At 67.8% G+C, this 113031-nt stretch carries 110 protein-coding genes and 1 tRNA gene (2 of these 111 running past the window's edge); 61 read left to right on the top strand and 50 right to left on the bottom strand.

From position 1 onward, the window contains the following. Positions 1–357, bottom strand: partial view of an HD-GYP domain-containing protein gene (locus OX958_RS10470; RefSeq protein WP_270137071.1) — the 5' end (the start) only. Its footprint begins 993 nt before the window's first position; 357 of the gene's 1350 nt are visible here — the first part of the coding sequence; it begins with the start codon at positions 355–357; its stop codon lies off the left edge, out of view. 272 nt (positions 358–629) lie between these two features. On the opposite strand from OX958_RS10470, the gene OX958_RS35345 reads away from it, so the two are divergent. Together OX958_RS35345 and OX958_RS10465 are read left to right on the top strand one after the other, a co-directional pair. Continuing rightward, positions 630–704, top strand: a complete 75-nt coding sequence (locus OX958_RS35345; RefSeq protein ID WP_371863162.1) for a 50S ribosomal protein bL37 — start codon at positions 630–632, stop codon at positions 702–704. 465 nt (positions 705–1169) lie between these two features. Next, complete coding sequence (locus tag OX958_RS10465) at positions 1170–3584, top strand: ATP-binding protein (protein ID WP_270137070.1); 2415 nt, start codon at positions 1170–1172, stop codon at positions 3582–3584. A 6-nt stretch (positions 3585–3590) separates the two neighbouring features. Here the strand turns inward: OX958_RS10465 and OX958_RS10460 are convergent, their stop codons facing one another. From OX958_RS10460 to OX958_RS10435, 6 genes are all read right to left on the bottom strand, one after another. Then, complete coding sequence (locus tag OX958_RS10460) at positions 3591–3962, bottom strand: YciI family protein (RefSeq protein ID WP_270137069.1); 372 nt, start codon at positions 3960–3962, stop codon at positions 3591–3593. Positions 3963–4115: 153 nt separating this feature from the next. Next, a complete protein-coding gene (gene rsrA / locus OX958_RS10455) occupies positions 4116–4403 on the bottom strand; it encodes a mycothiol system anti-sigma-R factor (protein WP_270137068.1) in 288 nt (95 codons plus the stop codon). Then, entirely contained in the window at positions 4400–5041 is a 642-nt protein-coding gene (locus tag OX958_RS10450) for a sigma-70 family RNA polymerase sigma factor (RefSeq protein WP_270137067.1), read from the bottom strand. The genes rsrA and OX958_RS10450 overlap by 4 nt, the downstream gene beginning before the upstream one ends. A 116-nt stretch (positions 5042–5157) precedes the next feature. Next, positions 5158–5790, bottom strand: coding sequence for an alpha/beta hydrolase family protein (locus OX958_RS10445; protein ID WP_270137066.1), 633 nt, complete (start codon positions 5788–5790; stop codon positions 5158–5160). Positions 5791–6053: 263 nt separating this feature from the next. Then, a complete protein-coding gene (locus tag OX958_RS10440; protein ID WP_270137065.1) occupies positions 6054–6854 on the bottom strand; it encodes an SOS response-associated peptidase in 801 nt (266 codons plus the stop codon). Positions 6855–7020: 166 nt separating this feature from the next. Beyond that, positions 7021–7836 (bottom strand): hypothetical protein, encoded by an 816-nt coding sequence (locus OX958_RS10435; RefSeq protein WP_270137064.1) that lies wholly within the window; start codon positions 7834–7836, stop codon positions 7021–7023. Positions 7837–8074: 238 nt separating this feature from the next. Here OX958_RS10435 and OX958_RS10430 point away from each other — a divergent pair, with 238 nt between their 5' ends. The 10 genes from OX958_RS10430 (at position 8075) to rsgA (ending at position 22702) form a co-directional block, all read left to right on the top strand. After that, positions 8075–10357 carry a sigma-70 family RNA polymerase sigma factor gene (locus tag OX958_RS10430; protein WP_270137063.1) on the top strand — a complete coding sequence of 761 codons (2283 nt, stop codon included), beginning with the start codon at positions 8075–8077 and terminating at the stop codon, positions 10355–10357. A 951-nt stretch (positions 10358–11308) separates the two neighbouring features. Further along, positions 11309–12598 (top strand): aspartate--tRNA(Asn) ligase, encoded by a 1290-nt coding sequence (gene aspS / locus OX958_RS10425; protein WP_270137062.1) that lies wholly within the window; start codon positions 11309–11311, stop codon positions 12596–12598. Positions 12599–12649: 51 nt separating this feature from the next. Then, on the top strand, positions 12650–13909 hold the full coding sequence (locus tag OX958_RS10420; protein WP_270137061.1) for an ArgE/DapE family deacylase: 1260 nt from the start codon (positions 12650–12652) through the stop codon (positions 13907–13909). 39 nt (positions 13910–13948) lie between these two features. Next, positions 13949–16822 carry a helix-turn-helix transcriptional regulator gene (locus tag OX958_RS10415; protein WP_270137060.1) on the top strand — a complete coding sequence of 958 codons (2874 nt, stop codon included), beginning with the start codon at positions 13949–13951 and terminating at the stop codon, positions 16820–16822. A gap of 138 nt (positions 16823–16960) precedes the next feature. After that, entirely contained in the window at positions 16961–17668 is a 708-nt protein-coding gene (locus tag OX958_RS10410) for an alpha/beta fold hydrolase (RefSeq protein WP_270137059.1), read from the top strand. 160 nt (positions 17669–17828) lie between these two features. After that, positions 17829–18623 (top strand): alpha/beta fold hydrolase, encoded by a 795-nt coding sequence (locus OX958_RS10405; protein ID WP_270137058.1) that lies wholly within the window; start codon positions 17829–17831, stop codon positions 18621–18623. Between the two features lie 93 nt (positions 18624–18716). Then, the gene (locus tag OX958_RS10400; protein WP_270137057.1) at positions 18717–19442 is read left to right on the top strand and encodes a DsbA family oxidoreductase; all 726 of its coding nucleotides are present in this window, start codon (positions 18717–18719) and stop codon (positions 19440–19442) included. Positions 19443–19510: 68 nt separating this feature from the next. Next, positions 19511–20101, top strand: coding sequence for a DoxX family protein (locus OX958_RS10395; protein WP_270137056.1), 591 nt, complete (start codon positions 19511–19513; stop codon positions 20099–20101). Between the two features lie 337 nt (positions 20102–20438). After that, positions 20439–21710 (top strand): 3-phosphoshikimate 1-carboxyvinyltransferase, encoded by a 1272-nt coding sequence (gene aroA / locus OX958_RS10390; RefSeq protein ID WP_270137055.1) that lies wholly within the window; start codon positions 20439–20441, stop codon positions 21708–21710. Then, positions 21710–22702, top strand: a complete 993-nt coding sequence (rsgA, locus tag OX958_RS10385) for a ribosome small subunit-dependent GTPase A (protein ID WP_270137054.1) — start codon at positions 21710–21712, stop codon at positions 22700–22702. The genes aroA and rsgA overlap by 1 nt, the downstream gene beginning before the upstream one ends. Positions 22703–22807: 105 nt before the next feature. On the opposite strand, the gene OX958_RS10380 is transcribed toward rsgA, so the two are convergent. Then, entirely contained in the window at positions 22808–23302 is a 495-nt protein-coding gene (locus OX958_RS10380) for a DUF2231 domain-containing protein (protein WP_270137053.1), read from the bottom strand. A gap of 156 nt (positions 23303–23458) precedes the next feature. Here OX958_RS10380 and hisN point away from each other — a divergent pair, with 156 nt between their 5' ends. Beyond that, entirely contained in the window at positions 23459–24241 is a 783-nt protein-coding gene (gene hisN, locus OX958_RS10375) for a histidinol-phosphatase (protein ID WP_270137052.1), read from the top strand. A 52-nt stretch (positions 24242–24293) separates the two neighbouring features. On the opposite strand, the gene OX958_RS10370 is transcribed toward hisN, so the two are convergent. Continuing rightward, a complete protein-coding gene (locus tag OX958_RS10370) occupies positions 24294–25523 on the bottom strand; it encodes an MFS transporter (protein ID WP_270137051.1) in 1230 nt (409 codons plus the stop codon). Positions 25524–25608: 85 nt separating this feature from the next. On the opposite strand from OX958_RS10370, the gene OX958_RS10365 reads away from it, so the two are divergent. After that, the gene (locus OX958_RS10365) at positions 25609–26037 is read left to right on the top strand and encodes a CBS domain-containing protein (protein ID WP_270137050.1); all 429 of its coding nucleotides are present in this window, start codon (positions 25609–25611) and stop codon (positions 26035–26037) included. Positions 26038–26078: 41 nt separating this feature from the next. Then, entirely contained in the window at positions 26079–26807 is a 729-nt protein-coding gene (locus tag OX958_RS10360) for a DUF4190 domain-containing protein (protein WP_270137049.1), read from the top strand. 64 nt (positions 26808–26871) lie between these two features. Here the strand turns inward: OX958_RS10360 and OX958_RS10355 are convergent, their stop codons facing one another. The 4 genes from OX958_RS10355 to OX958_RS10340 form a co-directional block, all read right to left on the bottom strand. Then, positions 26872–28584 carry a S8 family serine peptidase gene (locus OX958_RS10355; RefSeq protein WP_270137048.1) on the bottom strand — a complete coding sequence of 571 codons (1713 nt, stop codon included), beginning with the start codon at positions 28582–28584 and terminating at the stop codon, positions 26872–26874. Between the two features lie 130 nt (positions 28585–28714). Beyond that, the gene (locus OX958_RS10350; protein ID WP_270137047.1) at positions 28715–29080 is read right to left on the bottom strand and encodes a DUF4190 domain-containing protein; all 366 of its coding nucleotides are present in this window, start codon (positions 29078–29080) and stop codon (positions 28715–28717) included. A gap of 61 nt (positions 29081–29141) precedes the next feature. Then, positions 29142–30494, bottom strand: coding sequence for a M16 family metallopeptidase (locus OX958_RS10345; RefSeq protein ID WP_270137046.1), 1353 nt, complete (start codon positions 30492–30494; stop codon positions 29142–29144). Beyond that, complete coding sequence (locus tag OX958_RS10340; protein WP_270137045.1) at positions 30491–31864, bottom strand: M16 family metallopeptidase; 1374 nt, start codon at positions 31862–31864, stop codon at positions 30491–30493. Before OX958_RS10340 ends, OX958_RS10345 begins: the two co-directional genes overlap by 4 nt. Before the next feature lie 29 nt (positions 31865–31893). Between OX958_RS10340 and OX958_RS10335 the strand changes: the two genes are divergently transcribed. Continuing rightward, positions 31894–32529 (top strand): SGNH/GDSL hydrolase family protein, encoded by a 636-nt coding sequence (locus OX958_RS10335; RefSeq protein WP_270137044.1) that lies wholly within the window; start codon positions 31894–31896, stop codon positions 32527–32529. Position 32530: 1 nt separating this feature from the next. Here OX958_RS10335 and OX958_RS10330 read toward each other — a convergent pair whose 3' ends face one another. The 4 genes from OX958_RS10330 to OX958_RS10315 all read right to left on the bottom strand — a co-directional run bounded on the left by OX958_RS10330 (position 32531) and on the right by OX958_RS10315 (position 36903). Continuing rightward, the gene (locus OX958_RS10330; RefSeq protein ID WP_270137043.1) at positions 32531–33358 is read right to left on the bottom strand and encodes a carbohydrate ABC transporter permease; all 828 of its coding nucleotides are present in this window, start codon (positions 33356–33358) and stop codon (positions 32531–32533) included. Next, a complete protein-coding gene (locus tag OX958_RS10325) occupies positions 33355–34200 on the bottom strand; it encodes a carbohydrate ABC transporter permease (protein WP_270137042.1) in 846 nt (281 codons plus the stop codon). Before OX958_RS10325 ends, OX958_RS10330 begins: the two co-directional genes overlap by 4 nt. 117 nt (positions 34201–34317) lie before the next feature. Continuing rightward, positions 34318–35712 (bottom strand): extracellular solute-binding protein, encoded by a 1395-nt coding sequence (locus OX958_RS10320; protein ID WP_270137041.1) that lies wholly within the window; start codon positions 35710–35712, stop codon positions 34318–34320. 180 nt (positions 35713–35892) lie between these two features. After that, positions 35893–36903: a hypothetical protein gene (locus OX958_RS10315; protein WP_270137040.1), complete on the bottom strand. Its 1011-nt coding sequence runs from the start codon at positions 36901–36903 to the stop codon at positions 35893–35895. A gap of 106 nt (positions 36904–37009) precedes the next feature. Between OX958_RS10315 and OX958_RS10310 the strand changes: the two genes are divergently transcribed. From OX958_RS10310 to OX958_RS10260, 11 genes are all read left to right on the top strand, one after another. Beyond that, positions 37010–37633, top strand: coding sequence for a TetR/AcrR family transcriptional regulator (locus OX958_RS10310; RefSeq protein WP_270137039.1), 624 nt, complete (start codon positions 37010–37012; stop codon positions 37631–37633). A gap of 217 nt (positions 37634–37850) precedes the next feature. Next, positions 37851–39320 (top strand): MFS transporter, encoded by a 1470-nt coding sequence (locus OX958_RS10305; RefSeq protein WP_270137038.1) that lies wholly within the window; start codon positions 37851–37853, stop codon positions 39318–39320. 10 nt (positions 39321–39330) lie between these two features. Then, complete coding sequence (locus OX958_RS10300; RefSeq protein ID WP_270137037.1) at positions 39331–40506, top strand: radical SAM protein; 1176 nt, start codon at positions 39331–39333, stop codon at positions 40504–40506. Between the two features lies 1 nt (position 40507). Then, positions 40508–40762 (top strand): acyl carrier protein, encoded by a 255-nt coding sequence (locus tag OX958_RS10295; protein WP_270137036.1) that lies wholly within the window; start codon positions 40508–40510, stop codon positions 40760–40762. A 140-nt stretch (positions 40763–40902) separates the two neighbouring features. Further along, complete coding sequence (locus OX958_RS10290; protein ID WP_270137035.1) at positions 40903–42135, top strand: hypothetical protein; 1233 nt, start codon at positions 40903–40905, stop codon at positions 42133–42135. After that, positions 42125–43075 (top strand): Gfo/Idh/MocA family protein, encoded by a 951-nt coding sequence (locus tag OX958_RS10285; protein WP_270137034.1) that lies wholly within the window; start codon positions 42125–42127, stop codon positions 43073–43075. Before OX958_RS10290 ends, OX958_RS10285 begins: the two co-directional genes overlap by 11 nt. Continuing rightward, the gene (locus OX958_RS10280) at positions 43072–43968 is read left to right on the top strand and encodes a phosphotransferase family protein (protein WP_270137033.1); all 897 of its coding nucleotides are present in this window, start codon (positions 43072–43074) and stop codon (positions 43966–43968) included. Before OX958_RS10285 ends, OX958_RS10280 begins: the two co-directional genes overlap by 4 nt. Beyond that, a complete protein-coding gene (locus OX958_RS10275; protein WP_270137032.1) occupies positions 43965–45002 on the top strand; it encodes a hypothetical protein in 1038 nt (345 codons plus the stop codon). Before OX958_RS10280 ends, OX958_RS10275 begins: the two co-directional genes overlap by 4 nt. After that, complete coding sequence (locus OX958_RS10270) at positions 44999–46189, top strand: condensation domain-containing protein (RefSeq protein ID WP_270137031.1); 1191 nt, start codon at positions 44999–45001, stop codon at positions 46187–46189. Before OX958_RS10275 ends, OX958_RS10270 begins: the two co-directional genes overlap by 4 nt. Positions 46190–46282: 93 nt before the next feature. Beyond that, positions 46283–47104 (top strand): ABC transporter ATP-binding protein, encoded by an 822-nt coding sequence (locus OX958_RS10265; RefSeq protein ID WP_270137030.1) that lies wholly within the window; start codon positions 46283–46285, stop codon positions 47102–47104. Further along, on the top strand, positions 47101–49605 hold the full coding sequence (locus tag OX958_RS10260; protein WP_270137029.1) for an ABC transporter permease: 2505 nt from the start codon (positions 47101–47103) through the stop codon (positions 49603–49605). Before OX958_RS10265 ends, OX958_RS10260 begins: the two co-directional genes overlap by 4 nt. 93 nt (positions 49606–49698) lie before the next feature. On the opposite strand, the gene OX958_RS10255 is transcribed toward OX958_RS10260, so the two are convergent. Together OX958_RS10255 and OX958_RS10250 are read right to left on the bottom strand one after the other, a co-directional pair. Further along, positions 49699–50313: an NADPH-dependent FMN reductase gene (locus tag OX958_RS10255; RefSeq protein ID WP_270137028.1), complete on the bottom strand. Its 615-nt coding sequence runs from the start codon at positions 50311–50313 to the stop codon at positions 49699–49701. A gap of 59 nt (positions 50314–50372) precedes the next feature. Further along, positions 50373–51053, bottom strand: a complete 681-nt coding sequence (locus OX958_RS10250) for a DedA family protein (protein WP_270137027.1) — start codon at positions 51051–51053, stop codon at positions 50373–50375. A 132-nt stretch (positions 51054–51185) separates the two neighbouring features. Between OX958_RS10250 and OX958_RS10245 the strand changes: the two genes are divergently transcribed. Both OX958_RS10245 and OX958_RS10240 read left to right on the top strand, forming a co-directional pair. Continuing rightward, complete coding sequence (locus OX958_RS10245; protein ID WP_270137026.1) at positions 51186–52397, top strand: sensor histidine kinase; 1212 nt, start codon at positions 51186–51188, stop codon at positions 52395–52397. Further along, positions 52388–53347, top strand: a complete 960-nt coding sequence (locus OX958_RS10240; protein ID WP_270137025.1) for a LuxR C-terminal-related transcriptional regulator — start codon at positions 52388–52390, stop codon at positions 53345–53347. Before OX958_RS10245 ends, OX958_RS10240 begins: the two co-directional genes overlap by 10 nt. On the opposite strand, the gene OX958_RS10235 is transcribed toward OX958_RS10240, so the two are convergent. Continuing rightward, complete coding sequence (locus OX958_RS10235; protein ID WP_270137024.1) at positions 53332–53958, bottom strand: maleylpyruvate isomerase family mycothiol-dependent enzyme; 627 nt, start codon at positions 53956–53958, stop codon at positions 53332–53334. The two genes, OX958_RS10240 and OX958_RS10235, sit on opposite strands and share 16 nt — an antisense overlap. 75 nt (positions 53959–54033) lie before the next feature. Here OX958_RS10235 and OX958_RS10230 point away from each other — a divergent pair, with 75 nt between their 5' ends. Genes OX958_RS10230 through OX958_RS10220 form a run of 3 tightly spaced genes read left to right on the top strand, consistent with a single transcriptional unit; the run spans position 54034 to position 55554 of the window. After that, positions 54034–54477, top strand: coding sequence for a MarR family winged helix-turn-helix transcriptional regulator (locus OX958_RS10230; protein ID WP_270137023.1), 444 nt, complete (start codon positions 54034–54036; stop codon positions 54475–54477). Between the two features lie 19 nt (positions 54478–54496). Next, positions 54497–54802, top strand: a complete 306-nt coding sequence (locus OX958_RS10225; protein WP_270137022.1) for an ArsR/SmtB family transcription factor — start codon at positions 54497–54499, stop codon at positions 54800–54802. After that, positions 54802–55554: an AlkZ-related protein gene (locus OX958_RS10220; RefSeq protein WP_270137021.1), complete on the top strand. Its 753-nt coding sequence runs from the start codon at positions 54802–54804 to the stop codon at positions 55552–55554. The genes OX958_RS10225 and OX958_RS10220 overlap by 1 nt, the downstream gene beginning before the upstream one ends. Before the next feature lie 8 nt (positions 55555–55562). Here the strand turns inward: OX958_RS10220 and OX958_RS10215 are convergent, their stop codons facing one another. The 8 genes from OX958_RS10215 to OX958_RS10180 all read right to left on the bottom strand — a co-directional run bounded on the left by OX958_RS10215 (position 55563) and on the right by OX958_RS10180 (position 64515). Continuing rightward, on the bottom strand, positions 55563–56576 hold the full coding sequence (locus tag OX958_RS10215) for a LacI family DNA-binding transcriptional regulator (protein WP_270137020.1): 1014 nt from the start codon (positions 56574–56576) through the stop codon (positions 55563–55565). A gap of 4 nt (positions 56577–56580) precedes the next feature. After that, entirely contained in the window at positions 56581–58011 is a 1431-nt protein-coding gene (locus OX958_RS10210) for a GH1 family beta-glucosidase (RefSeq protein WP_270137019.1), read from the bottom strand. Beyond that, positions 58008–58850, bottom strand: a complete 843-nt coding sequence (locus tag OX958_RS10205; protein WP_270137018.1) for a carbohydrate ABC transporter permease — start codon at positions 58848–58850, stop codon at positions 58008–58010. The genes OX958_RS10210 and OX958_RS10205 overlap by 4 nt, the downstream gene beginning before the upstream one ends. 5 nt (positions 58851–58855) lie before the next feature. Further along, complete coding sequence (locus OX958_RS10200) at positions 58856–59809, bottom strand: carbohydrate ABC transporter permease (protein ID WP_270137017.1); 954 nt, start codon at positions 59807–59809, stop codon at positions 58856–58858. After that, positions 59806–61110 (bottom strand): extracellular solute-binding protein, encoded by a 1305-nt coding sequence (locus tag OX958_RS10195; protein ID WP_270137016.1) that lies wholly within the window; start codon positions 61108–61110, stop codon positions 59806–59808. Before OX958_RS10195 ends, OX958_RS10200 begins: the two co-directional genes overlap by 4 nt. 143 nt (positions 61111–61253) lie before the next feature. Beyond that, entirely contained in the window at positions 61254–61604 is a 351-nt protein-coding gene (locus tag OX958_RS10190) for a VOC family protein (RefSeq protein ID WP_270137015.1), read from the bottom strand. 3 nt (positions 61605–61607) lie between these two features. Next, complete coding sequence (locus OX958_RS10185) at positions 61608–62429, bottom strand: MerR family transcriptional regulator (protein ID WP_270137014.1); 822 nt, start codon at positions 62427–62429, stop codon at positions 61608–61610. Positions 62430–62610: 181 nt separating this feature from the next. Further along, a complete protein-coding gene (locus tag OX958_RS10180; protein WP_270137013.1) occupies positions 62611–64515 on the bottom strand; it encodes a ricin-type beta-trefoil lectin domain protein in 1905 nt (634 codons plus the stop codon). A 289-nt stretch (positions 64516–64804) separates the two neighbouring features. On the opposite strand from OX958_RS10180, the gene OX958_RS10175 reads away from it, so the two are divergent. Further along, positions 64805–66085 (top strand): ricin-type beta-trefoil lectin domain protein, encoded by a 1281-nt coding sequence (locus OX958_RS10175; protein ID WP_270137012.1) that lies wholly within the window; start codon positions 64805–64807, stop codon positions 66083–66085. A gap of 73 nt (positions 66086–66158) precedes the next feature. Here the strand turns inward: OX958_RS10175 and OX958_RS10170 are convergent, their stop codons facing one another. Both OX958_RS10170 and OX958_RS10165 read right to left on the bottom strand, forming a co-directional pair. Further along, positions 66159–67502 carry a GH1 family beta-glucosidase gene (locus tag OX958_RS10170; protein WP_270137011.1) on the bottom strand — a complete coding sequence of 448 codons (1344 nt, stop codon included), beginning with the start codon at positions 67500–67502 and terminating at the stop codon, positions 66159–66161. Positions 67503–67632: 130 nt separating this feature from the next. Beyond that, positions 67633–68868, bottom strand: coding sequence for an ROK family protein (locus OX958_RS10165; protein WP_270137010.1), 1236 nt, complete (start codon positions 68866–68868; stop codon positions 67633–67635). A 300-nt stretch (positions 68869–69168) separates the two neighbouring features. Between OX958_RS10165 and OX958_RS10160 the strand changes: the two genes are divergently transcribed. The 7 genes from OX958_RS10160 (at position 69169) to OX958_RS10130 (ending at position 77760) form a co-directional block, all read left to right on the top strand. Then, on the top strand, positions 69169–70194 hold the full coding sequence (locus tag OX958_RS10160; RefSeq protein ID WP_270137009.1) for a LacI family DNA-binding transcriptional regulator: 1026 nt from the start codon (positions 69169–69171) through the stop codon (positions 70192–70194). Between the two features lie 220 nt (positions 70195–70414). Further along, positions 70415–72094 carry an ABC transporter substrate-binding protein gene (locus tag OX958_RS10155; protein ID WP_270137008.1) on the top strand — a complete coding sequence of 560 codons (1680 nt, stop codon included), beginning with the start codon at positions 70415–70417 and terminating at the stop codon, positions 72092–72094. Positions 72095–72174: 80 nt separating this feature from the next. After that, positions 72175–73242: an ABC transporter ATP-binding protein gene (locus tag OX958_RS10150; protein WP_270137007.1), complete on the top strand. Its 1068-nt coding sequence runs from the start codon at positions 72175–72177 to the stop codon at positions 73240–73242. Continuing rightward, on the top strand, positions 73239–74219 hold the full coding sequence (locus tag OX958_RS10145; RefSeq protein ID WP_270137006.1) for an ABC transporter permease: 981 nt from the start codon (positions 73239–73241) through the stop codon (positions 74217–74219). Before OX958_RS10150 ends, OX958_RS10145 begins: the two co-directional genes overlap by 4 nt. 3 nt (positions 74220–74222) lie before the next feature. After that, on the top strand, positions 74223–75266 hold the full coding sequence (locus OX958_RS10140; protein ID WP_270137005.1) for an ABC transporter permease: 1044 nt from the start codon (positions 74223–74225) through the stop codon (positions 75264–75266). Then, on the top strand, positions 75263–76267 hold the full coding sequence (locus OX958_RS10135) for an ABC transporter ATP-binding protein (protein ID WP_270137004.1): 1005 nt from the start codon (positions 75263–75265) through the stop codon (positions 76265–76267). The genes OX958_RS10140 and OX958_RS10135 overlap by 4 nt, the downstream gene beginning before the upstream one ends. A 68-nt stretch (positions 76268–76335) precedes the next feature. Next, complete coding sequence (locus OX958_RS10130) at positions 76336–77760, top strand: GH1 family beta-glucosidase (protein WP_270137003.1); 1425 nt, start codon at positions 76336–76338, stop codon at positions 77758–77760. A gap of 64 nt (positions 77761–77824) precedes the next feature. Here OX958_RS10130 and OX958_RS10125 read toward each other — a convergent pair whose 3' ends face one another. Further along, positions 77825–78118, bottom strand: a complete 294-nt coding sequence (locus tag OX958_RS10125) for a hypothetical protein (protein WP_270137002.1) — start codon at positions 78116–78118, stop codon at positions 77825–77827. Between the two features lie 465 nt (positions 78119–78583). Between OX958_RS10125 and OX958_RS10120 the strand changes: the two genes are divergently transcribed. The 6 genes from OX958_RS10120 to OX958_RS10095 are packed head-to-tail and all read left to right on the top strand — an operon-like array spanning position 78584 to position 82582. Next, entirely contained in the window at positions 78584–79420 is an 837-nt protein-coding gene (locus OX958_RS10120) for a hypothetical protein (protein WP_270137000.1), read from the top strand. A gap of 11 nt (positions 79421–79431) precedes the next feature. Beyond that, complete coding sequence (locus OX958_RS10115) at positions 79432–80049, top strand: bifunctional 4-hydroxy-2-oxoglutarate aldolase/2-dehydro-3-deoxy-phosphogluconate aldolase (protein ID WP_270139028.1); 618 nt, start codon at positions 79432–79434, stop codon at positions 80047–80049. 57 nt (positions 80050–80106) lie between these two features. Then, positions 80107–81054, top strand: coding sequence for a sugar kinase (locus OX958_RS10110; RefSeq protein WP_270136998.1), 948 nt, complete (start codon positions 80107–80109; stop codon positions 81052–81054). Between the two features lie 60 nt (positions 81055–81114). Next, on the top strand, positions 81115–81951 hold the full coding sequence (locus tag OX958_RS10105) for a hypothetical protein (protein WP_270136997.1): 837 nt from the start codon (positions 81115–81117) through the stop codon (positions 81949–81951). Then, positions 81948–82259 (top strand): hypothetical protein, encoded by a 312-nt coding sequence (locus tag OX958_RS10100; protein ID WP_270136995.1) that lies wholly within the window; start codon positions 81948–81950, stop codon positions 82257–82259. Before OX958_RS10105 ends, OX958_RS10100 begins: the two co-directional genes overlap by 4 nt. An 11-nt stretch (positions 82260–82270) precedes the next feature. After that, positions 82271–82582: a hypothetical protein gene (locus OX958_RS10095; protein WP_270136994.1), complete on the top strand. Its 312-nt coding sequence runs from the start codon at positions 82271–82273 to the stop codon at positions 82580–82582. A gap of 26 nt (positions 82583–82608) precedes the next feature. On the opposite strand, the gene OX958_RS10090 is transcribed toward OX958_RS10095, so the two are convergent. The 4 genes from OX958_RS10090 to OX958_RS10075 form a co-directional block, all read right to left on the bottom strand. Next, positions 82609–84075, bottom strand: a complete 1467-nt coding sequence (locus OX958_RS10090) for an ATP-binding protein (RefSeq protein ID WP_270136993.1) — start codon at positions 84073–84075, stop codon at positions 82609–82611. Further along, the gene (locus OX958_RS10085) at positions 84075–85736 is read right to left on the bottom strand and encodes an FAD-dependent oxidoreductase (RefSeq protein WP_270136992.1); all 1662 of its coding nucleotides are present in this window, start codon (positions 85734–85736) and stop codon (positions 84075–84077) included. The genes OX958_RS10090 and OX958_RS10085 overlap by 1 nt, the downstream gene beginning before the upstream one ends. Positions 85737–85825: 89 nt before the next feature. Further along, positions 85826–87607: a chitinase gene (locus tag OX958_RS10080; protein WP_270136991.1), complete on the bottom strand. Its 1782-nt coding sequence runs from the start codon at positions 87605–87607 to the stop codon at positions 85826–85828. Positions 87608–87766: 159 nt separating this feature from the next. Continuing rightward, complete coding sequence (locus tag OX958_RS10075; protein ID WP_270136990.1) at positions 87767–88144, bottom strand: hypothetical protein; 378 nt, start codon at positions 88142–88144, stop codon at positions 87767–87769. A 233-nt stretch (positions 88145–88377) separates the two neighbouring features. Between OX958_RS10075 and OX958_RS10070 the strand changes: the two genes are divergently transcribed. Together OX958_RS10070 and OX958_RS10065 are read left to right on the top strand one after the other, a co-directional pair. Next, positions 88378–89673 (top strand): helix-turn-helix domain-containing protein, encoded by a 1296-nt coding sequence (locus OX958_RS10070; RefSeq protein ID WP_270136989.1) that lies wholly within the window; start codon positions 88378–88380, stop codon positions 89671–89673. 37 nt (positions 89674–89710) lie between these two features. Next, positions 89711–90820, top strand: coding sequence for a branched-chain amino acid aminotransferase (locus tag OX958_RS10065; protein WP_270136988.1), 1110 nt, complete (start codon positions 89711–89713; stop codon positions 90818–90820). Positions 90821–90869: 49 nt separating this feature from the next. On the opposite strand, the gene OX958_RS10060 is transcribed toward OX958_RS10065, so the two are convergent. Continuing rightward, complete coding sequence (locus OX958_RS10060; RefSeq protein ID WP_270136987.1) at positions 90870–91199, bottom strand: hypothetical protein; 330 nt, start codon at positions 91197–91199, stop codon at positions 90870–90872. 242 nt (positions 91200–91441) lie between these two features. Between OX958_RS10060 and ligD the strand changes: the two genes are divergently transcribed. Next, positions 91442–92422, top strand: a complete 981-nt coding sequence (gene ligD, locus OX958_RS10055; protein ID WP_270136986.1) for a non-homologous end-joining DNA ligase — start codon at positions 91442–91444, stop codon at positions 92420–92422. Positions 92423–92446: 24 nt separating this feature from the next. Here ligD and OX958_RS10050 read toward each other — a convergent pair whose 3' ends face one another. Next, positions 92447–93049 (bottom strand): TetR/AcrR family transcriptional regulator, encoded by a 603-nt coding sequence (locus OX958_RS10050; protein WP_270136985.1) that lies wholly within the window; start codon positions 93047–93049, stop codon positions 92447–92449. A gap of 78 nt (positions 93050–93127) precedes the next feature. Here OX958_RS10050 and OX958_RS10045 point away from each other — a divergent pair, with 78 nt between their 5' ends. Next, positions 93128–94513: an FAD-dependent monooxygenase gene (locus tag OX958_RS10045; RefSeq protein ID WP_270136984.1), complete on the top strand. Its 1386-nt coding sequence runs from the start codon at positions 93128–93130 to the stop codon at positions 94511–94513. Between the two features lie 16 nt (positions 94514–94529). Here the strand turns inward: OX958_RS10045 and OX958_RS10040 are convergent, their stop codons facing one another. Beyond that, a complete protein-coding gene (locus tag OX958_RS10040; protein ID WP_270136983.1) occupies positions 94530–94904 on the bottom strand; it encodes a hypothetical protein in 375 nt (124 codons plus the stop codon). A gap of 175 nt (positions 94905–95079) precedes the next feature. Between OX958_RS10040 and OX958_RS10035 the strand changes: the two genes are divergently transcribed. Next, complete coding sequence (locus OX958_RS10035; protein ID WP_270136982.1) at positions 95080–95709, top strand: nucleoside/nucleotide kinase family protein; 630 nt, start codon at positions 95080–95082, stop codon at positions 95707–95709. 72 nt (positions 95710–95781) lie between these two features. On the opposite strand, the gene OX958_RS10030 is transcribed toward OX958_RS10035, so the two are convergent. Next, positions 95782–96534, bottom strand: a complete 753-nt coding sequence (locus OX958_RS10030; protein WP_270136981.1) for a TetR/AcrR family transcriptional regulator — start codon at positions 96532–96534, stop codon at positions 95782–95784. A gap of 82 nt (positions 96535–96616) precedes the next feature. Here OX958_RS10030 and OX958_RS10025 point away from each other — a divergent pair, with 82 nt between their 5' ends. The 5 genes from OX958_RS10025 (at position 96617) to OX958_RS10005 (ending at position 100320) form a co-directional block, all read left to right on the top strand. Continuing rightward, on the top strand, positions 96617–97534 hold the full coding sequence (locus OX958_RS10025; protein ID WP_270136980.1) for an ATP-binding cassette domain-containing protein: 918 nt from the start codon (positions 96617–96619) through the stop codon (positions 97532–97534). 11 nt (positions 97535–97545) lie between these two features. Continuing rightward, positions 97546–98322: an ABC transporter permease gene (locus tag OX958_RS10020; protein ID WP_270136979.1), complete on the top strand. Its 777-nt coding sequence runs from the start codon at positions 97546–97548 to the stop codon at positions 98320–98322. Between the two features lie 322 nt (positions 98323–98644). Next, a complete protein-coding gene (locus OX958_RS10015) occupies positions 98645–98839 on the top strand; it encodes a hypothetical protein (protein WP_270136978.1) in 195 nt (64 codons plus the stop codon). 85 nt (positions 98840–98924) lie between these two features. Then, positions 98925–99812 (top strand): MurR/RpiR family transcriptional regulator, encoded by an 888-nt coding sequence (locus tag OX958_RS10010; RefSeq protein WP_270136977.1) that lies wholly within the window; start codon positions 98925–98927, stop codon positions 99810–99812. Positions 99813–99993: 181 nt separating this feature from the next. Beyond that, a complete protein-coding gene (locus OX958_RS10005) occupies positions 99994–100320 on the top strand; it encodes a putative quinol monooxygenase (RefSeq protein WP_270136976.1) in 327 nt (108 codons plus the stop codon). Positions 100321–100434: 114 nt separating this feature from the next. Here the strand turns inward: OX958_RS10005 and OX958_RS10000 are convergent, their stop codons facing one another. From OX958_RS10000 to OX958_RS09990, 3 genes are all read right to left on the bottom strand, one after another. Continuing rightward, positions 100435–100932, bottom strand: coding sequence for an excalibur calcium-binding domain-containing protein (locus tag OX958_RS10000; RefSeq protein WP_270136975.1), 498 nt, complete (start codon positions 100930–100932; stop codon positions 100435–100437). 160 nt (positions 100933–101092) lie between these two features. Next, positions 101093–101518: an SgcJ/EcaC family oxidoreductase gene (locus tag OX958_RS09995; protein WP_270136974.1), complete on the bottom strand. Its 426-nt coding sequence runs from the start codon at positions 101516–101518 to the stop codon at positions 101093–101095. An 18-nt stretch (positions 101519–101536) separates the two neighbouring features. After that, the gene (locus OX958_RS09990; RefSeq protein ID WP_270136973.1) at positions 101537–101668 is read right to left on the bottom strand and encodes a hypothetical protein; all 132 of its coding nucleotides are present in this window, start codon (positions 101666–101668) and stop codon (positions 101537–101539) included. 299 nt (positions 101669–101967) lie between these two features. Here OX958_RS09990 and OX958_RS09985 point away from each other — a divergent pair, with 299 nt between their 5' ends. Then, positions 101968–104202 (top strand): FUSC family protein, encoded by a 2235-nt coding sequence (locus OX958_RS09985; protein WP_270136972.1) that lies wholly within the window; start codon positions 101968–101970, stop codon positions 104200–104202. A 91-nt stretch (positions 104203–104293) separates the two neighbouring features. Here the strand turns inward: OX958_RS09985 and OX958_RS09980 are convergent, their stop codons facing one another. Then, entirely contained in the window at positions 104294–104467 is a 174-nt protein-coding gene (locus OX958_RS09980; RefSeq protein WP_270136971.1) for a hypothetical protein, read from the bottom strand. A 97-nt stretch (positions 104468–104564) separates the two neighbouring features. Between OX958_RS09980 and OX958_RS09975 the strand changes: the two genes are divergently transcribed. After that, complete coding sequence (locus OX958_RS09975) at positions 104565–105374, top strand: endonuclease/exonuclease/phosphatase family protein (RefSeq protein ID WP_333486506.1); 810 nt, start codon at positions 104565–104567, stop codon at positions 105372–105374. Here OX958_RS09975 and OX958_RS09970 read toward each other — a convergent pair. The 3 genes from OX958_RS09970 to OX958_RS09960 are packed head-to-tail and all read right to left on the bottom strand — an operon-like array spanning position 105357 to position 106993. After that, complete coding sequence (locus OX958_RS09970; protein WP_270136970.1) at positions 105357–106145, bottom strand: MerR family transcriptional regulator; 789 nt, start codon at positions 106143–106145, stop codon at positions 105357–105359. The genes OX958_RS09975 and OX958_RS09970 overlap by 18 nt on opposite strands. A gap of 37 nt (positions 106146–106182) precedes the next feature. Next, positions 106183–106671, bottom strand: a complete 489-nt coding sequence (locus tag OX958_RS09965) for a VOC family protein (RefSeq protein WP_270136969.1) — start codon at positions 106669–106671, stop codon at positions 106183–106185. 46 nt (positions 106672–106717) lie between these two features. Further along, positions 106718–106993, bottom strand: a complete 276-nt coding sequence (locus OX958_RS09960; RefSeq protein ID WP_270136968.1) for a YggT family protein — start codon at positions 106991–106993, stop codon at positions 106718–106720. A 129-nt stretch (positions 106994–107122) separates the two neighbouring features. Between OX958_RS09960 and OX958_RS09955 the strand changes: the two genes are divergently transcribed. After that, positions 107123–107395, top strand: a complete 273-nt coding sequence (locus OX958_RS09955) for a pyridoxamine 5'-phosphate oxidase family protein (protein ID WP_270136967.1) — start codon at positions 107123–107125, stop codon at positions 107393–107395. Here OX958_RS09955 and OX958_RS09950 read toward each other — a convergent pair. Together OX958_RS09950 and OX958_RS09945 are read right to left on the bottom strand one after the other, a co-directional pair. After that, entirely contained in the window at positions 107373–108593 is a 1221-nt protein-coding gene (locus OX958_RS09950) for an MFS transporter (RefSeq protein WP_270136966.1), read from the bottom strand. The genes OX958_RS09955 and OX958_RS09950 overlap by 23 nt on opposite strands. 276 nt (positions 108594–108869) lie before the next feature. Beyond that, positions 108870–108943 (bottom strand) — tRNA-Met (locus OX958_RS09945). 106 nt (positions 108944–109049) lie between these two features. Between OX958_RS09945 and OX958_RS09940 the strand changes: the two genes are divergently transcribed. Further along, positions 109050–110015: a GNAT family N-acetyltransferase gene (locus tag OX958_RS09940; RefSeq protein ID WP_270136965.1), complete on the top strand. Its 966-nt coding sequence runs from the start codon at positions 109050–109052 to the stop codon at positions 110013–110015. 162 nt (positions 110016–110177) lie between these two features. Continuing rightward, a complete protein-coding gene (locus tag OX958_RS09935) occupies positions 110178–111197 on the top strand; it encodes a hypothetical protein (RefSeq protein ID WP_270136964.1) in 1020 nt (339 codons plus the stop codon). Between the two features lie 69 nt (positions 111198–111266). Here OX958_RS09935 and OX958_RS09930 read toward each other — a convergent pair whose 3' ends face one another. Both OX958_RS09930 and OX958_RS09925 read right to left on the bottom strand, forming a co-directional pair. Next, positions 111267–111866 (bottom strand): hypothetical protein, encoded by a 600-nt coding sequence (locus tag OX958_RS09930; protein ID WP_270136963.1) that lies wholly within the window; start codon positions 111864–111866, stop codon positions 111267–111269. A 169-nt stretch (positions 111867–112035) separates the two neighbouring features. Continuing rightward, positions 112036–113031: the final stretch of a UPF0182 family membrane protein gene (locus tag OX958_RS09925; protein WP_270136962.1), read on the bottom strand. Its footprint extends 1965 nt past the window's final position; only the last 996 of its 2961 coding nucleotides appear in the window; its start codon lies off the right edge, out of view; it ends in the stop codon at positions 112036–112038.

Below are 113031 nucleotides of genomic sequence, written 5' to 3'. Positions count from 1 at the left end.
GGACGCGAGGTCATAGGCGATTCCTCCCGCAGCCGCTGCGAGGACGCGCTGGACACCGTTGAAGATCCGCCGGATCAAGGGGATCCGCCGTTGCACCCGAGGAAGATATGAGACTGCTGCCGCGATGACGGCAGCCCATGGACCAGCTACCACGTAGACCGTCACCAGAACCACAGAGTCCAATGAGGCAGGGGAACCGGAACCGACAGAGAACGTGAGGGCGCCGCCGACCAGCATCATGAAACAGAGCGCGACTACGGTCCAGAGGTTCTCGACGCGGCCGAAAGCGAGGCCGAGAATCAGCAGGGAGGAAGTCGTAGCGACGGCGACGTACGCGCGCAGCGCGTAACGTCGCATCACGTGACCCTACCTTTGCTCTGAGGGGTGGTTCACCAGTCCCACAAGTCACCGCCCATGATAGGCCACCTCCGTTCAGCGGTCGCGGTCTTGCGCCCGTCGGGTGACAGGCACAGGGGGCAGACAGCACATCGCTGACTCGACTTAATTTTGCTCATCAGGACTGCGCCGAAACACTGTAAGCCAGACAGTGACCCGCTGCACTGTAGCGAGCACACCGACATGGTATGAGAGACTGTGACTCTTTGCAGTTGTTACAAGGAGGCTTTCAGATGGGTAAGACCGGCCGCAAGCGTCGCGCACGGAAGAAGAAGGCCGCTAACCACGGCAAGCGTCCCAACGCCTGAGTCAGTCAGTCACTGACAGCGAGGACCCCGGTGAAAACCGGGGTCTTTGCAGTTTGGTCACATGTCACAACAAGACCAATGACCACACTGGTTTCGTATACTCAGTGTTCCCTTCTGGATACGCTTCGCTATTCGCCGAAATACTTTTGTCACCAATCCGGCACCGATTGTTATGAACCGCTCCACACGAAAGTGATTGCCCCTGAGTGGGGCGCCGCCACCACGGCGTCCGGCGTGGCGTTCTTCAACTGTGGATAACCGAAGGCGCACTGTCGGCGATCTTGCCTACAGTTGGCAAGCGGACGCATCACCTGCGTTCGCCGGAGCTGACGGGGAGATCGGTGACATGGCAAGCGCACCAGGCGGATCACTGCAACTTCGCCGGCTCGCGGTTGCGCTCACGCAGGCCGGCTTGTCCGAACTCGCCGACGCCAACGAGGCCTCTCCCGGCAGGATCGGCTGACTGTGGAAACGTTGGCCGAGTTGCTGCGGAAGTACCGGCTGGAGGCTGGCCTGACTCAGGCGAGTCTGGCGGAGAAGGCCGGGTTGAGCGAGCAGGCGATCAGTCTGCTGGAGCGTGGGACGCGGCGCCGGCCGCGGGCCGAGACGATCGAAGCGCTGACCAAGGCGATGGAGCTCGGTCCCGATGATTTGCGCCGGTTCTCGCTGGCTTCCAGGGCTCCCCGGCGGTCGGCGGCCGAATCGCCCGTACCGCGGACCGAGGCCCCACGGATGCTGCCTCGGCAATTGCCGCCCAGCTTGTCGGACTTCACCGGTCGGACTACAGAGGTCGCTGAGCTGGTCGGACTCTTCCGACCGGCCGGCGATCCGCCGGAGAGCGTCCAACTGGCCGCGGTGACCGGCATGGGCGGGGTCGGCAAGACCGCGCTGGCGGTGCACGTCGCCCACCTCGTCGGCGACGACTTCCCGGATGGTCAGCTCTATCTGGATCTCCGCGGCTACGGGCCTGAGACCCCACTTGAACCGGTCGAGGCGCTCAGTCAACTGCTCCGCTCGCTCGGCTTGGACGACGACCGAACAGTTCCCTCGGGTATCAACGAACTGGCCGGCTTGTACCGGTCGCGGCTGGCCGGTCAGCGGGTACTCCTGCTGTTGGACAATGCCAACAGCGCGGCCCAGGTGCTGCCGTTGTTGCCGGGAGTGCCAGGCTCGGCCGTCATCGCGACCAGCCGGCGCGCGCTGACCACGTTGCCGGGTTTCCGGCAGGTCGCCCTGAACGCGCTGTCCGAAGCGGATTCGATTGATCTGCTGGCCGGAATCGCCGGCCGCGACCGAACCGCGTCCGAGAGCTCAGCGGCCCACTCCATCGCCGAGCTGACCGGCCGACTGCCGTTGGCGCTCCGCCTGATCGGCGCCAGGCTCGCCGCCCGGCCAACCTGGCCGCTCACGCACATGGTGAACCAGCTCCGTGACGAGCACCGGCGGCTCGACGAGTTCGGCACCGGCGAGTCAGGGGTGCGGGCCAATATTGCCGGCAGTTTGGAGTTCCTGGCCGGCAGCAACCAGCAGCTCGACCGGCGCGCAGCCCGAGCTCTACCGCTTCTCGGTCTGCCGGACGGCGCGGACCTGAGCGCCCTGACGGCCGCGCATCTCCTCGGTCTTTCGGAATCGGTGGCCGAACAGATCCTCGAGCGCCTGGTCGATCTCAACCTGCTCTCATCCGCGCTTCCCGGTCGTTACCGGATGCACGACCTGATCCGCACCTTCGCCCGGGAACGCGCCGTTCAGGCGCTGTCGGAAGGCGTTCGTACCGACGCGATGACCCGGGTTCTGCAGCACTACACCGACGTGGCCTGGCGAAGTCACGAGCTGACTCATCCAGACAGCCGCCGGCTCGTTCTGGCCAGTCCCCCAGGCCGCCCTGGTCCGTTGCTGCCCGACGCCCCAACATCGTTGGCCTGGCTCGACCGGGAGTGGATCAACATCCTCGGAGTCGTCCAACAGGCCAGTGAGTCGGCCAGTTTGCAAGGCCGAGTCCCGGAACTAGTGCTCGCACTCTTCAGCTACGTCGAGGTTCGCTCTCACTGGATCGAAATGCGCACGATCAACCGGATCGGGCGACGGATCGCCGGTGAACTGGGTTTTCACCGGCTGGCCGCTTGGCTCGAACATGACCTCGCGATTCCGGCCGCCGAGCGCGGCGACCTATCGCCCGCGCTTGACCATCTGCGCGCGAGTCTGACGATGTTCGAGGCGATTCCCGACCTTGCCGGCCAAGCCCGCTGCTGTACGTCGCTGAGCCACGTCGCGGAACTGATGGGCCGCCTGGACGAGGCACTGCACTGGGCGGAGGAAGCGCTGGCCCTCAGCGTCCAGATCGGTGACCAGAGTGTTATCGGGATCAGCCATATGGCGCTTGGAAAGTTGCACAGCCGGCGAGGCGACCACGATCGTGCCCGAGAGTCTTTCGACCTGGCCATCGAACTGGTATCGAACTCGGGCAACCTGCGATCCCTGGCCAGGCGCTACCAGTACGCCGGCCAATCCTTCATGCAAGCCGATCGCCACTCTGCGGCCTCAGAGCTGTTGCTGAAGACCTTCGACCTCTACGAGCAACTCGAAGACGGCAACGCACAGGCAGAATGCCTGCAGAATCTGGCAACCAACTCTTTGGCCCTCGGCGACTATGCCGCCGCGATCAGCTATGCCGAGTCGGGTCTCCGGCTGGCCCGTGCCTACAGCAACCGTCAGCGTGAAGGCCAGTTGCTCACAGAGCTCGGCAAGGTCCAGGCCGCTACCGGAGACCTCGCTGCGGCATCGGAGTCTTGGCGGAACGCCGCGAGCGTCCTCCGGGCCGGTTTCCCGAACGACGAGGCTGCCGCGCTGGAGTTGCTCGCTCGGCACGATCGATCCAGCTGAGCTGGGTCACATGATCGGGCGGAGTTCCACGGTGTCGCCTGGGGAGGCGAAGCGGGCGGCGATCTCCTCGGCGCGCTCCTGGGTGGCGAAGTCGAAGAGGAAAAAGCCGGCGAGTTGCTCCTTGGCTTCGGCGTACGGGCCGTCGGTGGTGATGGGGCCGGTGCGGCCTGCGGTGTAGAAGCGGGAGTGAGCCGGGTCGCCCAGGGCCTCCGCGGTGATGAGCTCGCCGGAGACGGAGACCTCGGTCAGCAGCAGCTCGAAGTCGCGCGACATCTGGTCGTGCTGCTCGGGCGAGAGTTGCCGGCCCTCGGCGGTGTACTGCGGGGTCGGGTGGCCCCAGGGCTCCGGGTGGGAGTGGATCAGGATCACGTACTTCACGAGGAACCTCCAGCTGATGGGCGTGCCCGCGGCTCGCCTGCTGACGGTACGTCGGAACGCTCCGGTCCTTCTCGACATCCTCGCCGCAGACGCGGCCCGCGACGTACGAAGGCCCGGCGCGGATGTCCGGCCGGGCCTTGCGTGAAGTACCTGTCAGTCGGTCGAGATGATCGTGGTGGTGCTGGTCTCGATCCGGATCTCGGTGAGGCGGAGCAGGATCCGCTGACGGAGCGCGTCGGGGGCGTGTTCGTCGCCGCAGGAGCGGTGCACGAGCTTCTTCACGCAGCGCTCGATGTCGTACTGATCGAGACAGGGTGCGCACTCTTCGAGGTGCTGGCGGATCTCGTCGGTGGTGGCGTCCTCGAGTTCGTTGTCGATGAAGACGTACACACGTTCCAGGATCTCGCTGCAGTCCACGTTGTGGTCCTCGCCGCAGCTCATGACTTCTTCTCCTCGGCAGCCGCGGCGGAACCGTCCGCCGGCGCATCTTCTAGCGCGGGGATCAGGCCCCGCTCCCGGGCGTAGTCGGCCAGCAGCTCACGCAGCTGACGCCGGCCACGGTGCAGCCGCGACATCACGGTGCCCACCGGCGTCCCCATGATGTCGGCGATCTCCTTGTAGGCGAACCCCTCGACGTCGGCGAGATACACCGCCAGCCGGAAGTCCTCCGGGATCGACTGCAACGCCGACTTCACGTCGGAGTCGGGCAGATGCTCCAGAGCGACCGCCTCGGCCGACTTCAGCCCACCGGGAGTGTGCGACTCGGCGGCGGTGAGCTGCCAGTCCTCGATCTCCTCGGTCGGCGACTGCGTCGGCTGACGCTGCCGCTTGCGGTATCCGTTGATGAACGTGTTCGTCAGGATCCGGTACAGCCACGCCTTCAGGTTGGTGCCGGGCGTGAACTGGTGGAAGGAGCTGTACGCCTTCGCGAAGGTGTCCTGGACGAGGTCCTCGGCGTCGGCCGGGTTCCGCGTCATCCGCATCGCGGCGGCGTACATCTGGTCGAGGAAGGGCAGCGCCTCGCGCTCGAAGCGCTCGGTCCGCTGCTCGGGTGTCTCGGTGGTCGTCGGAGTCGGCATCGTGATCGAGAATACCGGGGTCTTCGCAGTCTTTCGCGCAGGAGCCAGACTCATCGCCGTCATAGTCATCACAACAAGGCTCACGGCCGGGTCATTCCCGGCCCTGGCAGGCCGATTCAGCCGGAGATCTCCCGGGTCACCCACTCGAACACAGCTTCGACCAGTACGTCGAAACTCTCGTCCTGGGTCAGCTCCGCGCGCTTCGGCACCTTGAACGAGTGGTCGCCGTCGGGCACCACGGCCATCTCGGTCAGCGGCGGAAACTCCTCCGGTACGCCGAACGGGTCCCGCTCCCCCTGGACGACCAGCGTCGGCAACCGCGAACTCTGCAGCTCGTCGACCCGCGACTTGTCCGGCTTACCCGGCGGATGCAGCGGAAACGACAGCGCCAGTACGCCGGAAGCGCCCAGCCCCGCCGCCGTACGGCACGCCACCCGCGCTCCCGCGCTCCGCCCGCCCAGCACCAGCGGCGTCCTGATCCGCAACTGACCGATGATCGCGATCCACGCCTCGTCCAGCACCTTCGGCGCCGGCGCCAGCTTCTTGCCCGCCCGCCGCCACGGCTGCTCGATCAGGAACACGTTCATGTCCTGCTTCGGCAGCCGGGCCGCCAGCGCGGCCAGGTCACCGGCCTCGATCCCCCCGCCGGCCCCATGACCAAGCGCCAAGGTCGCCACCGGCCGCCGAGCCCGGTAAGCCACGATCCGAGCCTCACCGTGCGGCGTCGCCACAATCCGTTCGTCGGTCACGGCCCCATCCTGTCATTGACCCGGCCCCAAACACCCACCGCGACGATCCCGCCCCGCCAACCGCCGCAAGTGGTGTCCTCGGACAGGATGTGGCGACTTTGAACAAGTTATTACGTGTTCAAGGTCGCCACATGGTGTTCAAGGTCGCCACGTGGTGTTCAAGGTCGCCACGTGGTGTTCAAGGTCGCCACGTGGTGTTCAAGGTCGCCAGGTGGTGTTCAAGGTCGCCAGGTGGGGGGTGTAGGTGCGCGGGGGGCGGGACGTCAGAACAGGGTGATTTCTTCGGGTTCCTCGGGCTTGTCGACGGGATCGGTGCCGTCCGGTGGGAGCGGCGTGACCAGGTGGGGGCCGTTGTTCTTGACCGAGCTGACCGCCTTGGAGACGGCGTAGGCCTCCAGCCGGCCGGGCGCCGCGGGGACCAGCAGGTCGAGCAACTCGTCGGGATCCGAGGACAGCGGGTTGAGCCAGGCGTCGTACCGGTCGGGCTCGACGAGCAGCGGCATCCGGTCGTGGATGCGACCGAGGTCGTCGGTGGCCGTGGTGGTGAGGACGGTGCAGGTCCACAGCCAGGCGTCGTCACGGTCGGCGTCGGCGACCGCTTTGTTGCGCCAGATCTCGTACAGCCCGGCCATCGCCAGTACGCCGCCGTCGGCCGGGTGAATGAAGTACGGCTGCTTGACCGGCTTGCCGTTGACCTTCTCCTCGGCCGTGTACCACTCGTAGTAGCCGTCCGCCGGCAGGATGCAGCGGCGTACGGCGAAGGCCTTCTTGAAGGCGGGCTTCTCCGCCACCGTCTCCATCCGCGCGTTGATCAGCCGGCTGCCGATGGAGGTGTCCTTGGCCCAGGACGGCACCAGCCCCCACTTGACCGTGGTGAGCTTGCGGACCGTCTGGTCCGGGACATCCCGGTTCTTCCGCTCGACGACGGCGATCACCTCGTCCGTCGGCGCGACGTTGTAGTTGTCCGCCAGCTCCTGCACGGACTCCTTCACGTTGCCCGCGTCGATCTCGAACTCGACGACCAGATCGGCGGGGTCCCGACTCGATGCATAGCGCCCACACATGGAAAGCAGCCTAGCCACCGGCACCGACAAATTCCGGTACTACGGGCTGCCGGGCGGGCGTGGTCCGCCAACGGGCGGCGACGACGGATCGCCTACCCCGTGATAGGCGATCCGCCGTCGGCTCGATGCGTCCGGCCGTCCCCCTGTCGGCGGCCGGACGCGGGTCCTATGCAGGTCTTGCCAACTCGTCCAGCACTCGCCCGGCCCACTGCTCGGCCGTGGGCAGTCCCTCGATCCAGACCCGGGCCAGCTGCGGCTCGTCGGTGTCCATCCGCCACTGGGTGATCAGCGCTCGGACCGTCTCGACCTGGTCCGGCAGGTCCGGGTCGCGGTCGACGAGCGCCGCCGCGCGGCGTGCGCCGAGGCGGCCCAGTACGTCACCGCCCGCGAACACGATCCGGAGGCACTCCGCGACGTCGATGAGCCGGAGCTCGCGTTCGACGGGCGTGATCCCGGCCGGGTAGAGCGGCTCGACCACCACCAGTGCGTGGGTCGCCGGTACGGAAGTTCCACGGAGTTCAGCCTCCCGGTAGATCTCGCCGAGCCGGGACCGCAGGTGCGCCAGGCTGGACAGCCCGGTCAGTGGGTCCTCGCACGACAGTGAGTGCAGGTAGATGAGCGAAGCCTCGGCCCAGCTGGAACTGAGTGCGCGTACCGCGTCGAAGGCCGGCTCGCCCCCGGCGATCGAGCGGTACAGCGCACCCAGCCCATCCAGTGCCTCGAGCAGCGAGACTCCGTCTTCGGCCAACCGGCGTCCGACCTCGTCACTCGCGGGCACGACATCGGCACCGTCCCGCAGCGCTTCTGCGATCGCCAGATAAGCGCTGCGGTCGATGCCAGCGGTGCCGTGCGGCTCCCTCCTTCCGCACGGTTGCTCTGTGGACGACGCCTCCGGCCGGTCCCGGGCGAGCGACCCCGCCAGGTTCAGGGACCGGCTGGGACGCAGGTCGAGCCGTCGGCGGATGTCCGCGAACAGCGACATGTCCCCTCCTCGGGTGGCCCCTTCGTCTCCCGACCGGGTGGCCGGAAGCGTCGTTCTGGAGGTGAGACAGCGCCGTGACGGGTTCATGACGCGGATTTCGGATTCTTTTTTCGCGTAACCTCACGACTGCCGCCGTCGTCATGTCTAGGTGCGCCGATCCGTCCCTCATGGGAACCTTGATCCCGGCAACGATGTGACAGCCGGTGACGATGTAGTGACAAACCCAGGGGGAGCTCGAGTGGAGACGCCGGAAGGACCCAGCGACGCCGAGCTGATCGCCCGCGTTCGCAACGGCGACCTCGAGGCGTACGGCGAGCTGTTCGGCCGCCATCACCAGGCCGCGGAGCGGATGGCGCGGCAACTGGTCCCGGCCAACGACGCCGACGACCTGGCCAGCGACGCCTTCGCGAAGGTGCTCGACGCGCTCCGCAACGGCGGCGGCCCGGACATCTCCTTCCGCGCCTATCTGCTGACCACCGTCCGGCGGGTGCACGTCGACCGCATCCGGTCGGGCCGCAAGGTGCAGACGACCGACGACATCGCGGCGTACGAGCGGGAGCCGCAGGGCTTCGACGACCCGAGCGTCACCGGATTCGAGAGCGGCGCCGCGGCCAAGGCTTTCGCCTCGCTGCCCGAGCGCTGGCAGGCCGTGCTCTGGCACACCGAGGTGGAGGGCGAGAAGCCCGCCGCCATCGCGCCACTGCTCGGCCTGACCGCCAACGGCGTCTCCGCACTCGCCTACCGCGCCCGTGAGGGCCTGCGGCAGGCCTATCTGCAGCAGCACCTGGCAGACGTCGCCAGTGACCGCTGCCGCTGGACTACCGAGCGACTCGGCGCCTACGTGCGCGGTGGCCTCACCAAACGGGAGAACAAGAACGTCCGCGAGCACCTGGACGAGTGCGCCAAGTGCACCGCGGTCTACCTGGAGCTCGTCGAGGTCAACAGTGCGCTGCCTGCACTGCTTGCCCCGGCACTGCTCGGTACTGCGGGCCTCGGCTACCTCGCCGCCGCTTCGGGCGCCAAGGTCGGCATCGCCGGCTTCCTGGTCACCGGCTGGCAGAAGGTCACCGAGAACAGCACCCGTACGGCGGTCGGCGCAGGCACCGTCGTGGTGGTCGTGGTTGCCGCGGTGATAGCCGCCATGGCGCTCACCGGCAACGAGACTCCCCCGGCAGCCATCGAGAAGCCGCCGACGCAACAGCCGACGCAGCCACCGGTCAACCCGCCGGTGAACCCTCCGCCGGTCAAACCGCCGACGGTGAAGCCTCCGGTGGTCCCACCGACCACCAAGCCCGACCCGACGACCGCGCCGCCGCCTGAGCCGACGACAGCGCCGACCAGCGCGCCCACGACCACGCCGCCGACCACGCCCACCCCGACGCCGACGCGGCCGGAGCCGACCACGCCGATCCTCGACGAGGGCCTGCTGACGATCAGCGCCCCGCAGGGTGGCGGGGCAGCGGGCGGGCGAGCGCCGTACGGGCCGGCCGCGCGGGCCGAGGCCATCGAGGAAGCCGCGGCCAGCGCGACGTGGCTGATCACGATCAAGGTCCCGGCGGCGAACAAGAAGCCGGTGGTGATCGGCATCAAGTACGGCTCGGCGCTGCAGTGGCCGCTGCGGGCCAACCCGGCCGGCTGGAGCTGCGTGAAGGCGACCGGCAACTGCACGGCCACCAACCCGGCGTCACCGGCGACCATGCCAGTGGCGTTCGCGGCGCCGACCGGCGGGACGGCAGCGCAGCGCACCTTCACCGTGTCGGCCAAGAGCGGCCGCCTGTACGACGACGACTCCCAGACCCTCAACGCGCCGGCTCCCCCGCCGCAGCCTCAACCGCGACTCGACGAGAGCCTGCTGAAGCTGAGCACCACCAAGACCGCCCCGGACTCGTACCTGCGCACCATCACCATCGCGCCCGGTGTCCGGACCAGCGTGACGGTGAAGATCCAGTACGGGAGCGCACTGTCGTGGCCGTTCACCGGTAGCCCGGCCGGGTGGAAGTGCACTCAGGCCAGCCGCACCTGCACAGCCGCCAACCCTGCGAGACCTGCTCCGCTGTACGGCGAGTTCGCAGTACCGGAAGGCAGTTCGGCGGCGCGCACCTACTCGGTGGCGGCGACGGCCGGGCTGCTGTACGACACGGATTCCGAAACGCTGCCCGGTCCGCAACCCGACGAGTCGCTCCTGCGGATCGTCACCCCGGACCCGCACAACGACCCGAACCCGTTCGTCTACAACCGCTTCCTGACCATCGGCGGCACCACCGGCCGAGTCACCCTGGAGATCTCCTGGGGCCGCAACCTGTCCCTGGTCTCCTACTTCAACCGCGGCTGGACCTGCTCCCGCTCCACCGACGTACGCCGGGCCACCTGCTCGACGAACAACTACACAAGACCCCTGAACACCGAGTGGGCCGCCTGGCCAGGCACCGGCACGGCTAATACGATCACGGTGACCGCGACTACTGCTGGGCGGTATGACACGGATGCTGCGGGGATCCCGCCGGGGAAGACTAGGCGGTGAGGTCTTCCCACGCAGCTCCTGCGTCGCTGCTCCCGCCCGCCCTGGTGCGCGGCTCCTTCGTCGCCGCTTGCGTGAAGTGCGTGGTGGACACCGCGTGTGGAGGTGCAGGTGTGGGCAGCCTGCCGCTGCACCGCTGGTGCCGGCCAGGTGTCTCCGGTGCTAGGTCAAGCCACCCCCGGTGGCTCAGATACAACTCGGCGCTCCCGCCACGGCTCTGTGACGAGCCACCGCCTCCCGATCTAGCCGTCGTTCGGCGCTCCAGCCACCGCTCCATGACAAGTCACCGCTTCCCGACTTAGCCGTCGTTTGGCGCTCCGGTCACCGCTCTGTGACGACCCACCGCTTCCCGATCCAGTCGTCGTTTGGCGCTCCCGCCACGGCTCTGTGACGAGTCACCGCTTCCCGACCTAGCCACCACTCAGCGGTCAACCCATCGCCTGGCGACTCAGCCACCTCGCTCGCCACCAGCGGCCAGCGCGGCGTGCGACCTGCGGCCCCCGCGACCTGTGACCTGTGACAACGACTGCGATGCGCGGCGCGTACTTCGCGACGAGCCTCGGCGCCACCTCCCACCTCAACACCCAGCGACCCGGCACCCACCCGCGAACCGCCACCCACCAAGCGGCGACGAAGGAGCCGCGCACCAGGCGGGTGGGAGCAGCGACGCAGGAGCTGCGTGGGAAATGCGTTTGGTACAACCCAAACCACCCATCTACCCTGAACAAGTTCGTGGTGACGGAACCAAGTAGCGCCCTCACCCTTGCGCACGAGAGAGTCGCCGGTAGCTGCGAAGGCGATGCGCGAGGCGGTCGTGAAGACACTCCTGAGCGAATGCGACGCAAGAGGCCGGACACCACCATGCGGGGTCCGGTGAAGGTGTGGTGGCACCGCGAGATCCCCTTCGCCCACACCTCCGGGGTTCGAGATGACCAACGGAGGTGAACAACAGCGATGCGCATTCTCAACCACGAGATCCCCTCAGCAGTAGGCCAGACCGTCACGGTGGCCGGCTGGATCCATCGAAGACGACGGCTGGCGGCCGTCAGTTTCCTGGTACTACGGGACCGCTCCGGCCTGAGCCAGATCGTCGTCAAGACGCCTGAAACCCAGGCCCAGCTGGACGAACTCGGCGAGGAGACCGTCGTCCAGGTGACCGGCACGGTCGCCGCCAACCCGCAGGCGCCGGGTGGGGCCGAGATCGTCGACCCCACCATCGAGCCGCTGACCGAGCCGGCGCAGACGCCACCGATCGAGCTGTGGCGGCCGTCGGTCGGGGCCGGGCTGCCCGTAGTACTGGACAACGCTCCGGTCGCCCTGCGGCACCCGGCTGTCCGGGCGGGCTGGGAGGTCGCCGCAGCCGCGCTGCACGGCTACCGCAGCTCACTGGACCGGCAGGGATTCACGGAGATCCAGACGCCGAAGATCGTCGGTACGGCAACAGAGTCGGGCGCCAATGTCTTCGCCCTGGACTACTTCGGCGGCCCGGCGTACCTGGCCCAGTCGCCGCAGTTCTACAAGCAGACGATGGTCGGCGTCTTCGAACGCGTCTACGAGGTCGGCCCGGTCTTCCGCGCCGAGCCGCACGACACGGTCCGGCACCTCGCCGAATACGTCTCGCTCGACGCCGAGCTCGGCTTCATTCGCGACCACCGCGACGTCCTCGCCGTACTGCGAACCGTCCTGTCCGACATGCTGCGCACAGTCGGCGAGCGAGCCGGTACTGCGCTGGAGCGGCTCGGCGTCGCGTTGCCGGAGATCCCGACCGAGGTTCCCGTCCTGCACTTCAGCGAGGCGCTGAAACTGGCCGGGGCCGGCCCCGACGAGCCCGACCTCGCGCCGGCCGACGAGCGCGCGCTGGGCGAGTGGGCGCTGCGGGAACACGGCAGTGACTTCGTCGCGATCGAGGGCTACCCGATGGTGAAGCGGCCGTTCTACACCCACCCGCAGCCGTCGGACCCGCGCTGGTCCAACTCGTTCGACCTTCTTTTCAAGGGCGTCGAGCTGGTCACCGGCGGCCAGCGCCTGCACCGCTACAGCGACTACGTGGCGGCGCTCGCGGCACGCGGCGAGTCGGCCGACGCAGCGGAGTACAAGTCGTATCTGCAGGCGTTCAAGCACGGGATGCCCCCGCACGGTGGGTTCGCGATCGGGCTCGAACGCTTCGTCGCCCGGCTGACGGGAGCGGAGAACGTTCGCGAGGTCACGCTCTTCCCGCGCGACCTGCACCGCCTGACGCCCTGAGGTGACCGACCGCTCGCCTCACTCGGCGGCCGCTTGATGGATGATGGCGGCATGCTGAGTGAGGTCGAGCGGGGCGTGCTGGCAGCCGTGGACGACGCACGGATCGTGGCTGATCTCCGAGAGCTGGTGCAGATCCCGAGTGTCGACGGGACGGCCGAGGAGAGCGAGATCCAGGGCTGGGTCGCGGAGCGGCTTCGCGAAGCCGGCCTGGAGGTCGACCACTGGCAGTTCGACCTGCCGGCGCTCACCGGCGACCCGGACTTCCCCGGCTGGGAGGTCGATCGAGCGGACGCCTGGGGCTGTGTCGGAGTGACCTCAGGCGGCGGTACGCCGGGACTCGTCTTCAACGGTCACGTGGACGTCGTACCGGTCGGCGACCTGGCCCAGTGGCCGGACGGCGATCCGTTCGCTGCGCGGGTGAGCGACGGCGTCATGTGGGGCCGCGGCACCTGCGACATGAAAGGTGGACTGGCGGCGATCATCGGAGCCGTCGCCGCGATCACAGCGAGCGGCGTCACGCTGCGGAAGCCGCTCGCGGTGCACACCGTGGTCGGCGAAGAGGACGGCGGGCTCGGTGCGTTCGGCACCCTGAAGCGCGGTCACACCGGCGAGGCCTGCCTGATCGCCGAACCCACCTCCGGCGGCGTCATCCCGGCCAACGCCGGCTCACTCACCTTCCGGCTGGAGGTGCCGGGTCTCGCCACCCACGGCTCGACGCGAACCCGTGGGGTCAGCGCGATCGAGAAGTTCGCCGTGATCCAGCAGGCGCTGATGACGCTGGAGGCCGAGCGCAATCTCGATCCGCACCCGCTGCTCAAGCACCTGGACCTGGCCAATCCGCTCTCCGTCGGCACGGTCCAGGCGGGCGACTGGGCCAGCACCGTCCCCGACCTGCTCGTCGCGGAAGGCCGGTACGGCGTACGGCTGGGTGAGCCGGTCGCCGAGGCGAGGCACGCCTTCGAACAGGCGCTTGCCACCGCGTGCGCGGCGGACAACTGGCTGCGTGACCACCCGGTCAAGGTGACCTGGCCCGGCGGCATCTTCGCGTCCGGCGTACTGCCGGAGGGCGACCCGCTGCTGGACGACACGTTGCGGGCAGCAACGGCTGCGGGAGCTTCCGGAGCCCCGGAGGTCAAGGGCGGGCCGTACGGCTCCGACCTGCGCCTGTACGCCGCTGCCGGCATCCCCACACTTCAGTACGGCCCGGGCGACGTCCGCTACGCCCACGCAGTAGACGAGCACGTGTCACTGGCCGAGGTCCTCCACTGTGCTCGCACCTACGCACTGCTCGCCGTACGCCGCTGCAGCTAGCCAGACAGGCCCTGCATGCCGCAATGGTAGAAAGTAGCCATGGAACCGCTGCGGGGACGCTCAGCCGAGCTGGGCCAACTGCTGGCGGCCATGCGCGCTGCAGAAGCCGGAACTGCGTCCCTGACGGTGGTCACCGGCGAGCCCGGCATCGGCAAGTCGGCGCTCGTCCGGGCGCTCGTAGAGCAGGCGGAGCGGCATGGGCTGCTCGTAGCGCAGGCAGCGGCTCACCAGACCGATGAGATCAGCCCTCTCGCCTCACTGGCTCCTGCGCTCCGCAGCGGTTCCGACCCGCTCATCAGCACCGAACACTTCCTGGAACTCGCCGCACTCAACGGCCAGCCCCTCTGGCTGGGTGAGCGGCTGGCAGACCTGATCGGCCGGCGCCTGGACGGCGTACCGGCGTTGATCGTGCTCGATGATGCGCAGTGGGCCGATCCGCTGACCAACTTCGTCCTGCGGGTCGTCATTGCACGGCTGAGTCAGGCGAAGGTGATGTGGGTGCTAGCGACACGCCCCGCACCGGGCGCGATGCCTGATCAGGTCGTCGACTCGGTTCAGGGCCAGTTGCCGATCCATCCGATCCACTTGGCGCCGCTCAGCACCGAGGCTGTGCTGGAGCTGGCTGCGGACCGACTCGGTACGCCGATCGACCCGGCGCTGTCGGTCCGCTTGAGCGGAGTACAGGGCGTTCCGTTCCTGGCGGAGCAGTTGGTGGCCGGGCTCTATGTCGCGGACTTGCCGGACGGCTTGGTCGAAGGTGTGCGGCGACGAGTCAGCAGCACTTCCGAGCTGTGTCAGGCGTTGCTGCGGACCGCCGCTGTGTTCGGCAGTGAGTTCCAGTTGGAAGATGTCGCCGCGCTGATGGGTGAACCGATCGCGAAGCTGGCCGGTCCGCTGGACGAGGCAATCCGCTCGGGACTGCTGGCCGATGGGAGCGCGACACTTAGTTTTAGGCATGAACTGTTGCGGACCGCAGTACTGGCCGAGGTGCCGCCGTCTGCGCAGCGCGCCCTGCATCGGGCGATCGCGGACCAGTTGCTGGCCGGTGGGCGGGGGCCGTCGGCCGCGGCGCCACACATCCTGGCCACTGCGGCGACCGGAGACGTAGCGGCGATCAACACCCTCCGGGCTGCGGCCAAGGATCTGCTGGCCACCATGTCGATCACTGCACTCAGCGTGATCCAGCAGACCTTCGAGCTGACCCTTGTCGATGACGAGTTCCGTGCTGAGGTCGGCGAGGACGTCGTAGCGATTCTGCTCGTTGCCAGGCAGTTCCAGCAGGCCGAGGCGTTCGCCGACGATCTGCTGGGCGGCACTGCTCTCTACCGCGGTCCTGTACCGCCGGACCTGCGCGCGTCGATAGTGCTGCGGCTACTACCGCATCGGTGGGCGACCGGGCGGCTCGAATCGGCTGAGCTGGACATCCCGGGTACGTCGAACCCGCTGGCGGAGCGCCTCCGGGCCCATCGAGTATTGGCCCACCGTGAAGAGCCGTTCGAGAGCACTGACCCTGTCGCGACGGGGGTCCAGCATCTCGCCGCCGCCGAGCGCGCCCAGCAGTCCGGCCGGTACGCCGAGGCACGCGATCTGTATCGCCAGGCCCGTTCCGCCGCCGGCGACGAGGTCGGGAGCCATCCGGCCACCCACATCGAGATCGCCGAACTCTTCTGTCAGGCGCAGGCCGACGACCTCACCGGCGCCCTGGGCCGGCTGAAGGAACTCCTCGGTACCAGCGACTCCTGGCTCGCACCCCAACTGTCCGTACTGCGCGCGCGGCTGGAGCTTGCCATCGGCAACCTCCCTGCCGCGGCCGAAGCCGCCAATTCCTGCATCCGCTGGAGCGCGGAGGTGTTCGACTCCTCCGCGGAACCGACCGCCCGCCAGATCCTCGCCCTGATCGCCCTGCTCAAGGGGCGCCTTACCGAAGCACGGGAACAGGCCCCCGACGACCACATCCGAGCCCTCCTGGCCGTAGCCGACGGCGACCTCACCGCGGCCACTCGCCTGCTCGACACCCCTCTCGACTACCCCGAGCGCCACGACCTCCTGATCATGGCCGCCACCAGCACGACCAACCCACAAACCGCCGACCAAGCCGCCCAACTGCTGACCGAACAGGCAGAAGCCACCCCAACCGTCACCTTCCAAGCGGCCGCCCAACTCGTCGAAGCCCACAACCTGCTCCGAAAAGCCACAGCCGCGACCACCACAACCGGTCAGTCCAAGGCGGCAGGCGCCGCAACTGCAGGCGACTCGGTCGGCGCCGCAACTGCAGGCGACTCGGTCGGCGCCGCAGCTGCAGGCGACTCAGTCAGCGCCGGAGCTGCAGGCGACACCGGCGGCGATAGCGACTCCCGCACCGACGCTCCCGCCGTGGTGCTGGCGACCAGCGACGTCGTCAGGAACGCCAGCGCAGATGGCAGCGACACACAGGTCGGCGCGGCTCGGGCTCAGCTGGGTGCCGTGGTCGGCATGCTGAACGATTCGCCTCGGCAACTGCTGGTGGCCCGAGCCGACGAGCTGTTCGGGCGGGCAGAGCTGGACAGTGGAGATCGGGCGACTGGCGTGGCCGCGTTGGAGCGCGCGCTGGAGTCCCTGACACGACTGGGAGCAGCAGCACCTGCCGCGCGGGTGCAAGCAACGCTTCAGGCGGCGGGTGTGCGGAGGCGTAAGTGGGCCGCCGTACAGCAGCGGCCGGAGTCCGGCTGGGAGGCGTTGACTCCGATGGAGCGCCGAGTCGCGTTGCTGGTGGCCGAGGGCCACACCAACCGGTCGGCGGCAGACCAGTTGGTGTTGTCGGCCAGCACCGTCGGGACCCACCTGAGGGCGGCTTTCGGCAAGCTCGGGGTGAATTCGCGGGTCCAGCTGACCCGCCTGGTCCTGGAACGGTTCGCGTCTCCCCCGAACGCATGAGATTCGGGTGCACCGGGTGAGCTGACCCCCCGATCGCACCCACCGGAGTTCCGCTGTTCGGTCGATTCGGCGGCTCATCCTTCCGAGGTTCTATTGCGGTGCTGGAAAACCCCACCGGAAGAGAACGAGGAACGAACAATGAGCGAGAAGACCACCACCGTCGTCCTGGTCCACGGCGCCTTCGCCGACGCGTCGAGCTGGAACGAGGTCGTCGCCGACCTCACCGCCCGCGGCATCCCCGCCCTGGCACCGGCCAACGAGCTGAGCGGCGCCGCCCGCGACGGCAGCCGGCTCGCCGCCCAGGTCCGCGAGATCGACGGCCCGGTCGTCCTGGTCGGTCACTCGTACGGCGGCGCGGTCATCACCGCCGCGGCCAACGAGGCCGACAACGTCACCGGCCTGGTCTACGTCGCGGCCTTCGTCCCGGACGAGGGCGAGACCCTCGGCGGCCTGAACGACAGCTTCCCGGCCACCGAGTTCGGCGCGGGTCTGGCCCCGCACACCCTGCCGGCCTCCGACGGCGGCGAAGAGGTCTGGCTGAGCATCGCCACCGACAAGTTCCACCAGTTGTTCGCCGCCGACGTCCCCGACGCCCAGGCCGACGTGATGGCCCGTTCACAGCGCCCGGTCGCGGCCGCCGCGTTCGTGGAGAAGGCCGGCCCGGCGAGCTGGAAGCGGCTGCCGAGTCACTTCCTGATTGCCACCGGTGACCAGGCCATCCACCCCGACGGCGAGCGCTCGATGGCCGAGCGGGCCGGCGGCACCATCCTCGAGATCGACGCCTCGCACGCCGTCTCGGTCTCCCAGCCGAAGGCCGTCGCCGACTTCATCGTCTCCGCGCTCTGACTTCGTACACACCCTTTCTGAAGCCTTCGTAGACCCCCTTCTGGAACAAGCCTTCGCCCACCCCCTTCTGGCACAAGCCCCTTAATTCACCCGCTTCGAAACAAGCCTTGATTCACCCCCTTTTGAAACAAGCCTTAGTTCACCCAAGGAGAAACAAGCCATGAACCCCCTTCGCCGCATCCTCGTCATCGCCGCCAGCGCGGCCCTGCTCGCCACCGGCGCCACCGCGGCGACCGCCACCACCGACACCCACCCCACCCCGAAGCCGACCATCGTGCTGGTCCACGGCGCCTTCGCCGACGGCTCCAGCTGGAACGAGGTCACCAAGAAGCTCCAGCGCGACGGCTACCAGGTCGTCGTCCCGGCCAACCCGCTGCGCGGCGTCGCCAGCGACACCAGCTACCTGACCGGCGTACTGGCCGGCATCCCCGGCCCGAAGGTCCTGGTCGGCCACTCCTACGGCGGCGCGATCATCACCCAGCTCGCCTCCACCCCGGACATCAAGGCGCTCGTGTACGTCGGGGCGTTCGTCCCGCAGGCCGGCGAAACGCTCGGCGAGCTCAACGCGAAGTACCCCGGCAGCGAGATCGGTCCGGACACCACCAACCTCATCACCTACCCCGGTGGTGCCGATCTGGTGATGCGCCCGGAGGCGTTCCGCACGGTCTTCGCCGACGACCTGCCGCGGCGCGAGCAGTCGCTGCTCGGAGCCTCCCAGCGCCCGGTCGCCGCGTCGGTCTTCACCGAGAAGATCGCCAAGTCGGCGCCGGCCGCGCTGCCGAAGTACGCGATCGTCCCGACCCGCGACCGCGCCATCGCGCCGGCCGGTGAGCTGTGGATGGCACAGCGCGCCGGAGCCAAGATCGTCAAGGTCGAGGGCGCCTCGCACCTGGTGATGATCTCCGAGCCGACCCCGGTCACCAAGCTGATCGAGAAGGCCGCCACCACCCGCTGACCATCTTTCCAGCCCAAGAACGCGCGGTCCCGGGAAACCGGGGCCGCGCGTTCTCGGGAATAACGGCCGTAGCACCGGGAGTTGCTCACTGACATGCGCATCGATATCTGGTCCGACGTCGTCTGCCCGTGGTGCTACATCGGCAAGCGCCGCCTGGAGCAGGCTCTGACGGAGTCCGGTGAGAAGGCCGAGATCGTCTGGCACAGCTTCCAGCTCGACCCCTCCTCCACCAACGACGACCCCCGCTCCCTCGACGAGCGGCTGGGCGAGAAGTACGGCCGCGGGCCCGACTGGGCCAAGGAGGCCAACGCCCATGTGACCGCGACGGCTGCAGAGGTCGGACTCGAGTTCCACCTGGAGGACGCGAAGTCCGCCAACACCGTCGACGCGCACCGCGTCCTGCACCTCGCGCTCGAGCTCGCCGAGGCAGGCGACGTACCGGCCGATGCCCAGAGCCGGCTCAAGGAGCGTTTGCTCAAGGCTTATTTCACCGAGGGACTTCCGGTCGGTGACCACGCGACCCTGACCAGGCTCGCGGTCGAGACCGGCCTGCCGGCCGACCAGGTCAGCGACGTGCTCGCCGGTACGACGTACGCCGACGACGTCGCCGCCGACCAGGCGCAGGCCCTCGCGTACGGCGCCAACGGGGTGCCGTTCTTCGTGATCGACCAGAAGTACGGCGTCAGCGGCGCCCAGCCGGTCGAGGTGTTCCAGGAGGCGATCCGGCGGGCCGCGGCCGAGCGGCCGGCGGTGACGCTGATCACAACTCCCGGAGCCACCGACGACGCCGCGTGCGGGCCTGACGGCTGCGCGATTTAAGGCTGGGTACAAGACGCGCGGGGCCCTTGCTGCCCCACCGGGATTGTCGGACCAGGTAAGAAGGAGACATGACTGTCGTGCGCGCACTGGCCAGGCCCTTGCTGTCCGCCATCTTCGTCGTCCAGGGCGCGAAAGCGCTGCGGGACCCAGAGCCGCACGTGGCGAAGGCTCAGCCGGTCGCCGACCGCTTCGTGCCGCTGATCCAGCGGGTGGCTCCGCCGCAGGTCGGCGAGCGGATCCCGGAGAGCACCGCGAACCTGGTCCGCCTCAACGGTGCCGCCCAGGTGCTCGGTGGACTCGCGCTCGCCTCCGGCAAGGGACGCCGGCTGGGCGCGGTCCTGCTGGCGAGCTCGCTGGTGCCGACCACCCTGGCCGGGCACTCGTTCTGGCAGGAGACCGACAAGTCGGCGAAGGCCGCGCAGAAGATCCAGTTCCTGAAGAACCTCGGCATCATGGGCGGCCTGCTGCTCGCCGCCGTCGACACCGAGGGCAAGCCGGGCGTCGCCTGGCGAACCACCCACGGCGCCAAGGCCGTCAAGCGGGAGACCAAGCGCAGCGCGAAGCTCGCCAAGCGTGAGACGAAGCAGTTCGCCCGGACCGCCAAGCGCGAGGCAAGGCTCGCCGCCCACGCCGCCAAAGCCGAACTCCCCTTCCGCTGACCACTGGTCGGCTGACCCACTGGTTCCCCAGATCCACTGGTCCCGCTGACCCGATTGGTTCGGCTGACCCGCTGGATCGGCTGACCCGCGGCCCGTTCCAGCTGCCCGGCCACGCGCGCCAGTTCCCTCCCCCTGCACACTCGCAGTCAGTCCCAGCGACCCACCCTCAAATCACGCACTCCCCCGCCTCGGCGCCGTTCATCCGGACCGAGGCGGGTTCTCTTTCCCGGGGTACCCCCCACCGCCACCGGCCCGGCTGCTGGAGCGCCGTGGTGTGGGGGTGGGCGGGTTCGGTACTAGGCTCGTGGGCGAAATGCCTCGTGACTCTGGGAGTGAGATGGAATCGCAGCAAGGTTGGCCGGCACCGTCGGCCGAGGGCGCGGTCAGCGGGCGGGTCACCGTCCCCGGCTCGAAGTCGATCAGCAACCGGGCTCTGGTGCTCGCCGCGATCGCCGATGGTCCGTCCACGCTGTCCGGGCTGCTGGTAGCCCGCGACACCACCTTGATGCGCTCCGCTCTGGTCTCGCTCGGCGTCGGAATCAGCGAGCAGGACGGCCTGGTCACCATCACCCCCGGCTCTCTCAAGGGCCCGGCGAGTGTCGACTGCGGTCTGGCCGGCACCGTGATGCGCTTCGTCCCGCCGGTGGCTGCGCTGGCCGACGGCGAGATCGCGTTCGACGGTGACCTCTACGCCCGTGAGCGGCCGATGCACATCATTCTCGGCGCCCTGCGCAGCCTCGGCGTCCGGATCGAAGACCACGGCACCGGCCGGATGCCGTACTCCGTCAGCGGCGCCGGCTCCGTCCGCGGCGGCAAGGTGACGCTGGACGCCTCCGGCTCGAGCCAGTTCGTCTCCGCGCTGCTGCTCGCCGGCGCCCGGTACGACGAGGGTGTCGACATCCTGCACGACGGCAAGCCGGTCCCGTCCCAGCCGCACCTCGACATGTCCGTCGCGATGCTGCGCGAGCGCGGCGTCCAGGTCGACGACTCCGAGCCCAACCGCTGGATCGTTGCCCCCGGCCCCATTCGCGCGCTGGACAGCGCGATCGAGCCCGACCTGTCCAACGCGGCACCGTTCCTGGCCGCCGCTGTGGTCACCGGCGGCGAAGTGACCGTGACCGGCTGGCCGGCCCAGACAACCCAGCCGGGCGGCCAACTGCCCGAATTGTTCACCCGCTTCGGCGCCGAGGTGTCCCTGGACGGCGACCTGCTGACCGTCCGCGGCACCGGCCGGGTCAAGGGTGTTGACCTTGACCTCAGCCAGGTCGGTGAACTGACCCCGGTGCTGGCCGCCGTCGCAGTGCTCGCCGACGAACCGTCGTACCTGCGGGGTATCGCGCACCTGCGCAACCACGAGACCGACCGGCTGGCCGCGCTGGAGGCCGAGTTCAACGCGCTCGGCGGCGATGTGAACCAGACCGCCGACGGGCTGGAGATCCGCCCGAAGCCCTTGCACAGCGGGCTTTTCGGCACCTACCACGACCACCGGATGGCACACGCCGCCGCCGTGCTCGGCCTCGTCGTTCCCGGGATCGAGATCGAGAACATCGCGACGACGGCCAAGACGCTGCCCGAGTTCCCCGAGCTGTGGTCGGCGCTGGTGAGCTGATGTCGAAGTACGACGAGGAAGCCAAGTACGACCGGCCCCGGCGCCGGACCCGGCCGCGCACCAAGGACCGCCCGGCCTACGACGACGCCGTGATCGGCTTCGTGATCACCCGTGACCGCGGCCGCTACACCTGCTGGGTAGGCGAGTCGGACCGCGTCGTCACGGCGATGAAGGCCCGGCAGCTCGGTCGCAAGGGCGTCATCGTCGGTGACATGGTGAAGCTCGACGGTGACGCCACCGGCGACAAGGACACGCTGGCCCGGATCGTCGAGGTCCTCCCCCGCAAGACCCTGCTGCGCCGATCCGCCGATGACGACGACCCGGTCGAGCGGCCGCTGGTGGCCAACGCCGACCAGCTCGTCATCGTGGTCGCGGTGGCCAACCCCGAGCCCCGGACCAGGCTGATCGACCGGTTCCTGGTGGCGGCGTACGACGCGGGGATGCGGCCGCTGCTGTGCCTGACCAAGACCGACCTGGCCGACCCGGATCCGCTGCTCTCGATCTACCGGCCGCTCGGCGTCGAGTCCGTCGCCACCCAGCACAACGGCGATCTCAGCGAACTGGCCGAGCAGTTGCGCGACCGGACCAGCATGATGGTCGGCCACTCGGGTGTCGGCAAATCGACGCTGGTGAACGCGCTGGTGCCCGGGACCAACCGGGCGATCGGCGTGGTCAACGACAACACCGGCCGCGGCCGGCACACCTCGACTAGCGCGCTCCTGCTCCGGCTGCCGGACGGCGGCTGGATCGTGGACACGCCGGGCATCCGGTCGTTCGGGCTGGCCCACGTCCAGCCGGACCAGTTGATCAACGCGTTCGGCGACCTGGCCGACGAGACGCGCGACTGCCCCCGTGGCTGCACGCACTCGGAGACCGAGCCCAACTGCGCGCTCGACGAGGCGGTCGCCGAAGGCCGGATCGATCCCGAGCGGGTCGCGTCCTTCCGCCGCCTGCTGGCGAGCCGCGAAGGTCGCGACCTCGAAACCAGCTAGCCCGCACCGCCAGCACACACCAACCTCCGCCGTCGCCGCTGTAGCAAGCGTCTTCAGGCGGAGCACGATCCGCCTCGGCGAGGTTGATGTGTGGTGGCGGTCCGCCTACTTCGGCGGCAGTTGCCCGTCCCAGACCGCCTTCGCTCCCGCATCGCCGGTGCGGATGGTCTGGATGATCACCAGGACACCGATCACCACGATCGCGGCACTGGTGATCAGCTCGATCGGACGGCTCTTGGTCTCCTTGGCGCCCTTTCCGCTGGCCAGCGCGGACGGACCGCCGAGCAGCAGGAACGCCGCCACCGCCAGCACCGCGAGGACCAGTACGAACAGGAGCAGCAAGTTGCCCCGGTCCTGGTGGACCTTGACCAGCGGCTGCAACTGCGGGATCGCGGCAACGAATGCCTCGCCGCTCTGCTTCGCGACGAACGCGCAGACCGCGGCCGCGAGCCCGAGCAGCAGCGTCGGCCAGCGCAGCAGCCACCGCCACTTCGGCACCAGCGCGTAGACGATCGCGGTCAGCGCGGCGACCGGCAGCAGCAGCACGGTCAGGTGGATCACCAGGATGTGCAGCGGTAGATCCCCGAAGCGCTCGAACATGACGCCTCCAGCTTGTCGATGAGGTCTGACACTAGCTGCACGTTCAACCACCCCGAACGGTTCAACGACAGCCGAGACCGAGACGCAACCTTCACCCCGGACCGCGGTACGGGCGCACCCTGCCGCCCGGCCAGGCGGCAGGCTAGCCTTCCGCTCATGCCCTCGCACACCGACGACTTGCGGCTCGCCCACATCCTGGCCGACGACGCCGACTCCACCACGATGGACCGCTACAAGGCGCTCGACCTGCACGTCGCGACCAAGCCGGACCTCACCCCGGTGAGCGAGTCCGACCGCAAGGTCGAGGACGTGATGCGCAAGACGCTGGCCCGGGCCCGGCCGCGGGACGCGTTCGTCGGCGAGGAGGAGGGCACCACCGGCTGGGGCATCCGCCGCTGGGTGGTCGACCCGATCGACGGGACCAAGAACTACATCCGCGGCGTCCCGGTCTGGGCCACCCTGATCAGCCTGATGATCGAGGACCAGGTGGTGGTCGGGGTGGTCTCCGCGCCCGCGCTGGGCCGCCGTTGGTGGGCGTCGTACGGCGACGGCGCGTGGACCGGCCGCGCGCTGATGTCGGCCCAGCCGTGCCGGGTCAGCGACGTCGCGTCGATCGAGGACGCGTCGATGTCCTACTCGTCACTGAAGGGCTGGGACAAGCTCGGCAAGAAGGACCAGTTCGCCGACCTGATGGACTCGGCCTGGCGGACCCGCGCGTACGGGGACTTCTGGTCCTACATGCTGGTGGCCGAAGGCGCGGTCGACATCGCGGCCGAGCCCGAGCTCAACCTCTACGACATGGCCGCTTTGTCGATCATCGTCGACGAGGCCGGCGGCCGGTTCACCTCCGTCGACGGCAGCCCCGGCCCGAACGGCCCGAACGCCGTCGCCACCAACGGCCGCCTGCACGACGAGGTACTGGCCCGGCTGCAGCGCTGACCCACTCGATCGACCCAACCAGGCCCGACCGACCAGGCTCAGCCGCTCGGACTCAGACCTCGTCGACCGGCCGGCCGTCGTGGCGCTGCAACCGCCAGACCGACGGCACCAGCAGCACCGCGACCACGACCACCACGTGCACCGCGGCGCCGTACAGCTCGACGGCCTTCGCGCTCGTCACCGCGGCCAGGTAACCGACCGACAACTGCCCGACCGGCCCGGCCACGAACGACCCCAGCATGTCGTACGACGAAACCCGCGACAGCTTGTCCAGCGGGATGTGCTGACCGAGCGCGGTCTCCCAGCCGATCCCGAACAGCTCGAACCCCACGCCCACCACGAACGCGACCACCGCGACCGCCGCCGTGTACGGCGCCAGCGCGAGCACCAGGTACATCGGCACGATCGACAGCATTCCGAACATCCCGATCCGGACCGGGTACCGCGGTTTGAGCCGGATCATCACGATGCCCCCGGCAATCAGTCCGGCGCCGAAGGCGGCACTCACCGCGCCCCAGCCGACCCGGCCGAAGGTGTCGTCGGCGATCACCGGCCCCAGCGTCTGGTAGCAGGCCGTGAAGACCATGTTCAGCACCAGGAAGCCGGCCACCACGGTCCAGACCCACTGCCGGGAGACGAACTCCGTCCAGCCGACCCGCAGATCGTGCAGCATCGAACTGGCCGACCGCTCGATCCGTGGCACCCGTAGCAACGTCAGCAGGTAAGCGGCCAGCCCAAAGGCGACAGCGTCGACGGCGAGCCCGACCCCCGGCGAGGTCAGGCCGACGATCACCCCGGCCACCGCGCCGCCACCGATCAGCGCGATCGACCGGGCGAACCCGGACACCGCATTGGCCTGGGGCAACTCCGACCGGTCCAGGATCGACGGCAGGATGCCGACCATCGCGGGCAGCACGAAGGCCGACGCGATCCCATTCAGCGCCTCGATCACGGCCAGTTGCCAGATCTCGGCGTCCCCGGACAGCACCAGCACCGCCGCGAGCGCCTGGGTCAGGCCACTGACGGAGTTCGCCACGATCAGCACCAGCTTGCGCGGCAGCCGGTCGGAGATGACACCACCGACCAGCAGGAAGACGACGTTGGGGATGCTGCGGGCGGCCAGCACGATCCCGACCGCGCTGGCGGCGTCGGAGACGTCCAGGACGGCGAAGACGAGCGCGATCGGAGCGATCGAGGACCCGAGCATCGAGACGAAACGGGCAGTCACGAAGATGCGGACATCACGGTGGCGCAGTACGGCCAGGTCCTCACGCCAGGTCACTGTCTGTATTGTGCCAGACCTGCCGTTCACTGGTTTCATTCGCTACCTTTGGTTCTTGGGCTCCGAACCATCACCAGGAGGCTCCGTGAAGATCAACGACGTACTGCGCGGTAAAGGCAGCAACCAGGTCGTCACCATCTCCCCAGAAGCCACTGTCACCGAGCTCCTCGCGCTGCTGGCGGAGCACAACGTCGGCGCGCTGGTGGTCAGCACCGACGGCAGCGCGGTGACCGGCATCGTGTCCGAGCGCGACGTGGTCCGGCTGCTGCACGGTACGCCGGACGCCGGCGACGTCCGGGTCAGCGCGATCATGACCGAGCAGGTGCACACCTGCGGGCCGGACGACCTCGTCGACCACCTGATGCGGCTGATGACCGACCGCCGGATCCGGCACGTCCCGGTCGTCGTCGACGGCGCCCTGACCGGCATCGTCAGCATCGGTGACGTGGTCAAGACCCGGATCGGCGAGCTCGAGTTCGAGCGCGAGCAGCTCTCCAACTACATCTCCGGCTGACCTTTCCCCGATCTGCTCCTGGCGGCGTCTAGATTCCGTCCATGGAGCCGACACCACCCCCGCAGAACGCCGAGCAGCCTCCCCAGGGTGGTGGCTACCCGCCTGCCCAAGGCGGTTACCCACCCCCTGGTCCAGGTGGCTACCCACCCGGGCAGAACTACCCGCAGTACCCCGGGAGCACCCAGCTGCCCTATCAGCCGCCGGGCACCGGCGGGACGAGCACACCTGCCGTCGTCGGTTTCGTCCTCAGTCTGTTCGGCGGCGGGGCGATCAGCGTCATCCTGTGTATCGTCGCGCTCAACCGGATCCCCCAGCGCAACCAGCGGGGCAAGGGTTTCGCCATCGCGGGTCTGGTGATCAGCGGGCTCTGGGTCGCGGCGATCATCGCGATCGTGGCCGTCTCGATCAACGACGGCGAACCCGGCCGGGACTCGTCCGGGCAGGTCACCACCACCCAGACCACCCGGCCGGACAAGCTCCGGGTCGGCGACTGCGTCACCTCGCTGAGCGAAGGCGAGGTCAAGGACCTTCAGGTCCAGCCGTGTGAGCAGCCGAACGGCGGCAAGGTCTTCGCCGTCTTCGAGTTGCCGGCCGGCCCCTGGCCCGGGCTCGCCTCGGTCCAGGCCGACGCCGAGAAGGGCTGCACGGACCGGTTCAAGGCGCTGAATCAACCGGCGGCCAAGCCCTCCGCAGTCTTCTTCCTGCACCCGGTCGAGAACGGCTGGGCCCTCGGCGACCGTGGTACCACCTGCTTGCTGGTCCCGAAGTAGAAGCGAACGGGCCCGGCAACAGCCGGGCCCGCAGCCTTAACGATCCTTCAGCAACTCAACCGGCTCAGTACCGGGTGACCGCGGCGTAGGCATCGATGATGCCGTGACCGTAGAACCCGTTGAACTTCCGCGAGCCCTCACAGAGCGCGTCGAACTCCGGCGTCCGGCCTTCGTTCACGTAGGTCTGCAGCGGGGGCGTCGGGCAGGCACGCTCCTGCGCGCTGTCCAGCAGGATGCTCCGCACCTTGGTCGGCGCCATGCCGAACGAGTTGCGCGGGCCCTTCTTGCCGTACTCGCTGACGATCAGAGCGGCCACACCGGTCGCGTGCGGGGACGCCATCGAGGTGCCCTGCAGCCAGTTGTAGTAACCGCACTTCGTGTAGTCGGTGACACCGGGCGCACACTGCTTCTGTACGCCGCCCGCCACGCCGTCCGGGGTGATCGCACCCGCCGCGTCGACCAGACCGTCGGCCTGCAGCGTGTTCACCGGGTACGTCGACAGGATGAGATTCTCGTTCACCCGGTGGTCCGCCGTACCGAAGTAGTCACGGAACCAGCCACCCGGCGCCGCCACGTCGGTCTGCTCGACGCCGTAGTTGGAGTAGTCCGCCTTCTTGGCCGACGGGCCGAGCGCGGACACGCCGATCACGTTCGGGCCCTCGACCGGCAGGTCGACGCAGGTCGCGTTGTCGATCGGCCGGGTGTACGGCGGGACGTCGCCGAAGTCCGGGCTGGAGATGTCGTCGCGCGGCTTGCCGAGGTCCTCGTGGTTGTTGCCGAGCGAACCGACCAGCGTGACGCCCTTGCCGTGCGCGTAGTTCAGCGCGCGCTTGACGGCCTTGATGGTGGCGCGCTGCTCGGCCTGTGCCTCCGGGCTGTCGGCCGGGTTGTTGGTGCAGTTGTAGAGCCACGGGTCGATGTAGAAGGACATGTTGACCACGTCCAGGCCGACGTCACCGGCGTAGGTGAGCGCCTCCAGCACCGGGCCGAGGAAGACGTAGCCGCTGTCCTGACCGCCGCGGATCTCGACCAGCGTCACGTTCGGCGCGACCCCGGAGACGCCGAGCCCGTTCAGCGCGGCGCCGATCGTGCCGGCCACGTGCGTACCGTGACCCGAGTCGTCCCAGCCGACCGGGTCGACACAGCCGCGGAACTCGCACGGCCCGTCGATCTCGGGCAGGTCCGCGGCGAAGTTGCGGGACAGGTTCCAGTCGAAGTTCGGCGCGATGTCGGGGTTGCGGGCGTCGATCCCGGAGTCCAGGACGCCGACCTTGACCGCCTTCTTGCCCGGGTGCTTGGCGTGCGCCAGATCCGCCCGGATCATCTTCAGGCCCCACAGTTGCGCGTCGAGCGGGTCGGCGGTCTTGTTCTTGGCGGCCTTCTTGCCGGCCACTCCCTTGCCCTTGGCACCGGCACTCAGGTGCTCCTGCTCGACCACGCTCGGCCTTGCCTGCGGCAACTTACCGATCGGCCGGGCGCGGGCCGCGCCGTCGATGGCCGGCGACTTGGACAGCCGGGTGACGAACCCGGAGTCGGCGGCCCGCACCGTGATGGTGCCGAGGTTCGCGTTCTCCTTGACCACCGATCCACCGGCTGCCTGGACGGCGGCCAGCGCCTGGGCTTGGTCGGCCCCGTCCTTCACCAGCACCAGGTACTCGGTGGTGCCACCGGCAACCGCCGTCGTCTCGGCACCGGCGATGGCCGGAACCGCCAGCGCGCCGGCCAGCAGCGCGATCGCGCCAGTGGCCGCACACAACGATCTACGGACGTCTCTCACGAGTGGATCCCCTCCCTGAAGTGAGTCTGACCCGGCACACGCTAGGCGTGCGTGGGCTGGACCACCAGTGTTCGGGCAGAGATCGACGTGGCCGGAACCAGTAAGCAAACGACTGACCGGATCGTTCCGGTCAGTTACTGGTGGCAACGATCGCGAAGAGCAGCAGACCGGCTACGAAGAGCACTCCCAGCCCGAGCAGGACGGTCCCGATGATGCCGGTGATCTGACCGGCCACGGCCATCCCCCGATTGCTGTAGACGCCGGGCATCGCGTCGATCTCGGCGAGCGCCTGGTTGCCCTTCCACCAAGCGATCGGCGACAGCACGATGAACATGGTGCCGAGGCCGAGCAAGCCGAGCACCATCGCGAGAGTGGCGTTGCTGTTGTCCCGCCGCACGCCGTACGCCGGTTGCGGGTACACGTAGCCGGGCTGCAGCTCGTACTGCGTCGGCGCCGGCCCCTGCGGCCGGTCCTGGGGTCGCCCGTCGAACGACATGCGTGCTGCTCCTCTGCTCAGGGACGAAGGTGTCGTCTCCGTCCCTGAGCCTAGGGAACTTTCAGCTCAGTTCGGTGACGTCGCCGATCCCGAGCTCGGCGAGCTGGGAGCGAACGTCCTTCGCTTCCCCTACGACGACGGCCAGCAGCCCGTTGGTTCCGACGTACCGGCGGTAGGCCTCGGTCGCCGACTCGGCGGTGGTCGCGGCGATCTGGGCCAGATAGGTGTCGGCGAAATCCAGCGGTACGCCGACGGCGATGTTGCTGCCGACCTGCTGAGCGATGGAGTCGGCCTGCTCGTAGCGCAGCGGCGCCGTCCGGATCAGGCTGTCTTGCGCCTCCTGCACCTCCCGCGCGGTCAGCCCGTCGCGAGCGTCCCGGAGGATCTTCAGCGCGTCGGCGATCGCGGCGCCGGTCACCTCGGTGCGGACCGCGCCGCCCAGGCTGAAGGTGCCGCCCTTGCGCGGCGCGGTGAAGCTGGTGCGGGTGCCGTAGGTGTAGCCCTTCTCCTCACGCAGCACGGTGTCGACGCGGGAGGTGATGGTGCCACCGACGACGTGGTTGGCGACCGCGGCCGCACCCCAGATGTCCTCGCGGCGGTCCGGCCCGGAGCAGCCGATCAGCAACTGGCTCTGGACCGAACCGGGCCGGTCGACCAGCACCAGCTTGTCCCCGGCGACGTAGAGCGGCTCGGGGGTCTCGACCGCGGCGCCGGCGTCCGAGGTCCAGTCACCGAACGCCTCGTCGATCACCCCGGCCACGTCGACACCGGTGGCGTCGCCCGCGAACAGGATCTGGGCTCGCGCCGGGCCGATGTTGGCGTGGTAGAACTCGGCCACCTGGACGTTGGTCAGCGGCCGGATCGTGTCCGGCGTACCGGCAGTCGGGCGGGACCGGCGCGACGACGGGTCGAACAGGTTCGCCGCGAAGGCCTCGCGAGCGCGGTAACCCGCGTTGGCACGCTCCTGGTTGATCTCGCCGAGGCGGATCGTCACGTGCCGGCCGACGTCCGCCGGGTTGAAGGCAGGCCGGGTGACCGCCTCGGCGAGCAGCTTGACCGCCGGTGCCAGCTGCGAGGTCGGGACCGAGATCTCCACGTGCAGCGCGTCGGAGCTGACATCCACCCCGTACGCCGCGCCGTGCCGCTCGAGCGCCGCGGCGAACTCGTTGGCCGACTTGAGCTGGGTGCCCTCGTCGAGGGTGCGCGACATGATCGTCGCGACGCCTTCCAGCTCACGCGGCTCGACGGCCAGCGGCATCGCGACGGTGACGCGCACGGTGGCGACGTACTGGCCGGGACGGTCGAACACGTGCACCGGCGTACCGGTTCGGGTGGTCGTCGTGGTCGCGACCGGGAACCGCCACGGCCGCGGCGGCGCGACGGCGGGCGGTGTGGTCAAGGCCTGGCTGCTCATTCCTGCTCCCCTGCTGCGTTGCTCGCGTCAGCGCCGGCCCCTGCGGTGGTGCTCGCGTCGGTTCCTGCGTCTGCTCCCGCTCCGGCCTCGTCGGCCGGCTCCTCTGTCCGCCGCCGGTACGTGACCTGCACCCGGGCCTCGGCCCGGATCCACTTCACGGCCACTGCCTGCACTTCCTCGGCCGTCACCGCGCGGATCTCGTCGATCCTGGTGTTGATCCTGTTCGGGTCGCCGAACAGCAGCGCGTGGTGCGAGATCTCGTCCGCGCGGCCACCGCAGGTGGCCAGTTGCTCGAGCCAGTCCCGCTCGGCCTGTGCCTGCACGGTCGCCAGCTCGTCGGCCGTGACGCCCTCGGCGGCGAGCTTCTCGACCTCTTCGGCGAGCGCGTCCTCGACCTGCTGCAGGTCGACCCCGTCCGAGGCGATCCCGGTCAGCGTGCCGAACGAGACCCCGCCGATCAGCGGCAGCGCGCCGCCCGAGACCGACTGCGCGATCTGCTCGTCGCGGACCAGCCGGCGGTTGAGCCGGCCGCTCTGCCCACCGGCCAGGACGTCGAGCGCGAGCGCCGCGGCGTCCAGCTCCGGCGTACCGTCGACGGGCAGCCGGAACATCATCGTGATCAGGTCCGACGGGACGTCGGCGACGACGTCGTCGCGGAACACTCCCTCCAGCGGGCCGAGCGTGCCGTCCGGCGCCGGCGGCGGCGTCGGGATCGCCGGCAGGTGCCCGAAGTACCGCTTGGCGGCGTCGAAGGCGTCCTCCTCGGCGACGTCACCGACGATCGTCAGGACGGCGTTGTTCGGGCCGTAGTACTTGCGGAAGAAGGCGTGCACGTCCTCGACCGCGGCCGCGTCCAGGTCGGCCATCGAGCCGATCGTCATGTGCGCGTACGGGTGGCCCTCGGGGAACACCAGCCGGACCAGCCGCTCGTAGGAGTCGCCGTACGGCCGGTTGTCGTAGCTCTGCCGCTTCTCCTCCTTGACCACGTCGCGCTGGTTGTCGAGGTTCTCCAGGTTGACCGCGTCGAGCAGGTAGCCCATCCGGTCCGCCTCGAGCCACAGCGCCAGCTCCAGGCCACCGCTGGGCAGCGACTCGAAGTAGTTGGTCCGGTCGAAGAAGGTGCTCGCGTTCAGGCTCGCGCCGACCGCCTCCAGCAGCGAGAAGTGCTGGCCGGACTCGACGTTGCGCGACCCCTGGAACATCAGGTGCTCGAACAGGTGCGCGAACCCGGTCAGGCCCGGCGGCTCGTGCCGCGACCCCACGTCGTACCAGAGGTTCACCGACACGATCGGCACGTTCCGGTCGGAACTGACGATGACCCGCAGACCGTTGTCCAACGTCTGCTCAGCAAGCGGATAGTTCAGCGGCATGCGACCACCCTACGTGCCATCCTGTAGGGATGCGGCTCCTGTTCGTCGGCAACAGCTTCACGTCGCGCAACAACCTGCCCGGCCTGCTCGCCACCCTGGCCGCCGCCCGCGGCGTGACCGTCGAGCATCGCCTGATCTCCGCCGGCGGCGCGTCTCTGCGACAGCACCTGAACGCCGGCAAAGTCCTCACCGAGCTTGCCGGCGGCAACTACGACACCGTCGTACTGCAGGAGCAGAGCACCCTCCCCGCCAAGAACCCGGCCCGCTTCCACGAGAACGTCCGTGACCTCCACACCGCGATCACGGAGTCCGGCGCCGCGACAGCGCTCTACCTGACCTGGTCCCGCAAGAACCAGCCCCAGGAACCGCTCACCACGGCGTACGCCGCCATCGCCGCCGAACTCGGCGTCACCCTCGTCCCGGCCGGCCTGATCTGGCAGCACTTCCAGACCATCCACCCCACGCTGCCCCTGCACGCCCCCGACAACTCCCACCCGGCGCTGACCGGCAGCTACCTGGCCGCCTGCGTCTTCCTGATCACCCTCCTGCACGAAGACCCCACCGACCTCGCCGTCCCGATCAAAGGTCTCGACAACGACACCGCAGACCTCCTCCGCCGCTCAGCGTGGGAGATCTGCGAGTCGATCGCCGGAACTACGTCGTGAACTAACCCTTGATCGCGCCGCCCAGGGCGAAGGCGCCGCCGAGCTTGCGGCTCAGCAGCAGGTAGAGCAGCAGCACCGGCATCGTGTAGATCAGCGAGTACGCCGCCAGCTGGCCGTAGTTCGGTTCGCCGTACTGGCCGAAGAAGGTGAAGATGCTGACCGACGCGGGCAGCCGCTCAGGTGACAGCAGCAGCATGAAGGGGACGAAGAAGTTTCCCCACATGCCGATGAAGGTGAAGATCAGCACCACCGCGATGCCCGGCCACATCAACGGCAGGACGATCCGGCGCAGCGCCTGCATGTTGCTGGCGCCGTCGACCCAGGCCGCTTCCTCCAGCGAGATCGGGACGCCGTCCATGAAGGTCTTGGTCAGCCAGATCGCGAACGGCAGCGACGAGGTCGCCATGAACATGATCGTGCCGCCCAGGGTGTCGACCAGGTTGAGCTGCACGAACAACCCGTAGACCGGCACCATCACCGCGGTGATCGGCAGCCCGGTGCAGAACAGCACGGTGAGCAGGAACGGCCGGTTGAACTTCGTCTTGAATCGTGACAAGGGATAAGCCGCGAGCACCGCGCAGACCATCGTCAGCAGCGCCGACCCGCCGCACAGCACGATCCCGTTCAGCACCGGCCGGTACGTCGTGTCGGTGTTCAGCACCGCCTTGAAGTTGGCGAACGTCGGGCTGGTCGGCAGCTCGACCCGCAACCCCGCCGTCCGGTTCACCGAGGCGAACAGCACCCAGAGCAACGGCAGCACGAACAGGATGCCGAGGGCCAGCAGGACGAGGTTCGCGGTCAGCTTGCTGACGCGGTCGCGGGCGATCATGCGGCCTCCGAGTTCAGTCCACGTAGGTAGATCAGCGAGAAGACCGCGCCGATCGCGAGCATCACCAGCGCGATCGCGGTGCCGTAGCCGATCTGGGAGAAGCTGAACGCCTGCTCGTACATGTACAGCGGCAGCGTCTGGCTCTTGGTGCCGGGACCGCCCCGCGTCATCGCGAAGATCAGGCCGAACACGCTCAGCGTCTGCAGCGTGATCAGCATCAGGTTGGTCATGATCGCGCGGCTGATCATCGGCAGCGTGACGTAGACCAGCCGGCGCAGACCGGCCGCGCCGTCCATCTCGGCCGACTCCTCGATCTCCTTCGGCACCTCACTGAGCGCCGCGGAGTAGACCAGCATCGAGAACGCCGTACCGCGCCAGATGTTGGCCAGCGACACCGCGATGATCGGCGCGGCGTACAACCAGTCCTGGCCGGGCAGTCCGACCTTGTGCAGCATCACGTTCAGCGTGCCCTCTTCATTGAAGAAAGCACTGAGCAGGTACGCCGCGACCACCTCCGGCAGCACCCACGCGCCGATCACGGCGGTACCGACGAAGTTGCGGACGTACTTGCTGGATCGGCGCATCAGCAACGCCAGGCCGAGTCCCAGGGTGTTCTGACCGATGATCGCGGAGATCAGCGTGAAGACCAGGGTGAGCCAGATGGAGTTGGTGAAAGCACTGCTGCCGAAGGCCTTGCGGAAGTTGTCCAGCCCGATGAACTGGACGTCCGCCGCGCCGGTACCGGTGAGCGCCATGTTGGTGAACGCGGCGTACACGCAGTACAGGATCGGGCCGGCCAGGAAGACCAGCATCAGCCCGATGGCCGGTGCCAACGGCAACATCTTGACAGCTTTGGCGCCGCGCGGGGGCCCGCTCCGGCCGGCAGGCTTGCTGCCGGTCGGAACGGGCACGGCGGGAGCGGTTGTCGTCACAGGAGAAGGCCTTTCGATCGCTCCGCTTTACTGACCGGCGGTCGTCTTGTCCTTGCCGACGATGCCCTCGACCGCTTCGTCGTAGTTCTTGGCGGCCTCCTCGGGCGACGACTGACCGGTCATCACGGCTTCCATCGCGGTGATGATCTCGTTCGAGACCTTCGGGTACTCCGGCAGCGCGGGCCGGTAGACCGTCACCGACACCAGGTCGGTGAAGAACTGGGTGCTGCTCGACGACGACTTGTAGCCGGCGTCGGAGGCGACGTCCTTGCGGACCGCGATCTGCGCGCCGTCGGTGGCGTACTTGGTCGCGTTCTTCTGCGTCTGCAGCGCCTGGATGAACTTCCAGGCCGCGTCCGGCGACTTCGACTTGGCCGGGATCGCCCAGGTCCAGCCACCGGAGAGGCTGACCTTGCCCTTGCCGCTACCGTCCTGGGTCGGCATCGCGGCCTGGCCGAGTACCTCGGACCACTGCGGCCACGGCTTCGCGCCGGTCTTCAGCCAGTTGCTGTAGACCCACGAACCGTCCAGCGCGATCGCCAGCTTGTTGTTCGGCAGCAGTTCGGTGCCGACCTTGCTGCCCATGTTCGGGTCGAGCGCCTGCTTCGGCGTCGGGGCCAGGCCTTCGGTGTAGATGGTCTTGATGAAGTTCAGCGAGTCCTTGAAGCCCTGGCTGCCGACGACCCACTTCTGCTGGTCGAAGTTGTACAGCGGGTCCTTGGTGCCGTAGAGCAGCATCTCGAAGCCCTGCATGGCCGAGGCCTCGCCCATCGGCTTGCCGGAGTACACGTTCAGCGGGATCACGCCGGGCAGCTTCGCCTTGAGCGTCCGCGCGGTGGTCAGCACGTCGTCCCAGGTCTTGGGCTGCCATTCGGTCGGCAGACCGGCCTGCTTGAAGAGTTCCTTGTTGTACCAGAAGGCTCGGGTGTCGGTGCCGTCCGGAATCCCGTACGTCTTGCCGTCCTGCCCCTTCGCCGCGCCCTTGGCCGTGTCCTCGAACTGGTTCCAGTCGCCCCAGTCCTTGAGGTAGTCGTCCAGCGGCTTCAGGTATCCCGCGGTGATGTCGGAGTTGATCAGGAAGGTGTCCTCGTAGACGATGTCCGGCGCCGTGTTCGGCGAGCGCATCATCAACTGGAGCTTGGTGTAGTAGTCGTTCTCGCTCGCCACGATCGGCAGGATCTCGACCTTCGAGCCCGGGTTGGCGGCCTCGTACTCGGCCTTCGCGCCGGTGAGGAAGGTCTTCATCACCGTGCCGGGCCCCCATTGCTGGTAGGCGATCTTGATGTTCGCCGGGCCGGCGCTCTGGCCGCCGCCGGCCTCCGGCGTCTTGGTGGTCGACCCCTGGCTACAGGCCGACACCCCCAGCAGCAGCGCTCCCACGGCGAGTACACCCGCGGTCTTCAAACCGTTTTTCATGGCCATCACGTCCACCTTCGGGCAATCGTTGTCATCCCGGTACCACCCCGCAAACCCCCTGGGCTTTCCGTGACGGTAGGAGGCCCGGACCGGTGAAGTCAATGGTTGACAGACAACGTTGTCGTTGACGAGACGCGGTTGCGCGGTGACCGGGCCGTAACGATCCGGTCACCGCGCCGTCATCCGTCAGGCAGTGACGGCCGACACCTCACCACGAGCCCGTACGACGCTCCGGCCGCGACCCCGCATCGCGCCCAGCCCGCAGAGCACCAGCCCGAGCGCGAGCCAGCTGGCGAGCACGAGGAAGGCTTGGGCCGAGCCCGCGCCATCGAAGAAACTGACCGAGCGGAGCGCGGTACCGGCTGCTCCGGGCGGCAGGAGCTGACCGAGCGCACCCCAACCGCTGGGCAGCATCTCCGGTGCGCTCGTCAGACCGGAGAGCGGATTGCCGAGCAGCATCATCGTCGCGGCGCCGAGGCCGAGACCGACCGTGCCGAGCAGCCACTCCAGGCCCAGCAAGGTCAGCGAGATCGCACCGATCGACATCGCGATCACTCCCGCGTTGGCGAAGTAGCTGCCTTCGAGCGAGCCGAACCAGAACTGCAGCACCGCCGCCAACGCGAGCGCACCGGTGATCGCGAACGTGACCGCCCCGGCCATCCGGCGGCCGCCACCCCGCACCAACTGGGTCAGCATCGCGGCGGCGGCGATGCCACCGAGAACCAGCGGCAGCGCCCCGCCGGCGAGGCCCGCACCTCGCGGATCGTCAGCCGGCAGCGGTACGACGTCAGTCACCTTCACCTGCGGATTCCCGGCCGCGAGTTGAGCTGAGAGCTGGGTCAGGATCTGCGCTATGGCAGGAGCGCCCGCCGACGCGGTGAGCACCTCCGGGGCCTGCTGACCGAGCACGATCGCGCCGTACACGTCGCGGTGCTCGATCGCGTCGACCGCTGCCGACCGGTCGGCCACCGCAGTGATTTCGAACGCCCCCGGCATGGCCTTGTCCAAGCCACCTTGCACCTGCGCGACTGCCTGCGCAGGGCCGGCAATGGCCAGCGGCACGTCACGAGGCGCCGAGCGCGCGGCCGGCCAGGCGAAGGCAATCAGCAGCACCGTCAGTACCGCGGTCAGCAAGCCGACGACGGCCAGTACCGGTGGTCGGCGGTGATCCTCGACTGCGGCGTGATCGGTGGACATCGCTGGTCAGCTCCTCTTCAAAACGAATGGTCGTTCTTTATTGATGCGAGAGTGCCCGGCCACCGTTCGAGTTGTCAAGAACGGACATTCGTTTTAAGTTCGCGGCATGCCGAAGGTCACCGACGAACACCGCGCGAACCGCCGCCGCGAGATCCTGCACGCCGCGCGCCGGTGCGTCGGGCGGCAGGGATTCCACAAGACGACGATGGCCGACGTGATCAGCGAGTCCGGGCTGTCGGCGGGCGCGGTCTACGGCTACTTCAAGAGCAAGGACGAGATCGTCGCGGCGATCGCCGACGAGGTGCTGAGTTCGATCGACGAGTTGTTCCAGGGCATCCTGGCGACCAAGGAGCCGCTCTCCCCCGCTGCCGCGTTGCGGGCGACGCTGGACCACATCCTGCAGATCGCCACCCGGCCGGACGGCGACCTGACCCGGGTCGCCATCCAGGCGTGGGCCGAGGCGCTGCACAACGACGCGATCATGACGACCGCCTCCACCAAGTATCGGATGCTGCGGTCGCACTTCGCCACCGTCGCCCGGCGAGCTCAGGCGGACGGCACGGTGGACCCCGCAGCCGACCCCGAAGAGATCGCCCAAGTGCTCTTCGGCATGATCCCCGGCTTTATCCTGCAACGCCTGCTGCTGGGCGATGTCACCCCGGCCGGCTACTCGGCCGGCCTGGCCGCCCTGCTGCGCCCCATTCCCGCCGATTCCGGCCCCGCGATCTAGCTTCCCGGGCCCGAAAAGCCCGCCGGACCGCCGAAGATCCCTGGCGGCTCGGAAAATGAAGACCTCTCCCACTTCGCGACTGTCCGCGACCAAGAAGTGACGGAGGGCTTGAGACTCGCGACTTACCCGGTTAGGTTGTGCCGAGCCGCTTATTTCAGACCTTGAACTAAGCGACATTTCAGGCAGCACACACGGCGGCTGGGGAGTCGGAGGTGCGGTGCGTACGAACGTGACAGCTCCGCCCACGGCGGACTTCCACTGGTACTGGGGTGCTCAGACCGCCAGCTTCGTCGGCGACCGGTTGACCGGGTTCGCCGTTCCGAGTATCGCGATCCTGACCATGAACGCCACCTCCGCCGAGGTCGGCGTACTGTCCGCGATCGGCTGGCTCGCCTATCCCACCCTGGGCCTGGTCGCGGGCGCCGCCCTGACCCACGTCCCCCGGCGCAAGGTGATGATCACCGGCGAACTGATCCGCTTCGCGGTCTTCGCCACCGTCCCGCTGGCTGCCTTGGCCGGTTGGGTCTCCGTCCCCCAACTGCTGATCGTCGTCGCCGTCGCGGGCATTGCCACTGTCTTCGTCGACATAGCCGGCCAGTCCTACCTCCCGGTCGTCACCACCCCCGGCACGCTCGTCGCGGCCAACGCGAACCTGCAGGCCTCCGACAGCCTCTCCAAACTGATCGGCCCAGCCCTCGCCGGCCTGGCCCTCAAGACCACCGGCCCGTACGCCGGCCTCCTCCTGAGCGCCCTCCCGTTCCTGGCCTCAGCCCTGGCCCGAACCCGCGTCCGAACAACCGAGCCCAGTCCCGTCCCACCCCGCAAACTGAGCGAAGCGGAGTCCAGCCTCCCACCCTGTGAACCAAGCGAAGCGGAGTTCGACGCCCTTCCACCCCGCAAACTGAGTGAAGCGGAGTCCAATCTCCCACCCCGTGAATTAAGCGAAGCGGACTCCAGCGCCCTCCCACCCCGTGAACTAAGCGAAGCGGAGTCCGGCGCCGCTGCGTCCGCGTCCTCCGTCTCCCCTGCCTCATCCGCCGCGCCATCGCCGCAAGCGATGCTGCGACGCATAGTTGTCGGCTTCCGGTTCGTGATGGACCACAACGTGCTGAAACCGCTGGTGACCGCAGCAGCCGTCCGCAGTTTCGGCACCGGCATGGTCGACGCCGTACTCCTCCTCTTCGCCTACCGCGTGCTCGGCCTGTCCAGCCTGCAAGGCGGTCTCCTGATCGCCGCCGGCTCGATCGGCGGCCTGCTCGGCGCGTTCGCCGCCAACCGCCTGGTCGCCCGGATCGGCACCAACCGCACCCTCCTGCTGACCGGTCTGGAAGGCGTCTGCTGGCTGGCGATCCCACTCTGTCTGCTCGTCGCGCCCGCTCTCGTCCTGGTGGCGATCCGCGTCTGCGCCTCGGTCTGGTCGCCGATCTGGAACGTCCTGACCACCAGCATCCGTCAGCACCTCACCCCGCTCGCGCTGCAGAGCAGCGTGCACGCGACCGCCCGGACCATCACGTCCTCGACCATCCCCCTCGGCGCCGTCACCGGCGGCCTCGCGGGCGGCGTACTGGGCGACCGGCTCGGAACCTCCACCGGACTCGTCCTCGTCCTCGCGACGGGAGGTGTGATCGCGGGAGCCAGCGTGCTGTCGATCCGAAACGTCAGCCAGATCCAGGCCAGTCAGAACTGAGGGAGATCGTATGCGCCCCACTACGACCCGAACGCTGAACACCAAAGAGTTCGCGGACATCAAACACACCGTGTCCATCCGCTCGAAGGCCCGCAAGAACCTGCTGCTGGACCCCAGCTACGCCGCTCCGCTGCCGCAGGAGGTCAGCCTGCAGCTGACCTACCGCTGCAATCTGCGCTGTACCCACTGCTACCAGTGGAACGAGCAGGGCTTCTTCCGTGACTTCAGCGCCCAGAAGCAGAAGACCGAGCTCGACCTCGAGGTGATCGAGGACGTCCTGCGCACCACGGCGCCGGTCCGCTCGAAGCTGTTCCTCTGGGGCGGCGAGCCGCTGATGCACACCAAGTTCGATCAAGTCGCGGACTTACTCGTGAAGTATCCGCGGACCGTCAACATGTGCACCAACGGCCTGCTGTTCAAGCGCAAACTCGACGACCTGCTGAAGATCGGCGAGAACCTCAACCTGCTGGTCAGCCTGGACGGACTCGGCGAGGACCACGAGGCGCTCCGCGGCCGGGGCACCTTCAAGCGCACGATGGAGAACATCCAGCTGATGCTGGATCTCAAGCGCAAGGGCGAGTGGGACGGTGAGCTGTCGCTGTCGTGCATGGTCAGCCACGTCACCGTGCACAAGATGTACGAGTTCATGGAGTGGGCCGAGGAGCTCGGCGTGAACACCGTCTACTTCCAGTTCCCCTGGTACATCAGCCCTGAGGTGGCCGAGTCGATGGACCGGCTGTACGAGCAGTCCTTCGCCTGGCTGAAGCCGAGCACCGACACCAAGAAGCCGACCTGGCACAGCTACACCTACCAACTGCCCGCCGACCAACTGCCCGCGTTGCGGGACTCGATGACCCGCCTGGCGTCCCGCGCCTGGAACGTGCGGCTGCGCTACCAGCCGCAACTGGAGGACGACGAGGTCACCGACTTCATCCTCGGTACGTCGCGGCCGGCCCAGCACCGCAGCAAATGCCTCGCGGTCTCGAACCGGATGGAGGTGCACGCCGACGGCGCGGTCAGCTCCTGCAAGTTCTTTCCGGAGTTCGTGGTCGGCAACCTCTACGACCAGCCGGTGAACGAGTTGTGGCAGAGCGAGTCGTTCAAACAGGTCCGCCAGATCATGTCCGAGAACGGCATGATGCCGGTCTGCTCGAAGTGCATCCTCCTTTATCTGAACGGAGTCTGAGGTGGAGATCGAAGAACGCGTCAAGGTGGTTCTGGCCCGGGTGCTGGACAACGGCGTCACCGCCGAGGAGATCGGGCCGGAGGCGGACCTGGTCGAGCAGTACGGCCTCGACTCGCTGCAGACCATCACCTTCCTGCTGGCGATCGAGGACGAGTTCGACCTGGAACTCGACTATCCCAGCCTTCAGCTGGACGATCTCCGCTCGGTCCGCCAGTTCAGCACCTTCGTCGCCCGCCTGGCCGCGCCGGTGCAATGACCGACCACCTAGGACCTGACGACCCGGCCCCGCCCGCCGGACGCGAGCCCGCCAGACGCGAGCCAGCCAGACGCGAGCCAGCCAGACGCGAGCCGGCCGGCCGCGAACTGGCCGGCCGCGGCCGTGGACGGGTCGTCCGGTTGGGAACGTTCGACGCCGAGTCCTGGTGGCGCCCCGCCGACCTCGCCGCGCTGCCGGCGATCGGCGGTGGCGCCGGCGATCCCGCCGTCGACGCCATGGACGAGCTACTGGCCGGCTTCTGCCAGACGGGCGACCTGCTGATCACCCGACGGCCGATGAACACTGCTGTCCGCGAAGGGCTGGCCGCCGCCTTCGGCACCCGGTTCGATCACCTGGCGCTGGGCGATCCCGGCCCGGGACCGATCGAGCGGCACATCCTGGCCGACCAGCACGTGATGAACGACATCCGCGGCGCCACCATCACGCCGTACGCCGTCCTGCCGGACACCTGGACGCTGGCCGAGCAGCAGTTGCCGACCCCGGAGGTGGTTGCCCAGGTCAACTCGAAATCGTGGTCCAACGAACTGGTCCGGCAACTCGGTCTGCCCGGCGCCGGCCGGCTCGCCCGCAGCGTCGACGACCTGGTCGACGCCGTTACGGCTACTAAGTTCAAGGCTTTGATCAAGGACCCGTACGGCGTCTCCGGCCGCGCCCTGCTCGAGGTCCCCTCCCCCGGCGTCCTCAAAGCGATCGAGCGAGTACTGCGCCGGCAGGTCGCCGACGGCCGCCGCGTCGAACTCGTCGTCCAGGAGAAGTTCCACAAGCGCCACGACATCTCCGGCCACTTCGACCTCGACCGCGACGGCAGCTGGGAGTTCCTCGGCATCCAGCAGATGACGAACCGCGGCTTCCGTCACTTCGGTTCCAGCCCGGCCTGCGCGACCCTGATCGACCACGGCTGGTACGCCGAGACTGTGGCCGAGGTGCTGCCCTCGCTCACCGCCGCGGGCTACTGGGGTCCCGTCGGCATCGACTCCATGCTCCTCGACGACGGCACCTTGATCCCCATCCTGGAGATCAATGCCCGCCAATCCCTCGGCCTGCTGGCCATCCACCTCGACCGCCGGGCCACGCAGTACGGTCTGACCGGCCACCTCTGGCAACTGGAACTCAACCTCGCTCCCGGCGGCACCGTCGACAACGTGCTCGATGCCTTCGGCAACATCCGGTACGACGGCAGCGCCCGGCCGGGCGTCACGGTGCTCAACGGGAGCACCCTGACGGCCCCCGGTGGTCGCGTTCACGTCGCCATCTTCTGCGCCGCCGGTGAGCTCCACCGCTGGCGGCAACGCCTGCTGACCGAAGTGATCTCGGCCGGCCTGACACCACGAGGGATGACCGATGCCGCTTGAGATCGGCTTGATCGGAGCCACCGGGATCGCCGAACGCACCCTGCTCGACCAGGGTGCCGGCGTCAGAGCCGTCGCCGCGAGCGACCCCGTCCGCGCCAAGGAGTACGCCAGCAGGCACCGGATCCCGGTCGTGCACGAGACCTACGCGGCGCTGCTGGCCGATCCGGAAGTCGACGCCGTCTACATTTCTCTGCACAACTCCGCCCATCACCGCTGGGCCGTTCGCGCCGCCGTCGCCGGCAAGCACGTGATCGTCGAGAAGCCGCTGTGCCTCACCGCCGACGAGGCCGCCGAACTGTCGTTCGCCGCCACCGACGTGAAGGTGTTCGAGGCGGTCGCGACCATGGACCACCCCTGGCAGGAGACCGTTCACGACTTCGTCCACGAAGAGCCCCACGGCCCGTTGCTCGGGGCAACCACTCGGGTGACGTTCGCCGTCCCCGAGCCTGGCGGATACCGTGACCGGCCGGAGCTGGGCGGCGGCATCTTCTTCGACGTGGCGAGCTACTGGCTGCAGGCCGTCCAGGCGACGATCGGCCTGGATCCTGTCATCGCTGAGGGCCGGTCGGAGTTCGACGGCCCCAACGGCGTCGACCGGTCGTTCGAGGCATCGTTGCGCTGGGCAACCGGTGTGGAGGCGACCCTGACCGCCGGTGTCGGCAGCCAGCACGTCTCGGAGCACGTCTTTACCTTCGAGCGCGCCACGGTCAAGCTGCGGAACTTCCTCCGCCCGGTCGCCGGCGCCGTCCCACTGAACCTGATCGTCACCCCGTCCGACGGCGACCGCCGGGTGATCAGCTTTCCCGCGATCGCGTACTACGAGCGCCAGCTGGCCCGGATCCTCGACAGCTCCACCGACGACCTGGCGGCCGCAGTACCGCGGATCATCCTGATGGACGAGATCTACGCCGACGCCCGCCGCCGCAAGGAGAACGGATGAGCAACAAACGCCACCTCGATGCACAGGCCTTGAACGAAGTCCTGAACCAAGCCGGAGTCGACACCGACGGCGATCTCGAGATCACCGAGCTGACCGAGGGAACCTTCAACACCGTCTACCGGATCGGTGCTGACCTCGTTCTGAAGGTTTCGCCCGATCCCGCGGCGCCGGTGCTGACCTACGAGAAGGACCTGATCCGGACCGAAGCGCTCTTCTACGAAGCAGCTCGCGGCAAGGCGCCCGTTCCCGAGGTCGTGCACTCCGGCGATGACCACCTGCTGATGACCGCCCTGCCCGGTACGACGATGCAGGCGGTGACCGGTGCCGAGCGAGCCGTGCTGCGGCGTGAACTGGGCGGCATCGTCTCGACCCTGCACGAGGTGACCGGCCCCGGATTCGGCTACCCACAGAAGGGTCTGGTTCCCACCTGGAGCGCGGCTTTCCTGTCGATGATCGACGACGTCCTCGCCGATGCCAGCCGCTTCGGCGTGAAGCTCCCGCGACCGCCGGAGCAGCTCCGCCAGCTCGTCCTCGAACGCTTCGATCTTCTCGACGCGGTCCGGACGCCCCGGCTGATCCACTTCGACCTCTGGGACGGCAACATCCTGGTCGAGGACGGCCGGATCACCGGCCTGGTCGACGGCGAGCGCGCCTTCTGGGGCGACCCGGTCGCCGAGTTCGTCTCGCTCACCTTGTTCAGCACTTCGGTGGACGCCGATCTGCTGGCCGGCTACGGCGCCCTGGATCCCGGCGAGACCCTGTCGCTCTACCGCATCTACCTCTACCTGATCATGCTGATCGAGGGCACCCCGCGGGGCTACGCCGGCCCCGACCACGACGCGATGCTCCAACTGATTCTTCGGCACTTGAACAAAGAGCTGGACCGACTGTGATCGAGGTCCTGACCTCCGGCGTCGCGCTCGGCGTCCACGTCCCCGGCCTGCTCCTCGCCGACCGCGTCCAGGAGCAAGGCGGGGCGGCGAACGTCTCCGTCCTCGAGCGCCTGATGCCACCCGAAACTCTCACCACCACGGCCCGCTCCAAGCAGGCCTTCCATCGCAACTTCCGGGTCGCCCTGGCCGGACAGCAGCTCGCCCGCGACGCCTCCGTCTCCACCGAGGAGGCCGCCGTCATCGCATTGCTGGAGAGTTGGCGCGAGCGACAAGTGAGCCGGTTCGTCGTCTTCTCCGGCTTCTGGCTCCCGCTGGTCGAGCGCTACGCGGCGCAGTACGGCGAAGTGCCCGTCGATGTCTGCCACGTGGATTCGGTGCAGTCACCCTCGTTCGACAAAGCCGGTCCGACTTCCCTGCCCGTGCGGCACATCTGGCTGGCAGACGCCGACAACCTGACCATCCCCTGCAGTATCCCGGTCAGCCGCGACCAGCCGGTTCCGTGGAGCGACCGGAACCAGCGGCTTCTTGTACACGGTGGCGGCTGGGGCATGGGTACGTACCGCGAGCGCGCCGGCGACCTGCTTCAAGCCGGCTTCGAGCTCGACATGATCGCGTACGAGGACCGCGACCTCTCCACCGGCGGCGTCCGCTACTTCATGATCGATCCCGATTGGCACCCCTGGCTCGATGACGGCTACCCGCCCTTCGGGGAGGTGGTCACCGGCCGCCCGACCAGCTACCACCAACGCACTGGGCACCACGGCTCCTTCGACCTGTGTCGCCGGGCACTGGCGACAGTGAGCAAGCCAGGCGGTGGCACGCTGCTCGACTCACTGTGGTCTGCGACTCCGGCAGTACTGCTGGAGCCGTTCGGCGCTCACGAGCAGCGCAACGCCGACCTGTGGATTGAGCTGGGCTTCGGGATCTCCTTCGAGCAGTGGCAGCAGAAGGGGTTCGCAGTGGAGGTGCTGGCAGACCTGCACGAAGCTCTGCTCGCGGCCGACGTCCCCGACTACTCGCAGGCGCTGCTGTGAACGTCCCGACCTCGCTGTGGCAGACCTTCGCCCTGGAGATGGACGAACGCCGTCCCGGCTTCGCCAAGGGCCCGTGGTTCACCATGAACGCAGTACTCGCCCTGGACGGCGAACTGCGCGCAGACCTCCTGGCCGACGCCTTTCACCAACTGCAGCAACGCCACGAGGTACTGCGCACGGAGGTGCTCGACGAGCGCCTCCAACTGATCCACTCCGAGCCCCGCTCCGCCCTGGAGCTAGTCACCGAGCTCAGTTCGCATGCACCGGTAGAACTCGACCGGCCGATCCGGCTGCGCCTAGCCGGCAATCAGCTTGCGCTGCACCTCCATCACCTGGTGTCTGACCCAGCAACTCTCTGGGAGACAGTCAGCGAGCTAGCAGTCCTCTATACGGCCGCACTGGCTGGTGACGCCGTGCCGCCACCAGTTGCGCAGTACAGGGAGTACGCGACAGCCGAGGCCGAGCACGTACGCCGTACTCGCGCCGACGCCATCAACTGGTGGAACTCACGAGTGCGGGACGCCAAGATCTGCCCACAACCCAACAGCACCTCCCCCACGCAGCCTGCCGAGGCCCTGGCCTTCCGCGACGACCTGCTGGACCCCACTGAGGTCTCCCGAGTCGAGGAGCTGACCCGACGACACCGCAGTACGCCGCTCGTCACCTACCTGGCCGCGCTCGCCCACGGGATGGAGCCCCAGGTAGGACCGGGTGACACGTTGCTGTTCACCACTCTCTTCGGTAAGCGCGACCGACCTGAGTGGCAGCAGGTGCTCGGCCCCTGCATCGTGCCTTCCTACCTGGCCATCCCCAGAGGCAGCGGCTCGCTGGACGCCGACGTAGGTGCCATGCGGGAAGCAGTAGTCGGCTGCAGCCGCTACTCGCGCTACCCGAACGCGCAGATCTACGAGACCGTCGACAGCCCGCAGCGGACGCCGTTCTTCGAGTACGTCCCGCAGCAGTGGCCTGCAGGCTTCGCCTTCGGGCCGGTCAACGCAGTAGTGACCGCAGCAGCCGGGCCGAAGGACACAGGGCTGGCCGACGCGCTCGCGATCCGGGTACGCACCAGGACGGACGGCGTACTCACAGGCCACTTCAGTGCCGACGGCACCGACTGGAGTGAACCGCTGGTGCATCAGGTGCGGACAGGGTTCCGCAGTTATCTCCTCCACGAAGAGGGGAGCTAGCACTACCCCTTGAGGCTGCTCAGCTCCCTGGGGAGCGCGGCCGCGTCTCCGTAGCGTCGACTCCGTCAGTCGGACAGCTATGAGGGGTCAGCCATGAGGCGCAAGCAGGAACAGTTCAGCAGGTCGAACGACTCGGTCGTGCTGAGCGACGTACGCCGGGTCTATGGCAAGGGCGGCAACGCCGTCACCGCGCTCGACGGCATCAGCATCAGCTTCGCGCGCGGCACGTTCACCGCCGTGATGGGGCCGTCGGGTTCGGGCAAGAGCACCTTCCTGCACTGCGCGGCCGGACTCGACCGGCCGACCTCGGGCACCGTCGCGATCGACGACGTACCGCTGGCCGGCCTGAACGAGCGGCAGCTCACCGAGCTGCGCCGCGAGCGGATCGGCTTCGTCTTCCAGTCGTTCAACCTGCTGCCCGCGCTGACGGTCTGGCAGAACGTCACCCTTCCGCAGGAGCTCGACGGCCGCCGCGCGAACAAGGCCGCCGTCCGCGAGGTTCTCGACCGCGTCGGCCTCAGCGGGAAGCACAAGAGCCGTCCGGGCGAGCTGTCCGGCGGTCAGCAGCAGCGCGTCGCGATCGCCCGCGCCCTGGTCGCGCGGCCCGCGGTCATCTTCGCCGACGAACCGACCGGCGCACTGGACACCCAGACCGCCGCCGACGTGCTCGACCTGCTCCGCGAGCCGGTCCGTACCCAGGGCCAGACCGTCGTGATGGTGACCCACGACCCCGTCGCGGCCTCGTACGCCGACCAGGTGGTCTTCCTGGCCGACGGCGTGCTGGCGGGCAGCCTGCTCTCGCCGACCGCCGAGCAGGTCGCCGACCGGCTCACTCATCTCGGCGCCCGCGCTCGCGCGGCCCGCAACTCTCACACCGCCGCGGACGCCCTCGCCACCGGGGCGGTCGGGCGATGATGCGTCTGGCCGTCCGCACACTGCGCTACCGCAAGAGCGGTTTCCTCGCCACGTTCATCGCCGTCGTCTTCGGTACGGCGATCGTGCTCGCCTGCGGCGGGCTGATGGAGACCGGTATCCGCTCCAACGTCGCTCCGGAGCGGCTCGCCGGTGCTCCGATCGTGGTCACCGGCGACCTCAGCCACCATCGCCCTGGCGAGGAGGACCCGACCCCGCTCACCGAGCAGGTCGGCGTCCCCGAGTCGGTGGCAGCCCAGATCCGTTCGCTGGAAGGCGTTACCGACGTCATCGGCGACCAGACCTTTCCCGCGCCGGTCACCTTGAACCAAGGCTTCAACCAAGGTGAAGGCCACAACTGGGCCTCGGCAGTCCTGGCTCCGTTCCGCCTCACCTCCGGTACCGCGCCGAGCAACGGCGACGTCGTACTGGACGAGACGACCGCGAAGCAGCTCGACGCCAAGGTCGGCGGCAAGGTGAACCTGCTGGTCGGTGGCCAGCAGACCGCCTTCACCGTCAGCGGGATCGCAGCCGGACCGGCCGGGCACACGTTCTTCTCCGACGACGAGGCGAGCCGTATCGCCAACCGGCCGGGCCGGGCCGCGGCGCTCGGCGTACTGGTTGCTCCGGGCACCGACCTGGAGGCGTTGCAGAAGAAGATCGAGGCAACCGCCGACATCTCGGCGATGACCGGTCTCGACCGGGGCGAGGTCGAGCACCCGGACGTGGCGGTCAAGAAGGTCATGCTGATCTCGGTCGCGGGGTCGTTCGGTGGGATCGCGACCATGACGATGATGTTCGTGGTCGCCTCGACGCTGGCCCTGGCCGCGCAGCACCGGCAGCGCGAGTTCGCGTTGCTGCGCAGTATCGGGACCACCCCCGGCCAGGTCCGGCGGATGATCCTCGGCGAGGCGATGCTGGTCTCGCTGCCCGCGGTCCTGGTCGGCGTTCTCCCCGGCGCGCTGCTCGGCCGGTTCCTCCTCGAACGGCTCTCCGCCAACGGGGTCGCGTCGCCGGACGTGACCTTTTATCAAGGCCTGATCCCGTTCGCGGCCGGCGCGGGTGCCGCGGTACTGGCCGCGATCGGCGCCGGCCTGATGGCCTCCCGCCGGTCGGCCAGGATCCGCCCGGTCGAGGCGCTGGTCGAGGCGTCGCTCCAGGCCAAGTGGTTCAGCTGGCCGCGGCTGATCACCGGAGTGCTCTTCGTCAGCGGCGGCCTGGCCCTGATGATCATCACGGCCACCGTCATGACCGGTCCGCTGGCCGGCGCGACTGCCGGTCCCGCGGTGCTCTGCTGGGCGATCGGTCTCGCCGCCCTCGGCCCGCTGGTCACCAAGGCCGTGCTCTCGATCGTCCGCTGGCCCTTGTACGCCGTCACCCGGGTGAACGGCCGGCTCGCGATCCTCAACGTGACAGCCCGGTCCGTCGCGATGTCCGCCGCGGTGATGCCGGTCATGCTGGCCGTGGGGATCGCCACCGCCAACATCTACATGCAGACCACCAACGTGGACGCGTCCGAGAAGGCTTTCACCAAGGACCTCCGTGCTGACGCGGTACTCGTCTCGGCTGCTGCCGGTCTCTCACCGACGCTGCTGCCCAAGGTGCAGGCGTTGCCTGGCGTCGCGAGCGCTTCCGAGTACGTCACCAGCCTGGGCGTCATCGACGAGCCGCGGCATGCCCCCTTCGACGAAGAAGGCGCACTCCTGCAAGGCGTCTCACCTCAGGGCGAGGACGGTACGGCGCCGGTTCGGCTGACCTCGGGCTCCCTCGAAGGACTGACCGGCAACACGGTCGCCCTGCCCGACCGGGTGGCGGACAAGATCGATCGTCACGTCGGGACAGCGATCAAGATGACGCTCGGCGACGGTACGCCGGTGGAGCTGCGCGTCGTCGCCACCTTCGCCGCCGAGCGTGGCTACGAGAGCATCGTGCTCCCCGCTGATCTGGTCGCCGCTCACACGACCAACCGGCTGGCCCCGCAGATCCTGGTGCGAGCCGAGCCCGGCGCCTCGATCGGACCGGCTCTCAGCAAGTTGGCGGCGGCGACTCCCGGCGTACAGGTCGCTGATCGGGAGGCGTTGATCGCCGGCAACGGCGAGGACCTGCAAACCCAGGCCTGGATCAACTACCTGCTGGTCGGCATGCTGATCGCCTACACCGCCGTCTCGGTCGTCAACACGCTCGCCTCGGCGACGGTTCGCCGGCGCCGCGAGTTCGGACTTCAGCGGCTGACCGGCTCGACTCGAGCCCAGGTCCTCCGGATGCTTTCCACCGAAGGTGTCCTGGTCGCCGTGGCCGGCATCGTCCTGGGCACGCTGGTCGCGCTGGCCACGCTGCTGCCCTACGCCGCGGCGGTCTCCACCTCCGCGGCTCCCAGCGGACCGATCTGGATCTACCTGGTGATCATCGCCATCGCCTTCGTGCTGACGATGCTCTCCACGCTGATCCCGGCCACCAAGTCGCTGGCCACCCGCCCCGCCGAGGCCGCTGCCCGCGCCGACTGACACCGGCGGCAGCACCTCAGCGAGGAACTGGGGCTTCAGCAGGAAACCACCTGCTGAAGCCCCAGAACTGTTCGACGAGCCAGGGACACACGCCTAGTGGGCCGGGATCGGCTCGGCGACCGGCTGCAGGGCGATGGTGGTCGCCTGGATCAAGGCGGCGTGCTTGCGAAGCCACGCCGAGACGGGCAGCTGCAGGTCCTCGAAGTCCTTCTCTTCCAGCGTGACCGGCGGCGTCGGCACACTGGCACCGAGCTCGGCGAGAACCGGACGCAGATGCAGATCGGCCAGCAGTTTGTGGCTCGCTGCCGCTGATACCGTCACCGGCACCACCACCGAACCGGCCAGCGCCTGATGCGGCAGCACGTCGAGGAAGCTCTTCAGCAGTCCGGTGTAGCTGCCTTTGTAGACCGGCGTGGCCAGGATGATCACCGAGGCCGACGAGACCAGCTCGATCGCGCTCTCCAGCGCTTCGCGGTCCTTCTCGGCCGCGTCGTCCCCCTGGAAGATGGCCGGGGCGAAAGTGACCAGGTCCACCAGTTCGTCGATCCGGTACGGCGTACCGAGCTCGGAGGCGAGCAGCTCCGCGACAGAAGCAGCCGCCGCGGCGGTGCGGGAGCCCGGTTTGGGATTCCCCACCACGGTGACGACGGATTGCGGCCAGACCGGCAAATCGGGAACGAGCCTCGGCTCGAAGGCGGCTGAAGGCATCGGGACGCGACTCCTGAGGTTCGGAAGTGAGGTCTCGAGCCTAGCCAAAGTCGAGCTGGCTACTCGACTTTCTCATCTGCTGAACTTCTGGACCTGATCTTGACAACCACGAACCACGTCACCGCGCCCACGGCGCCGGCCAGAACGACGTATTGCAGCACCCCGACCGACGACTCCACCACGTGCCACTTCTCGCCCAGCGCATACCCGGCGATGATCAGCGCCGAGTTCCAGACGAGACTCCCGAACGCCGTCAGCGCCAGGAACAACGGCAGCGCCATCCGCTCGACTCCGGCCGGGACCGAGATCATGCTCCGGACGACCGGCACCAGCCGGCCGAACAGCACCGCCTTGGCGCCGTGCCGGTTGAACCAGTCCTCCGCCTTGTCGACGTCCTCCAGCTTGACCAGCGGCAGGCGCCCGATCAGCGCGCGCGTCCGGTCACGGCCCAGCAGGGCGCCGACGCCGTACAGCGCCAGGGCGCCGACGACCGACCCGAGGGTCGTGAAGATAATGGCGCTGACCAGCCCGAGATCACCCCGGTTGGCCGCGAACCCGGCCAGCGGCAGGATCACCTCGCTGGGCAGTGGCGGAAAGAGGTTTTCGAGCGCCACGGCAAGCCCCGCGCCCGGGGCGCCCAGCTTCTCCATCATCTCGATGGCCCAGCCGGCCACACCGTCGGTCGGTTGCTGCGTTGCCTGCGCAAGTGCGCTCATCATCACCTGGTTCGTCGGGGTCATGGCGTCGACACTAGGTCCGCGAACCTTTCGCGCACCCTGCGGTCGACCGTCGTGTTTCCTCGGCTCTCCCACAGTACAGAACTGTGGAAAACCACAGTCCGCTGCCGTCCTGTGTCCACTAACGTGGCCCGCATGCGGAATCGCCTGGTAATGCGAGCGGGGACGACCCTGGCGGGGGTCGTGCTCGGCGCGATGCTGGCCTGGGTGGAGCTCGCCTTCCTGGTGATCTCCGCGATCGGCCTGTTGCCGGTGATCGCGGTGCCCCGCTCCCGGCCGCGGGTGGTCGGTTTCGTCCATCGCTGGGCCCGGCCGCTCGCGGCGCTGGAGCAGCGACGGCTGACCGGCTTCCACCAACTGCCCGACCTCGGCCCGTACTCCGACCGCGCGGCCTTCCGCTACATCTCCCGGCGCTGGCCGATCGGCATGCTCGGCGGCTTCGTCCTGCTGCTGCTCCTGCTCGGCTTGATCGTGGCCGTCTCGATGCTCTCGGCCTTCGTCCTGAACGGGCACTGGGCGTTCCTCGAGGACGGCGGCCGGGTCACCGTCTCCTCGCTCGCCGTCGTCGCTGTCCCAGGGCTCGTCCTGCTCTATCTGAACGTGATGGGCATCGTCGGCGTGCCGGTCCTGGACGCGCGATTGGCCCGGCGCTACCTGGCTCCGTCGACGGAGGAACTGCTCGCGCGACGCGTGTCCGAGCTGACCCTCAGCCGGGCCGAGGTGGTCGAGGTGGTCAACGACGAACGCCGCCGGATCGAGCGCGACCTGCACGACGGGGTGCAACAACGTCTGGTCGCGCTCGGGCTGCTGCTCAGCCGTGCCCGGCGGGCCGACGATCCGGCCCGCGCCGCGGAGCTTGTGCGGCAGGCGCACGAGGCATCCGAGCAAGCGCTGGACGACCTGCGCGAGGTCGCCTGGCGGGTGTACCCGACGGTGCTCGACCAGCTCGGGCTGCGTGACGTCATCGCAGTACTGGCGGAGCGATCGAGCATCCCGGTGACACTGCACTACGACCTGTCCGAGCGACCGCCGGTCGCCGTCGAGACAGTCGCCTACTTCGTGGTCTCCGAGGCCGTCACCAACGCGGCAAAGCACTCCGGCGCCACCGAACTGAAGGTCAGCCTCGCCCGGAGCGCCGATTCGCCGGACAACCACGACCAAAACCAACGGACGGGATCGGGCCGATTGGTCGTCTGCGTCTCCGACAACGGCGGCGGCGGTGCTGATCCGGCCGGTCGCGGCCTTGCAGGCCTGGCAGGACGAGTCGCCGCCGGCGACGGACTCTTCACCGTCGACAGCCCCGTCGGCGGCCCGACCATCGTGAGAGCGGAGCTGCCATGCGGGTGATGCTCGCCGAAGACCACGTCCTGCTCCGCGCCGGCCTGGATCTGGTCTTGCTGGAGGAAGGCCACGAGGTGCTCGCCTCGGTCGGCGACGCCGAGTCCCTGCTGGCAGCGATCGAGGCCCTGGCCGCGCCTGATGCCGGCATCAGCGCCGACACCAGCGCCGACACCAGCGTCGACATCGGCGCTGGCGCTGGCACGGGCACCAGCACGGGCACGGGCACCAGCACTGGGACTGGCACTGGCACTGGCACGGGCACTGGCACCAGCACTGGCACGAGCACTGGCACTGGCACGGGCACTGGCACTGGCACGAGCACTGGCACGAGCACGAGCATTGGCGCTGGCGCTGGCGCACCTGGCACCACCCCAGACGCCGACGCCAGCCCGCCCGGCGCAATCGCCGGCGCATCGGGCGCATCCGGCGTTCCCATTACCGCCTTGCCCGACGTGGTGGTGATCGACGTCCGCATGCCCCCGACCCATACCGACGAAGGCATCCGGGCCGCCCTGACCATCCGGCAGAAGTGGCCAACGGTCGGCGTGCTCGTGCTCTCGCAGTACGTGGAGAAGGCCTACGCGACCGAGCTGATCACCTCCGGTCAGGACCGCGTCGGGTATCTGCTGAAGGACCGGGTGATGCGCATCGAGGAGTTTCTGCAAGCGCTGGAGCGGGTCGGAACCGGCGGCGTCGCCTTCGATCCCGAGATGATCCGGCAACTCCTGGCTCGCACCACCCACACCGATCCACTCAGTCGCCTGACCCCGCGCGAGCACGACGTACTGGCAGCGATGGCCGAGGGCCAGGTCAACGCGACCATCGCCGACCAGCTCTTCATCTCCCAGAGCGCGGTCGAGAAACACATCAACTCGATCTTCGACAAGTTCGAGCTCAACCACGTCTCCGGCTACAGCCGAAGGGTCCTCGCCATCCTCCGCTACCTCGGCACCTGAAGCCGCTCGATGCCCGTCCCGGTCAGCCGCTCCGGCCGCCGCCCAGTCAGCAACAGCAGCAACCCAGCCACCGGTCCGCGGATCTCATCCCCAGCACCCACCGACCAATCGATGTCAGAGGCAACCAATCTGACGCCGGCCAACCGCTGACGAGCCCGGAAAGGAAACGACTTCCTCCACACCCGGTCCGCCGCGACCACCGCCGCTTCGACGGGCATCTCGTGCGACCGGCCGAGTGGCAGCACGATGTCCTGGGTATGAACCAGCACGTCCAGCAGCGGATCAACGACCGTGGTACCGAGCGGACGCCGCCGCGACCCGGCGAACCGCGAGTACTGCGCGACGATCTCCTCCCCCGAGCACCGCGCCCCCGCCCGCCGCGCCTCCTCGAACACGAACCGGTTGAAATCCCCGCGCGCCCGAACCATCCCGCCGAGGACCGGGAGCACCCGCGCCTGCGGGGACGAGATCACGTGCGCCGCGACCTCCCGCACCGTCCACCCCGGACAGACCGACGGCGCCGACCACTCGGCCTCGGTCAGCCCGGCGAGCACCTCGGCCAAGGCGGCGCGCTCCGCGTCGACGTACCGCCAGATCTGTTCGGCCTCCATGACGCATCCTCCAGAACTAGTCAGTTCCTCTGACCAAATTAGACAGCTTCTCTGACTACCGGTCAAGATGGCGAGGTGCCGGACGACGACGTGAACCTCGGGCTGCTGCTGTTCATCCCCTACCGCGCGCTGGAGAATCGCGTCTTCGAGCGGCTCACGGAGGCCGGTTTCGACGACATCACCCCGGCCCAGGCTCGGGTGTTCCAGCGGATCAGCTCGAGCGGCACCCGGCTGACCGCTCTCGCCGAACAGGCCCAGATCACCAAACAGACCGCCGGCTTCCTGGTCGACCAGTTGGAGCGGGCCGGCTACGTTCGCCGCGTGCCGGACCCGACCGACGCCCGTGCTCGCCTCGTGCAGATCGCCGACCGCGGAGCCCAGGCCATTCCGATCGCCGCCGCCGTGGTCGCCGAGGTCGAAGCCGAGTGGATCGCTCACCTCGGCGCCGGTCAGGCCGCTCAGCTCCGGCGCGCGCTGACCTCGCTGTGCGCCATCACCGATCCCTACCTCTCCGCCTGACCAGGGTTATATTCCTGGCATGGCAACTACGTTCGAGGTGCTGGCCGAGCCTCGGCGACGGCAGATCCTCGACCTGCTCCGCACCGGTGAGCGGCCGGTCGGCGACCTGGTCGACGCGCTCGAACTGAGCCAGCCCGCCGTCTCCAAGCACCTGAAGGTCCTGCGCGACGCCGGTCTGGTGGAGGTCCGTCAGGACGCCCAGCGCCGCTGGTACCGGCTTCGGCCGGCCCCACTGCTCGAGATCGACAGCTGGCTGGAGCCCTACCGCGAGCTGTGGCGCGGACGTCTGGACGCGCTCGAGGCACATCTCGATACGATGCCGTGATGCACACCGCCGAGCAACGGGCCCGCCGCTGGGGAATTCGCGGCCGACGGGTCGGGACGACCGATCGGGCCGGCAAGTTCGTCCAGGACGTCAACTTCGCCCTGCTCTTCCCCGCCCCGAAGCCACTGGCTCCTTCCCTGTGGGAAGTCGTCACCGACGAGGACGACGAACCGTGGGTCAACGGGATGGGCGAGTACGAGCAGAAGGTGTGGACCTGGAAGGACGAGCTGCCCAGCAAGGGGCTCGCCTGGCACGGCGCCTTCATCGGCGGCCGGAGCACCTTGCTGTCACCCGCGCTGCTCGCCGCGCTCTACACCGGCGAGGGCAAGCCGGATGATCACGAGCAGTTCGATCTCTCCCCCGCCGCCCACGAACTGGCCGCCGCGCTGGCGCTCGAGCCGCAGACCAGTGCCTTCCTGCGCGAACTGCTCGGCGACAAGAACAAGTACCAGCGCGCGATCGGCGAGCTTCAGAAGAACCTGCTGGCCACCACGGCCGGGGTCCAGGAGCAGAACAACGGCTGGCCGGCCACGCTGATCAACCTCACCAGCGACCAGTTCGAGGTCGGCGGCAGCACCGACCACAGCGAGGCTGCCCGGTTGTACCTCGACACAATGCTGGACATCACCCCGGCAGAGCTGGCCCGCGCCTTCCGCTGGTCGACCCCCAAGGCCCGCGAACTCCTGACCGAACTGGTGGACGACGGCGAAGCCATCACCGAGGACGGCCGCACCTACCACCGCCCGAGCTGACCGCCGGCTCAGGCGCTGCCGCGGAGCTCCAGCCTGGTCTCGACGATGATCTGGGTCTCCGCGGGCTCTTCACCGGCCAGCTGCGCCAGCAGCAGCCGGGTCATCTCGCGGCCCATCTCCTCGGTCGGCTGGAAGACCGACGTCAACGGCGGATCGGAGTGCCGCCCGCCCGGAGACCCGTCGAAGCCGATCACCGCCACATCCTCCGGAATCCGGCGCCCGGCACCTTTCAGCACCCGCATCGCCCCGAAGGCCATCGGATCGGAAGCAGCGAAGACGGCATCCAGCTCAGGCTCCCGGTCCAGCAGCGCCGCCATCGCCTTGGCCCCGCTCTCCTCACTGAAGTCCCCGTACTCGACCAGCTCGTCACCGACCACCTGACGGAAACCCTGCAGCCGCGCGAGTCCCGCAGACATGTCCTGCGGCCCGGCTACACACGCGATTCGCCGGCGGCCCTGCTCCAGCAAGTACTGCGCCGCCTGCCGCGCGCCGGTCGCATTGTCGGCGTCCACGAACGGCATCCCGCCAAGCTCCAGCTCACCGGCCGACCCGGCCAGCGGCTGACCGCACAGCACCAGCGGAAGTCCACTGGCCCGCACCTTGGCCGGCAACGGATCGTCGGCGTGCTGCGAGAGCATCAGCACCCCGTCGACGTGTTCCCTGGTCAGGAACCGGCCGGCCCGCTCGCGCTCGGCCGAACTCTGCACCATCGACAACCACAGCTGCAACGGCGTCTGTGCCATCGCGGAACTGATCCCGCGGACGATGCCGGCGAAGTACGGCTCGGTGAAGAGCCGCTCGCCCGGTTCGGAGATCACCAGCGCCACACAGTCGGTGCGCCTGGTGACCAGGTTGCGGGCCGCCCGGTTCGGGACGTACCCCAGTTCGTCGATGGCCTTGAGCACCGCCGCCCGGGCCGCGGGACTGACCTGGGACGACCCGTTGACCACCCGCGAAGCGGTTCCCCGCCCCACCCCCGCCCGGGCCGCGACGGTTTCGATGGTGGGACGGGGTTCGGTCATGTCGCTAGTGTCCCGTAAGGGAGGCACCTTGCCTGCCCCGGATCAGATCGCCGTACCAGAACGCGCTGCTTTTGGGCGTCCGCTTCTGCGTCTCGTAGTCCACGTGGACCAGGCCGAACCGGCGCGAATATCCCCACGACCACTCGAAGTTGTCGAACAGCGACCAGCAGAAGTAGCCGCGCAGCGGAACGCCTGCTTCGATCGCCGTCCGGCAGGCCCGCAGGTGCCCGTCCAGATAGCTGACCCGTTCGGCGTCGCGGACCAGGCCGTCCGGGTCGGGCTCGTCGGCGAAGGCCGCGCCGTTCTCGGTGACGTAGAGCGGCACCGGCGGATACTCCTCGGCGACCCGCTCGAGTACTTCGGTCAGCCCGGCCGCGTAGATCTCCCAGCCCATCGCCGTGACCGGGAGGTCGCCCTTGACGAAGCCCACGTGCTCGCTGCCGGGCCACGGCGAAGCCCCACTCCCGGCTTCACCGCCGTGTCCGTCGCCGCCCACGGCCGGCCGGCCGGTCACCAGGTGCCGGCTGTAGTAGTTCACCCCGAGCATGTCGAGGGGAGTCGAGATGGTCGCCAGGTCGCCGTCGCGCACGTGGGAGAAGTCGGTAACCCCGGCCAGATCATGGACCACGTCGGCCGGATACGAGCCACGCAGTACGGGGTCGAGGAAGAAGCGGTTCTGGAGCCCGTCGATCCGTCGCGCTGCGTCCAGGTCGACGTCCCACTCTCCCGCGGGCAGCACGTCGTACAGGTTGATCGTGATGCCGACCTGCTGTCCGGCGGAGCGCAGCAGGCCTGCGGCCAGGCCGTGCCCGAGCATCAGGTGGTGCCCGGCGCGGACGGAAGCGGCGGCATCCTGCCGGCCCGGCGCGTGGAGGCCGGAACCGTAGCCGAGGAAGGCCGAGCACCAGGGCTCGTTCAGCGTCGTCCACTGCCGGACCCGGTCACCCAAGGCCGTGGTGATCGCGCCCGCGTAGTCGGCGAACCGCTCCGCGGTGTCCCGCTCGGGCCAGCCCCCGGCATCCTCCAGCGGTTGCGGCAGATCCCAGTGGTAGAGCGTCGGCCACGGCTCGATGCCGGCGGCAAGCAGTTCGTCGATCAACCGCGAGTAGAAGTCCACTCCGGCCTGGTTGAGCGCGCCGCGACCGCTCGGCTGGACCCGCGGCCAGGCGATCGAGAACCGGTAGGCCTGCAGGCCCAGGTCCCGCATCAGCCGGACGTCGTCGCGGAAGCGCTGGTAGTGCTCGATCGCGACGTCGCCGGTCTCACCACCCAGCACCCGGCCGGGGGTGTGCGAGAAGGTGTCCCAGATCGACGGCCCTCGTCCGTCGACGGCCACCGCCCCCTCCACCTGGTACGCCGCGGTGGCGGCGCCGAAGAGGAATCCGGTGGGGAAGTCCAGCCCGGTGGACGGTTCGGTCCGGCTGTCGGTTGTCACGACTTGATCGCACCTTCCATGATGCCGCCGATGATCTGGCGGCCGAACAGGATGAACACCGCCAGCAGGGGCAGCGTGGCCAGGGCCGTCGCCGCGAAGACCTGCGCGTAGTCGGTGTAGTACGCCGTCGCCAGCAGGCTGAGCGACAGCTGGACGGTCGGGGTGTTGGCGTCGAGTACGGCGTACGGCCAGATGAACTCGTTCCAGGTCTGCATGAAGGTCAGCAGCCCGAGCACGGCCGCGGCGGGGCGCAGTACCGGCAGGACGACGTTCCAGTAGATCCGGAAGGTCGAGCAGCCGTCCACCCGGGCAGCCTCGACGAGCTCGTCGGAGATCGCCTCGGCGGCGTACTGGCGCATCATGAAGACGCCGAACCCGCTCACCAGGAAGGGCACGATCACCGCCTGCAGGGTGCCGTTCCAGCCGATCTTGACCATCAGCATGTAGAGCGGGATCAGCCCCAGCTGGACCGGCACCATCATGGTGCCGACGATCACCAGCAGCAGCCCGTTGCGGCCGCGGAACCGCAGCTTGGCGAAGGCGAAGCCGGCCAGCGTGGAGAAGAACACCACCGACAGGGTCACCACGCTGGAGACCACCAGCGAGTTCACCAGTCCGTAGGCGAACGCCGCATGCTCGTTGGCGAAGACCCGGCCGACGTTCGCACCGAACTCACCACCCGGCAGCAACGGCGGCGGGACGTCGTTGATCACGTCGTTGGACCGGGTGGCCACGACGAACATCCAGTAGATCGGGAACAGCGACGTCAGGCAGCCGACCACCAGCGCCAGGTACGTCAACGGGCTGGTGCGCCACAGCCGGACCGAGGCGGCCTTCATCGCGCTCACCTCGCGGCCCGCCGGATCAGCAGCAGGTTGACCAGCGAGAACACCACGATCAGGCCGAACAGCGACCACGCGATCGCGGCACCGTAGCCGTACTGGAAGCGCTGGAACGCCGTCTCGTACATGTACATCGTGACGGTCTGGAACTGCCCGAGGGTACCGCCGAGCATCTTGCCGTTGCCGAAGATCACCGGCTCGGTGAACAACTGCAGTCCTCCGATCGTGGAGATGATCACGGTGAACACCAGCGTCGGGCGCAGCAGCGGCACGGTGATCCGCCAGAACTGCTGCCACGGCGCCGCACCGTCCAGGGACGCGGACTCGTACAGGTCCTTCGGGATCGCCTGCATGGCACCGAGCAGGATCAGCGTGTTGTAGCCGGTCCAGCGCCAGTCGACCATCACGGCGATCGCGATCCAGCTGGACCAGGTGTTGGCCTGCCAGTCGACCGCGTCCAGCCCGAACGTGGTGATCAGGTAGTTGACCAGGCCGACGTCGCGGGCGAAGAGCTGCCCGAAGACGATGCCGACCGCCGCCACCGAGGTGACGTTGGGGATCAGCACGCCCATCCGGAAGAACGTCCGGGCGCGGATCTTGCGGTTCAGCAGGTTGGCCACGGCCAGCGCCATCAGCAACTGCGGCACGGTCGCGAGCAGAAAGATGCCGACGGTGTTCTTCAGCGCGTTCCAGAAGTCCGGATCGGCGAACAGCGCGGTGTAGTTGGCGAAGCCGACGAACGTGTGCTCACCGATCAGGTGCCAGTCGTGCAGCGACACCCAGCCGGTGTAGACCAGCGGGAACGCCCCGAAGATCGCGAACAGGACGAAGAACGGCGCGATGAAGAAGTACGGCGCGAACTTCACGTCCGCGCGGGTCAGCCGGGAGCGCCAGGGAACCCGGTCGCCGGCGGCACGCGCTGCCGCCGACGACCGGATGACGCTGGAAGAGGTCACTTCGCCTCTTTGGCAGCGCTCTTCAGCGCCTGCTGCCAAGCCTTGTCGGAGGTGAGCTTGCCCTGCTCGACGGCCTGCATGGCCGGTTCGAAGGCGCGTTCCTTGATCGCCTGGTGCTTCGGCCCGAGGACGACCGGCTTCAGCGTCTTGGCACCGGCACCGAAGATCTGGCCGACCGGGGCCTGGGAGAAGTAGTCGTTGGTCAGCGCCAGGAACGCCGGGTCGTCGAGCGCCTTCGGCGACGACGGCAGCGGGCCGGCCTCCTTGAACGCGCCCACCTGACCGTCCGGGCCGGTCAGGAACTTGGCCAGCTCGTAGGCCTCCTTCGGGTGCTTGCTCTGCGTCGGTACGGCGAGCCAGGAACCGCCCCAGTTGCCACCGCCACCAGGCACCGCGGCAACGTCCCACTTGCCGGCGTTGGCCGCGCCGGAGTTGGTCTTGATGATCCCGAGCATCCACGACGGGCACATCGTGGTCGCGAAGCTGCCGTTCTTGAAGCCGGCCTCCCAGTCCTTCGACCAGGTCGCGATCTTGGCGCTGACGCCTTCCGACACCATCTTCATCGAGGTGTCCCAGGCCTGCCGGACGGCCGGGTTGGACTCGGCGATCAGCTTGTTGTCACGGTCGTAGAAGTTGGTCTCACCGGCCTGCGACAGCATCGCGCTGAAGCTGGTGGTGACCGAGTCGACGAACCCCTTGGCGCCGGTGTTCGCGGCGGTGAACTTCTTGCCGGTGACGATGAACTCGTCCCAGGTCGGCCACAGCTTCGACACCGCGTCGCGGTCGGTCGGCAGCTTCGCCTTGGCGAACAGGTCCTTGCGGTAGCAGACGGCCAGACCGCCCACGTCGGTGCCGAGCCCGATCAGCGGCCCGTCGGCACCGGCCTTGCCGAGCTCCCACTTCCACGGCAGGAAGTTGCCCTGCTGGTCGGCCGCGCCGTGGTCGAGCAGGTTGACGAAGTTCTGCGGCTGGGTCTTGAACTCGTTGAGGATGCCCTCCTCGAGCGCGACCACGTCCCCCGCACCGGTGCCGGCGGCCAGGTACTGGGTCAGCTTCGGCTTGTAGTCGTCGAGCTTCTGCACACTGCGCAGCTCGACTTTCACGTTCGGGTGACTCTGCTGGTACTGCTCGACCAGCGCCTTGTAGCCGAAGTCGCCGAACGTGTCGACCACCAGGTTGACCTGGCCGGTCTGTCCGTCCGCGACCGGCTTGGCGTCCGTGTTCTTGCTGCATGCCCCGACCATCCCCATGGCCGTCACGGCAGCCACCGTGACCACCAGGAACCGCTTCGTCTGGCTCATCGCCTGACCCCTCCTCGCTGCTCTTGAGCGCCCCATCTGGGAGCGCTCCCAAGAGCATCGGGGCCGGTCGGGGGCCTGTCAAGAGCTCAGTGGGAGCGTTCCCAAATCGAGTCCGAGGCGGCCCGAGGGGTCAGGCCACGAGGTCAGTGCAGCTCGGCCAGGTCGAAAACGTTTCCGTCCGGGTCGGCCAGCGTGATCCAGTGCGTGCCGTACTCGTTGTGCTCGCCGACCCGCTTGGCGCCGAGCCCGACGATCCGGTCGACCTCGGCGGCCCAGTCGGCGGTACCGAAGTCGAGGTGCAACCGGTTCTTCCCCGACTTCGGCTCGGGCACCTGGAGGAACATCAGCGCGAGCCCCTCGCCACCCTTGTTCACGGTCGCGAAGAATTCGTTGCCGTCAGCATCGACCGTGGTGTTCAGTACGCCGGCCCAGAAGGCTGCCAGCTCGGCCGCGTCGGTGCAGTCGAAGACGACCTGCTCGAAGATGATGGACATGGTTCAGCCTTTCGGAACGGGGATCCGCTGGATCGGCCAGCAGATCTCGGTACGGAACTCGGTCTCGTCGACCCCGTCGCCGGGGCCGACCAGGTACAGCTCACGGATCGGCCCGGGCGCCACCTCGCAGTACTCCGCGACGTGGCTGCCGAGCGCTCCGTAGGTGCGGTCGAAGTCGGTGAACGACCCCTCGTGCCGGGTGATCGCGAAGTAGCTCGCGGGCAGATCGACCAGCTCGACCCCGTCGATGGCCGGCTGGTCCGGCGCGACCGGCAGGAACCCGACCACCTCACCGATGTCCTCGGTGAAGAACTCGTCCCCGTACGTCGCGCCCGGGGTGGCCGAGATGCGGTGCCGGCCGGCGATCTCGCCGAGCAGGCCGAACGTCGTTCCGCACCAGGCGTCGATGAGGTTGCGGTCGACGCGACCGGTGACGGCGTACGCGCGGAAGGCCGGCACGAACCGGTACTCGACCGCGAAGTCGCAGTCCGGCAGGGTGAGCATCGAGCGCAGTGACGCGACCACCTGACGGGTGCGCGTCAGTTCGCGCTCCATCTGGTCCAGGTGGAGCCGCAGCGTCTCGTCCCGGGTCCGGATGTCCGGCGCCTCGACCACCGCCCGCACCTGGGCGAGCGGCATCTGCAGATCCCGGAGCCGCCGGATCAGCTGCGCGACCGCGACCTGCGTGGTCTCGTAGCGCCGGTACCCCGAGGACGCGTCGATCCGCGCCGGGGCCAGCAGCCCGATCTCGTGGTAGTGGTGCAAGGTCTTCACGCTCAGATGCGTGAGTCTGGAGAACTCACCGATGGTGACTGACGCCGTCATGGGTGCAACCCTCCACCCTCCGCCCACCGGAGAGTCAAGGCCGGTACTGCGACGCGCCGCCCGGACGCAGTTCGACCGCCACCGGGGGCGCGGCGGCGGTCGACTGCAGGTGTCCCCGTGCGGACACCCGGTCAGTGGGTGGTCAGTGCGTCAGTGGTGAGTCAGGGCGTCAGTGGGTGGGTCAGAGCGTCCACTTCTGGTTGGCAGTGCCGCCGCAGGACCAGATCTGCAGCCGGGTGCCGTTCGCCGAGGTGTTGCCGGTGACGTCGAGGCACTTGTTCGCCTGCGGATTCACCAGGTCGTTGTTCGCGTAGGTCCATTGCTGGGCCCCGCTGCCGTTGCACGTCCACAGCTGTGTCTGCGCGCCGTCGGCGGTCGATCCACCGGAGACGTCGAGGCACTTGCCGAGCGCACGGAGGGTGCCGTCACCAGGGCGGCTCCACTGCTGCGCGTTGCTGCCGTTGCAGTCGTACAGGTTCACCGCGGTACCGTCCGCGCTGTTGGCGCCGGCGACGTCGACGCACTTGCCCGCCAGGCCGGTGATCTGACCGGTGGTGCCACCGCCGCCACCCTGGCTGCCGTTCCAGGTGAAGGTGGCCGAGGTCTTGGTGGGCAGCGTGTAGGTGAACGACTGGCTGCCCCAGTTGACCCGGACCGACTGGTTGCCGCCGGTGGTGTTGAAGGCGATCAGCGACTTCGAGCCGTCGGGGTTCTTCCAGGCGACGTTCTTGACCGAGTTGTTCGCCGAGGAGTCGATCCGCAGCGCGCCCGGCTTCACGAACTTGGTCAGGTGACCCATCGTGTAGTACTCGACCGTCTTGTCCACCTGACCGGCCCGCGACCCGCCCCGCTGGATGGTGATCAGCCCGGTGCAGACGTTGCAGCCGGCGCCGACGAACGGCAGCATGTTCTGGTCCTGGCCGAGGCTCCACTTGACCCAGGACTTGCTCCAGTTCCGGGTGTAGTCGATCAGGTTGTTCATGTCCTCGACCTGCTGGTTCGGGATCCAGGTGCCGCCCGAGTGCTCGGTCATGTAGTGGTTCACGGCCGGGTACTGATTGTGCACCGTGCTCTGCAGGTTCACGTCACCGCCGTAGCCGTGCCAGGCAATGCCGCCGAACAGCGGGTCGTTGCGCAGGCCGGCGTCGGCCAGCGGCACCGAGCCGAGGTCGTTGTAGTTGCCCCAGTTGTAGTCCAGCACCATCACCTTGGTGGTGATCCCGGCCGCCCGGAACGCCGGGAACAGGTGGTTCTTGGTGAAGTTCAGCAGGCCGGCGCCGTTCCAGTTCATCGACGCGTAGCCGGTGTCGTCGGTGCCGCAGCAGGTCGGCTCGTTCTGCACCGAGACGTAGTCGATGTGGTTGCCCTGGGCCTCGTTCTGCTGGACGTACTTCACGAAGTACTGCGCGTACATCGGGTAGTACTCGGCCTTCAGCCAGCCGCGGTTGGTGAACTTGTTGTTGTCCTTCATCCAGGCCGGCGCGCTCCACGGCGCGCCCTTGACCTTCAGCGCGGGGTTCAGCTGCTTGGCCTGCTTGGTCAGCGGGACCACGTCCGTCAGGTCGTGGGCGATGCTGAAGTTGTTCAGGTCGCAGCAGGTGTCGTCGTAGGAGTAGTTGAACCGGGCCAGGTCGGAGGCGCCCATCGGGTTGCGGGTGAAGGCCAGGCCGATCCCGTTGACCGGGTCGAACAGGTCCTTCATCACCTGGTTGCGGGTCGCGGCGGTGATCGTGTTGCTGCTGTTCAGCAACCAGGCGGCGCTGTCGGTGAAGGACGCGCCCCCACCCTCGAAGGACTGGTACGTCGTGTTCTCGTTGACCGTGATGGTCTGGTTGGCCGAACCGCCGGCAGGGCCGAAGTTGACCGGCGCCTGCTGCTGCAGACCGCGGGTGACGTTGCGGCCGGCCGCGTCGTTCGTACTGGTCAGCCAGACGTTGACCTGCTCGCCGGCGGCGTACGCGGGCTCGGGGTTGCCGATGCTGAGTCCGGTCGCGATCACCGACAGTGCCGCGAGACCGGCTACCACCGGCAGGGCGCGGCGGCGACGGAACGGCAGGCCACGGCGGTGGGTCCATTTCGGGGACATGGGCGGATCTCCCTTTTGCTCAAGGGGGTTTCTCAGGGGTGGGGGACCCCGAGGTACCGGCGTCTGCCCGCGCCGCACAACTGGTGGTCAGCATGAGATAACCATCGGTGAGTGGCGCTGTCAACGTCACGACGACACTTTTTTCACACCTTATATTTATGTGTGGTCTTGACCTGAGAGCGTTCTCACAGCAGGCTGCCACCCAGCGATTCCCTGTCTCGCAGCAGTCCGCCCCCCGCCCCCGACGGCCGGACGACCCCCTTCCGGCCGCGCGAGAAATGAGGCACGCATGAGTTCTTCGCGTACCCGGTTCCGGTCCGCAGCCCTGCTCGCCGCAGGTGCTGCCCTGATCGGCACCGCCCTGCTCCAGTCCCCCGCGACCGCGGGAACCTCGGCCACCGACTCCGCCGGCGCAGCAGCTGCTCCAGCGGCCGCGGCAGCGGTCGGACCGGTCATCTGGGAAGACAACTTCGACGGCCCGAACGGTCAGGCCCCTGACTCCAGCAAGTGGCGCTACGACATCGGTGGCTCCGGCTGGGGCAACAACGAACGCCAGTACTACACGAACAGCACCCGCAACGCCGCCAAGGACGGTGCCGGGAACCTGGTGATCACGGCACGTCGTGAGAGCGGCGGCTTCCAGTGCCACTACGGCCCCTGTGAGTACACCTCGGCCCGGCTGCTCACCGCGCAAACCTTCACCCAGACCTACGGCCGGTACGAGGCGCGGATCAAGCTGCCTCGCACGCAAGGGATCTGGCCTGCCTTCTGGATGCTCGGCACCGGCAACGCCGGCTGGCCGGGCAACGGCGAGATCGACATCATGGAGCACATCGGCAAGGAGCCGACCAACGCCTACGGCACCCTGCACGGCCCCGGCTACTCCGCGGCCGAAGGCATCAGCTCGCGGTACACGCTGCCGAACGGTCAGGTGTTCAGCGACGCCTTCCACACCTTCACCGTCGATTGGGAGCCCAACGCCGTCACCTGGTACGTCGACGGCATCCAGTTCGCCCGCAAGACCCCGGCCGACCTCGGTGGCGACCCGTGGGTGTTCGACCACCCGTTCTTCATGATCATGAACGTCGCGGTCGGCGGTTACTGGCCCGGCTATCCCGACGGCACCACGGTGATGCCGCAGTCGATGGTCGTCGACTACGTCCGGGTCAACTCGCTGACCAGTGGTGGCGGCGGCACCGGCGGCGAGGTCAAGGCACTGAACAAGTGCATGGACGTCGCCGGGGCCAGCTCGGCCGACGGCACGCCGGTCCAGCTCTACGACTGCAACGGCTCCGCTGCCCAGAAGTGGAACCGTCCGGGCGACGGTACGATCCGTGCCCTCGGCAAGTGCCTGGACATCGCCGGCGGCGGAACCGCCGAGGGAACCAAGCTGCAGATCGCCACCTGTAGCGGCAATCCGGCCCAGCAATGGACCTACACCGGCGCCAAGGACCTGGTGAACCCCCAGTCCAACAAGTGCCTGGACGTCCCCTCGGGGAGCGCCGCCAACGGCAACCGCCTGCAGATCTGGACCTGCAACGGCTCAGCCGCTCAGAAGTGGACCTTGTAGCTCCAACCACACCAGAAGAACTGGCCCCCTGCCTCGGTCGAGGTAGGGGGCCAGTTTCGTCAGTGCCCTGCGATCAAAGGTTGCGGTGGCTCTCGACCAGCTTGGCGTAGGTCTTGCCGCTGGTCTTCATCACCCGCTTGCCGGTCGGGTAGTCGACGTACGACAGGCCGAAGCGGGGGGCGTAACCGTAAGCCCACTCGAAGTTGTCCATCAGCGACCAGGCGAAGTACCCGGCCAGCGGCGCGCCCTGCTCGACCGCGCGGACACAGGCGGCCAGATGCCCTTCCAGATAAGCGGTCCGGTCGGTGTCGTCGACGTTGAACTCCGCGTCGGGCTGGTCGACCCAGGCCGAACCGTTCTCGGTGATGTAGATCTTCTCCGCGCCGTACTCCTTGGCCAGCCGCAGGATCAGCTCCTCCAGACCCGCCGGGTGGACCTCCCAGTCGAGCATGGTGTGCGTCGGGTTCGGGCCCGGTACCTGGCTGAATCCCAGCAGCGGAACGGATTCGTCGGCCTGGACGATCTGCCGGAAGTAGTAGTTCAGCCCCACGAAGTCGGTCGGCGCACCGATCAGCTCGGCGTCCCCGGGCTGCTCGGGCAGCTCGACGCCGTACACCTCGACCATGTCCGCCGGGAAGCCACGGCCGAACAACGGGTCGAGCCACCAGCGATTGATGTGCCCGTCGGCGACCTGCGCGGCGCGGATGTCGGCGGCCGCGGTGGAGGCCGGTTCGATACCGCTGAGGTTGACGACCAGGCCGACCGACGGCGGCTTCGGCGCCGACTCACGCAGCGCCGCCATCCCCAGCCCGTGCGCGAGCATCAGGTGGTACGACGCCCGCACCGCGGTCGCCGGATCCTTGATCCCGGGCGCCATCCGCCCTTCCCAGTGGCCGATCCAGGCCGAGCACAGCGGCTCGTTCAGGGTCGCCCAGTCGGTCACCCGATCGCCCAGCCGGGCCCCGACGACGGCCGCGTACTCCGCGAACCGGTACGCCGTTTCGCGGTTGTCCCAGCCGCCGAGGTCCTGCAGCGCCTGCGGCAGATCCCAGTGGTACAAGGTGACGTAGGGTTTGATGCCGTTGGCAAGCAGATCGTCGACCATCCGGTCGTAGAAGGCCAGACCGGCCTCGTTGACCGCGCCGGACCCGGTCGGGATCACCCGCGGCCAGGCGATCGAGAACCGGTACGCGTCGACGCCGAGCTGCTTCAGCAACTCGAGATCCTCCGGCCAGCGGTGGTACGAGTCGCACGCGACGTCGCCGTGGTCACCGTTGTCGATCGCGCCGGGGACGCGGCAGAAGGTGTCCCAGATCGACGGCAGCCGGCCGTCGGCGTCGACCGCGCCCTCGATCTGGTACGCCGAGGTGGCGGTACCCCAGACGAAGTCCTGCCGGAGCGGGGAGAGCTCGACCATCGGTGACCCCCAAGGGGTTAGTAGGCGGGTTTTTTCAAAGCATAGTTGAAGTCTTGAATCTCGGAACAGAAGTTCACGTTCCGGAACCGCCGGAAGTGAGGCGGCGAGGATCAGCTCCGCGGTACTGCGATCAGCGGGCGCCGGAGATGTACTTCCGCGGCCGGGGCGCGACGGCGCCCCCGTCGAGGAGGAGCCGGAGGATCGGCAGCGTGGCCGCGCCCATCGCCACCGCGTCGCGGCCGAGCTCGCACAGCTCGATCGAGACCTGGGCGTAGGGCTGCCGGAGAGCGTGCCGGCCGACCGCTTCGCGCAACTGCGGCAGATAGAGGTCGCCCAGCAGCAGGCCGGACCATCCACCGAGCACGATCCGCTCGGGATTGAACAGATTGACCAGGCCGGCGAACCCCGCGCCGAGGTAGCCGATGGTGTCCTTGATGATCTCGGCCGCGAGCAGGTCGGTCTGAGCCAGGTCCAGCAACTGGTTGAAGGCCGCTTCCTCGTCGGCCTCGACCGGGAACTCCTGGCCACCGGAGAAGCGGTAGCGTTCGAGCACACCCTCGGCGCCGACGTACGCCTCCAGGCAGCCCTCAGCGCCACAGCGGCACCGGCGACCGCCGTACCTGATCGTCGTGTGACCCCACTCCCCCGCGCTGCTGCGGGCGCCGCGGTAGCTGGAACCGCCGGTGACAAGCGCGGCTCCGACCCCGGATCCGACCAGCGCGACGACCGCATCGGTCGCGCCGCGCCCGGCCCCGAACCACATCTCGGCCTGCCCCAGCGCGTTGGCACCGTTGTCGACCTGCACCGGGATGTCCGTCCTGGCCGCGAGCAACGCACCGAACGGCACCGCGTCCCAGCCCAGGGTCTGAGCGTGCACGATGGCGTTCACCGGCCCTTCGACCACTCCGGCCACCGCGACGCCGAGACCGAGCACCTTGTCCGGCTCGATCCGCGCGTCCCGGAGCACCTCGGACAGGCCGGCCAGCACGTACTTCACGGCCAGCTCGGGCGGCGGCTTCGGCGTCTCGATCGGGTAGACCTTGGTGGCCAGCACGTTCATCGCCAGGTCGAAAAGCTCGACCCGCACCCGGGTCTCGCCGACCTCGGCGCCGACGACGTACCCGAAGGTCGGGGCGACCCGCAGCAGAACGCGCGGCCGGCCACCATCGGACTCGACCGAGCCGGCTTCCTCGACCACGCCCTCGTCGAGCAGCTCACCGACCAGGTTGCTCACGCTCGCCGCGCTCAGCGACGTCTGCTGCCCCAGTTCGAAGCGGCTGAGCGGGCCGTAGTGGTAGATGTTCGTCAGCAGCACCGAGCGGTTGGACCGGCGCATGTCGCGCACCGTGGTCCGGCGTACATCCATTGTTTGCGGTCCACCCTCGAAAAGCCTCGGAGTCACGGCCGGCCGGAGGCTGAGATCGATACCTCGCCGGAGAAGTCCATCATGCACCAGCGGTCGTCCGGAAGAGCTCGGCGAACAGCAACCTGTGGACAACGATGGACTTCTTACAAATCGTGAACTTAGTCCTGATTCGTTATCGCACCGTGATTGACGTGAGCTGACTCACTCGGCTTCACTCTACGGAACCGCTTCCGAAACCGGTTCCGAACATCCCGTTCATCTGCCGGCAACAGAAACCCCAACCGCCCGAGGGGAGCTGAAGTGTCGATCACCATCGCCGACGTCGCCGCCCGTGCGGGAGTCAGCAAGACCACCGTCTCCCGTGTCCTGAACGGCAAGGGCGAACTCGACATGCGCACCGCCGAGCGGGTCCGGCAGGTGATCGCGGAGCTCGGCTACGTGCCGAGCGCCCGCGCCGTCGGACTGGCCCGCGGCCGCACCCGGATCGTCGGGATGCTGGTCCCCTCGCTGACCTGGCCCTGGATGGGCGAGGTGCTGCAGGGCGCCGTGGACGTGGTCGAGTCCGAGGGCTACGGCCTGCTGCTGTTCACCTGCAACCGGGGTGAGGAGTCGATGCAGCAGTTCGCCTCGCAGGTCTCGGCCCAGTCCTTCGACGGCCTGCTGGTGATCGAGCCGGAAGGCACGCTCGCCTACATCGAACAACTGCACTCCCGCGGCCTGCCCGTCGTCCTGATCGACGACCGGGCCAAGCAGCCGGTCTTCCCGTCCGTCGCCACCACCAACCGCGCCGGTGGCGCGGCCGCGGCCCAGCATCTGCTGGAACTCGGCCGGCACCACCCGCTGGTGATCACCGGCGTGGGCTGGTTCGGCTGCACCCAGGAACGCCTGGACGGTTTCCGCGACACCTACGCGGCGGCCGGTATCGAGCTCGACCCACGGCTCGTCTTCGAAGGCGACTTCACCCACGACTGCGGTCGCAAGGGCGTCCAGCAGGCCCTCGACGCCGGATTCCGGTTCGACGCGATCTTCGCGCACAACGACCTGTCCGCCGGCGGCGCCATCCAGGCCGTCCGGGAGACCGGCCGGAACGTGCCGAACGACGTGTCGGTGGTCGGGTTCGACGACATCCCCTACGCCCAGCACACCGAACCGCCCCTGACCACGGTGCATCAGCCGATGCGCCAGATGGGTCAGGCGGCGGCGCGGATGCTGATGGGCTACTTCGGCGGCAAGCCGCTGCCGGAGGAGCCCCAAGTGCTGCCGACGACGCTGATCGTCCGCAGCTCAACCGCCCCGGTGGCCGCCCGCCACCCCCTCGATCGTTAGAACCGCCGCAAAAGCTCCGGCGGCGGGGTGGCTGCCCCCGCCCCGCCGCCGGTGACAGCACCGCACCACGAAGACAGCTCAGCACCGATACCGATCTGTTAGCGCCGCCGATATTCCCATGAGAGCGCTTTCACGGCACGATGCGAAGGCCCCCCAGGCTCCACCCGACCGTCAATCGACAGTCATCCGCCAACCAGTTGGACGAAACACAGGAGGAACGATGCGAGCTCGACGCTCAGTCGCGCTAGCCCTCACGGGCGTGCTCGCGGCAGTCACACTGGCTGCCTGCAGTAACGGGGATGCCAAGAACGAGACGGCCGGCGCCGTCAGCACCGCGACGGTGCTGAACGTCGGCATGCCGAACGGTCCCCAGACCGAGAACCACAACCCCTTCCTGGGCTCGTCCTCGGGGGCCTCGCTGGGCTACCGCTGGATGATCTACGAGCCGCTGGTGATGATCAACGGCATCAAGCCCTCCGAGCCGGGCAAGCCCTGGTTGGCCACGGAGTGGAAGTGGGCCGACAACTTCACCAAGCTGTCGCTCACCGTCCGCGACGGCGTGAAGTTCTCCGACGGCTCGCCGATGACGGCCGACGACGTCGCGTACTCCTTCCAGCTCCGCAAGGACAACGAAGGCCTGAACATCGACGCCATCCCGTACGGCACGATCACCGCCACCGGGAACAAGGTCGACCTGACCTTCACCAAGTCCCAGTTCACCAACCAGAACAAGATCCTCACCGTGTTCGTCGTGCCGAAGGCGCAGTGGTCCGCGCTCAAGGACCCGAACCAGGACACCCTGAAGAACCCGATCGGCACCGGCCCGTACAAGCTGAAGTCGTTCACCCCGCAGAGCACCACGCTGGAGGTCCGCGACTCGTACTGGCAGGACCTGCCGAAGGTCAAGGAACTGCGGTACACGTCGTACAACGACAACAACGCGCAGACCACCGCGTTGTCCAACGGCGCCTCGGAGTGGAGCTTCGTCTTCGTCCCGAACGTGAAGACGGTCTTCCAGAAGAAGGACGAGAAGAACCACAAGGTCTGGGCGCCGGCGAACCTCGGCATCCACGGCCTGTGGATCAACACCACCGTCAAGCCGTTCGACAACCCGGCGCTGCGGCGGGCGATGAACAAGGTGATCAACCGCGACGACATCTTCATGCAGGCCGAGGCCGGCTACTTCTACCCGAAGATCGAGTCCGACACCGGCATCCCGCTGCCGGCCGGTGAGCCGTTCATCTCCGCGGAGTTCAAGGACAAGAAGCACTCCGTCGACGTCGAGGCCGCCAAGACCGAACTGGCGAGCGCCGGCTTCAAGCTCGAGGGCGACGTGCTGAAGGACCCGGCCGGCAAGCCGGTCACCATCGCGCTGACCGACCCGGCCGGCTGGTCGGACTACATCACCAGCCTGGAGATCATCAAGGACAACCTGTCCACGATCGGGATCAAGGCGACCGTCGACAAGGCCAACCAGGACGCCTGGTTCAAGGCCTTCGACGAGGGCACCTTCCAGGCCGGCATGCACTGGACCAACGGTGGCGCGACGCCGTACGACATCTACCAGAACATCATGGACGGCAAGCTGCTCAAGCCGATCGGCAAGGGCGGCGTGAGCGGCAACTACGGCCGCTTCAACTCCCCCGAGGCCACCAAGGCGCTGGACGCGTACGCCAACGCCACCGACGACGCGGCCCGCACCGAGGCGCTGAACACGCTCCAGAAGATCATGGTCGAGCAGATGCCGATCATCCCGACCGGAGCCTCCAACGTCGGCGCGCTGTACAGCACCAAGAACTGGCAGGGCTGGCCGGACGAGGCCAACCCGTACGGCCCGGCGCAGCCGACCCAGCAGAACGCACTCCAGATCGTCCTGAACCTGAAGCCCGCGGGCTCCTGAGGAATCGCCGCGGCCGGGATCCCACCACCTGGGGATCCCGGCCGCGGTGCCGCGATCGAGCTAGGAGTATCGAGAACGTCATGACGGCGACCCAGACAGAGCAGTCGACCACGGGCGACGTGGTCCTCGAGGCCGAAGGCCTCACCAAACACTTCCCCGTACGGCGGGGGCTGCGCGACCTGTTCTCCAAGGAGCGCAAAGCCGTCCACGCGGTGGACGACGTCCGGCTGACGCTTCGCCGGGGGCGGGTCACCGCGCTGGTCGGCGAATCCGGCTCGGGCAAGTCCACCGTGGCCCGGTTGATGGCCCAGCTCTACACCCGCACCGACGGCGACATCCGGCTGCACGGTGACTCGGTCACCGTGCGCGGCGGGCGCGGCTTCCGCGCCTACTGCCGCCAGGTCCAGATGATCTTCCAGGACCCGTTCGCCTCCCTGAACCCGGTCCACACCGTGCGGTACCACCTGACCCGGGCGCTGAAGATCCACGGCCGCGCCGGCAAGGGCCAGGCCGAGCTGGAGCAGAACCTGAACGCCCTGCTGCTGCGCGTGCAGCTGACCCCGCCCGAGCGCTACCTGGACAAGTTCCCGCACGAACTGTCCGGCGGCCAGCGCCAGCGGGTGTCGATCGCCCGCGCCCTCGGCGCCAACCCCGAGGTGCTGCTGGCCGACGAGCCGGTCTCGATGCTCGACGTGTCGATCCGCCTCGGCGTACTGAACTTGCTCCGGGACTTGAAGGAACGACTGAACTTAGCCATCCTCTACATCACCCACGACATCGCCTCGGCCCGGTACTTCGCCGACGAGACCCTGGTGATGTACGCCGGCCGGATGGTCGAGGGCGGCGACTCCGAGACCGTCACCCAGAATCCGGCGCACCCGTACACCCGGCTGCTGATCGAGAGCGCGCCGGACCCGGACCGGCTGGACCGGGTCGGTGACCCGAAGGACGCCCCCGAGGACGAGGGCGGCGGCGAGCCGCCCAGCCTGATCGCACCGCCGACCGGCTGCCGGTTCCACCCGCGCTGCGTGCACGCGATGCCGAAGTGCTCCACCGAACTGCCGCCCAGGTTCGAGTTGCCGGTCATCGCCGGCGAGGGCGAACACTGGGCCGCTTGCTGGCTCTACGAGGAAGGGGCCGCCAAGTGAAGTTCCTGCTGCAGCGGATCGCGTTCTACCTGTTCACCGCCTGGGCCGCGATCACGATCAACTTCTTCATTCCCCGGATGATCCCGGGCGACCCGGTCACCTCGCTGATCAACAAGTTCCAGGGCCAGATGAGCACCGAGGCGATCCAGTCGCTGTACGTGCTGTTCGGCCTGGACAAGAACGCGAGTCTGTGGAGCCAGTACACCGACTACTGGGCCCAGGTGTTCCGTGGCGACCTCGGGCTGTCCTTCACCTTCTTCCCGACCCCGGTCTCGGAGGTCCTCGGCCAGAGCCTGCCGTGGACCATCGCGCTGGTCGGCATCACCACCGTGATCAGCTTCGCCCTCGGCACCGGCCTCGGCGTACTGGCCGGCTGGCGGCGCGGCTCCTGGCTCGACGGCCTGCTGCCGGTGACGACGTTCATCTCGTCGATCCCCTACTTCTGGCTCGGCCTGCTGGCGATCGCCCTGCTGGCAGGCAGTGGCAGCTTCTTCCCGTCGTCGGGTGGCTACGAGCCCGGCCTGGTGCCGTCCTGGAACGGCGAGTTCATCGCCAGCGCCGTCCAGCACAGCCTGCTGCCGGCCATCACCATCCTGATCTCCTCGGTAAGCGGCTGGATCCTCAGCATGCGCAACATGATGGTCACCGTCGCGTCGGAGGACTACATCACCGTCGCGCACGCCAAGGGCCTGTCCGAGCGCCGGGTGATGCTCAACTACGCCGCCCGCAACGCGCTGCTGCCGAACGTGTCGGGGTTCGCCCTGTCGCTCGGTTTCATCGTCGGCGGCACGCTGCTGGTGGAGATCGTCTTCTCCTACCCCGGGATCGGCTACAACCTGTTCCAGGCCGTCGGTTCCAAGGACTACCCCCTGCTGCAGGGCATCTTCCTGGTGATCACGATGTCGGTGCTGGTCGCCAACCTGATCGCGGACGTCGCCTACCTGCTCCTCGATCCCCGTACCCGCAAGGAGGGCTGACCGATGTCCGCACCAGCCAGCACCGTCACGGCGGTCACTCCCGAAGGCCCGGCCACCGCCGCCGTACCGGCCAAACGTCAGCGGCTGCGATTCGTTGCCAACGGCAAGGCCGCGACCGGCCTGATCACGCTCGCCTTCTTCTGCCTGATCGCGATCATCGGTCCCTGGATCGCGCCGTTCGACCCGTCGGCGCGCAGCAGCGACCTGCTCCAGCCGCCGTCCGGCAAACACTGGTTCGGCACCACCCACCTCGGCCAGGACATCTTCAGCCAGATCCTGGTCGGCACCCGGGGCGTGATGTTCGTCGGTCTGCTGGCCGGCATCATCGCGACCGCGTTGTCGGTCCTGATCGGAGTCAGCTCCGGCTTCCTCGGCGGCGCCGCCGACGAGAGCCTGTCCGCGCTGTCGAACGTGTTCCTGGTGATCCCGGCCCTGCCGCTGATCATCATCGTCGCCTCCACCATCCCCGGCGCGGGCGACCTGATGGTTGCCCTCGTCATCGGTTTGACCTCGTGGGCGTGGGGAGCCCGGGTACTGCGGGCGCAGACCCTCTCGCTGCGGCGGCGCGACTACGTCGAGGCCGCCCGGGCCACCGGTGAGAGCACCTGGCGAATCATCACCGTCGAGATCCTGCCGAACCTGACCGCGATCATCGCCTCCGGCTTCGTCGGTACGGTGATCTTCGCGATCATGTCCGAGATCACCCTGGCCTTCATCGGCATCTCGACCATCTCGGAGTGGAACTGGGGCACCATCCTGTTCTGGGCGCAGAGCCAGCAGGCCCTGGCCCAGGGCGCGTGGTGGTGGTTCGTCCCGGCCGGTCTGGCGATCGCGATCCTCGGTACGGCGCTGTCGCTGATCAACTTCGGCATCGACGAGTTCGTCAGCCCGCGGCTGCGCAGCTCCGGCAGCACCAAGATCAAGACCACCGACGGCCGGACCGTCAAGATGCGGGTCGGCTTCACCCCGGTGCTGAACACCTCCAGCAAGGACGCCCCGGTCACGCCGGTCGTGGGTAGGACCAAGGAAGCGAAGGGCGTGGCATGAAGGCTCCTGTTCTCGAGATCAAGGACTTCAACGTCGACTACGGCCTCGGCGAGCAGTCAGTCCAGGCGGTCCGCGACGTCACCCTGACGCTGCACCGCGGTGAGGTGCTCGGCCTGGCCGGCGAGTCCGGCAGCGGCAAGTCGACCCTGGCCTACGGCATCACCCGGCTGCTCCCGCCGCCCGGCGTGATCAGCGGCGGTTCCGTGATCTATCACCCGCCCGGCGGCGACCCGTACGACGTGATGAAGCTGAGCAACGCCGAGCTGCGGGCGTTCCGCTGGGCCGAGACCTCGATCGTCTTCCAGGGCGCGATGAACTCGCTCAACCCGGTGCACAAGGTCTCCACCCAGATGCTCGACGTGATCCGCGCGCACGAGCCGCAACTGTCCCAGGAGGCCCGGCTCGCGCGGGCCAAGGAGATGCTCAAGCTGGTCGGCATCTCCGCGGACCGGATGGACGCCTACCCCCACCAGCTGTCCGGCGGGATGCGGCAGCGGGTGATGATCGGGATGGCGCTGGTGCTGGAGCCGCAGGTCGTCATCATGGACGAGCCGACCACCGCGCTGGACGTGGTCATGCAGCGCCAGATCCTCGCCCAGCTGGTCGAACTGCGAGAGCGGCTGGACTTCTCCGTGCTGTTCATCACCCACGACCTGTCGCTGCTGGTCGAGTTCTCCGACCGGATCGCGATCATGTACGGCGGCCGGATCGTCGAACAGGCCAAGTCGGCCGATCTCTACAAGGACTCCCTCCACCCCTACAGCGAAGGGCTGCTCAAGTCCTTCCCTGCCCTCCGTGGTCCGCGCAAGGAACTGGCCGGCATCCCCGGATCGCCGCCCGACCTGCGCGGTATGCCCACCGGTTGCGCGTTCCACCCGCGGTGCCCGCACGCGTTCGACCGCTGCTCGACGGAGATCCCCGTCCTCGGCGTCCCCGAGGCCAGGAACGACCCGAACCGCGAGGTGGCCTGCTGGCTGCCCGGCCGTGTTCCCGTCGGCTGATCTCCCACCACCAACCACGAAGGGAGCCAGTACGACGCTCGCCCACCGGCGGGCGCCGTACGCCACCTATGAACACCACCGCTGTCCCCACCTCCGCAGTGTTCACCGCGCCGGCGGCCGAGCAGGAACTGATCTCCAGCCTGCCGCCGGGCTTCCGCTGGGGTGTCGCCACCTCGGCCTACCAGATCGAGGGCGCCGTCGACGTCGACGGCCGGACCCCGTCGATCTGGGACACCTACTGCAGGGTCCCCGGCGCCATCGACAACGGTGACGTCGGTGACATCGCCTGCGAGCACTACACCCGGATGCCCGCCGACGTCGCGCTGATCAAGGAACTCGGGCTCGACACCTACCGGTTCTCGGTCTCCTGGCCGCGCGTCCAGCCCGGCGGCAAGGGTGGGGTGAACCCGGCCGGCATCGCCTTCTACGACCGACTGGTCGACGAGTTGCTTGCCCAGGGCATCGACCCGTGGGTGACGCTGTACCACTGGGATCTCCCTCAGGAGCTCGAGGACGCGGGCGGCTGGCCGGTGCGCGACACGGCGTACCGGTTCGCCGACTACTCGATGCTGGTCTTCGATGCGCTGAGCGACCGGGTGGACACCTGGACCACGCTGAACGAGCCCTGGTGCTCCGCGATGCTCGGTTACGCGTACGGCGCCCACGCGCCCGGCCGCCAGGATTACCCGGCCGCTGTCGCCGCGGTGCATCACCTGCTGCTCGGCCACGGTCTCGCCACCGAGCGGATGCGCGAGGCAGCTCCCCGCAAGCTCGACATCGGCATCACGCTGAACGCGGCCACGGCGTACCCGGCCAGTGACCAGGAGCCGGACCTCGAGGCGGCTCGCCGTGCCGACGGGATGGGCCGCCGGCTTTACCTCGACCCGCTCGTACACGGCCGCTACCCCGCCGACGTGATCGCCGACCTGGCCGCCGAAGGGGTCGAGATCCCCGTCCAGGAAGGCGATCTGGCCACCATCTCGGCGCCGATCGACGTGCTGGGGATCAACTACTACTTCAGCCAGCAGTTCACCGGCTTCGACGAGAACGGCCGCACGGTCGGCGACGACGGCCTGCCGATCACCCGCAGCCTGCCGCTGAACCGGCCGCGCACCGCGATGGACTGGGAGATCGTCCCGGAGGGCTTCACCGACCTGCTGGTCGGGATCAGCAAGGAGTACCCCGGCCTGCCGATGGTGATCACCGAGAACGGCGCCGCCTTCGACGACATCGCCGACGAGAACGGCTACGTCGCCGACGAGGGCCGGACCGCGTACTTCGCCACCCACCTGGCCGCCGTCGCCGAGGCGATCCAGCAGGGCGCCGACATCCGCGGCTACCTCGCCTGGTCCCTGATGGACAACTTCGAGTGGGCCTACGGCTACGAGAAGCGCTTCGGCATCGTCCGGGTCGACTATGAGACCCAGGCCCGGATCCCGAAACAGAGTGCCCTCTACCTGAAGGACGTAGTTCAGCAGCACCGCTTGAAGTAACTGCTGTAAGAAGCTGCTGAACGGCCCGGGCGCCTGGCGTCCGGGCCGTTGGCATGCCCAGAGCTCAGTCGCGGACGTACCGACGGGCTTCCTCGCGGGCCTGGTAGCGGGACCTGCGGTTCTCGGCGGCGTTCATTCCCTGGCGCTCTTTGACACAGCCACGGACGCTGCAGCCGGCGCAGCAGGTGGCGCGGTAGAAGATCGCGGCGGGGTGGTCCCAGCGGCAGCGGGTGTCGGGGGTCTCGCGGGTCGGGGCCGGAGGCAGGTCACAGGGGCCGAAGCGGTGGTCATGGACCGCGCGGGGGGCATGCTCGATGTGACGAACCCACAGGGGTTTCGTCTTGTCTGTGCGGGACATCTCGTTCCTCTCGGAACCGCCGCCGTGCCACCCGGACCGTCCGGGGGTGGGCGGCTAGGTTCGCCGCTGCATGGCATCTCCTTTCGCTTCGACGTTCGCTGAGACCAGCCTTGCAGGATAGCGTAGTTCCGGATCGGAGTCGTCACCCTGACTGGCGCGACTCGACACCGACAGTCACCCAGGTGACCAAGAGGTGCCCACTGGTGCCCAACCCCTCGGGGATCTGATCCAATAGACGTCAGTGGTGGTCGGTGTTCCCGCGAAGTCACCGACCACCACACTCAGTACCGGCCGAGCATCAGGTCTTCGGTGCGATCAGTGCCTTCAGCAAGGTCGCGGTCGGTGCCGCCGGGTCGGCGCCGGGGTGGGGATCACTGCGGACGAGGGCGCGGTACGGTCGGTGGACCAGATGCGCCACGCTTGGCGCAGCCCGGTGTGGACACACGAGGACGGATCTTTCGCGGAATGGTGACCGAACCCCCGACGAACGAGGTAGTCGTCGATCTGGACGACGGCGGCCGCTGGACCTCGCTGTTCCTCGGCGGCCGCGAGTGGCTGTGGGGCGGCCCGGGCCTGATCTCTGGCGAGCGGGAAGGCTTCACGACTTATATCGACGTCGGTGGTCTTGATGAGTGCTTCCCCACCGTCCGCGGTGTCCCCGACCACGGCGGCCTCTGGAACCAGCCGTGGGGTTCACTCGACGAGGACGATGACTGGGACGTCGTCCCGTACGACGACGCGGTCCTGCTCCGCCGCTTCAACGGCGGCGACGCTCCTGCCGAGATGGACGAGACCGGCGCTATCTGGGCCGACTACCGCTTGATCGCTCCCCCGGGTTACCGCTTCATCTGGGCCGCCCACGCCCTTCTGGACTGCGCGGTCGGCGCTGTCGTCGACGTGCCAGCGGAGACCGTGGGGCGTTTGTATCCCCAGGACGGATCGGGCTGGAAGGAAAGCGGCAACTGGTCTGACCTCGGCCTCGCCACCTACGGTCCGACAGACGGTACTGCGGTCGGCGCGGTGCTCGTCGACTGCCCGACGGCTTCTGTTGTCGACGGCCCACAGACGCTGACCTTCCACTTGAATTGCCCTGGGCAACCGGTTTCGACGGCGGTGTGGCGGAATCTGGGTGGGTATCCGGCAGACGCGCCGTACCGGAGTCTGGGGGTGGAGCCGATGCTGGGCCGGGTCTTCGGGCTGGACGAGGCCGGGCCGGGCGACGCTGCCGTAGTACCGGCTTCGGGTGAGCTCAGCTGGCGACTTGTCGTCACGGTTTCGTCTTCGACTTCGTCCAAGGAGTGAACCAAGTGCAGATGCTCGCGGAACTCACCCAACGCAAGGTACTGGCCATCATCAGGGCCGACGGACCGGACCGGGCGCTGGAGTGCATCCGCGCACTGGTGGCTGCCGGGATCACCATCGTTGAAGTTTCGCTCACCACGCCGGGAGGCGCGGAGGCGATCGCCAGGGCCCGAACAGAGTTCGATGCGTCGGTGCTGATCGGTGCGGGGACCGTCGTCAGCGAGGCTCAGGCAGACGAGGTCGCAGCCGCGCGAGCGGACTTCGTCGTCACGCCGGCCATCACCCGCGGCGCCCACCACAGCGTCGAACTGGGGCTCCCTTTGTTGTGCGGCGCGCTCACTCCGACCGAGATCATCTCCGCCTTGGATCTAGGCGCGATGGCCGTCAAGATCTTCCCCGCCAAGCTCCATGGGCCTGGCTACTTCCGTGAACTCCGCGCTCCGCTCCCCGACGCACCTTTGATCGCGGTCGGCGGAGTCGACGTCACCACCGCCCCGCAGTACCTGCAGTCCGGCGCACTGGCTGTCGGCCTGGGCTCTCCCCTTCTCGGCGACGCCGGCACCGGCGGTTCGCAGTCCGAACTCGCCAGCCGCGCCGCTGCCTTCCTCCGCGCGGTCGCCGATGCCTGACCGCCCTGAGGCTGGCCTGAACGACGGTCGCGCCTTCCCCTCGCTCGAGGAGTTCTGATGACCGACGTACTCACCTTCGGCGAGGCGATGGTCTCGCTACGCTCTTCCCGAGCACTGCGACTAGGCGGCGACGTACACCTGTCGGTCGCCGGATCAGAGAGCAACGTAGCGATCGGCCTCGCCCGCCTAGGCCATGACGTCACCTGGCTAGGTGCCGTCGGCAACGACGAACCAGGTCGCCTGATCCAGCGAACCCTCCGCGCCGAAAACGTCAACACCCGCCATCTACGTTTCACCGACGAGTCCTTCACCGGCTTCATCGCCTTCGACCAGCCGGCCCACGACATCACCCGAGTCAGCTACCACCGCCAAGGCTCCGCCGGCTCAACTCTCACCGCCGAGGAATGCGTAACTGCCCTCACCGGCGCCTCTCCGACTGCCGTGCCACGCATCCTCCACGTCACCGGCATCACCCCAGCTCTCTCGGCAACAGCCCGCGCCGCAACGCTCGCCGCAGTACAGGCAGCCTCCGCCGCCGGAGTACAGGTTTCACTCGACGTGAACTACCGCGCCCGCCTCTGGTCCCGCGCCGAAGCAGCCACCGCACTCCGCGAACTCCTTCCCCACATCACCACAATCTTCGCCTCCGACGACGAACTCGACATCCTCACCGACGCCCCCGACTCAGTCGCCGACCTCCTCAACGGCCACGCGACCGAGGTCGTCACTACCGCCGGCAGCAAAGGCGCCTGGGCCCACACCGCCGAAGGCACCACCCACCAACAGGCCTTGTCGGTAACGGTCGTCGACTCCATCGGCGCCGGCGACGCCTTCGTCTCCGGCTACCTCTCCGCCACCCTCGACAACCTCCCCACCGAAGCCCGCCTCACCCGCGCCACCACCTGCGGCGCCTTCTGCGTAGGCGCCCACGGCGACTGGGAATCCCTCCCCACCCGAGCAGACCTCACCCTCCTCACCCACACCCACGGCACCGCCCTCCGCTGACTTATCCACAGCCCTCAAGAACCACCCCACAGCAAGACCCACATTGCTTACCGTTGACGAGTGACCACGACGGGAGGCGCCCAACTCGAAGACCTCCCGGAGCCCGCCGCGCTACACCGGCGACTGGCACGTCACCATCCCCTCAACTGGGGTGACCCTGTGCCGACCAAGGCCGAACTGCTGAGCGCGCACGGCCAAGAGCCGGTACGACGTGCGCTGGAGACCCTCTGCGCAAGAGTTGTCGACGAGCCGGCCATCACGGCTGAGTTCGTCAGCGCTTTGCCGGACGGCAGCACCACATACAAGCTGGAGTCGAGGGTGAAATCGCCGCTGTCCCTCGCCCGCAAGTACGCCGATCTGCTGGAGACACTCGACGACGACGAGCCGGACGACGTCCTGCGGTACACGATGCTGTCCGATTCACCACAGCAGTTGGTCTCGCAGACCTCCCAGACAGTTGACCGTTTGCGCGCCGCCGGCTGGCGACCAGTCGCGGCGATGCACTCGTACACCGAAGGCAGCCGCTACAAGGGAATCCACGTCGGCTTCCAGCGACAGTCGGGCGAAACCGTCGAGGTGCAGTTCCACTCCGCCGCTTCTGTGAGTGTCAAGGAAGCAACCACAGCGCCGTACGAGATCGAGCGAAGCGCTGAGGCGAACCCTGCCGACCGTGCCGCGGCGCGCGCTTTGTGCATCCAACTGTCGAACTCACTGTCCCCACCTCCTGGCATCGCCAGCCTGCGGACCCTGGGCGGCGTACCGGTCGAGGTCAACACGTTCGGTGATTCACGCCGGTCAGATCCACCGGCGCCTGCGAAGATCAGCACCGACCGCCTGAACTCCAACCACCAGGCCCACAGATCACAGGGCCGCCAAGTCGATGGGACCGGCAGATGAAGCTCTACCTCGTCACCAAAGGCGGCCAGCGCCTGTGGGTGGCCGCACTCGCCCACGAGAACATGTACGGCTACGTCCAGAACACCGGCTTTTTCCACGACAACAACGCCCTGCGCAACGACTTCTACATCGACAACCGCTTCACGTACGAAGAGATCGACATCCCCCGAGCCAAGACCCTGATCGCCGAAGGCGTCGGCCAAGCCGACGAAACCACCCACGCCGACGCCCTGGCGAAGTGGCGCTCAGACCCGCGTCCTCTGTCCCCGGGTGACGTGTACGCCGCCGTGGCTGGCCTGAGACCCTAGGCTGATTGACGATGAGATTGCTGCTGGTCAAGGACGGCGAGCGGGAGGTTTGGGTTGCTGCGTTGGCGCACGAGCACCTGTACAGCTATGTGGCCAACACCGGCTTCTTCCATGACAACAATGCTCTGCGCAACGACTACTACATGGAGTTCGACTTCGAGTACGAGGAAATAGACATCGTGCGGGCGAAGGAGTTGATCGCCGCAGGTGTCGGGCTGCTGGATGAAGACAGCAGGGCCGACGCCCTGGCGAAATGGCGGGCCGATTCTCGGGGGTTGACGCCGGCGGATGTGTTTGCGGCGGTGGCGGGGACCAGGCCGTAGGCGCTCCGCCACCTGTTGCGCGGGCTCTAGATCAGTTCGGCTTGTGCTTGGATCTCCGCCTCCGGGTTGATCGGCAGGACGATCTTGAACCAGGTTTCTCCCGGCTTCGACTCGACTCGCAGGTCGCCGTGGTGTTTCTTGACGACGATTCGCCAGGAGATGTCGAGGCCGAGGCCGGTGCCTTCGCCGATCGGTTTGGTGGTGAAGAACGGCTCGAAGATTCGGGTCTTGATGTCGTCCGGGATGCCAGGTCCGGTGTCGCCGATCTCGACGACCGCGTAGGCGCCGTCGCGTCTGGTGCGGATGGTCAGCGTGCCGGAGCCGTTCATCGCGGAGACGGCGTTGTCGATGACGTTGGTCCAGACCTGGTTCAGTTCGGCCGCGTACGCCGGGATGGCCGGCAGGTCCGGGTCCAGTTCCTTGACGACCGTCAGGCCCTCGAACTTGCCCGACATCATCACCATCGTCGATTTCAGCAGTTCGCGCAGGTCGACGATCTGGTACGGCGCCCGGTCGATCTGCGAGTACTGCTTGGCCGCCCCGACCAGGGTCGAGATCCGGGTCACCGAGTCGTCGATCTCGTTCATCAGCGACTCGGTGTCGATCGTGTACATCAGCCAGCGAACCGCACCTTCCAGGTACTCCGGTCCGACGGCGGTCAGCACGTCTTCCATCCAGGGCACGTCCAGCCCGACCGCTGCCAGCACCGGCGCGACGTCCCAGCTGTTGCGCACGTTGTTGTCGTCCAGCCAGTCCGACAGCGAGTCCTCGGCGTCGGACAACTCCATCGGCGACAGCTCACGCGCCTTGGCGACCCGCTCGACCGCGTCCTCCTGGATCTCGACGATCTTGTGCAGTTTCGTCGCGTCGAGGGTGCCGTCGGCAAGCATCGCGAGTTTGGAGCGCATCCCGGCGACCCGTTGCCGCAGTGTCGCAGCGGCCCGAACCGCCGCCGCGGCAGGGTTGTTGAGCTCATGGGTGAGTCCGGCCGACAAGGAGCCCAGGGCAAGCAATCGCTCCCGTTGCCCCATCGTCTCGTTGTTGCGCCGCATGCCCATCACGAAGCCCTCGATCAGGTGCACCGCCATCGGGAACCAGGTGTTCATCATCGTCGCCATCGCAGCGGCGTCGATCACGAAGAACTCCGACGGCTCCAGCGCGTACATCGAGGCCGTGTAGCCCTTACGGTCGTCGGCGCCGAAGAAGGCGTTGAAGGCACCGGCGTACACACCGCGCTGCGAGGTGCGGTTGGTCTCGACCTCTTCGCCCTGCAGGAGCTTGCACAGCCGGATCTCGCCGGACAGCAACATGTAACAGCAAGTCGCCTCGTCGCCTTCCTTGAAGACGCGGCCCTCGCCGACCGACAGCGTGTGGCCCTCGCGGACCAGCCAGTCGAGTTGCTCGTCGGTCAAGGACTCGAACAGGAACAGCGTTCGCAGTTCGTCGCGACCGATCTCGCGCTGTCCGCCCGCCGCTTCCACGGCCTCAGTCATCAGAGCATCTCCAGATATCGGTGCACCAAGGTCACGGCCATCGCGCCGTCGCCGACCGCCGAGGCGACCCGCTTGACCGACTCGGCCCTGACGTCGCCGGCCGCGAAGACGCCCGGCATGCTGGTCTCCAGGTGGTACGGATCGCGATCCAGCGCCCAGCCTGGCGGCCGCCCGCGCAGGTCGGGTCCGGTCAGCACGAAACCGCGGTCGTCGCGCATCAGGTCACCCGGCAGCCAGTCGGTCCGGGGCGCGGCGCCGATGAACACGAACATCCACTCCGTATTCACCTCCCAGCTCTCCCCGGTCGCGCTGTTGGTCAGCGTCACGCACTCCAGGTGCTCGGAACCCTTGCAGGACACCACCTGCGTACAGGTGTGCACCTCGATGTTGTCGATGGCACCGATCTGGTCGATCAGGTACGACGACATGGTCGCCTCGAGCGAGGGACCTCTGACCAGCATATGCACGCGTTTGGCATGGCGGGAGAAATAGACCGCGGCCTGACCGGCGGAGTTCGCCCCGCCGATGATGTAGATCTCCTGGCCGGCACAGCTCGGGCCCTCGGTGGTCGCCGAGCCGTAGAAGATGCCGCGACCACAGAGGTCCTCCACGCCCGGCGCATCCAGCGTCCGGTACGAGACGCCCGTCGCCAGGATCACTGAGTGGGCAGCGATCTGGCTGCCGTCCGCGAACTGCAGCCGCCGGGCCGACCCGGCGTTCTCCAGTTTGACCACCTGACGCGCGGTCAGCAGCTCGGCCCCGAAGCGGATCGCCTGTCGCCGGGCCCGATCGGTCAGCTGCGCGCCGGAAACCCCGTCGGGGAAGCCCAGATAGTTCTCGATCCGGCTCGACTGGCCTGCCTGGCCACCGGTCGCGACCTGCTCGACGAGGACGGTTCGCAACCCCTCGCTGGCGCCGTACACAGCGGCACCGAGGCCGGCCGGACCGCCACCGACCACGACGAGGTCGTAGAACTCCTCGGCCGGATGAGTCGACAAACCGACCTTGTCGGCCAGCTCGGCCTCCGACGGCGCGACGAGGACCGTGCCGTCCGGCGTGATGACGACCGGCAGCGTCGTACCGTCGATCTCGGCGGCCGTGAGCAGCCGTTGGCTCTCCTCGTCGTCGACGCCCATCCAGCGGTACGGCACGGCGTTGCGGGCCAGGAAGTCACGCGCGCTGAACGACGGTGCCGACCAGCGGTGCCCGATCACCCGGGTCTCGTCGACCGGCAGCTCCGGAATCGACTTCCACAGCTCAAGCATCGAGTCGACCACCGGGTAGAGCTTCTCCTCCGGCGGGTTCCAGGGCTTCAGCAGATAGTGGTCCAGGTCGACCACGTTGATCGCCTGGATCGCCGCGTCGGTGTCCGCGTACGCCGTGAGCAGCACCCGCCGGGCCAGTGGGAAGAGGTCCATCGCCGCTTCGAGGAACTCGATCCCGGACATGCCGGGCATCCGGTAGTCGGCGAGCAGCACCGCGACCGCCTCACCCCGCAGCTTGAGCTCCTTCAGCGCGTCGAGGGCCTGGTCCGGAGACTCGGCCCGGACGATCCGGTGCTCCTCGGCGTACCGGCGGCGCAGGTCGCGGGCGATCGACCGGGAGACCCCCGGATCGTCGTCCACGGTCAGGATCACCGGGCGGGATGTTGACGTTGGCATGACTCAGTAATACCAGCGCCCAGCGACTTTCGCGGAGCGAACGATCAAATACCGTTGGGCGCTGTTCATCCACAGGTAAGCGCGAAGCGCTAGGGCAGGTTCGCCAGGTACGGCGCGTGGCTGTTCTGGAACTCCCAGTTGTAGTACTTGTCCCAGTTGATCGACCAGGTCATCAGGCCGCGGAACGCCGGGGAGGCACCGCCGCGCAGCGTGTAGCCGCCGCAGTTCTGGCCCTTCACCAGACAGTCCAGCGCTTGGTGCACGGCTGCCGGGGCGGTGTAGCCGTTGCCTGCGCTGGTGGCGGCCGGGAGCCCGAAGGCGATCTGGTCCTGACGGAGCCCGGGGAAGGTGTGCCCGGTGGTCCCGACCGGGAAGCCGGCCTTGATCATGTCGGTCATCGCGATGTGGAAGTCGGCGTTGCCCATCGTGTGGTACTGGTTGTCGAGCCCCATCACGGGACCGGAGTTGTAGTCCTGGACGTGCAGCACGGTCAGCGAGTCGCGCAGCGCGTGGATCACCGGCAGGTACGAACCGCGCCGGTTGTCGCCACCGTTGGTGCCCGGACCGTAGAACTGGTAGCCGATCTGGACGAAGAAGGTCTCCGGCGCCATCGTCAGCACGAACTTCGCCCCGTACTTCGCCTTCAGCGTCTTCACCGCGCTGATCAGGTTCACGATCACCGGGGTGGTCGGGTTGCGGAAGTCGGTGTCGCCGGCGTTCAGGTAGAGCGAGTGGCCTTCGAAGTCGATGTCGAGCCCGTCCAGACCCCAGCGGTCGATGATCGCGCTGATCGAGCTGACGAACGCGTCGCGGGCCGCCGTACTGTTCAGCTGGACCTGGCCGTTCTGGCCACCGATCGAGATCAGCACCTTCTTGCCCTGGGCCTGCTTGGCCTTGATCGCGGCCAGGAACTCGGCGTCGCTCTCGACGTTCGGGCACTCGGCGACCGGGCACCGGTTGAAGCGGATGTCGCCGGAGGTGACCGAGGTCGGCTCGCCGAAGGCCAGGTTGATGATGTTCCAGGCTGCCGGGATGTCGGCCATCCGGACGTACCCGGAGCCGTTGGCGAAGCTCGCGTGGTTGTAGCCGATCAGGGCGTGCTTCGGGAGACCGGTGTTGGTGCAGCCTGTCGTAGTACCGGACGTTGCCGCACTCTTCGCCGACTCACCATTGCTGTTGTACGCCGCCACCGTGTAGCTGTGACTGGTGCACGCACCCAGCCCGTCGATGGTGGTGGAGGTCCCGGTGACCGTCTTGACGACAGTGGAGCCTTCGTACACGCGGTAGCCCGTGACTGTGCCGGTGGAAGCCGGCCAATTCAGGGAGATGGCGCTGTTCGTAGTACCGGACACTGCAGGACTCCCCGGTACGCCGGGAGCGCCGCCGGTCGGCGGGTTGCCGCCAGGCCCGTCCAGGTTGACGTCATCCGCCTGGTACGCCGGTTGCCCGTACCAGCCGTGCAGGTAGATCTGCGCCGACGTCTGGCTGGCACCACTCGTGAACGCGACCGTCAGCTGCGTGTAGCCACTGGCCGAAGGCGTCCAGGTGGAGGCGCCGCCAGTAACCCCCAGGTACACGTACGAGCCGCGCACCCAGGCCGACAACGTGTACGCCGTGCTGGGCTGCACCGCCACGGTCTGGCTGCACTGCGCGAAGTCGGAGCCGGACACTGCTCCGTTCAGCGCGAAACCGCCCGAGCGCGTCGGGCTGGTGACCACCGATCCCCCGGAGCAGCTCCAGCCACTCAGCGAACCCGCCTCGAACCCGGGGTTGGTCAGCAGATTGGCCGCCTGGGCGGTCTGGGTGACCCCGACCAGACCAGCGACGACGAGCAGAAAACCGAGTAGCGCGGCAGAACACCGTGAACGCATGGGCGGACCTCCAGCGGTGAGAGTGGATTAAGTAGAGAGGTTGCAAAACTCACCGTCAAGGCATCACGGTGTCGGATCTCCGCCGCTGTGGGAAACCCGCCGCCTCGACCTGCGCCGCTGCACCTGCCCGAGCCGTCCCGGCCTGTCGACAGCGTTGCCTCACGGCCCGCAACTCAAGCAAGGCCAGACGAGCCCACAGCTGACACACCGCCCGTCCACTCCCGGCGCGGCCAGCCGCAGGCCAACAGGCACCTGCCGATCCGCAGTACCGGTGGCCGACTGAGCCCGCTCGCGCTCGTTCGCCGTACCGGACAGGGACGGAGTCGCGGGCAGCCAACGGAGCTCGGTGGCACCATTCCGGCCGTGCACAGCCAGCACCGCGGCGACACCGCCCTCCCAGACCGATGTCGCCGGCCACTGACCCCACCAGCGCAGCGTCACCGTGCGGTCGGACCACTCGACGCCCTCGGCGACCGGAGCTGCGCAGGAGGGCCGAACCAGGTGGAAGAGCCTTGGCTCTGGCTGCGGGGTGTTCATGGTCCAAGGCTGGCCGGTGAGGGGGTGTGGTCACCAGGTGTGAGCTGTGGGCTGCCCGAACAGCCCACAGTCCCCGCAGCACTCAAGGCAGCACAGCCCTTGCAGCGTTGAGCTTCGGGCGGCGCCGCGACGGGTTCTGTCGGTAGGGCCTTGTAGGTTCTCGCTACGCACCGCAACCACCAGGCGTGACCAGTGGGCCGGCCAGACCGGCAGCTCGAGCAGGGGAGGATCCTGTGACTGAGGCAGCGTTCGGCGTGCAGTTGAGGCAGTCCCGGCAAGCAGCCGCCCTGAGCTTGCGGCAGCTTGCCACCCGAGTGGGCTACGACCACAGCTACCTGTCCCAGATCGAGCGCGGCAGACGTCCGGGCTCAGCCCACCTCGCCAGGCTGTGCGACCGCGAGCTGGGCACCAGCCCGGCGTTGTCGACCGCCTATGAGCAGACCCACCCACCAGCACCGCCCGAAGTCACCGACGACCCCGGCTCGGGCGCCGAACTGCCGGACGGCGGGACGCTGCTGTCCGAGACGATGCCGGCAAGCAGCAGGTTGCCCGCCGGGGTGGAGCTACTGGAGACGGTCCGGCATCAGCTGGCCGGTTCTTTCGGTCCCGGCCGCGAGGTGGCGGAGTGGCGAGCGGTGGCAACCGGTCATGCCCACGACTTCGCCACGACCCCACCGGCCGAGCGGCTGCCAGAGCTCACCGCTGACCTGCAGCTGTTGCGGGCCGGTGCCGCGGCCGGTTCAGCCGCGCTGGCTGTTCCGTCTGCCGAGCTGGCCGTCATGATCGCTTTGACCCTCGCCGAGCTCGGCAGGCTTCGCGCGGCCGAGCGCTGGTGGCGGACCGCTCGCGCGACCGCCGACAGCTCGGCCGAGCGCCGGATCGCCAGCTTGGCACGCAGTTGCGAGGCAACCAGCGGCTTGGCCGAGCACCGCCCGCTGGAAGGCCTGCTCGAGCTCGCTGACGATGCGTTGCTGCTGGCTGATCGACCAGCCGACGTCGCACGCGCTCTGGCCGCGCGCGCCCGGGTGCTGGCTGCACAGGGCGAGGCAGCGCAGGCTCAGCAGGCCGTGCAGGATCTTCGGACAGTGACGATCGACCTGCCCGGCCGCTCGGCAGTGAGCGATTCCCCTTTCGAGTGGGCCGGCGTCGAAACGCCCGCCGTCGAAGGGCGCGTGTGCGCGGCTCTAGGTGACACCCTCGGCGCCTATGTGGCTCTCGACCAGGCGCTAGGACTGTGGTCTCTCGAGATGACAGCTCGGGCCGAGCTGGAGCTGGTGGTCGCATGCTGCCTGGTGATGGACGGCGACGTCGCCGCTGGACTCGCAGTAGCCATGCGGGTACTGGTGGAGCTGCCTGACCAGTGGCACACCCATCACCTGTACGACGCGGCCGGCCACGTGCTCGCCGCAGTACGAGGTGATGAAGCCGGCCGCGCCGGCCTCTGGGACTACCAGGCGTTGCTGAGGCGCCGGCCCTTCGACAACCGCACTGTGGGCAGCCAGTCGAGCTCCACCCGGCAGCAGGGGTAGCGTGCGGCGAGTGACAGGTGACAATCAGGCAGCGACATTGACAGACGCATGGGACTTCCCGGTCGAGCTCAGCGCCGTCCCGGCGACAGCAGAGGCTCGTACTGCGGTGCTGGCGAAGCCCGGGTTCGGGCAGTCCTTCACCGACCACATGGTGCTCGCCTCGTGGACACTCGAGCGTGGCTGGCATGACTCGAAGGTCACTGCGTTCGCGCCGCTCAAGGTGAGTCCGGCGGCCGCTGTGCTGCACTACGCGCAAGAGATCTTCGAGGGGCTGAAGGCGTACCGGCATGAGGACGGGTCGGTGTGGGCGTTCCGGCCGGAGGTCAACGCGGCTCGGTTCAGGCGCAGCGCCCAGCGGCTTGCGTTGCCAGAGGTGCCGGAGGAAGCGTTCGTCTCGGCGCTGCGCGCACTGGTGACTGTGGACGAGGTGTGGGTGCCGCCTGCGGGCAGTGGCGAGACGAGCCTCTACCTCCGGCCGTACATGATTGCCACTGAGGCAGCGCTGAGTGTGCGCCCAGCGCACGAGGTGCTGTTCGGTGTCATCGCTTCACCAGCCGGCGCGTACTTCGACACCGGCCCCAACCCGGTCTCCATCTGGCTCTCCAGCACGTCGATCCGCGCGACTCCTGGTGGCACGGGCGCCGCCAAGTGCGGCGGCAACTACGCGGCCAGCCTCGCGGCTCTCGCGGAAGCAGTAGCCAACGGCTGCGACCAGGTGGCCTACCTGGACGCAGTGGAGCGCCGCTGGATCGAGGAGAGCGGCAGCATGAACCTCTTCTTCGTGTACGCCGACGGCCGCATCGCCACTCCCGAGCTGTCCGGCTCGATCCTGGAGGGAGTCACCCGCGCCTCGGTGCTGCAGCTGGCCGCCGACCTGGGCCACTCGGTCGAGGAGCGACGTATTTCCGCCGACGACTGGCGCGACGGTGTGCGCAGCGGCGAGATCACTGAGGTCTTCGCCTCCGGCACCGCCGCTGTCATCACCCCGATCGGCCGCCTGGCCTGGGATGGAGGTGAGGTCACCATCGGCGACCACAGCACTGACCACGGGGTTGGCCCGGTCACCGCGACGCTCCGCAAGTCCCTGCTGGACCTGCAACACGGCCGCTCTCCCGACCCGCACAACTGGCTGACTCGCCTCGCCTGACCGGCTGTCTGACGCCGCACCCGCTACCGGCGGGTGCGGCTCTCAGTACTTACGACAGCGGTGCGCGCTGGCCGACACCCAGCTCCCCGGCTTCGTCGTCGGTGACGATCGCGTAGGCGCCCTTCGGCATGCCCGGACGCCTGGCCACGTCTCTCGCGACGGACAACAGCGTCCGCTCGTCCGCGCCGGTCAGGAAGAACAGGTAGGCGTTGTCGAGCTCCTCACCGTCGTCGTAAACCTCGAACCCGCCGTCGTCCTCATGGGCCGCGAGGTACTCCTCGACCTCGAAGATCCAGCCGTAGGCGAACTCCGGGTTGTCGGCGGATCGCACGCCGGTGTCGACCAGCGGAACGTGGATCTCGACGATGAGCTGCGCCATGTGGAATCTCTCTAGGAGGGTCAGGATCGAATGTTCTCACCGCTGATCATGCGCGATGCCCGGCTCGACCGGTGTACCAGACGGTCTCTCACTCTTGCGGCAACGGCTCGCGTTCCCTGCTGTCCATCTCTACGGATCGCGACGATGAGCGGGGCCACGGCGGTCGATCCCCGGCGGGATCAGATCGGATTTCGGCGCCGATGATGCTGCCCGTTGCCGGCCCCGGCGGTTAGGTTGACTGTATGGCGGAGTCCAAGGCGGCGAAGAGCAAGACACCCGCGGTGGAGCTGGAGGTCGGCGACCGGACGGTGCGGATCTCGAACCCGGACCGGGTCTACTTCCCCGCGCGCGGCGAGACCAAGCTCGACCTGGTGAAGTACTACCTGGCCGTCGGCGACGGCATCGTGCGGGCGCTCCGCGAGCGGCCGTGCATGATGCACCGGTTCCCGTCCGGGGTGGCCGGCGACAAGGTGCACCAGAAGCGCCTGCCGAACGGAGCGCCGGACTGGATGGAGACCGTGCGGGTCAAGTTCCCGCGGTACAACCGGACCGCCGACGAGCTCTGTGTCACCGAGCTCGCGCACGTCGCCTGGGCGGTGCAGATGTCGACGGTCGAGTTCCATCCGTGGAACTCCCGCCGCGCCGACACCGAGAAGCCCGACGAGTGGCGGATCGACCTCGACCCGATGCCGGACTGCCCGTTCGACCGGGTTCGCCAGGTGGCGCACGTGGCGCATGCAGTACTGGACGACCTCGGCGCGACCGGCTACCCGAAGACCTCGGGCGGCTCCGGCATCCACATCTACGTCCGGATCAAGCCCGAGCACGGCTTCTCCGACGTACGCCGGGCCGCGCTCGCGTTCGCTCGTGAGGTCGAGCGGCGCGCCCCCGACGACGTGACCACCACCTGGTGGCGCAAGGATCGCGACCCGAAGAAGCTCTTCGTCGACTACAACCAGAACGCCCGCGACCACACGATCGCCAGCGCGTACTCCGTGCGCGGCAACCCCGAAGCCACCGTCTCCACCCCGATCCACTGGGACGAGATCGACACCGTCGACCCGAAGGCCTTCACCATCGAGACGGTCCCGGACCGCTTCGCCGAACTGGGCGACCTGCACGCCACCATCGACGACTCCCCCTACTCCCTCGACACCCTGCTCGAGTGGGCCGCCCGCGACGAAGCCGAAGGCGCGGAGGAGCCACCACCGCCGGAGGAGTAGAAGCGGCAGCGGATCACCACCACCTCACCGACCGCCGGCGAGGCCGTGGTGGAGGAGGTTGGTGAGGAGGTCGATCGCCACGTCGTCGGTGATCGTGCGGCCGGTGGGCGGATTGACGACCAGCCAGGTGTAGGCGAACCCTTCCAGCAGGGCGTTCATCGCGGAGAGTTGCAGCATCGGATCGGGTTGTGGCTGCGGCAGCTCCGACAGGTGGCCGATCAGGTGGGCATCGTCGGCCGCCATGATTCGCTGCAGCCGTTGGCCCAGTTCCGGGTCGGCCATCGCGGCCTGCTTGATGGCGATCATCTCCGGTAGGTGCGCCCGGTAGAAGCGCCAGAACGCGGTGACGTGCCAGCGCACCGACTCGATCCGGCTGAAGTCCGCCTCGTGGGTCAGATCGGTCATTACCTGGTCGTCGGCCGTGGCCAGCATGTCGACGAGCAGCGCTTCGAGCAGCTCTTCCTTGCCCGTGAAGTGGTTGTAGAACGACCCTGTCGCCCGGCCGGCCGCGACCGTGATGTCGGTGATCTTGGTGTTCAGGTAGCCGCGCTCGGCGAACACCTCACGCGCCGCCTGCTTCAGCGCCGCCTCGGTTCCGGCCGCCTGTTCCTTGCGTGTCGTCGTCACCCGAACACCTCCTTCTTGACAACCGACCCTAGTCAAGATCATAGTGAATCTAAATTCACTGAATAATAATTCATCGAAATGAGATCACTGATGAACGTGCTGATCGCCGGCGGCGGACCGACCGGACTCACCCTTGCCATCGAACTGGCCCGACGCGACATCGCGGTCCGGGTGATCGACCAAGCCGACGAGTACTTCCAGGGCTCGCGTGGCGACGGCCTGCAACCCCGCACGCTGGAGGTCTTCGAGGATCTCGGCATCCTCGACCAGGTGCTGGCGCAAGGCATTCCGGTGCCACTGCTGAAGGTCTCGCTCGGCGGCAAGCCGGCCGGCGAGCGCCGGATGGGTGAGCTGGTCGAGCCGACTCCCGACCGGCCCTACCCGAACGGCTACCTGCTCGGGCAGTCGCGGACCGAGGCGATCCTGCGCGATCGGCTCGCTGCTCTTGGTACAAGCGTCGAACTAAGCACCGCGCTGGTCAGCTTCCATCAGGAAGACGATCGTGTCGTCGCCCAGCTGTCCACCGGCGAGAGGGTCGAGGCGGACTTTCTCGTCGGAGCGGACGGCGGCAAGAGCGTTGTTCGCAAGCAGCTCGGGATCGCGTTCGAGGGCACTACGGACGATTCGTTCCGGATGCTGCTGGGTGACGTCTCGGCCGACGGTCTGGACCACGACTACGGGTACTGGTTCGCGGCCGCGGACAACCCGATGGACGGCATCGTGATGACGCCGCTGTCGGGCGGCGACCAGTTCCAGTTCGGTGCGCCACTCGGCGACCTCGGGCTCGAGCCGACCCTGGAAACCCTGCAGGGGCTGGTCGACAGATACGCCGGCGAGGGCGTCGCCAAGCTCCGGGACCTGACCTGGTCCACCGTCTGGCGACCGAACATCCGTCTCGCGAAGCACTTCCGGGCCGGCCGCGTCTTCATCGCGGGCGATGCGGCTCACGTGCACCCGCCAACCGGCGGGCAAGGACTCAACACCGGCGTACAGGATGCCTACAACCTCGGCTGGAAACTCGCCGATGGGCGGGAGGAGGTCCTGGCGACGTACGAGCCGGAACGGCGTACCAATGCCGCCCGGGTGCTCGGACTGAGTGAAGGGCTGCTGCAGAAGCACCTCGACGGCGACGAAACCGCCCTCGATCGCGGCGAGGACGTGCGGCAGCTCGACATCAGCTACCGCTCCCCCGACGCCACCGGCCCGTTGACCAGCGGTGACCGCGCCCCCGACTCGCCGCTGATTGATGCCAATGGCAACAACTTGCGTCTCTTCGACCTGTACCGCGGCCCGCACGAAACCCTGCTCCGCTTCGCTCCCAGCACACCGACCGACCACCCGTACGCCGTCGCGATCACCCGCGAGACGTTGCCCGGCAGCTACACCTCGCCCGAAGCCTTCTCCTACTACCACGCAGCCGACGGCGACGAGATCCTGATCCGTCCCGACGGCTATCTCGGCTGAGCCGCGACCGCCCGAATCAGCAGTCGAGCTCGAAGACCAGCAGGGCTTTGCCCGTCGGTGAGGTCCAGCGGTAGGCGACCAGGCAGGTGTCGGAACCGGTCGGCGGGTACCCGTCGTCCCCGATGTAGTTGGCCAGCACGAACGTGCGCCACACCCGGCTCCGGCCGTCGAACCGATGAGCGCCGACCCCACGGTCCTCGAACCGGCCGATCAGGACCGGCTGGACCGTGGGATCGCGCAACAGACCTTCGACGACGCTGCGGTCGAGCCACTCACCGTCGTCCTCGGTGAAGGGCTGGCCGTGCAGGATGATCTCGTCTCCGTGCCGCCCGTCCGGGCGGATCGAGAACTCGGGCGCGGGGAGGAGCAAGTTGGCGAGTGCTTGCAACATGTCGATCGACAGTAGCCGAGATCCGCGCCGGTGTGGATGGCTCAGCGTGCATCATCGGCGACTCTGCGCGAGCTGTCCGTTCGCAGCAGTCGATCCCTTGCTGGCCAGCAGATCGGCAGGTGATCCTTTGTGCGCAAAACTGGGCAACGGCGGGCAGGGCTGACAAGATTTCCGGGTGGAGCTGAATCGGGAGAGCGCGTTGGAGCGGGCCGTGGCGCTCGCGAGCCGGGGACGTCGGGCGATCCTCGGGATCACCGGACCGCCGGCGGCCGGCAAGTCGACGTACGCCGAACAGCTGGTGGCGGAGCTTGTTGCCCAAGGCCACCAAGTGGCGCTGGTCCCGATGGATGGGTACCACCTGGCGCAGGCGGCGCTCGACGAGCTGGGACTCGCCGCGGTGAAGGGCGCGCCGCAGACGTTCGACGGCTACGGGTTCGTCGCGCTGCTCGAGCGGTTGACGGAGTCGGCGGACGAGACGATCTGGGCGCCACGGTTCGACCGGTCACTCGAGGACTCGATCGCGGCCAGCATTCCGGTACCGCCGGAAACCACGCTAGTGGTGACCGAGGGGAACTATCTGCTGTTCGACGGACCGCCCTGGAGCACCGGCCGGGCGCTACTGGACGAGTGCTGGTACATCGAGCTCGACGATGAACTAAGGCATGAACGACTCGTCGCCCGCCACCAGCTGTTCGGCCGCTCCCCCGAGCAAGCACATGAACGCGCCTTCGGCTCCGACGAAGACAACGCGCTCTTGATCGCCGCCACGAAACCCGCTGCCGACGCGATCGTCACTCTCTCCTGAGCCGGCCGGCGCTCCCGGTCACTATCGCGGCGATCTCCCGCCGGAGGTGCATCGCGACACCTCTGGTGGTGATCAGGCTTGCGGTGAGCTGGTCCGCTCGATGAACCCGGCCACGCCGTCCAGGTAGAGCTGCAGGCCGAAGTCGAAGTCGGCCGCGTCTCCTTCGTCGAAACTCATCACGTCGTCGAAGACCCCCGCGGCCAGCACCTGAGCCAGGGCGGGAAGCTGACGCGGATCGACCACGCGAGCCAGCGTCGCGCCGTACCGGGTGAAGGCGTCCGGGTTGTCCGCGAACCCGCTCGCGAGATCCAGACTCAGACGGATCTGGCCGTGCACGTACGTCATCAGTCCCATCACGACGCCCACCTTCACCTCCTCGCTGAGGCTGGTGTCCTTCATTGCCCGGAGGGCTGAGTCGAACCAGGCGAGGTTGTTCGGACCCGCGGGCGGGCCCGAGATCGGAAGTTGGGCGAACCAGCGATGCCGGCGCACGGCCGTCAGTACGCCGTTCGCCCAGAACGTCAATCCCGCCCGCCAGTCGAGGTCGGCCGGCAGTGGGGTGGGCCGCTCGAGTGCGGCGTCCGACATCAGGACGAACAGGTCGTCCTTGCTCTTCACATGCCGGTAGAGCGCCATCGTCGAGTTGCCCAGCCGCTCGGCCACCCGGGCCATCGACACCGCCGCGAGCCCTTCAGCGTCGGCGAGCTCGATCGCGGCCTGAGTGATGTCGCCGATCGTCAGCGACGGCTTCGGTCCGCGTTTCGTGGTGTCTCGCAACCCCCACATCAGCGCGACGTCGGCCGGCAGTTCGGGCTGCTCACTCATCTCCACCACCTCAGTCTAGAAACCCAAACTGCGTACCTGCTACGCTAATTAGCGTAGCTCATACGCAATAAGAGGGAGAGGGATGATCATCCAAGCCACCGGCCTGCGAAAGTCGTACGGGTCCGTCGAAGTACTCAAAGGCATAGATCTCGAAGTGAAAGAAGGGTCGGTCCTCGCGCTGCTCGGGCCGAACGGCGCCGGCAAGACCACGATCGTGCGGATCCTGACGACACTGACCCGGCCGGATGCCGGGTCGGCGACCATCGCCGGGTACGACGTGGTGCGCGAAGCCACGATGGTTCGTGGCGTGATCAGCCTGACCGGGCAGTACGCCGCGGTCGACGCCAACCAGACCGGGCGGGAGAACCTCGCCATGGTCGGCCGGCTGATGCATCTCGGCCGGACCGCGGCCGCGCGGCGTGCGGACGAGTTGCTCGAACGGTTCGAGCTGACCGCGGCGATGGACCGGCGGGCGAAAACCTACTCGGGCGGCATGATGCGCCGGCTGGATCTCGCCATGAGCCTGATCGCCCGGCCGAGGGTGATCTTTCTCGACGAGCCGACCACCGGGCTGGATCCGGCCAGCCGGTTGACGATGTGGGACGCGATCGGTGAACTCGTCCGCGACGGTACGACGATCCTGCTCACCACGCAGTACCTCGAGGAAGCCGACCGGCTCGCCGATCGGATCGTGCTGCTCAACGACGGGCACATCGCCGCGTCGGGCACTGCCGACAGCCTCAAGACCCAGGTCGGCGGCGAACGCATCGAACTGTACTTCGCCGACGAAGCCACCGCGCGTAAGGCCGCCGCCCTGTTCGACGCCGACGGGGAGAACGGCGGACTGGTCGACGCCGCACTGCTCAACCTGCCTTCGGACGGAAGTGCCGGGCACCTGCATCAAGTGCTCGACGCGTTACGCGATCACGATCTGTCCCCGGCGCGGGTGTCCTCCCACCGCCCGACTCTCGACGACGTCTTCCTCACCCTGACCGCCTAGGAGTTGTTCAGATGACCACCCACCAGGGATTCGCTGCCGCCACCAGTGATGTCGCGACGATGGTCGGGCGCAGCGTCCGGTTGAGCCGTCGCAACGCCGACACGCTGATCGTGTCGATCGTGCTGCCACTGTTGATGATGACGCTGTTCGTCTTCGTTTTCGGCGGCGCGATCGACACCGGTACGGAGTACATCAACTATGTCGTGCCGGGGATTCTGCTCCTGACCACCGGCTACGGCGCCGCCAATACGGCGATGGCCGTGGCGGACGACATGACGACCGGGATGATCGACCGCTTGCGGTCCCTTCCGATCCGGAGTTTCGCGGTCGTCGCCGGCCATGTCGCGGCGAGCGTCGCGCGCAATGCCGCCTCGACCGCGATCGTCGTACTCGCCTCGCTCGCAATGGGTTTCCGGCCGAACGCCGATCTCACCGACTGGCTCGCCGCGATCGGCCTGCTGCTGCTCTACGTGATCGCGCTTTCCTGGCTCGCGGCGGCGCTCGGCGTGATCGCGAAGTCGGTCGAATCGGCGAGTGCGCTGAGTTTCTTCATGTTGTTCCTGCCCTACCTCAGCAGCGCTTTCGTCCGAACCGAAACGATGCCCGGTTTCCTGCAGCCGATCAGCAGGCACCAGCCGATCACCCCGGTGATCGAGGCCGTCCGCAGCTTCCTGACCGGTACGCCGCTCGGCTCGAACGGCTGGCTCGCACTGGCCTGGTGCAGCGGCCTGCTCGTCCTTTCCAGCACCCTCGCGTCGGTGCTCTATCGCCGCCGGACAAGTCGATGAGACCTCAATGAATCGGTCGTTCGAGCACTTCGGGCCGACCGTTGGGCGCAGGGTTCGAACCGCTCAGCGGACAGCCCCTGGAGAATCGCCGCAATGCTGCGACCCTGACCCCCGTTGAGGGATAAATTCGAGATCCCCCCAACGTGTGGAGGTCCCACTCCCCCCGGGACCCGCACGGGCGAATGCCCTGGTCATCGACCGGGGCATTCGTTTACCCCAGGCTCTACGGTGACAGAAAAACTTCTCCCTCGGATGTCTGTCTCGCGACCTCTGATCCGACGTACCGGTAAGAGCAGAACCACGGATCGAGGAGAGAGTCAGGATGTCCGGGAACAGCACAGAGCAGATGATCGTCACGTTGCTGGCCGAGGGAAACCCGGTCTGGTACGTCGCCGCCATGGTCAACCGCCGCAGCCATGACGTCTACCTGGTCGGCAAAGCCGCCGGCTATCCCGACAGGACCAAACTGCGCCGCGCGGTGCTGGCCCGCGGACAAGGCCGGCGTCTCGCCGCTTGACCTCTCGGCCGCGGGCCTCGGAGTTCTTCGGCGGTTGTGTTAGAAAGACTGCCAATCGTCGACCAAGTGATCGGGTGATCCACAGATGACCGATGGTGCAGCCGGAGTTCCGAGGAATCCGGCCATCGTCGAACTGCGCGCCCGGATTCGCGATCACTGGGACGAGTTCACGCCCGCCGCTCGATCGGTTTGCCGATCCCTGTCCGAGAGCACGCCCGAGCGACTTCTCTACCTTTCGGCGCAGGAGCTCGGCGTCGCCAGCAAGACCAGCAACGCGACCGTCATCCGGACCCTGCAAGCCCTCGGGTACGCCGGACTCGCCGAGCTGAAGGATCTGGTCGCCACCCCGTTCATGACGGGCCAGCGGGAGGAACGACTCCGCAGCCGGATCGAGTCGACCGGCGGCGACCCCAAGCACGTCTGGGACCGAGTGGTCACCGAGGCGATCGAGCGGATCGAGTTCCTCAACGCGCACCTGTCGATGGACTCCTTCCAGGAGGCCGTCCGGTTGATGCTCGACGCACGGGAGATCACGACTTACGGCTTTGGTGCGAACTATGTCGCGGCCGAACACCTGACGCTCAAACTGCGGCGGCTGGGCCGGCGCAGCCGGTGCATCCAGACGGCCGGCTTCCGGCTGGCCGACGACCTGCTCGCGATCGAGCGCGACGACGTCGTGATCGTGGTCGCCCCCGGGCGGCTGGTCACCGACGCCGAGGTGGTGATCGATCGCGCTCGCGCGGTGGGCGCCGGAATCATTCTGCTGAGTGAGCAGCACGTCGCCGAGCGGCTGGCCGACGACGTCACCGTCGCCATCCACGTGCCGAACACGGTCACCGGCATCACCGCCGAGGTGCTCACCATCATCGTCACCACCGACGCCCTCGCGCAGGCGGTCGCAGCCGCCGACACGGCGTACACGCTGGAGTCCGCTCACACGCTGGAGACCTTGCGTCAGCAACTCGGCTTCTGACGACCGCCCGGACTGCCTGTCTCCTTGCTGCCGACGCCGGGCCGCCCGTGGCCGGCACTACCGTCCCAGGCCGACCATCGCCGTCCCAGGACCGCGATGCCAGGACCTGACCTGGCACGACCGGCGAGGACGCCGCCGTTAGCATCGACCTGACTCGTCCTCGGCTGCAGGGAGCACTCCGATGATCTTCATCACCGCTAAGTTCAAGGTCCGTGCGGAAGACGCCGACAACTGGCCGGCCATCACGGCCGACTTCACCGCCGCCACCCGCGCCGAGCCCGGCTGCCTCTGGTTCGACTGGTCCCGCAGCGTCGACGACCCGACGAACTACGTCCTGGTCGAGGCCTTCGCCGACGACGACGCGGCCGGCGCCCACGTCAACTCCGACCACTTCAAGGCAGCCCAGTCCCAGCTCCCTCCGCACCTGGTCGAGACCCCGCGAATCGTCAACTTCGAACTCGACCAGTCCGAGTGGTCCGAACTCGGCGAACTCGCCGTCAAGCCCTGAGTTTCTCAGCGGTACTGACGTTTCCGTGGGTCGAGTTCTCTCAGCCGTAATGACATTTCCGCGGGGCGAGGCGCGCTGCCATGAACCTCCCGGGGTGCGGCAGTCCCCCAGCCATCAGTTCTCGCAGGCGACGCCGTCGCCGTCACGGTCGAGTTTCGAGGAGTAGCCGGGCTGACCGCGGCGGATCGGGGCGGCGCCGGCCGCTCTGACCTCGGAACAGTTCGCGTAGTACGTGTCGGGCTTGGGCTCCGTGGTGGGTCTGGAGGTCGGCTTGGGCGTGGACTTGGTGATCTTCGGCTTCGGCTTGACCTTTGGCTTGATCGTCACCTTGGGCTTCAGCGTGACTCGTGCGGACGGCTTGGTTGCCGGCTTCTTCGGGACCGGCTTGACGGCCGGCTTCTTGGGTGGGATCGATGCCAGCGGTACCGGCAGAGCGGGTGTCGCAGAAGGTGTGGCGGTTGGTGTCTCGGTCGGCTCGGTGGTCACCGTGGTCGTGACGGTGGTCTGAGACGCCGCAGTACCGGAGTCGGTGGTGGCGCCGCAGCTAGTTGCCAGGAAGCCTGTTGCTACGAGCAGTACGCAGGCTTCCAGGGCAGCACGATTTCTGTTCACTGTTCCCCCAACCCGTCCTCGGTTCCCCCCGGGACGAGATCGTTGTCGTTCGGGCCCCCATGGTCCGAACGGCACCATGCCTACCAGTCGTTCATCACTCTCCGCGATGGGTAGCGTGGATTTACTGGCCAGTCGTCCCTGTTTCGTTACCTAGCGCGACTCAGCTCTCCGGTACTACGACTGTGTTCTGCGCTGCGGCGATCCGCCATTCGCCGGCGTCCTTGGCGAGAAAGTAGACGGGACTACCGGTCTCCACTGGGAGCTCGGCGGTGGAGCCAGGGCGCAGGGCGTACTTCTGGTTCACGTTGACGACCGCGATGTCCGGGCGTACGAAGAGCAGGTGGTCGGGGGTGTAGGTCGCGAAGGAATCCGTGGTGGCGCCGGGCAGCACCCGCCGGGTGAAATCGGCGATGGTGTCGCGTCCGTAAAGCCGTTTGCCATGTCCCGTCACCCAGACCGCATCGTCGCGGAACAGCGCGAGAAACGCCTCGGCATCCTCACTGCTTTGCGCCTTCTCCACCGTCGCCACCAAGGCGAGGATCGCGTCGACGTCAGCTGTGCTGGGAATCCGACCGGTGATGTCCATGCCGCTCAGTCTGCGAGCTCAACCCGACTTGAGGTCAAGCAGTTCATCCCGGTACGGCGTCGCCTGGTCGGCGGATAAGCGATGGTCAGGCGTACGGCGGGTTCGTGGGGTGGCGACGGCATCCCCGTCGAGCAGTGGGCCCGAACTCATGAAATCGCCTCGGCCGAGGCACGCGAATTCCTTGCCGCGGCATCTCGGTGGTCGTCGATGACACCAGTTCGCCGCGCTTCTTGAATCGCTTGGTGATCGATCGAGGTCTTCGTCTGCAGCCCGAGGTAGGCGGTGAGCGCGGTAGGCAGTAGGCGGGGCGGTAAACGCGGTACGCAGTAGTAGGGCGGAAGGCGTGGTAGGCGGTAGCGGTCGGAATCCTCGTGTACTGCGTGCGCGACGGCAGGTGTTGCCGGTGCGGCGGCGTACGCTCGGAGGGTGCCGGCTGCTGGGGGATCTCGGTGAGAGTGCTGCAGTGGCTGCGCGCCAAGGACGCGGGGTTGTCCGCGACTCGGCGGGCGGGGCGGGCCGCGGTGGTGATGCCGCTGACGTTCGCGTTCGCCTTCCTGGTGCTCGACGACCCGGTGATCGCGACGTTCGCCTCGTTCGGGTCGATGTCGACCGTTCTCTTTGTCGACTTCAGCGGTACCAGGATCGAGCGTCTGCAAGCTCAGCTGAGTCTGATCGTGGCCGGTCTGGTGCTGATCCCGGTCGGTACGGCGGCCTCCGGCTCGCGCTGGACGGCCGCGGCGGCCACCCTGATCGTTGCCTTTGTCATCTTGTTTGCCGGGGTCATCAGCTCGGTACTGGCGAGCGCCACGACCGCGCTGCTCGCGAGCTTCATCCTTCCGGTCAGCCTGCCCGGCGGACTGGCGACGCTGCCGGATCGGCTTCTCGGCTGGTTGCTCGCCGGCGCCGCGTCCTTGGTCGCAATTACGTTCCTCTGGCCTGCTCCGAACCGTGAACCGTTGCGCGGACCCACCGCCCACGCCTGCACGCTGCTCGCCAGGCGGCTCCGCGCCGGGTTGGAGATCCTTCGCGAAGGGCCTGATACCGAACTGACCGCGCGGCTGATCTACGAAGCCGGCGAGGCATCGGCCGCCGTGGCTGATCTTCGCGACACCTTCTTCGGTACGCCGTATCGGCCGACCGGGCTGACGACTTCGGCACGGACCTTGGTTCGAGTCGTAGACGAAGTGATCTGGCTCAACGCAGTCCTGGAACCGCACCCGCGGATGCCGCATCCCGGTCCGGCCGCGCCTCAGCTCATCGCCGTCTACTCCGCAGCAGCGGCCCTGCTGGAGCGAGCCGCCGATCTGCTGGACAACGACGAGATCCGGCTCGCGGGATTCGACGACGAGGTCGAACGCCTTCGGCGAGCACGGTTGGCCCTGGAGGAAGTGGTGACCTCGCTACCCCCTTCTCCTGACGGCAGCAAATTCAAGGCTTTTATCAGCTCCCTTGAACCAACCTTCAGAGCACAAGAGATGAGCTTCGCGGTCACAGCAATCGCGGAGAACATCCAGTTGGCAGTAGCAGCCCGCGGTCGTAGCTGGTGGGATCACCTGCTCGGACACGAACCCATGGGCGTCGCCTCGCCGTTGGCGTCTGCACGGGACCGAGCGGGCGCTCATCTGGAGCGGCACTCCGTCTGGCTGCACAACAGCGTGCGGGGCGCCATGGGTCTTGCCTTGGCGGTCCTAGTGGCAGACCTGACCGGTGTGCAGCACTCCTTCTGGGTCGTGTTCGGCACACTCGCCGTACTGCGCTCCAACGCGCTCAGCACAGGTCAGAGCGCTCTGCGCGGCCTCGCCGGGACAGTGGCCGGCATCATCATCGGCGGCGCCGTAGTACTGGCTATCGGTCCCAACACCACCGTCGCCTGGTTGCTGTTGCCGATAGCCATAGTTCTGGCCGGGTTGGCGCCAGCGGCGTTCTCGTTCGCTGCTGGCCAGGCCGCCTTCACCGGCGTGCTGTTGATCCTGTTCGACATCATCTCCCCTGCAGGCTGGAAGATCGGGCTCATCCGCATCGAAGACGTCGCCATCGGATCGGGGGTGAGCTTGTTGGTCGGGCTGCTACTTTGGCCGCGCGGGGCGAGCGCTGCACTCCAGCAGGCACTTGCCGACTCGTACTCAGCCGGAGCCCGCTATCTGAGCCAGGCGGTCGGCTATGCGATCAGCAAGTGCGATGGCCAGGCGACCGCGGTCGCAGTACCGATGGAAGACAGTCAGCGGGCTGCCGCGGCCGCACGTCGGCTCGATGATGCGTTCAGGACCTTTCTGGCCGAGCGCGGCGGCAAGAAACTTCCATTGGCCGACGTGGCGACCCTGGTGACCGGCGTCGCCGTACTGCGGGTCACCGCGGATGCCATCCTCGAGCTGTGGAGTCGTGGTGATGAGCCGGCGACCGGTGATCGGGCAGCGGCTCGTGCAGAGCTTGTGGACGAGGCTGCGGTGATCGTTGAGTGGTACCAGCGCGCGGCCGAGGCGTTGGCCGGGAGCACCGCGCTGCCACCACCGATCGACCGGGATCATGACGCCGGCGAGCGGTTGGTCAGCGCAGTACGGCGGGACTTGATCGGTGACGACGGCCGATGGAGCGCGACCGCAGTACGAATGTTGTGGACAGCAGACCACCTCGACGGCCTGCGACGGTTGCAGCCAACTGTGGCGATCCGTCCCGCGCAGAGCTGACAGCAACCGGCCTGCAGACAAGCGCCGCGGCGCCGTCGACCACTGTTGGTCGGCGCCGCCGCGGCGAACTCTGCGCGCTTCGGAACTGCTGTCAGCGGCGGCGACCGAACTTGCTGGAGGCACCGATACCGGCGAGGTGGAGAGCGATGCAGAGCAGGCCGGCCATCAGAAGGGTCTGCGGGGTGAACGCGTCGCTGACCGTGGCGTTGGCCCAGTCGAGGATGAGCGCGAGCCCGAAGATGACTGCGGCGATGATGGCGAACATGTGTGGTTCTCCTGGCTGTATGACGGGCGGGAAAGTGGCGCTCATCTAACTGCCTGCCGGTGATGCGCACAAGGGGTCGCGATCATGACGAATAGGAATGGGGATCGGGCGCATGGAAGCCGCGAAGGATGGGCACAACGGGCAGGTTGTCGTCGCTTCTCTCAACACCCGGGGGATGCCGCTCCGACGTTCGCGGCTCCGGGCCCGGTACGCCGCGATCGCTGCGGCCTTCGAAACGTCTTCGGTGCAGGTCGTGAACTTTCAGGAAGTACTTACTTACTACCACTTCCGCCTGCTGGCGCAAGGCCTGCCGACATTTCGGGGTGTGTACCGGCCGTCGGCGGCTGGGCCGGCCGGCGGGGTGGTGACCTTCTCGCGGTTGCCAGTCGAGTCCGTCCGGTACCAGCGGTCACCGGCGCCGCGGAGTACGGAACTGTCGTTGCGGTGGCGGGGATTTCTGAAAGGCGCGTTGGTCAGCCGGATCGACGGAATGTGCTTCGTCAACGTGCATCTGCTGGCGAACACCGACGGCAGTTGGTCGGCGGAGAACAGGTTCCATCCGATTCATCGGGCGCAACTGGCTTCGTTCGCGCGGCTGCTCGGGGAGGTCGCCTCCCCCTGCGTTGTGACGGGTGACTTCAACATTCCACGGCACAAGTCCTTGGTGCAGGAATTCCTCGCCACGACAGGGTTGGCCGATGCGTTCGACGGCCAGTGTCCCCCGACGTTTCAGGCGGCCTACCTTTCGGTGGGGATGCGGTCGCAGTGCATCGACTTCGCGCTGCTCTCGGGAGTGAAGGCCACCGACACCGAGTTGTTGTTCCCGAACGAGAAGCCGGGATTGGGGTATGTCTCCGACCATCTTGGGCTGCGGGCGCGGCTCGTCAAGTCACTCCCAGACAGCTGAGGTGGGGTCGATGCCGTGGGTCGCGGCGTTGGAGAAGATGGAGTCGCGGAGCCAGGTGGACAGGCCGGGAGCGATTTTGTCGTAGTGCTCGACGTAGCGCGGGTCGTCTGTGTAGCTGCGGGCGATGCAGACGTGCATGGAGTGGGTGCAGTCGAAGTACGTCGTCAGCAGGGCGCGATGGCGTTCGGCGAGGGCGTTGGCTTCGGAGGAGTTCGCGGCGAGGCCGGAGCGAAGGGCGGCGGTCAGGTCGTCGTCGAGTTGCTTGGTGGTCGTCGCGATCTGGTTCCAGTCGTCGGGGGTGAGGGTCGCTGTGCGTTCGGCGTACTGCGCCCAGTGCGGCGTGTCGCCCCAGCGGCTTTCGGCCTCGTCGATCCACTCCGGTCGCCAGCCGGCGCCGAAGATCTCGACCTGTTGGGCAGGGCTGAGCTGGATGCCGGTTCTGGTTGCTTCCAGCATCCGATCGACCGACGAAACCATTGTCTGCAAGCGATCTATCCGGTCCACCAGCTCCGAACGCTGACGGCGCAGATGACTGCGGGCATCCACTTCGGGGTCGTCGAGGAGCTTGCCGATCTCCGCCAACGGGAAGCCGAGTTCACGGTAGACGAGCACTCGGTGGAGACGCCCGACATCCTCGTCGGAGTACACGCGGTAGCCCGACCAGGTGCGGCCGCTCGGGCGGGCCAGACCGATCGCGTCCCAATGGTGCAGCGTCCGGACGCTGACACCGACGAGATCGGCGGTTCGCCCGACGGTCAGATCCTCGCTCACTCGCACTACGGTACTTCGATCCCCGCGATGCTTCGGCTCACTGCGGTACTTCGATGCCCATGGCCCGCAAGTTGGCCGCCTCGGCGCTGTCCGGGTCGAGCGGTCGGGCCGCTGTCATCACCACTCGGGTGTTCTCCGGCGTGGTGACCGTCAATTCCAGCGAGTTCCATGGCATCACCCGAGGCTCGGTGGTCGAGCCTGGCATCAGCTCTTCGCAGCGCCTCACCACTTCATCTATCTGGCTGACCACACAGGCGAAACTGACGCTCGACGACGCCGTCTCGGCAACCTCGTCAGCCGGTACAAGCAGCACGTCCTGGAAAGCCCAGCGCCGCAGGTGAACCAACTGGCCGGGCACGGAGAAGAGGTCGATGAACCCGAGTCCCCTGATCCAGAAGTCCTTCGATGCCTCGAGATCGCGAGTCGGCACGATCACGAACATCGGCATTCCGTAGTACCCGCGATAGATGTCGGGCGCCACCGCGTCGAGGGCCGGCAGCGGTACTGGTCCGATGAAATCGTTCATCGGACCAGTACCGACCCTCACGTCGCGTGAGGGTCAACTGCGACGGCTACAGGCTGAACGCGATGGATCGGAGAATCAGCGCCGCGAAGAAGACCAGCGTGAACGCCAGATCGAAGGCGAGTCCGCCAGCCCGCAACGGCGGCACGCGACGACGTACCGGTTCGAGCACCGGCTCGGTCAGCTTGTGGGTCACCGCCCGCGCCTTCGCCACCCAGACAGGACCTCGCCCGGCCACAGCGGCCCAGTCCAGCAGCATCCGCGCGATCAACACCAAGATGAACGCCGTCAAGGCGTACCCGACCAGTGCACCCAGCAGGCTCATTTGCGACTCCCTCTACTTCGTCTTGCCAGTATCAACGAAGCACTCGCCCCAGAGATGTCCGAATCGGCAAGTTCTTAGCCGACTATCAGGAGCCGACTCCGCGCGACGTACACCGACGGCCAACACATCGTGATCAACACGGTTGAGGGTTACCGCAAGCTGCGCAACATCGAGAAGGACCCGCGGGTTTCGGTCAGCGTCGCCGATCCTGACGACACCTCGCGGTACCACTCGGTGCGCGGACGGGTGGCCGGGATCACGACCGACGGTGGCGCGGAGGGGATCGAGAAGCTGGCGCAGAAGTACACCGGCAGTGAGTATTCGTGGCACGGCGGACGCGACGAGGTGCGGGTCGTGCTGACGATCGAGGTCGAGAAGGTCATTCACGCACCTTGGAACTGAGCTGATCAGGGAGAGTGCCGGCCTTCCGGCGGTCAGTCGTCAGGGTGAGGATCAGGAGGAACACGGCTGCCAGAACCGCAGCGGCGATGAAGGCGATTCGGGTCGAGGCTGCCGCGGCGAGAGGTCCGAGCAACAGAGGGACCGTTACTTGCCCACCAAACGTGATGGTGGCGAGTACGGCGGTTGCCCGGCCCCGAAGTGCCGTGGGGGCAGCCTCGCCGATGACAAGAGTCAGAGTCGGGACGACGATTCCCATCCCCAGGCCGAAGACGGCGACCGCCGCGATCATCAGCACCGGCTCTTGGGCGATGCTGAGGGCCGCAAGGGCTGATACCCAGCTGATGAAGGCGATGCGGAGCAGGGTGAGGTCGCGCAGGGCTTTCCGCAAAGAGGCGAACGAGAGGCCGACGGCGGTCATGGCTGCGGACAGGATCGCCGTGCAGAGCGCAACCAGTAGTGGCTTCGTCACGCCCACTTCGCCGAGACGCAGTGGTAGGAAGATCAGGATGGCGTAGAGCAGGAACGAGCTCGCTAGCTGCAGCAGGTAGTAGAGGATCAGCACCGGCTGGCCGAGGATGAACTTCACGAGAGAGCCTCGAGCGGGACGACTGGTAGGTCGCCGTCTGTTCTGATTCGGCAACGCCGTCAGGGCGAGGATGCCGAGCGGTACGCCGACGAGGTAGATCGCGAAGGGTGCATGCCAGGAGATGGTGCCGACGGCACCGCCGGCTATCGGCCAGATCAGGCCACCGAGACTGATGGCCGATGACCTCCACCCCATCGCGCGATCGCGGGCGGTGCCGTCGAAGGATTCCAGCAGGAGCAAGGTGGTGCCGGTGAAGACTGCGGCGGCGCCGATGCCGAAGATCAGGCGGCTGGCCAGCAGAGCCGGGTAGCCGCTGGTCACCAGGCCGGCTCCACCGGCGGCGCCGTACAGGATCAGGCCGGCGGACAGCGTGCCTCGCACACCGAAGCGGTCGATGGTGCGGCCGATGAAGGGGCTGACGGCGGCCAACGATGCCGCATGCATGGTCAGCACCAGACCGGTCTGCGTTTCCGACAGGTCCAGGTCCCGACGGACCAGGTCGAGGATCGGAGTCAAGATCGCGCCGGCCATCACGGTCAGCGTGGAGCCGAGCAGCAGAACGGTGAGTAGCAGGCGCCCGTTCGGGCGAACGTCAGCCTCCGGCGGCTTCATCGGCGGCGCAGACTGCTAAGAGCCGTCGACGGCGAGGTCGGGTACGGCGCTACTCGGTAGGCAGTGGGTTCAGCCGGCATGGCGCGAGCCTTGACCTCAACCAAAGTTGAGGTCAAGGCTCGTTGCCAAGCACATCTACTCTCTTGCCCGGTCAGTGAGGTGAGTGAAGCACGTCACAACAGCACTCAGCAGCGAGGGTCACAGCAGGATGATCCGCCGATCAGAGGGCGCAGAACAAAGCGAAGGCCCGGACCTAATGGTCCGGGCCTTCCAAAGTAGCGGGGGCAGGATTTGAACCTGCGACCTCTGGGTTATGAGCCCAGCGAGCTACCGAGCTGCTCCACCCCGCGCCGCCTTGATGTCTTTAGTTTAGGGGATGCGGGCCCAGAGTCCAAATCGAGGGTCGGAGCGGAAAAAGCGTGTCGGGGAGAGGGTGCGGCGGCGTAGCTTCTGAGGATGAGTGATGGGGTGTTGCGGCCATTCGGGACGGCTGATCTGGTGGGTGCTGCGCGGTTGCTGGCCGAGCGGCAGATGGGGCATCGGCGGAGGCATCCGTTGTTGCCGGCTGAGTATGAGGACCCGCAGATCGCGCTGGCGGAGGTGACGGCTGCCTGGGAGACCGAGGGTGCGTCGGGGGCTGCGCTCCTGGAGGGCGGGGAGCTCGTCGGATATTTGCTAGGAGCCCCTAAAGCATCCGCGGCGTGGGGAGACAACGTCTGGGTCGAGCGGGCGGGACAGGCCGTGCGGGAGCCGGAGAAGATCCGGGACCTGTACGCGGTCGCGGCGACCAAGTGGGTGGCGGACGGGCAGATCGCGCAGTACGTGATGGTGCCGGATGATGCGGAACTGCTGGACGCCTGGTTCCGGTTGGGGTTCGGCGCGCAGCATGCTCACGCCGTACGGTCGGCGCCGGCCGCACCGCTCCCCCAGCGACCAGGATTGACGGTACGACGTGCGCGGCGCGATGACATTCAGGCGCTGGCCGAATTGGAGCTGGTACTGCCGACGCATCAGGGGCTGGCGCCGACCTTCAGTTCCGGCGAGACGCTGACGCTCGAAGAAGCATTCGCGGACTGGCAGGAATCGATCGACGATCCGGAGTACGCCAATTTTGTTGCTGAGCGCAACGGAAAGCTGATCGGATCGTCGGTCGGGTGCTCGGTGGAGAAATCCAGTGCGCACGGCGGGCTGGCGCGGCCCGGCAATGCCGGCCTTCTTGCTTATGCGGCAGTGTTTCCCGAGGCGCGCGGAGCCGGGGCAGGGCGAGCGTTGGGCGAGGCCGTGCTGAACTGGGCAGCCGAATGCGGATACACCTCCGTGGTGACGGACTGGCGAGTGACGAACCTGCTGTCGTCCAGGGCCTGGCCGCGGCTCGGCTTCGAGCAGACATTCCATCGTTTGCATCGCCTGATCGGGTATTGATCAATCAAACGCTCCGTATATACAGCATTACACTGAGCTATTGCCAATCGCTGACAGCGCATGCTTGCATTCCCTCAGTAATCGTTCCCAAGGAAATTTCCTTAAGGGGGGAATCCGATGCCACGACCGTCTTTGCTTGCCCGCCTCCTAGCATGTCTGTTGATGCTGGCGGCGGCCCTCACCATCGTTCAGCCCGCGACCGCCGCCGTCCCCGACCGCAAGGCCTGGGTGCTGTGGAACCAGACCGCGGGCACCACCGTTGCCACCGGCACCTGGCCGGCACCCAGCAGCGTCATCGTGCTCGCACCCGGCCGGTACCAGGTCAAGTTCCCGGGACAGGGCGCACCTGGCGGCGTCGTTCACGTCACGGCGATCAACAACACCCCGCATTGGTGCCAGGCCGAGAACTGGTTCCAGTCCGGTACCGACGAGATCGTCAACATTCGCTGCTACCGCGTTGGTGGCGCACTCGACCCGACCAGCTTCAGCGCGTTCTTCGTCCGCGCGTCGGGCGGTCCCGCGCCGGGTCCCTACGGGTACGTCGACTCGCAGCCCAACGGCGCGCTGGTCAGCCAGTACAACTCGGTCGGCGCCCCGAACACCTCGACCCCGCTCGGAGTCGGGCAGTGGCAGGTCAAGTTCCCCGGCCTGGTGGCCGGCGGGACCCTCGACGGCAGTCTGCAAGCCACCGCCGTCCACCCGCAGCTCGGAGCACGCTGCAAGATCCGCGGCTGGTCGTCGAGCGGCGCTGGTCAGGACGTCAGAGTGATCTGCTTCGACTCGACCGGTGCCTTGCTGAACACGCGCTTCACCCTCACCTACCAGTACAAGGTCTCCCTGTACGGCGCTGCCGTGCCGCCCAAGTACTACGGCTACTTCCTCAACCAGCCGCCGGCCGGACCGCCGAGCACCAACCTCAACTCGGTGCTCGGACTGGGAGCGAACACGATCACCTCGACCGGTCCCGGCCTGTCGATGGTCATCTTCCCGCGCATCGCCTACCCCCAGAACACGGTCCAGGTGACCGCCTACGGGTCGAACTCGAACTTCTGCGGGCTGAACACGTTCTGGACCAACAGCTCCGTGGGTCCTGATCTGATCGTCCGCAACGTCAACTGCTTCACGAATGCCGGCGCACCGGTGGACACTGGTTTCACCGTCAGCGCGAACTCGATCCTGTAGCCGCGCCAAGCGGCGGCACCATCGGCCGGGGCCCACACCGACAACGCTCGGGGTGGGCCCCGCGCCGGTTCAGGCGGAGTCGACCGGACGGAAGTTCGTCGCCGTGCCCAGCAGGTCGTCGTCGCTGAAGCGCACGCGGTCGATCGACACCTCGGCGGCAATCCCTGGCTCGACGAAGAAGAACACCAGGTCGTCGGCGCGATAGCCGCCGTACCCGGCGACGTCGACGGCGGTGAGCTCCCAGGACTCCGGGTCCTTCTCGTGGTACTCGGTCAGGAACGTGCGCAGCGTCTCGAGGTCGATCACCTTCTCGCCGCGGATCGTCTTGGCCGTCAGGTCGACCTTGGTCGCTCCCTCGGGATCAGGGCCGGTCTCCCAGACCCGGCTGTGGAAGACCACTTCCTCCCACTCGTACTCGAAGTCGCTCGGCGAGCCGATGCCGCCAGGCAGGTGGTCGATGGCGAATCCGTCCAAGATGCACGCCCTCTGCTGGGTTGTCGCGGACAGCAGGTGCTGACCGCAGGATGATGCTGAACCGGGGGCCGCCGCCGCGGCGGTCGGCAGCAGGATGCCCAGGACGGCGGGGGCCGCCAGCGCGGTGATGGCGCCGCCGATCACGATACGACGGGTCGCGGGCCGGACCACGGACCAGGACGAAGAACACGACATGGCTGCCTCCTCAGGCGAGTCACCCGGGGATCGGGTGAGTTGTTCCTTGCCAGAGAAGATGCAGCCGGTCTGCCGGATTTCCGGGACGGGTTTTCCGCCTGTGGACAAAGAGATCCGGGCGGCGACACCCTTCGGTGTCACCGCCCGGATCGAACAGCAAGTGCTCGGATCAGCCCGTCGGGGAGCTCGGTGGGCTGGTGGGGGTCGGAGTGACGGACGGCGGTGTCGCCGGCGGAGTGGTGGGCGCTGCGCCTGCACTCACCGCTCGGTCGATGGCTGCCTTCATCTTGGTCACCTGTGCCTGATACTCCGCCAGGTTGCCCTTGGTGAGGGCCGCTTGGGCTGCCGCGTAGGCAGTCTGCGCCTCTGCCAGCGCCTGCTTGACCGTCTGATTGGCCGGCGGGGTGGTCGGCGTGCCCACCGGCGGCTTCTCACCCGTCTCCACGTTCGTGTTGAAGACCTTCTCCAACGCCTCCTTCAGCGTCGTGCCGTAGGCGACCCGGTCACCGAAGCCGACCAGAACGTACCGCAGTACCGGATAGCTACCGGGACCGCTCGTCCGCACCGAGTAGACCGGCTGCACATAGAGCAGACCGCCTCCCAGTGGCAGCGTCAGCAAGTTGCCGAACTGGGCTCTGGCGCCGCTGGACGGTTGGTTGATCGGCAGCAACGCCTGCCGGATGCTCTCGTCGGTCTGGAACTTGTTCGAGACCTGCCCCGGACCTGGGATCTGCACGTTGCCCGGCAACTTGAGGATCCGGATCTGCCCGTAGTCCGGCGAAGAAGCCTCCGCGTCGACGGCCAGGTAGCCGGTCAGGTTCTCCCGCTGCGCGTTCGGCACGTAGACCGAGGTCAGCGAGAAGGTCGGTTCCTTCTGGTCCGGCATCCGCAGCGACAGGTAGAACGGCGGCTGGTCCGGCGTCTGCGAGTCCCCACCGCTGCCCGCGGCGACGGTCGGGTCGGACGGCACCCGCCACAGGTCGCTGTTCTGGTACCAGGTGGTCGAGTCGGTCACGTGGTACTTCGCCAGCAGGTCGCGCTGCACCTTGAACATGTCCTCGGGGTAGCGCAGGTGCGACATCAGTGCGGGCGAGATCTCCGAGCGCGGCTTGACCGTGTCCGGGAAGGCCTTCATCCAGGTCTTCAGCAACGGGTCGCTCTCGTC

The organism is Kribbella sp. CA-293567, assembly GCF_027627575.1.
GTDB lineage: Bacteria > Actinomycetota > Actinomycetes > Propionibacteriales > Kribbellaceae > Kribbella.
The sequence above is the reverse complement of the archived record's forward strand: the minus strand, read 5'-3'. Positions and strand labels throughout refer to the sequence as shown.

What these genes read in the sequence shown, in the direction of transcription:
- OX958_RS10255 (WP_270137028.1), bottom strand. Translation starts at nt 50,313, where the DNA reads ATGCCTTCAGCCGCCTTCGAGCCGAGGCTCGTTCCCGATTTGCCGGTC.
- OX958_RS10235 (WP_270137024.1), bottom strand. Translation starts at nt 53,958, where the DNA reads ATGGAGGCCGAACAGATCTGGCGGTACGTCGACGCGGAGCGCGCCGCC.
- OX958_RS10130 (WP_270137003.1), top strand. Translation starts at nt 76,336, where the DNA reads ATGAACACCACCGCTGTCCCCACCTCCGCAGTGTTCACCGCGCCGGCG.
- OX958_RS10450 (WP_270137067.1), bottom strand. Translation starts at nt 5,041, where the DNA reads ATGCCGACTCCGACGACCACCGAGACACCCGAGCAGCGGACCGAGCGC.
- OX958_RS10020 (WP_270136979.1), top strand. Translation starts at nt 97,546, where the DNA reads ATGACCACCCACCAGGGATTCGCTGCCGCCACCAGTGATGTCGCGACG.
- OX958_RS10140 (WP_270137005.1), top strand. Translation starts at nt 74,223, where the DNA reads ATGTCCGCACCAGCCAGCACCGTCACGGCGGTCACTCCCGAAGGCCCG.
- OX958_RS10120 (WP_270137000.1), top strand. Translation starts at nt 78,584, where the DNA reads ATGGTGACCGAACCCCCGACGAACGAGGTAGTCGTCGATCTGGACGAC.
- rsrA (WP_270137068.1), bottom strand. Translation starts at nt 4,403, where the DNA reads ATGAGCTGCGGCGAGGACCACAACGTGGACTGCAGCGAGATCCTGGAA.
- OX958_RS10340 (WP_270137045.1), bottom strand. Translation starts at nt 31,864, where the DNA reads ATGCCGCTGAACTATCCGCTTGCTGAGCAGACGTTGGACAACGGTCTG.
- OX958_RS09990 (WP_270136973.1), bottom strand. Translation starts at nt 101,668, where the DNA reads ATGAGTTCGGGCCCACTGCTCGACGGGGATGCCGTCGCCACCCCACGA.
- OX958_RS10405 (WP_270137058.1), top strand. Translation starts at nt 17,829, where the DNA reads ATGAACCCCCTTCGCCGCATCCTCGTCATCGCCGCCAGCGCGGCCCTG.
- hisN (WP_270137052.1), top strand. Translation starts at nt 23,459, where the DNA reads ATGCCCTCGCACACCGACGACTTGCGGCTCGCCCACATCCTGGCCGAC.
- ligD (WP_270136986.1), top strand. Translation starts at nt 91,442, where the DNA reads ATGGCGGAGTCCAAGGCGGCGAAGAGCAAGACACCCGCGGTGGAGCTG.
- OX958_RS09935 (WP_270136964.1), top strand. Translation starts at nt 110,178, where the DNA reads ATGCTGGCGGCGGCCCTCACCATCGTTCAGCCCGCGACCGCCGCCGTC.
- rsgA (WP_270137054.1), top strand. Translation starts at nt 21,710, where the DNA reads ATGTCGAAGTACGACGAGGAAGCCAAGTACGACCGGCCCCGGCGCCGG.
- OX958_RS09940 (WP_270136965.1), top strand. Translation starts at nt 109,050, where the DNA reads ATGAGTGATGGGGTGTTGCGGCCATTCGGGACGGCTGATCTGGTGGGT.
- OX958_RS10085 (WP_270136992.1), bottom strand. Translation starts at nt 85,736, where the DNA reads ATGCCAACGTCAACATCCCGCCCGGTGATCCTGACCGTGGACGACGAT.
- OX958_RS10010 (WP_270136977.1), top strand. Translation starts at nt 98,925, where the DNA reads ATGACCGATGGTGCAGCCGGAGTTCCGAGGAATCCGGCCATCGTCGAA.
- OX958_RS10095 (WP_270136994.1), top strand. Translation starts at nt 82,271, where the DNA reads ATGAGATTGCTGCTGGTCAAGGACGGCGAGCGGGAGGTTTGGGTTGCT.
- OX958_RS09965 (WP_270136969.1), bottom strand. Translation starts at nt 106,671, where the DNA reads ATGAACGATTTCATCGGACCAGTACCGCTGCCGGCCCTCGACGCGGTG.
- aroA (WP_270137055.1), top strand. Translation starts at nt 20,439, where the DNA reads ATGGAATCGCAGCAAGGTTGGCCGGCACCGTCGGCCGAGGGCGCGGTC.
- OX958_RS10220 (WP_270137021.1), top strand. Translation starts at nt 54,802, where the DNA reads ATGCACACCGCCGAGCAACGGGCCCGCCGCTGGGGAATTCGCGGCCGA.
- OX958_RS10030 (WP_270136981.1), bottom strand. Translation starts at nt 96,534, where the DNA reads ATGAGTGAGCAGCCCGAACTGCCGGCCGACGTCGCGCTGATGTGGGGG.
- OX958_RS10090 (WP_270136993.1), bottom strand. Translation starts at nt 84,075, where the DNA reads ATGACTGAGGCCGTGGAAGCGGCGGGCGGACAGCGCGAGATCGGTCGC.
- OX958_RS10135 (WP_270137004.1), top strand. Translation starts at nt 75,263, where the DNA reads ATGAAGGCTCCTGTTCTCGAGATCAAGGACTTCAACGTCGACTACGGC.
- OX958_RS10250 (WP_270137027.1), bottom strand. Translation starts at nt 51,053, where the DNA reads ATGACCCCGACGAACCAGGTGATGATGAGCGCACTTGCGCAGGCAACG.
- OX958_RS10205 (WP_270137018.1), bottom strand. Translation starts at nt 58,850, where the DNA reads ATGAAGGCCGCCTCGGTCCGGCTGTGGCGCACCAGCCCGTTGACGTAC.
- OX958_RS10265 (WP_270137030.1), top strand. Translation starts at nt 46,283, where the DNA reads ATGAGGCGCAAGCAGGAACAGTTCAGCAGGTCGAACGACTCGGTCGTG.
- OX958_RS09930 (WP_270136963.1), bottom strand. Translation starts at nt 111,866, where the DNA reads ATGTCGTGTTCTTCGTCCTGGTCCGTGGTCCGGCCCGCGACCCGTCGT.
- OX958_RS10215 (WP_270137020.1), bottom strand. Translation starts at nt 56,576, where the DNA reads ATGACCGAACCCCGTCCCACCATCGAAACCGTCGCGGCCCGGGCGGGG.
- OX958_RS10125 (WP_270137002.1), bottom strand. Translation starts at nt 78,118, where the DNA reads ATGTCCCGCACAGACAAGACGAAACCCCTGTGGGTTCGTCACATCGAG.
- OX958_RS10080 (WP_270136991.1), bottom strand. Translation starts at nt 87,607, where the DNA reads ATGCGTTCACGGTGTTCTGCCGCGCTACTCGGTTTTCTGCTCGTCGTC.
- OX958_RS10310 (WP_270137039.1), top strand. Translation starts at nt 37,010, where the DNA reads ATGCCGAAGGTCACCGACGAACACCGCGCGAACCGCCGCCGCGAGATC.
- OX958_RS10435 (WP_270137064.1), bottom strand. Translation starts at nt 7,836, where the DNA reads ATGTCGCTGTTCGCGGACATCCGCCGACGGCTCGACCTGCGTCCCAGC.
- OX958_RS10225 (WP_270137022.1), top strand. Translation starts at nt 54,497, where the DNA reads ATGGCAACTACGTTCGAGGTGCTGGCCGAGCCTCGGCGACGGCAGATC.
- OX958_RS10195 (WP_270137016.1), bottom strand. Translation starts at nt 61,110, where the DNA reads ATGAGCCAGACGAAGCGGTTCCTGGTGGTCACGGTGGCTGCCGTGACG.
- OX958_RS10380 (WP_270137053.1), bottom strand. Translation starts at nt 23,302, where the DNA reads ATGTTCGAGCGCTTCGGGGATCTACCGCTGCACATCCTGGTGATCCAC.
- OX958_RS10185 (WP_270137014.1), bottom strand. Translation starts at nt 62,429, where the DNA reads ATGACGGCGTCAGTCACCATCGGTGAGTTCTCCAGACTCACGCATCTG.
- OX958_RS10280 (WP_270137033.1), top strand. Translation starts at nt 43,072, where the DNA reads ATGAGCAACAAACGCCACCTCGATGCACAGGCCTTGAACGAAGTCCTG.
- OX958_RS10300 (WP_270137037.1), top strand. Translation starts at nt 39,331, where the DNA reads ATGCGCCCCACTACGACCCGAACGCTGAACACCAAAGAGTTCGCGGAC.
- OX958_RS10165 (WP_270137010.1), bottom strand. Translation starts at nt 68,868, where the DNA reads ATGGATGTACGCCGGACCACGGTGCGCGACATGCGCCGGTCCAACCGC.
- OX958_RS10025 (WP_270136980.1), top strand. Translation starts at nt 96,617, where the DNA reads ATGATCATCCAAGCCACCGGCCTGCGAAAGTCGTACGGGTCCGTCGAA.
- OX958_RS10040 (WP_270136983.1), bottom strand. Translation starts at nt 94,904, where the DNA reads ATGTTGCAAGCACTCGCCAACTTGCTCCTCCCCGCGCCCGAGTTCTCG.
- OX958_RS09975 (WP_333486506.1), top strand. Translation starts at nt 104,565, where the DNA reads ATGGGGATCGGGCGCATGGAAGCCGCGAAGGATGGGCACAACGGGCAG.
- OX958_RS10360 (WP_270137049.1), top strand. Translation starts at nt 26,079, where the DNA reads ATGGAGCCGACACCACCCCCGCAGAACGCCGAGCAGCCTCCCCAGGGT.
- OX958_RS10315 (WP_270137040.1), bottom strand. Translation starts at nt 36,903, where the DNA reads ATGTCCACCGATCACGCCGCAGTCGAGGATCACCGCCGACCACCGGTA.
- OX958_RS10115 (WP_270139028.1), top strand. Translation starts at nt 79,432, where the DNA reads ATGCTCGCGGAACTCACCCAACGCAAGGTACTGGCCATCATCAGGGCC.
- OX958_RS10100 (WP_270136995.1), top strand. Translation starts at nt 81,948, where the DNA reads ATGAAGCTCTACCTCGTCACCAAAGGCGGCCAGCGCCTGTGGGTGGCC.
- OX958_RS10060 (WP_270136987.1), bottom strand. Translation starts at nt 91,199, where the DNA reads ATGGCGCAGCTCATCGTCGAGATCCACGTTCCGCTGGTCGACACCGGC.
- OX958_RS10180 (WP_270137013.1), bottom strand. Translation starts at nt 64,515, where the DNA reads ATGTCCCCGAAATGGACCCACCGCCGTGGCCTGCCGTTCCGTCGCCGC.
- OX958_RS10190 (WP_270137015.1), bottom strand. Translation starts at nt 61,604, where the DNA reads ATGTCCATCATCTTCGAGCAGGTCGTCTTCGACTGCACCGACGCGGCC.
- OX958_RS10320 (WP_270137041.1), bottom strand. Translation starts at nt 35,712, where the DNA reads ATGGCCATGAAAAACGGTTTGAAGACCGCGGGTGTACTCGCCGTGGGA.
- OX958_RS10150 (WP_270137007.1), top strand. Translation starts at nt 72,175, where the DNA reads ATGACGGCGACCCAGACAGAGCAGTCGACCACGGGCGACGTGGTCCTC.
- OX958_RS10285 (WP_270137034.1), top strand. Translation starts at nt 42,125, where the DNA reads ATGCCGCTTGAGATCGGCTTGATCGGAGCCACCGGGATCGCCGAACGC.
- OX958_RS09980 (WP_270136971.1), bottom strand. Translation starts at nt 104,467, where the DNA reads ATGTTCGCCATCATCGCCGCAGTCATCTTCGGGCTCGCGCTCATCCTC.
- OX958_RS10005 (WP_270136976.1), top strand. Translation starts at nt 99,994, where the DNA reads ATGATCTTCATCACCGCTAAGTTCAAGGTCCGTGCGGAAGACGCCGAC.
- OX958_RS10075 (WP_270136990.1), bottom strand. Translation starts at nt 88,144, where the DNA reads ATGAACACCCCGCAGCCAGAGCCAAGGCTCTTCCACCTGGTTCGGCCC.
- OX958_RS10325 (WP_270137042.1), bottom strand. Translation starts at nt 34,200, where the DNA reads ATGTTGCCGTTGGCACCGGCCATCGGGCTGATGCTGGTCTTCCTGGCC.
- OX958_RS10045 (WP_270136984.1), top strand. Translation starts at nt 93,128, where the DNA reads ATGAGATCACTGATGAACGTGCTGATCGCCGGCGGCGGACCGACCGGA.
- OX958_RS10395 (WP_270137056.1), top strand. Translation starts at nt 19,511, where the DNA reads ATGACTGTCGTGCGCGCACTGGCCAGGCCCTTGCTGTCCGCCATCTTC.
- OX958_RS10440 (WP_270137065.1), bottom strand. Translation starts at nt 6,854, where the DNA reads ATGTGTGGGCGCTATGCATCGAGTCGGGACCCCGCCGATCTGGTCGTC.
- OX958_RS10155 (WP_270137008.1), top strand. Translation starts at nt 70,415, where the DNA reads ATGCGAGCTCGACGCTCAGTCGCGCTAGCCCTCACGGGCGTGCTCGCG.
- OX958_RS09950 (WP_270136966.1), bottom strand. Translation starts at nt 108,593, where the DNA reads ATGAAGCCGCCGGAGGCTGACGTTCGCCCGAACGGGCGCCTGCTACTC.
- aspS (WP_270137062.1), top strand. Translation starts at nt 11,309, where the DNA reads ATGCGCATTCTCAACCACGAGATCCCCTCAGCAGTAGGCCAGACCGTC.
- OX958_RS10245 (WP_270137026.1), top strand. Translation starts at nt 51,186, where the DNA reads ATGCGGAATCGCCTGGTAATGCGAGCGGGGACGACCCTGGCGGGGGTC.
- OX958_RS10410 (WP_270137059.1), top strand. Translation starts at nt 16,961, where the DNA reads ATGAGCGAGAAGACCACCACCGTCGTCCTGGTCCACGGCGCCTTCGCC.
- OX958_RS09995 (WP_270136974.1), bottom strand. Translation starts at nt 101,518, where the DNA reads ATGGACATCACCGGTCGGATTCCCAGCACAGCTGACGTCGACGCGATC.
- OX958_RS10170 (WP_270137011.1), bottom strand. Translation starts at nt 67,502, where the DNA reads ATGGTCGAGCTCTCCCCGCTCCGGCAGGACTTCGTCTGGGGTACCGCC.
- OX958_RS10110 (WP_270136998.1), top strand. Translation starts at nt 80,107, where the DNA reads ATGACCGACGTACTCACCTTCGGCGAGGCGATGGTCTCGCTACGCTCT.
- OX958_RS10330 (WP_270137043.1), bottom strand. Translation starts at nt 33,358, where the DNA reads ATGATCGCCCGCGACCGCGTCAGCAAGCTGACCGCGAACCTCGTCCTG.
- OX958_RS10400 (WP_270137057.1), top strand. Translation starts at nt 18,717, where the DNA reads ATGCGCATCGATATCTGGTCCGACGTCGTCTGCCCGTGGTGCTACATC.
- OX958_RS10015 (WP_270136978.1), top strand. Translation starts at nt 98,645, where the DNA reads ATGTCCGGGAACAGCACAGAGCAGATGATCGTCACGTTGCTGGCCGAG.
- OX958_RS10350 (WP_270137047.1), bottom strand. Translation starts at nt 29,080, where the DNA reads ATGTCGTTCGACGGGCGACCCCAGGACCGGCCGCAGGGGCCGGCGCCG.
- OX958_RS10420 (WP_270137061.1), top strand. Translation starts at nt 12,650, where the DNA reads ATGCTGAGTGAGGTCGAGCGGGGCGTGCTGGCAGCCGTGGACGACGCA.
- OX958_RS10240 (WP_270137025.1), top strand. Translation starts at nt 52,388, where the DNA reads ATGCGGGTGATGCTCGCCGAAGACCACGTCCTGCTCCGCGCCGGCCTG.
- OX958_RS09960 (WP_270136968.1), bottom strand. Translation starts at nt 106,993, where the DNA reads ATGAGCCTGCTGGGTGCACTGGTCGGGTACGCCTTGACGGCGTTCATC.
- OX958_RS10345 (WP_270137046.1), bottom strand. Translation starts at nt 30,494, where the DNA reads ATGAGCAGCCAGGCCTTGACCACACCGCCCGCCGTCGCGCCGCCGCGG.
- OX958_RS10415 (WP_270137060.1), top strand. Translation starts at nt 13,949, where the DNA reads ATGGAACCGCTGCGGGGACGCTCAGCCGAGCTGGGCCAACTGCTGGCG.
- OX958_RS10260 (WP_270137029.1), top strand. Translation starts at nt 47,101, where the DNA reads ATGATGCGTCTGGCCGTCCGCACACTGCGCTACCGCAAGAGCGGTTTC.
- OX958_RS10175 (WP_270137012.1), top strand. Translation starts at nt 64,805, where the DNA reads ATGAGTTCTTCGCGTACCCGGTTCCGGTCCGCAGCCCTGCTCGCCGCA.
- OX958_RS10335 (WP_270137044.1), top strand. Translation starts at nt 31,894, where the DNA reads ATGCGGCTCCTGTTCGTCGGCAACAGCTTCACGTCGCGCAACAACCTG.